The sequence below is a fragment of the Streptomyces sp. NPDC046859 genome, assembly GCF_040645135.1.
In the GTDB taxonomy this organism is placed as follows: Bacteria; Actinomycetota; Actinomycetes; order Streptomycetales; family Streptomycetaceae; genus Streptomyces.
The window spans coordinates 220859-330972 of the sequence record NZ_JBEYXR010000006.1 but is presented as its reverse complement, the minus strand read 5'-3'; the positions used below and the strand labels follow the sequence as shown (position 1 = coordinate 330972).

Genomic DNA, 110114 nt, shown 5'->3' with positions numbered 1-110114 from the left:
AGTCCCGCTGCGCCCAGCGCGAGGCGGCGACCACGTCCAGCGGCTGGTCGATCGTGGTGCCCCAGGTGTGGATGCCGTGCGCGGTCGCCGGAGCGACCAGCACCCGGGCGTCCGGGGAGTGCTTCTCCATCCAGTCGGCCGTGGCCCGCCAGTACGCGGGGATCTCCTTGAAGGACCCCGGGTTGAGGAGCGAGCCGTTCAGATACGGCCACAGCAGTCCCGGCAGCACCAGCAGGGCCGCGGCCAGCGGCGCGAACCGGCGTCCGCGCACCGGCCGGGCGCCGCGCGTCTCGGCCGCCACGCCCGCCAGATGGGCGAGGCCCAGCACCAGCGCGAGCGCCAGTCCGGTCTGGAACTTGTAGATGTTGCGGAAGGGCGCCAGTCCGCCGTCCAGCCAGTCCTGCACCACCCCGTGGAAGGGGCCGCCGAACGCCCCGCCGTACCCGGCGAGCAGGACCGGCACGACCGTCAGCGCGGTCAGCACCAGCCACCGGCGTTCCGGCATGTCCCGCCGCGCCAGCCCGGCGAGCCCCAGCCCGGCCGCGAGCGCCGAGCAGACGATGACCAGGGCGGACGAGGCGACGGTCCAGCCGGCCGGCAGCCACGCCTCCCCGAAGTGCAGATAGGCCACCCAGTTCCCGGCGCCGCGCAGGGCCTCCGTCGCCGCCATGGTGTCGGTCGTGGTCTGTGAACTCTCCACATAGGGGAGGAAGTTCTCGCCGTAGGCGCCGAGCAGCAGCAGCGGGACCACCCACCAGGCGGTGGCCAGCAGCACCCCCGGCACCCACCAGGCGATCAGTCTGCGCCGCCGCGGCCCGGGCGGCCGGGACAGCAGGTACAGCGCGGCCGGCAGCAGCGAGGCCAGTGTGGAGGCGGCGTTGACGCCCCCCATGAACGGCACGGCGAGCGCCGAGCGCAGCGCGGCGACCCGCGCGCCGTACCGTTCGTCGGCCAGCGGCAGCAGCACCCACGGCAGGAAGGCGCCGGGCAGCGCGGCGGCCGACGTCGACCCGATGACGACGGTGAACACGGGCCACAGCGCGTAGGCGGCGGCCGCCACCAGCCGGGAGCCGCCGCTGCCCACCCGCAGCCGCTCGGCCAGCCGCAGCGCGCCCCAGAACGCGACCGACACGATCAGCGACATCCACAGTCGCTCGGACAGCCACACCGGCAGCCCCACGGCGTCGGCCAGCCAGTGGAACGGCAGCATCGGCCACAGATAGCCCGCGTACTGGTCCTGCAGACCGCCGAAGCCGCCCTGGTCGTGCCACAACTGGCCCAGGTCGCCGAGGAACCGCCCCGGATCGGTGGTCACGCCCAACTTGGTGTCGAAGGTCTGCCGCCCCGGCCGCACCGCGAGGAACAGCACGAACGCCACGGCCCAGAACCCCAGCAGCCAGCGCCGGGACCGCGGGCCCTCGGGCGGTCCCGCGGCGGGCACGGGGGTGGGCACGGCCGCCGGGGGAGGGGCCTGGACCGTGGTCGTCGTCATGGTGGACACCGCCTGAGGATGAGGAGGAGGTTCCAGGTGGCGAACTCGCGGACACCGGGTGCCTTCACGACGGCCTCCGCGAGGAACGGCCAGTAGCGGGAGCGCGCCGACACGATCTCGACGTCGTGGCGGGCGCGGACCTGCCGCAGGGTGCTGCCGACGTGCACGGCGAACAGGTTCTCGCCGAGGGTGTGCTTGGCGTCGCGTCCGGTGCGGCGCCGGTAGCGGGCACGGGCGCGTCCGGCGCCGAGGTAGTGCCAGGGCGCCCACTCGTGACCGCCCCACGGGGACAGCCAGTTGGTGAACGACACGTAGAGCAGCCCGCCGGGACGGGTCACCCGGGCCAGCTCGCTCAGGAAGGTCTGCGGGTCGGCGACGTGCTCCAGCACGTTGGAGGAGAAGGTGACGTCGGCGGCCCCGTCGCGCAGGGGCAGCAGATAGCCGTCGGCGACCACGGCCCCCGCGGGCGGCCGCGCGCCCAGCTCGCGCGGGTCCGGTTCGAAGAGGTACGCGTCGGCGCCCCGCCGCCGGAACTCCTCGACGAAGTACCCGCTCCCGCCGCCCACGTCGACCACGGTCCGCCCGGCGAGGGGACCGCCGTACGCCTCGACCTGGTCGGCGGCGTCCCGGGCGAGGAGCGTGTAGCAGGAGACGGGGTCGTCCTGCTCGTGGCGGAACGCGCGGAACAGGGCGAGGGACCGGCGCAGGGACGGGTCCCGGACCGTCCGGGGCGCCGGGGAGCCGCGCGGCCGGCCGCCGCCCCGCGCGTGCGGCCCGCTACGGCGTACGGCCGCCACGGCTCACCGCCTCCGCGGCCACCGCGCGGAACTGCCGCACCGTCCGCTCCCAGCGGTAGCGCGCCGCCCGGTCCCGGGCGGCCTTCCCCATCAGCCCCCGCCGGTGCCCGGACAGCGCCAGCGTGCACCAGGCGGCGGCGAAGGAGGACTCCCCCCGCGCCAGCACCCCGGTCTCCCCGTCCACCACGGAGTCCCGCAGCCCGGGTACGTCGAAGGCGACGGCCGGTGTCTCGCGGGCGGCGGCCTCGGTGACGACCAGTCCCCACCCCTCGACGGCGGACGGATGCAGCAGCAGCCACGCCGCACACAGCAGCCGGTGCTTCTCCGCCTCGGAGACATGGCCGGTGAACTCCACACCGGGACCGGCGAGTTCCGTAAGCCGCCGCCGTTCGGGGCCGTCCCCGACGATCACCAGCCGTCCGCCGGTCACGGGCCGCACCCGCTCCCACAGCCGCAGCAGCAGGTCGATCCGCTTGTACTCGACGAGCCGTCCGACGGCGACGAACAGCGGCTCGGGGGACCGTTCGCCGAGCGGTCCGGGCTCCTCCACGCCGTTGTGCACCACGCGGATGCGCTCCCGCTCGACGCCGATCGCGCGCAGGGCGTGGGCCGTGGACGGGGACACGGCGACCAGCAGCCCCTGCTGCCGGGCCCCGGCGAGCGCCCAGTGCTCCAGGCGCCGGCCGAGCCGGGCGGCGGGCGCGAGCGGCCCGCCGAACCGCATCGGCCACAGGTCGGTGTGCACATGGTTGACCAGCCGCACGGTCGGTCCGCGGTGCCACAGGGGCGCGAGGTAGGGCATGCCGTTGCAGACCTCGACCAGCAGGTCGCAGTCGCCGACCTGGCGGGCGAAGGCGGATCTCGCCCGCAGGTAGTGGTCGAAGGGGCCGCCCGCGGAGACGACCCGGTAGTCGCGGTAGGCAGCCGGGCCCCCGCACAGCAGGGTGACCTGGTGCCCGAGCCGGGTGAGGCCGTCGGCGAGCCGGTCGACCAGGAGCTCGGAGCCGCCGGCGCAGCGGTTCCCCAGGTCGCGATGGGCGAGAAAAACGATTCGGCGCGGTTGTGGGGGGAGCGTCGAAGGGTGCTGCCGCGACGCGCAGGAGGGCGTGGCGCGCGGCGGCGAGGGCACGTGCTGGGGCATCGGTGCTCCAACTCGTCAGGGTGCGGAACTCGGTGTGGGGAGCGAGGTCGGGTTCCTGTGGGGGGAGTGGAGGGTCCTGGGCGGCGTGCGGATGTGGCGCGGGGAATGCGAGAAATGGGACGAGTACGGACAGGCTGTGTCCGGGTGGGAGGGGACAGTTTTCGCCCAGCCGCGGCCCCGCGGCTACTCACCGGGGTGACAATTTCGGCCCGAAACGGAGCTGACGTTATGTCACATCGTGAGAGAAGGGCGGGGCGTCTCCGGCGTACCGGTCGATTCCGGGCGCCTTCGTCCCCGGACCACCAGAACGGCACCGGCCACCGCCGCCACGCCACCCGCCACGGCCGCGCCGATCGGCAGCGTCACGCCCACCGTGCGCAGCATCCCGCTGTCCCGCTCGGCCTGGCGCACGGCCTCCTTCTGCGTGGCCGTGGTGAACGCGATCTTCCGGCTGTCCAGCAGCACCGCCGCGTCCCGGTCGCCGCCCGGTGCCCGCAGCGTGCGGCGCGGACCCGTCCGGGCGTAGAGCACCCGGCCCGTGCGCTGGTCCACGACCAGCTCGAACCCGTGGTTGGCGTACCACTCCTCGGCCAGCACCTGCGGCCGCCCGGGCTCGCCGACGAGGCTGCCGGGGACGAGGCGGGTGCCGACCTTGCGGGGCGCGACCGCGGCGGTGAACCGGTAGCCCGTGTACCCCTGGACCTTCTCGGTGCCCGAGTACCGCATGGTCACCGTCGTCCCGCCGGTGTTGTCCCACCACTGGTAGGAGCGTTTGCGCACGTCGAACGGGAACTTCAGATACGCCTCGCCCTCGATGTACGGGCTCTCCTGGCAGCAGTGCACCGGCCGGGTCGTCCTGCGGTCCATCACCCAGCGGTGCGGCGTCACGTCCAGCGCGTCGTGCGGGTCGGCGGCCGGCAGCGTGTCGTCGGTGTCGACGGTGGTGACCACGTCCCAGACGGCGTTGCCGCTGCGCTCGCTCGCCGCCACGTCGCCCCGGACGCGCTGGGTGACGGTGATCGTCCGGTCCGGCACGGTCGCGATCCGCTCGGTGTCGAAGACGCTCCCGGTGCCCTTGTAGACGGCTGTGGTGTCGATGTCGACGGGGTTCACGGCGGCCCGCGGCGTCACGTACCAGGCCAGCAACGGTGCCAGGACCAGCAGAAACGTGCCGAGGCCCAGCAGGATCAACGAGACAGGTGAGGCTGTACGGCGCATCCGGCACTCCTGGGGGTCGACACGTGGACGATGCCTGGCCGTGCTCTGGGCGGGGAACCGTAGGCGGGCCGGACCGGGGTGTCAACGGTCTTGACGGGCCGTCACGGGTTGTCGACACTGGCCGGACAGGCAGAGGTCGGGACCGGACGGGCGACACCCGGGTGGGGGACGACTCCGGGATCTCGGACAGAGAGGCTGACCCTGCGATGTCCAGACTGCTCGCCGCCACGCTGACCGTCGTGCTCGCCGCCCTCCTCGCGGTGGGCGCCGCGCTCGGCGTCGTCGCGCTGCTGGAGGCCACCCCCGACCAGCCGAACACCCCCTTGATCACCTACGAGCGGCCCGGGCAGGGGAGTTGACGGTGGCCGTCACCCGCCCCGCCGCCGGGCCGGCCGCCCTGCGGCGCTCGGCCTGGCACGACGTCCCCCGCTTCCAGGTCCGCCGCTTCGCCCAGCTCGTCCTCGCCGACGCGCCCGGGCTCGCCGAGGAGATCCTGAGGGAGATCCGGCGCGAGCACCCGCACCTCCCGGTCGTGCTCGACGAGTCCGGCGAGCCCATGGCCCTCGTCGGCATCCGGCGCGCGATCGAGGTCTTCATCGGGCACCTGGAGACCTCGCAGGGCCGCCCGACCGTCCCGCCCGGCGTCTTCCAGGACTTCGGCCGCGGCGAGGGCTACAACGGGCGCTCCCTGGACTCCCTCCAGGCCATCTACCGGCTCGGCGTACGGCTGGCCTGGCGCCGGTTCGCCGAGATCGGCCAGCGCGTCGACATCCCGCCGCCCGCCATGTACGAGCTGGTCGACGCCGGCTACGAGTACCTGGACGGCCTGGTCGACCAGTCGGTGCGCGGCTACGCCGAGGCCGCGGCCCGCCAGGCCGGCGAACGGCTGCGGCTGCAGCGGCGCCTGATGGAACTGCTGCTCGCCGACCGCCACCGCGGCGACCCGGCCGACGCCCTCGCGGAGCGCGCCGCCCGGATCGGCTGGGCGCTGCCGGAGAAGGTCGCGGTGGGCGTGCTGCTGCGCCCGGCGCGGGAGGCGCTGGCCCCGGCCGTCGGCGAGGGCGTACTGCTCGACCTGGAGTACGAGCGGCCGCGGATGGTCGTCCCCGAACCGGACGCCGCCGGCCGCCCCGAACTGCTCAGCCGGGCGCTGAGCGGCTGGTCCGGTGCGATCGGACCGCCGGTGCCGCTGGCCGAGGCCGCGAAGTCGCTGCGCTGGGCCGAGGCCGCCGTAGGGCTGATGGAACGGCGGCTGCTGCCGGCCGGGGAGGTCCTGCACTGCACCGAGCACACCGAGGCGCTGGTGCTGCTCCAGCCCGAGGAGCTGATCGACGACCTGGCGGTGCGCTGCCTGGCGCCGCTGGAGCACTGCGGGCCCTCGCACGGACGGCGACTGGCGGAGACGCTGCTGGCCTGGCTGGAGACCAGGGGCGGGGCCCCGGAGGTGGCGGCCCGGCTCGGGGTGCATCCGCAGACCGTGCGCTACCGGCTGCGGCAGATCCGCGAGCTCTGGGGAGCGGAGATCGACGACCCGGACCGGCGCTTCGAGCTCGAACTGGTCCTGCGCGCCCAGCGGTTGCGCGGGGTGCTGGGCGAGACGCCCCGGTAGGGCGCGTGTCCACGGTCCCGTCCGGGTCGACGCCGCATCCGAGACCCGCCCCGGCCGGCCGGTCAGGCGTCCTGGCGGAGCCGCCGCCCCGTGCCGGACCGGGCGCGGGCGGCCTCCTCGCGCCGCCGGCGCCCCCGCCGGGTGAGGCCCCAGGGCTTCAGCACCGAGATCACCGTCATGAAGACGTACGCGGACAGCGACACCACCGGGCCCATCAGCACGTCCCCGGTGTCCGGCAGCGACCCGCCCGCGGCGACCTCCGCGACGGCGGCGTTCACGGCGGGCCGCAGGACGAAGGCGGTGGCCGCGGTGGTGCCCAGGGTCAGCCAGAACTTGGTGTACACCCAGCGGTGCCGGGCCAGCCCCCAGGGCGTGCCCAGCGCCAGCACCAGCCCGCTGACCAGGGTGAGCAGGGCGAGCGGCAGCAGCAGCCAGTCGGCGAACAGCTTCATGGCCCGCACGGACGCCTCCACGGCCGCCGCGGACCCGGTGGTCGCGGCGGTGGTCCCGAGCGCCAGCAGTCCGAGCGTGAGCCCGAGCCAGCCGGCGGAGGCGACGACATGGACGACGAGGAAGCCCCGGCGGGCCGGGCGGCTCAGCCTCGGGGCGGGGGTGGAAGCGGTGGACGACATGGGCACCACGGTGCCGCGGACGGGTCCCGGGGGCGTCTGACGGCGGGAGTAACCCGGCGTACCCGCGAGGGAGTAGGCGCACGGCCATTGCCGGAGTGAAGGGCTCCGACTAGCCTATGTTCGTCATTCCGATCGGCTGTTGAAATACCGAACACAGCCTCTTCGACACCCAAGGAGGAGGCCGGACGTGGGACGCCTCGTACCTGCCGTGACCCGGGCTCTCGACATCCTCGAGCTCTTCCTCGACGGGGACGGCACGCTCTCCGCCCCCGACATCGTGCGCAGGCTCCAGCTGCCGCGCACCACCGTGCACGAGCTCGTCACCACCCTCGCCGCCCGGTCGTACATCGTGCAGGTGCCGGGCCAGCCGGGACGGTACCGGCTGGGCGTACGGCCGTACCAGCTCGGCAGCCGGTACGCCGAGCAGCTCGACCTCGCCGCCGAGGGCCAGCAGGTCGCCCGGTCCGTCGCCGAGACCTGCGACGAGACCGTGCACGTGGCCATCCTGGAGGGCACCGACGTCATCTACATCGCCAAGGTCGACTCGACGCACGCCGTACGCATGGTGTCCGCCGCCGGGCGCCGGCTGCCCGCCCACTGCACGTCGGTCGGCAAGATGCTGCTCGCCTTCCTGCCCGAGGCGGAGCTCGCCTCCCGCCTCCCCGACGGCACCGAACTCGCCGCGATGACACCGAACAGCATCACCGACCCGGCCGTGCTGCGCGAGGCGCTCGCCGGGATCCGCGAGCGGCAGCTCGCCGTCGAGACCCGCGAGTCCAACCCGGACGTCTCCTGTGTGGCCGCGCCCGTACGGGACCGCACCGGGCAGGTCGTCGCCGCCCTGTCCATCTCCGTCCCCATGATCCGCTGGAGCGACGAGCGGCGCGCCGAGCTGGAGCAGCTCGCCGTCAAGGGCGCCGCCGAGCTGTCGGAGCGCCTCGGCCACCGGGGCGCGGCATGAGCGCGCCCTACGAGGTGGCGGTGCGGGCCGAGGCCCAGCTCGGTGAGGGCCCGACCTGGGACCCCGCGAGCGGCCGCCTGCTGTGGATCGACATCCTGGGCTCCCGCGTCCACACCTACGACCCCGTCTCCGGGCACCGCTCCGTGCGGACCACCCCGCAGCACATTGGGGCCGCCAAGCCCCGCGCCGGCGGCGGACTCGTGCTGAACCTGAGGGACGGCGTGGGACTGCTGGACCCGGACGGCGGCTTCCGCTGGCTGCGCCACGAACCGGTCCCCGGCCGCCGCGCCAACGACGCCGCCGTCGCCCCCGACGGCTCGCTGTGGGCCGGCACCATGCGTTACGACGAGGCGCCCGGCGGCGGCACGCTGTCCCGGATCACCGGGGACGGCACGGCGGAGGTCGTCCTCGACGACGTGGCGGTGAGCAACGGCACCGGCTGGAGCCCCGACGGACGGCTCCTCTACTACATCGACTCGCCGACCCGCCGGGTCGACGTCCTCGACCACGACGGCGGCCGGGTGGCGAACCGGCGCCCCTTCGCCGAGATCGAGGACGGGGCCGGCGTCCCCGACGGGCTGACCGTCGACGCCGAGGGCGCCGTCTGGGTGGCCCTGTGGGACGGCTCCGCGGTACGCCGCTACACCCCCGACGGGGTCCTGGACCGGGTGATCACGTTTCCGGTGCCGCGCGTGACGGCGTGCGCGTTCGGCGGGCCCGGCCTGACCGACCTGTACGTCACCACGGCCCGGGTCGGCCTGGACGCGCCCCCGCCGCCGGCCGGCTCGCTGTTCGTGGTGCCCGGCGCGGGGAAGGGGCTGGCCCAGCCCGCCTTCGCCGGGTAGGTCAGAGCAGTCCCGCCTTCTTCATCTCCTCGGCGGTCAGCGGCGGCGCGGTGAGCCGGGGCTTCAACGGCCCCACGGCCGCCGCCAGCAGCACCGACGGGCTCAGCAGCACCTCCGCCCGCCGCTCCAGCGACGTCACGTCGGTGACGCGGCGGGCGATCCGCCCGTTGCCCGTGGCCGTGTGCATCAGCCGGTCCACGTACCCCGCCACCAGCCGGTCCCGCAGGGTCGGCCCGGTCTCGGTGGCGCCCGGGTAGAACACGTCCTGGCCGATCGCCAGGTCCCAGGCCGCCCCGACGGGGCGCGCCACGGCCTTCTGGATCCGCCGGGCCAGACCCGCCGCGCCCCAGCCGTGCCGCCGGACCGTCTCGCGCAGGATCAGCGCGCTCTGCGCCCCGACCGCCAGCCCGTGCCCGTACACCGGGTTGTACGCGGCCAGCGCGTCACCGAGGACGGTGAAGTTCTCCGGCCAGGCCGGCATCCGCTCGTAGTAGTGCCGCCGGTTGGCGGTGGTACGGGTGAAGGACACGCCGGACAGCGGCTCGGCCCGCGCCAGCAGGTCGCCGATGACCGGATGCCGCAGCTCCTCGCGGGCGAACCGCTCGAAGTCCGCGTCGGCCGTGCCCGGTTCGCCGCCCCGGGTGCCGCTGAGCGTGACGAGCCAGCGGCCGTTCTCGATCGGCAGCAGCACCCCCGCCCGGCCGGGGCCGCCCGCGCGCGGGTCGGCCTGCACGTTGACCACCGGGAAGCCGTCCCTGGCCGGCTCGGGCGCGAGGTGCAGCCTGCTGGCGTACGCGAGACCGGAGTCGACCTCGCGCCGCACCGGCGCGGGAAGTCCCAGCGCGGCCAGCCAGCGGGGCGCCCCCGAGCCCCGGCCGGTGGCGTCCACGACCAGCCCCGCCTCCAGAGTGCTCTCGTGCCCGTCGCGCCCGCGCAGCCGTACGCCCGTGACGGCCCGCGCGTCGCCGAGCAGGTCCACGGCCTCCGTGCCGTCGCGCAGTTCGATCCGCTCGTCGGCCAGGACCCGCGAGCGGACCGTCGCGTCGAGCAGGTCCCGCCCGGCCAGGACGATGTGGTGCGACTCGGGCCAGCGCCGGAACCAGCCGCGCGGCGAGAGGGCGACCATGTCCGTGGTGACCGGCGCCCGGCGGGCCCCGGCCGCGCGCAGCGCCTCACCGATGCCCGGCAGCAGCTCCTCCATCGCCGGCAACCCGCCGGACCAGAGCAGATGCACATGGCGGGACTGCGGCAGGCCCTTGCGCGGGTCGGGCCCGGCGGGCAGCACGTCGCGCTCCACCACGACCACCCGGTCGGCGGACCCGGCCAGCGCCCGCGCCGCGAGCATGCCGGTATGCGATCCCCCGAGGACCACGGCGACTCTGGCGGGGGAGGGACGTTCACTCATGCGCGGACATGCTCTCTGCCGGGACGGCCGCGCGGGCGCGGACCGCCTTGATCTCGTCGGGCCTGCGCAGGACGCCGGAGACGGCGTGGATCTCGCGCAGCAGATAGGTGGTGTCGGGCTCCGCGGCGCCGTCGCCGTCCGGGACCCGCCGGCCGCTCCCGACGGCGTCGACGATCGTCACGGCGACGGCCAGCGCCTGGGCCCGGTCCGGGTCCGCGCCGAGTGCGAGGGCGGCGGCGTGGGCGCGCCGGCGCAGGTCGTCGTCGAGATGGCGGGAGAGCAGGAGCAGCGCGTCACGGATGTAGGTCTCCCGGCGGATCAGCCGGATCTCCGGCGCCGCCCGCAGCACGAACGGCTCGTGCCGGCCGGCGACCGGCCGCAGCAGCCGGGCCAGCGGCCGCAGCCCACGGCGCCGGCGCCGGACCAGCAGCCGCTCCTGGAGGTACTGGCCGGCGTGCGGGACGATCACGCCGACGGCGACCATGGTGGCGCCGACGCAGGCGGCGGACGGCGCGACGTTGGTGTTCAGCCAGTCCAGGTCGTGCCCGGTCCAGCGGGCGATGATGGCGGTGAACTTGGCGGCGCTGAACGCCAGGTTGGTGACGTAGCCGACGCTCAGGAACCGCAGCCCCCAGCGCAGCCAGCCGTCCAGGCCCTCGGTGCGGATCCAGGTCCAGATCAGCCGGGCGGTGATGAGACAGGCCACCGTGTGCACGATCAGGTAGAGCAGGATCTCCTCGCGCATGAACGGCGTGGACGCGTAGTAGGTGTCCAGGTCCTCGATCTGCTCCACGGGGACGTCGGCGAGCGCGAACAGCACCCACAGCGCGGCCACCACCGTCGCGTAGACCGAGACCACCCAGCGGGTCGCCCGCCGGGTCCGCTCCCGGCGGTCGGTGTGACCGCCGCGCCAGTGCACCACCAGCAGCAGCCAGGACGCGGACAGCGCGGTGATCAGGGAGTACACCCAGGGCGCGGCGATGTTGGGGACGCCGACGACCCGGTTGGTCCAGGCGATGGTGCCGGGGGCCGCGAAGACGAACACCATGCAGGCGAGCAGCAGCAGACCGCCCACGGCACGCAGCAGCGGGTCGCGCCACAGCTTCACGATGCTGGGCAGCTTGATCGCCAGGGCCGCGCCGAGGACGAGGCCCGGGAGCCAGAAGGAGATGTACAGGCCGGACAGGAACTCGACCGGGCCTTCTGCCAGTTGCGGGTGTGTCACCGCGTCCTGCCTCCGCGTCCGCGATAGCCGAGCGAGCGGTGGACCGGGTCGGGCGAGGCGCCCTGGCCCTCGCCGGACACCAGGGTCCGCACGGCGGCGGCCAGCCGGTGGCCGAAGTCGTCCGCCTCCGCCTCGTCGGTCTGCCGGGAACCGTCGCGCGCGGCCACGGTGAGGGCCACGTCGTCCCAGCCGGGCCGGCCGGCGAGGGCGTGCGCGGCGGCGGTGCCGATGCCGTGGTGGTGGTGCCGGTGCCCGGCGTGCAGATGCCACAGCTCGTGGCCCAGTATCACCAGTTGCTGGACCGCTTCGGCGCGCTCCTCGACGATGACGAGGTCGAAGTCCTGGAACTCGACCCAGAGTCCGGTCACCTCGATCTCGTCGGGGAACCGCTCGAAGCGCAGCTCGACGGGCCGGCCGCCGCGCCGGGCGCTCATCCGCGCGCACAGCGCGTGGCACACCTCGCGGACGCCGGCCGGGGCGGGAGGCCCGGAACGCACGGCGGCACTCAGGTCGCGGACCAGGTCCCGCATGACGACGGTGGTGTGGGCGCGCCGCAGCCGTAGCGCCGAAGCGACCCGGGCCGCTGTCGCGCGCGCGCCCGCGATGTCCATCGCACCCCCTGTTCCCCCCGCCGCCTCGACGGGCTGTTCGAGCCTACGCGGCACCTGGCGTCCCCGTCATGCGGTCCGGCGTCCGTTGTTCAACGGAGAACGACCGTCCTGTCCCGGGGCCATGGACGGGCAAGCGCTTGCACCCTCCTGGAACGTGATCCGGCCGGGCTGAGCCAGGCCGGGAAGGCGACTGCACACTACAGTCGGTTTGTCTTCAACTACCGTATAAATGGCTGGAGTTGGCCCCTGTGGAGGGCGCTTTCCGCCCCCTACGATGCGTACGCCTCCGGCCTTCACAGAAACCCCACCTTTTCTTCGAAGCGTCAACCAGGGTGGGTCGGGGGCGCAGCCACCCCCCATCCCGAGGAGAGATCCATGGCACGTGGACTCCTGAGACTCCTGCTGAGCGGAGGCGCGCTGACCGCCCTGCTCACCGCGGCCCTGCCCGCCCACGCGGACCCGGCGTTCGACGACCCGCCGCCGGACAAGATCGTCATCAAGGTCGCCACCGTGAACGGCTCCGGCTGTCCGCAGGGCACCACGGCGGTCGCCGTGTCCGAGGACAACACGGCCTTCACCGTGACCTACAGCGACTACCTCGCCCAGGTCGGCGGCAACTCCGACCCGACGGCGTTCCGCAAGAACTGCCAGCTCAGCCTGGTCGTGCACGTCCCCGGCGGGTTCACGTACGCCATCGCCAGCGCCGACTACCGGGGTTTCGCCGCCCTCCAGCCCGGCGCCAACGCCATCCAGCGGGCCTCGTACTACTTCCAGGGCTCCCCGAGCACCCAGTTCCGCAACCACCCCTTCAACGGCCCCCTCAACGACAACTGGCAGGCCACCGACGAGACCGACTGGGCCCAACTGGTCTGGGCGCCCTGCGGAGTCCAGCGCAACTTCAACATCAACACCGAACTGCGCGTCAACCTCGGCTCGTCCTCCGCGAGCAAGGTCAGCTTCATGACCATGGACTCGACCGACGGCGACATCAGCACGGTCTACCACCTGGCCTGGAAGGAGTGCCCGAAGAAGTAGCCGCGTCGACGCAGGCGCCCGGGTCCCGACCGCCGGCGCGGCCGGGGCCCGGGCACGCATACATTCGGCAAATGTTCACACCTGCGCCCGACAGGGCCGCTCCGGGGCCGCCCGGGCAGGTGACGGACGAACCATGCACTGCCCCGCACCCGCTGAGGCGGTGGGTCCTGTGAAGAAGTCGGCAGGTTCGGGTGACCCGGTGGTCATGGCCGTGAAGAGGCACTTCGCAATGCCGCGGTGCAGGGCGATGTGACAGTTGGCCGCTTCTTCGCCCCCGTGCTTTGATTCCCGAAATTTCGACGGCCCCGGCTGTCGAAGAGTGTTGATGCGAAGGGAACCGCAGGCCATGAACTTCACCCCTCAGATCGAGACCGCCGAGATATCCGACGCCGCCCTGGACCAGGTCTCCGGCGGGCAGGCGGGCGGTGCCTCCGCCGGTCTGACGGGCGCCCTCGCCGGCACCGTGAACGCGGTCGCCTGCGTCGACGTCTTCGCCGCGGCCTCCCCCGAGGGCGTGGCGCTGGGCCTGCACACCCACGCGCAGGCACAGGCCACCGCTCTCTGACGGACCGTTCGCGACGGCCCCCCGGGAATTCCTCACGGGGGGCCGTCGGCATGCGCAGCGGGTCCACCGGTCGGAAGACCAGCCGCTCGATTTCGGCCGGACGTCCCGGCACCTGATCGCGGACAGGGGCGCGGATCTTTCCGTCGACTCGTCGAATTCCCCCCCGGAGAGTCGAACCTGCAAGGGGTGAGTGCGCGGGAGCCGGTTCAGGCGCCCGCCGCGTTGGGCCAACTCTGGCTGCCCGGCCATCCGGTGGCCGGAGCGGGTGCCAGCCCGGGGCCGGTGGTGCCCCGGACCTGGGCCGCGGTGAGGCCGCCCCGGGCCGGGACGCCGGGCGGGGTGGGGCCGGGCGGCACCATCGTCGCGGCCGGCGCCACCGGGGACGGGAAGGGCATCGGCGTGGGCGTGGGCGCCACCGGGGACGGGAACGGCGTGGGAGCAGGCGCGGGAGCAGGCGCGGGGGCCGCGGCCGCGGCGGCCGGCACCGGGGCGGGCGCCGGCATGGGGACCGGTGCGGGCGCGGGGGCCACCGGTATGGGGGTCGGCATGGCAGCCGGCATGGGGGCGCCGCCGCTCTGCGGCACCGGCTGCGGCTGCGGCACCGCCGTGAAGCCCGCCCCGTTCGTGGAGCCCACCAGCCGGTCCACGGCCGCCGTACCCGAGCTGTAGTTGGTCCCGTTACCCGGCTCGGGTACGGCGGCTCCCCTCCTGGACCCGTAGAGCACCTGCTCCAGGCCGGACACCAGGCGACGCACGTCCACCTGGGGGCGCACCACGAGTCGCAGGAAGCGGCTGGACGAACCGATCTTGTTGCCGCACTCGCGGACCAGGATCCGGTGCTCGGTGAGCATCCGGTCGCGGACCACGGTGCCCTCGGCGCCCACGGGAAGGCGCACGAAGAGGAAGTTGCCCTGGGACGGGTAGACCGTCAGGCCGGGCAGCGCCGACAGGGCCCCCGCCATCTCCAGCCGGTCCCTGCGCACCTGCTGGAGGCTCTGCGCGTACTCGGCGCCGTGCTCCTTCAGCATGAACACCACGTGCTCGGCGAAGGAGTTGAGGTTCCACTTCGGCAGCATCGAGCGGACCATCCGGGCGAGAGCCGGGTTGGCCACCAGATAGCCGAAGCGGATGCCGTGCAGGCCGAAGTTCTTGCCGAGGCTGCGCAGCACGATGACGTTGGGCCGCAGCATGGCCTCCTGGACGACCGACGGCTCCTGCTCGGCGTCCGCGAACTCCAGGAAGCTCTCGTCCACGACGATCAGGTCCAGATCGGCCATGGCGTCCATGAACTGCACGATCGCGTGCTTGTGCAGAAAGCCGCCGTCGGGGTTGTTCGGGTTGCAGATCACCGCGACCCGGGTCCCCCTGGCCCGGATGAACTCGGCGTACTGCGCGAGGTCCAGGGCGAACCCGCTGGACTCCTGGAGCGGGAACATGTCGACCCGCTTGCCGGTCTCCATCGGCTGGTCGGTCCAGCGGCCGAACGTGGGGACGGGGACGGCGAGGGACTCCCGGACCATCAGATGGTCGATCCAGGTGATCAGCTCGGTGGAGCCGTTGCCCATCGCCACGCACTGCGGCGGAAGCTGGAGCAGGCTGCACAGCTCGGCCGTGATGGTGTCGGCGCTGCTCGGGTAGTACGTGATGATGTCCCGCAGCTTCCCCGCCATGTCCTCGAACATCTCGGGCGTCGGGAAGTAGGGGTTGCAGGGGATGCAGAAGTCGACCGGGCCGGCCCCGTCGCCGCCCTCGCGTGTCAGCGCCGCCATCGACGGGCTGTGTGCCGCGGTGCTGCGGAACAGCGAGGTGACGTTGTCGGCCATGGAACCTCCGTAGGGGGCGGACCCGGCGGGGACGACCGGGCCCGTCGTCTTGGGGTGGCCCGCGCGGGGGAGCGCGGGCCGCCCCTACATACGGAGGCTGGGGTGGAGCCGTTCAATCACCGGGGAATCAGCGGGTGAACGAGTGCACCGTCGTCGATCGGTAGGTCTGCCCCGGCCGCAGCACCGTCGAAGGGAACGACGGACGGTTCGGCGAGTCCGGGAAGTGCTGGGTCTCCAGGCACAGCCCGTCGCCCTGCCGGTAGACGCGGCCGCCCGTGCCGACGAGGGTGCCGTCGAGGAAGTTGCCCGAGTAGAACTGGAGCCCCGGCTCGGTCGTCGCGATGCGCAGGGTGCGCCCCGAGGACGGGTCCTTGAGGGTGGCGACCCACTCCGGGCGCGCTGAGATCCCCTTGTCGAGCACCCAGTTGTGGTCGATGCCCTTGCCGTACAGGAGCTGCTGGTGGGCCGCGCGCAGGTCCTCGCCGACCGCCTTGGAGCGGCGGAAGTCGAAGGGGGTGCCCGCGACGCGCGCCAGTTCGCCGGTGGGGATGAGGCCCGCGTCGACGGGGGTGTAGCGGGAGCCGTCGATCTTCAGCTCGTGGTTCTCGATCGTTCCGCTGCCCTCGCCGGCGAGGTTCCAGTAGGCGTGGCTGGTCAGATTGACGACGGTGGCCCTGTCGGTGGTGGCCGCGTAGTCGACGCGCCAGTCGCCGTACTTGGTGAGGGTGTACGTCACCTTCACGCGGAGCGTGCCCGGGTAGCCCATCTCGCCGTCGAGGGACGTGTAGTACAGGTGCAGGCCGACGTCGGTGCCCTTGGTGAACGGCTCGACGTCCCACACCCGCTTGTCGAACCCCTTGGCGCCGCCGTGCAGGCTGTTCTCGCCGTCGTTGACGTCGACCTGGTACGTCCTGCCGTCGAGGGTGAAGCGCCCCTTGCCGATCCGGTTGCCGTACCGCCCGATCAGCGCGCCGAAGTACGGACTCGACGCCACGTAGTCGTCGAGGGAGCGGAAGCCGAGGGAGACGTTGGCGAACCGGCCCCGGCGGTCGGGGACCTCCAGGGACTGCACCACACCGCCGTAGGAGAGGACCTTCATCCGGGTGCTGCCGTTGGCGAGCGACCAGCTGTACACCTTCGTGCCGTCGGGGAGGGTGCCGAAGAGGGACCTGACCGGCGCCCCGCCTCCCGTGGCGTGCGCGCTGCCGAGGGTCGCGGCGCCGATGCCCGCCGCCGCGGCACCGGCGATGACCGTGCGTCTGCTCATGTCCATGTGCGGCTCCTGTTCAGGAAGGCGGGGCCCCGCCGTGCGGCGGGGCCCCGTGCGTGGACCTACGAACCGACCTTGCGCTTGTTCCACACGTCGAAGCCGACCGCCGCCAGCAGCACCAGGCCCTTGATGACCTGCTGCCAGTCGGTGCCGATGCCGACGAGGTTCATGCCGTTGTTCAGCACACCCAGGACCAGACCGCCGATGATCGCGCCGAGGACGGTGCCGACACCGCCGCTCATCGACGCGCCGCCGATGAACGAGGCCGCGATCGCCTCCAGCTCGAAGTTCAGGCCGGCCTTGGGGGAGGCCGCGTTGAAGCGGGCGGCGAAGACCAGACCCGCCAGGGCCGCGAGCATGCCCATGTTCAGGAAGACCAGGAAGGTGACCTTCTTGTCCTTCACGCCCGACAGCTTGGCCGCGGGCAGGTTGCCGCCGATCGCGTAGATGTGGCGGCCGATGATCGCGTTGCGCATCACATAGCCGAACCCGACGAGCAGCACCCCGAGGATGAGCAGCACGATCGGGGCGCCCTTGTAGCTCGCCAGCAGCATCGTCAGCGTCAGAACGGCGGCGGCCAGCGCCACCAGCTTCAGCAGGAACAGGTTGAACGGCGGGACGTCCAGCGAGAACTCCTGCTGCCGGCGGCGGTCCCGGAACTCCTGGAAGACCACGACCGCGATCATCGCGAAGCCGAGCAGCAGCGTGAGGTTGTGGTAGTTGGTGTCCGGGCCGACCTCGGGCAGGAAGCCGTTCGCGACCTTCTGCAGCCCCTCCGGGAACGGGCCGAGGGTCTGGCCCTCCAGGAAGATCTCCGTCAGACCGCGGAAGATCAGCATGCCCGCCAGGGTCACGATGAACGACGGTATGCCGCCGTACGCGATGAAGAAGCCCTGGGCCGCGCCCGCGAGCGCGCCCATCGCCAGGCACAGCAGGACCGCGAGCGGCCACGGCATGTCGTTCTTCACCATGAACACGGCGGCCATGGAGCCGACGAACGCCGTCAGCGACCCCACCGACAGGTCGATGTGGCCCGCGATGATGACCAGCATCATGCCGATGGCGAGGATCAGGATGTAGCTGTTCTGCAGCACCAGGTTGGAGACGTTGCGCGGCAGCAGCAGGTCGCCGTCGGTCCACACGGCGAACAGCACCACGATCAGGCCGAGCGCGATCAGCATGCCGTACTGGCGCATGTTGCGGCGCAGGCCCTCCAGCACCAGCCGCAGCAGTCCGTCGCCCCCGCCCGGCGCGCTCTTCCCCGGCGGCGCGGGAGCCGGGCTCTTGGCGGTCACATCCGTGCTCATCGGGTTACCTCTTTGTCCTTCGTCATCTGACGCATCAGCGATTCCTGCGAGGCCTCTTCGCGGGAGAACTCGCCGGTCAGCCGGCCCGCGGCCATCGTGTAGATGCGGTCGCACATGCCGAGCAGCTCGGGCAGCTCGGAGGAGATGAAGACGACCGCCTTGCCCTGGGCGGCCAGCTGGTCGATGACCGTGTAGATCTCGTACTTGGCGCCGACGTCGATCCCGCGGGTGGGCTCGTCCAGGATCAGCACATCGGGACCCGCGAAGATCCACTTGCTGAGGACGACCTTCTGCTGGTTGCCGCCGGACAGCTTGCCCACCGGCTCGAAGACGGTCGGCGCCTTGATGTTCATGGACTTCCGGAAGCCCTCGGCGACCTGCCGTTCGCCGTGCTCGTCGACCACGCCCCGCTTGGCGACCTTGCCCAGCGCGCTGAGCGAGATGTTGCGGTTGATGGTGTCGATGAGGTTCAGGCCGTAGTGCTTGCGGTCCTCGGTGACGTACGCGATGCCGTGCTTCACCGCCTCCGGGACGGTCCTGGTGCGGATCTCCCTGCCGTCCTTGAGGACCGTGCCGCCGTGGTAGCGGCCGTAGGTGCGCCCGAAGACGCTCATCGCCAGCTCGGTGCGGCCGGCGCCCATCAGCCCCGCGATGCCCACGATCTCGCCGCGCCGCACCTGGACCGACACGTCGTCGACGACCTTGCGCTGCTGGTCGATCGGGTGGTGCACGGTCCAGTTGCGGATCTCCAGGGCCGGCGCGGCGCCCTCCTCCGGCTCGTGCGGGGTGCGCTCGGGGAAGCGGTGCTCCAGATCCCGGCCGACCATCCCGCTGATGATCCGGTCCTCGGTGGTCTCCGGCGCCTTCACGTCGAGCGTCTCGATGGTCCGCCCGTCGCGCAGGATCGTCACCGAGTCGGCGACCCTGCGGATCTCGTTGAGCTTGTGGGAGATGATGATCGAGGTGATGCCCTGCTTCTTCAGCTCCAGGATCAGGTCCAGGAGCTTGCCGCTGTCCTCGTCGTTGAGGGCCGCGGTCGGCTCATCGAGGATGAGCAGCTTCACCTTCTTCGACAGCGCCTTCGCGATCTCCACGAGCTGCTGCTTGCCCACGCCGATGTCGGCGACGCGGGTGTCGGGGTGGTCGGAGAGCCCCACGCGGCGCAGCAGTTCGGTGCCGTGCCGCAGCGTCTCCCGCCAGTCGATGAAGCCGCCCCGGGCGTGCTCGTTGCCGAGGAAGATGTTCTCCGCGAGGGAGAGGAACGGCGACAGCGCCAGCTCCTGGTGGATGATGACGATGCCGCGCTGCTCGCTCGCCCGGATGTCCTTGAACTCGCAGACCGCGCCCTCGAAGAGGATCTCCCCCTCGTAGGTGCCGTGCGGGTGGACGCCGGAGAGGACCTTCATCAGCGTGGACTTGCCGGCGCCGTTCTCCCCGCAGATGGCGTGGACCTCGCCCTGCCGGACGGTCAGTGTGACGTCCGACAGCGCCTTGACGCCGGGAAAGGTCTTGACGATCGAGCGCATTTCCAGGACGGGTCCCGCCATGGTCGTGCCTTCCAATCAGAGTGGGCCGGCGGTTACTTGAGGTCGCTCGCCTTGATGTAGCCGGAGTCCACGACTTCCTTCTGGTAGTTGGTCTTGTCCACGGCGACCGGCTCCAGCAGGTAGGCCGGGACGACCTTCGAGCCGTTGTCGTAGGTCTTGGTGTCGTTGACCTCGGGCTTCTTCTTGTTGAGCAGGGCGTCGACCATGTTCGAGGCCACCTTGGCGAGTTCGCGGGTGTCCTTGTAGACGGTCATCGACTGCTCGTCGGCGATGATCGACTTCACCGAGGCGACCTCGGCGTCCTGACCGGTGACGACCGGCAGCGGCTTGTCCTTGGAGCCGTAGTCGTCCGACTTCAGGGCGGAGAGGATGCCGATGGAGATGCCGTCGTACGGCGAGAGCACCGCGTCGACGCGCTCGCTCTTGTAGGCCGAGGTCAGGATGTCGTCCATGCGCTTCTGCGCGGTGCCGCCGTCCCAGCGCAGGGTGGTGACCTGGTTGAGCGCGGTCTGCTTGGAGCGGACGACGAGCTGCTTCTTGTCGATGTAGGGCTGGAGCACCTTCATCGCGCCGCCGAAGAAGTAGCGGGTGTTGTTGTCGTCGTTCGAGCCGGCGAACAGCTCGATGTTGAACGGGCCCTTCTTCGAGCCGTCCTTCAGGCCGAGCTTGTCGACGATGTAGCCGGCCTGGAGCTCGCCGACCTTCTCGTTGTCGAAGGAGGCGTAGTAGTCGACGTTCGGGGTGCCCAGGATCAGGCGGTCGTAGGAGATGACCGGGATGTCCGCGTCCTTGGCCTGCTGGAGGACGTTGTTCATCGACTTGTTGTCGATGGCCGCCACGATCAGCGCCTTGACGCCCTGGGTGATCAGGTTCTCGATCTGCGAGACCTGCTGGTCGGGGTCGTCCTCGCCGTAGACCAGCTTGGTCTTGTAGCCCTTGGACTGCAGGTCCTTGACGACGTTGTTGCCGTCGGCGATCCAGCGCTCGGAGGACTTGGTGGGCATCGCGATGCCGATCGTCGCCCCCTTCGCGCTGCCGTTGTCGTCCTTGCTGCCGCCCTCGCTGTCCTGGCCGCAGGCGGTCAGGGTCAGGGCGAGGGAGGCGACGGAGGCCATGGCGGCGAGTGCGGCTCTGCGACTACGCATGATCATCATCCTTGATGTGAGTGGAGCGGGACTCGGTCGTGCTCGGTGCGGTCAGGTCCCGGTGGTGCGGTGGGCGATGCGAGGACATGTCCGGGGCTGTTCGGGTCGGCGGATCGGTCGACCGAGGGTGTGTGGGATTGTGTTCGACTGCGTCTGCTTCTGTGAAGGGGGTTTCGCCGGAACGTTATGCGCGCGTTTCGAAACGCGTCAGCGTTCCGGGCAGCCGGGAGCCGAGGGGCGCCATCGCGCCGTCGGCCCCGTGCCGTGCGAGCAGGTCCAGGGCCAGCCGTCCGCGCCGGACGCGTTCGCGGGCGGTGGCCAGCGTCAGCTCTCTCATGTGGTGGCCGTAGGGATAGATGCCGGGGGCCTTGGAGAGCCCGAACTTCAGGTAGAGCGGGGCGCCGCGCCGGATCAGCTCGGCGACCTCGTACATGCGCACATAGCCGCCGAGGTCGTCGGGGGCCTCGATGTACATGTCCATGGGGGCGGCGGAGACCCGGCGGATCTCCGTGAGGTGGTCCAGCGTCAGGTCGCTCGGCACATTGACCGAGTCGGCGCCCAGCCGCTCGTACACCGCGTACGCGGCCGGGTTGACCGGGCCGATCAGGGCGCTGACCTTCAGGGTGGTGTCGGCCGGGAGGATGCCCGTGGCGCGCGCCCGGTGCAGCGTCCACAGCACGCCCTCGTCGGCGACCAGCAGGCACTTCACGCCCAGTTCGGTGGCGCGCACGGCGTCCTCGACGCAGCCGGCCACCGCGTCGTGGCCGCGGGCGCGCAGCCCGGCCCCGCGGGAGTCGGTGCGGGTGGAGCCGCCGATGTCCCAGGTGCCGCGCGGTCCGGTGAACAGGCAGAGCTCGATGTCCCGTTCGGCCGCCGCCTCGACCATCTCGGTGATCTCGGCGTCGGTCAGCATCCACACGCCGCTGCCCTGGCTGATCCGGTGGATCGGCACGTCCAGCCGGGAGGCTTCCTTCAGGACGACGGCCAGCGCCTCGGGCCCCTCGCACGAGGGGATCTCGGTGCGCCAGCGGCCCCCGCCCGGGAAGGTGTGGGGCGAGGCGTCGGCGGGGGAGAGGTCGGGCGCGCCCAGGCCGAGGGCGGCGAGCACCGGCTCGCCGGGTCGTCGGGCTGCGGAGGCGTCGGTCACGGGATGTCCTTTGTGTTCGGTATTTCGGACGAGGTTCGCGTCTCTGGGTGGCGGGACCTCGGGAGTACGCCGGCACGGGGACCGTCAGGGTGCCCCCGTCCCGGCGTACGGCGAAGGGCCGCTCACGGGCGGAGGAGAACCTTGCCCACCTTCGGGTCGCCGGAGCCCACGAGCTCGATCGCCTGCGCGAACTCCGTCAGCGGCAGTTCGTGCGTGACGAGCGGCAGCGGGTCGAGGAGGCCGGCGGAGAACACCCGCACGGCGTGGGCCCAGGCGTCCGGCGGCGCCCCGAAGACGGTGTGCACCTCCAGCTGGCGCACGACGAGATCGGTCGGGTCGAGCCCCTGCGCGCCGGGCGCCGGGATGCCGGTGAGTACGAGACGCCCGCCCCGCCGCAGCAGCGCGGCCGAGGTGCGTGCGGCCTCCGCCGACCCGGCGGTCTCCACGACGACGTCGAAACCGCCCGGCAGTTCCTCGTCCTTGGTGCGGAAGGCGGTGGCCCCGTACGCGCGCGACAGCTGCTCCCGGTCGCGGCGGGTGCCCACCACCAGCAGCTCGCCGGGCGAGCCCGCCGCCAGGAACTGCACGGCGAACATCCCGAGCGTCCCGGTGCCGACCACCGCCACCCGCTCGCCCGGCAGCGCGCCCGCCTTCATCGCGGCGGCCGCGACGCAGGCGGCCGGCTCCAGCAGGGCGGCGGCGGTGAGGTCGCAGTCGTCCGGCAGGACGTGCAGCAGCCGGGCCGGGAGCGTGAGCGTGGCCGCCATGGCGCCGGGCCGGGTGAACCCGGTCTCCTCGTACCCCGCCTCGCACAGCGTCGTCTCACCGGCGTGACAGCGGTCGCAGACCTGGCAGTTGCGGAACCCCTCGCCGACGACCTTGCGGCCGACGAGCCGCTCCGGCACCCCGGCGCCGACGGCGGCGACGGTCCCGGACCACTCGTGGCCCGGCGTCAGCGGGTAACGGACGTACCCCTCGGGCCGGTTGCCCTGGTACACCTCGCGGTCGCTGCCGCAGATGCCGGCCGCGTGCACCCGGACCAGCGCCTCGCCGGGGCCGGGCTCCCGGGGCGTGTGCTCGGCGAGCCGGTGCCGGCCGGGCGCCTCGACGACGACGGCGGTGCTCATCGCGTCCCCTTCGGCTTGCGCTGCTCCCAGCCCTCGGCCCACAGGTCGAACCGGGCCTGCTGCTGCGGGAACTCGGCGGCGGCGTCGGCGTCGAACTCCACGCCGAGCCCAGGGGCGTCGGAGAGGTGGAAGTACCCGTCCACGACCTGCGGCGCGCCCTTGACCACCTTCTTGATCTCCGCGTCGGCGAAGTCGTTGAAGTGCTCCAGGATCTTGAAGTTCGGCGAGGTGAACCCGACCTGGAGGGAGGCGGCGGTGAGCACGGAACCGCCGACGTTGTGCGGGGCGATGAGCGTGTAGTGGGTCTCGGCGGTCGCGGCGAGCTTGCGGGTCTCCCAGATGCCGCCGATGTGGCCGACGTCGGGCTGGATGATGTCGACGGCCTGGCTCTCGAACAGCTCCCGGAACTCGATCCGGTCGTGGATGCGCTCACCGGTGGCGACGGGGATGTCGACCTTCGCGGCGACCTTCTCCAGCGCCTTGAGGTTCTCCGGCGGGCAGGGCTCCTCCAGCCAGGCCGGCCGGAAGGGCGCCAGCTCGCGGGCGAGGCGGACGGCGGTGGCGGGGGAGAAGCGGCCGTGCATCTCCAGCATCAGCTCGGCGTCGGGGCCGATGGCGTCCCGTACGGCCTCGATGAGGGAGACGGCGTAGCGGGTCTGCTCGTGGTCGAGCTCGAAGTGCCCGGTGCCGAAGGGGTCGATCTTGAGGGCCTTGTACCCGCGCTCCATCACCCCGCGGGCCGCCTTGTGGTACGCCTCGGGCGTGCGCTCGGTGGTGTACCAGCCGTTCGCGTACGCCTTGACCTTGTCGGTGACCTTGCCGCCGAGGAGCTGCCACACCGGCACCCCGAGCGCCTTGCCCTTGATGTCCCAGCAGGCCATCTCGATCACGGCGATGCCGGACATCACGATCTCACCCGCGCGGCCGTAGTCGCCGTACTTCATACGGCGCACCAGGTCCTCGACGGCGAACGGGTCGGAGCCGAGGATGTGGTTGGCCTCGGCCTCCCGCAAGTAGCCGAGCAGCGCGTCGGTGTGGCCCAGCATCCTGGTCTCGCCGACTCCGGTCAGCCCTTCGTCGGTGTGCACCTGGACGTAGGTCAGATTGCGCCACGGCGTCCCGACCACGTGTGTGCTGATTCCGGTGATGCGCACGGCAGTTGCCCCTCGATGCGTCGTCGGCTCATTCGGTTGTGCACCCGGCGGTGTTCGAAATTTCGTCACACGTTCGAAATGCTGACGTGACAGTAGGGACGGGGTGACGGGGGTGTCAATGGGTCGCGCGCATAACGGTTTCGACACCCTTCCGGCGTCCGAACCGGCCTCTTCGTCGCGCAGTGTGCGGGGCGTGTCTGGCGTGTCATGGCATATCCGCCAACCGGTCATGCCTGTGCGCATTGTTGTCCACAAAACTTTCACAGCGGTGACTAGGAACGGTGTGCGTCCGGAACCTAGTCTTCCCGCGTCATGGACTACTGCCAGCCGTGCCGACGGCACCTGAACGGCGCACTCGCCTGTCCGGGGTGCGGCGCCACGACCGAACAGCCGCATGTGTACGCGGACGCCCTCGCCGGCGCCGGGTACCCCCAGCCGGCCGAGCGGTCCCCGGGCGCGCCCGCGGCGTACGCGGGGCAGTACACCGACGCCGAACCGGACGCTCCCGAGGGCGCGCACGCCCCCGGTGGCACCGGCGAGCTCGCGGAGGCGGCACCGGCGGGCGGCCGGGCCGCGCGGCGGGCGGCGCAGCGGCGCGGCCGGGGCCGCCGGCGCGGCCGTGACGAGCGGGATGCCCCTGCCGGCCCGCAGGACGGGCGGACGGGCCCCGACGGTTACGACGACTCCGAGGGGTACGACGACCCGGATGCGTACGACGACGAGGACGCGTACGACGACGAGGACGGCGACGCCGACGAGACCGGGGCCGGCGCGAGCCGCCGGGACCGCAAGGCCGCCGCGCACCGCCGCAGACGGCGCCGCACCCTGCTCGTCGCCGCGGGCTTCGTCCTGGCCGCCGGCGGCCTGAGCCTCGCCGAACTCGGCATGGACGCCCCCGGCGACAGCCCCACGACGGCCGCGGCCGGTGACTCCTCGGCGGACGGCGCCGCCGAGGACGAGGTGCCGGCGTCGCCCGGCGCCACCGGCGCCGCCGTCGGCACGGGGGCGGGCACGGCCTCGGGGAAGCCGTCCGCGTCCCCCTCCGCCTCCGCGTCCGGCGAGGACGAGGACAAGGACAAGGACGAGGACGGTAAGAAGGGCGAGGACGCGGACGGGGACGGCACCCCGGACCCGCAGTCGCAGTCGGCGTCGGCGGGCACCGGCGCGGAGACGCCGCCCCCGGCCCCCGACCCCACGCCCACGTCGGGCGGCGACCCCACCTCGACCGAGGCCCCGCCCACGTCGGCACCGACGCCCGACCCCAAGCCGACGGAGGAGTGCGAGCGTTTCCTGTGGTGGTGCACCTGATCCCGCCGCGCGTGGGCGGGCGTCAGTCCGCCAGCATCCGGCGCAGCAGGTCCCGCAGCGCCACCCGCTCGTCCTCCGACAGGCCCGCCAGCGGCTCCCGGGCGAACCGCAGGGACTCCCGCAGGCTCCGGGCCACCTGACGGCCCTCCCCGGTCGCGGCGGCCAGTTTCACCCGCCGGTCCGCCGGGTCCGGCCGGCGCTCCACCAGGCCCCGTGCCTCCAGCCGGTCCACGATGCCGGTCACGTTCGACGGCTCGCAGCGCAGCCGCTGCGCCAGCTTGCGCATCGGCAGCGGCTCCAGCGAGAGCAGGCTCAGCAGCCGTGCCTGGGCGCCGGTGAGCGCGTGCTCCGCGGCCGCCTCCTCGTACTCCGCGTGATAGCGGGCCACGACCGCTCCGATGAGATCGACGACCTCGAAGGTCAGCTCGTCCGGACGGTTCGTCTTGGGTGGAGTGGTCACTCGTCCAGGGTAACGGGTTACTTGACATCCTGAAATATTCAGGCGCATGGTTGTTTCAGGTACTGAAGTATTTTGATGGAAGGGCACCCCGTGATCAACCGCGAATGGCACCTCGTCTCCCGTCCCGTCGGCTGGCCCAAGGCCGAGGACTTCGCCCTGGTCGAGGCCGAGGTGCCGACGCCCCGCGAGGGCCAGGTGCTCGTCCGGAACCGGTACCTCTCGGTGGACCCCTACATGAGGGGCCGCATGTCGGCCGCGAAGTCGTACGCCGCCCCCTACGAGCTGGGCAAGGTCATGCAGGGCGGCGCGGTCGGCGAGGTGGTCGCGTCGAACGCCGAGGGCGTCGCGGTCGGCGACCACGTGCTGCACTTCTTCGGCTGGCGCGAGTACGCGGCCCTGGACGCCCAGCACGCCGTCAAGGTCGACCCGGAGGCCGCGCCCCTGTCCACGTACCTCGGCGTCCTCGGCATGACCGGTCTCACCGCCTACGCCGGACTGCTGCGCACCGCCGCCTTCAAGGAGGGCGACGCGGTGTTCGTCTCGGGCGCCGCCGGCGCCGTCGGCAGCCAGGTCGGCCAGATCGCGCGGCTCAAGGGCGCCTCGCGCGTCATCGGCTCCGCCGGCTCCGACGAGAAGGTCAAGCTCCTGGTCGAGGAGTACGGCTTCGACGCCGCCTTCAACTACAAGAACGGCCCGGTGCGCGAGCAGCTGCGCGCCGCCGCCCCGGACGGCGTCGACGTGTACTTCGACAACGTCGGCGGCGAGCACCTGGAGGCAGCCATCGGCTCCCTCAACCGGGACGGCCGTATCGCGGTCTGCGGCATGATCTCCGTCTACAACGACACCGAGCCCGCCCCCGGCCCGCGCAACCTCGCCCGGCTGATCCAGACCCGTGGCCGTATCGAGGGCTTCCTGGTCGGCGACCACTACGACCTGCAGCCGCAGTTCGTCCAGGAGGTGGGCCCCTGGGTCGCCTCGGGCGAGCTGAAGTACCGCGAGACCGTGGTCGAGGGCATCGAGAACAACCTCGAGGCGTTCCTCGGCGTGCTGCGCGGCGACAACACCGGGAAGATGATCGTCAAGCTCTGACGGTCCCGGCACACCAAGCGGCCGCGTCCCCGCACGGGGGCGCGGCCGCACGTGTTCCCCGCTCAGCCGGCCCGCGCCGCGGTGTGCACCGCCCGCACCAGCCGGTCGTTCTCCACGGCGGCCCCGCCCGGAAAGGCGTAGCGGCGCCGGGTGTAGCCGTACGCGAGACCGCCGCGCGGGTCGGCGAACGCCTGGGAGCCGCTCGCGCCGGCGTGCCCGAACGAACCGGCGCCCAGGAACGGGTACCAGGGGTCCGCGACCGCCTGGAAGCCGAGCCCGAACGACTTGTACGTCCCGGACACCAGGTCCCGGCCGGTGGAGTGGATCCGGCTGACCTCGGCGACCGTGTCCGGCTTCAGCAGGGGCGGGCGCCCGCCCAGCCCGCTCACGGCGGCCGCGTACATCCCCGCCAGGCCCCGCGCGGAGGCGACACCGCCCGCCGAGGCGGGCCCGTTCGCCCGCACCGCACGCGAGTTGGGGTAGTCCGCCGGCTCACCCGGCATCGGCACATGCGTGTTGTACGCGATCGAGGCCAGCGTGTGCGGGCCGGTCGGTGCGGCGTCCAGCGCCGCCTGCTGCTCCGGCGTGGGCTCCATCGGCTGCACCGGGCGGTAGCGGGACTCCAGCGCCTCGGGCAGCCCGAGGAAGAAGCCCAGGTCGTGCGGGGCGCGGACGCGGTCCTCGTAGACCTCCTGGAGGGTGCGGCCGGTCGCGCGCCGCACGACCTCGCCGGTGAGCGCGGCGACGCTGAGCGCGTGGTAGCCGAAGGCCGCGCCCGGCCGCCAGAAAGGCCGCTGCCCGGCGAGGCGTTCTGCGATCGCCCGGTCGTCGGCCAGCTCGTCCGCCGTGAATCCGGCGTCGAGGCCGACGACCCCGGCGCGGTGCGCGATCAGCTCGCGCAGGGTGATCCCGGCCTTGCCCTCGGCCGCGAACTCCGGCCAGTAGGACGCCACTTCGCGGTCGAGGTCCAGCACGCCGTCCTGGACGAGCAGCGCCACCACGAGATGGGCCGCGCCCTTGGAGGACGAGAACACCCCGTAGAGGGAGTCGGCCCCGGCACCGGGGCCCGCCCACAGGTCGACCACCCGTCTGCCGTGCACGTACGCGCACACCTGGCCCTCGTAGTCCGGCCGTTCCGCGGCCACGAACGCCGCGAACTCCTCCCGGACCGCCTCGAAGCCGTCCGCGACCGTGCCGTGGATCTCCGGTGTCATCCGCTCTCCTCACCCTGGCTCGTGACGTCCGCCACGACCACAGCATGCGCCCTGTCCAGGCCCCTTCCCCCGCGGGGGCCGCCGGCCGCCGTGACCGGGCACCGAAGCCACCGTGACGGCGGTGTGACCCACCCCGTCTACAGTGATCCGCATGCGCGATCTCGGTGCCGGTTTCAGGTTTCTCCTCAAGGGCCAGCGATGGGTGGCCCGACACGGCAGGCAGTACGGCTTCGGGCTGATCCCGGGCCTGATCACCCTGGTGCTGTACGCCGCCACGCTCGTGGCCCTCGCCCTGTGGGGCCAGGACCTCGTGGCCTGGTCGACCCCGTTCGCCGACGGCTGGGCGAGCCCCTGGCAGGGTCTGTTCCGCGGGCTGCTCACCGCCGTCCTGTTCGCCCTGGCCCTGCTGCTGTCCGTGGTCACCTTCACCGCCGCGACCCTGCTGATCGGCCAGCCCTTCTACGAGAGCCTCTCGGAGCGGGTCGACCGGGACGTCTCGCCCGACGGCACGGCGCCCGAGTCCGGGCTGCCGCTCTGGCGCGAGCTGTGGATCTCGGGCCGTGACAGCCTGCGGATCGTCGTGCGGGCCGCCGTCTGGGGCGTGCTGCTGTTCGCGGCGGGCTTCGTCCCCGTTGTCGGCCAGACGGCCGTCCCGGTCCTCGGTGTCGTCGTCACCGGCTTCTTCCTCACCGAGGAGCTGACGGCGGTCGCCCTCCAGCGCCGCCGCGTCGAGCTGCGGGAGCGCCTGAGGCTCCTGCGCTCCCGCAAGATGCTCGTCTGGGGCTTCGGCACCCCGCTCGCCGCCGTCTTCCTGGTGCCGTTCGTCGCGGTGTTCCTGATGCCCGGCGCGGTCGCGGGCGCCACGCTGATGGCCCGGGAGCTGTCGGGGGAGGAGACGCGGGAGGACGAGCCGGCCGGGCCCGAGAGCGAGAAGGTCACCTGGTGACCGGGTTGCCGGCCGCCACTGTCAGGATCGTGCGGACCTGGGCGATGATGTCCAGCCGGTTGCGGACGAACTCCGGGTCCGTCACCGCGCCCGACGCCGGATCGGTGTTGCCGGCCCCGAACTGCAGCACCGGCGTGTGCACATGCCCGCCCGGCAGCACGTCGTGCAGCCCCAGCCGGTCGCGCAGCAGCGTCGCCCGGTAGGCGATCTCGTTGGAGAGGTAGTCCCCGCCGCCCCCGGCCCGGGCGCGCGAACCGGGTGTCGGCCCGTCCGGCCGGACGACGGCCTGGGTACCGCCCGCCGGGATCTCGGTCACGCTCGTGTTGTCGAACACGGGGAACCGGCCGGTGGGCGCGGCGACGACCGCCGCGTACGGCAGGGTGGTCGTCGTCCACTGCGGCTGCGAGCCGGGGCCGGCGACGGGGACCAGGCCGGTGCTGGAGGCGTTCTCGTTGTCCGGGAACCCGCCCCGCCAGGCCCCGTTGGTCCGCTCCACGTCGAACCGCCCCACCCGTCCCTGGCTCACGGTCGTGAAGAGGTCGGCCCGCCCCAGGTACGGCCGCAGCGCCCGCTCCACCGTCCCCTCCGCGAAGTCCCGCCAGCGCACCGGGAACACGGCCGTCTCCACGCGCGCCGGACCGGCCGCCGTCTCGACGACCGTGCCGTCCAGCGCCAGCGCGGCCGCCCCCGACGGGTTGGAGATGCGGATGTCGCGGTCGAGCGTGAACGGGTCGAACCCGGTGACCAGGATGCGCCGGACGCCCTTCTCCCGCGGCAGCCGGATGTCGCCCTGCCCGCGCGAGGTCCGCTCCAGCGCGTCGAGCAGCGCGGCCCGCCGCCCCTCGCCGAGGGCGAAGCCCGGCTCCCACGTCCGCAGTTCCCGTGTCATCGTCAACCGGGCCCAGTACAGCGGCCGGTCGTCGTCCCGGCTCAGGTCGCCGCCCGCCGGCCCCCGCCCCTGCGCCCGGTCGACGGCCCGGCGCCACAGCGCCGTTCCGTGGTGTTCGACGGCCCGGCGGGCCGCCGTGTAGCCGTGCGCGCTGTCCAGGGCGCGGGCGAAGGCGGCGGTGGCGGTGCCGAACCCGGAGCGGCGCAGGATCTCCTGGGGGACCGCCCGGGTGAGCCGCTGTTCCTCGACGGTGGGCGCGGCGGCCGTCCCGGCGGCGGCAGCGGTCCCGGTGGCGGGCGCCGCGAGGCCGGTCAGCAGGGCCAGGGCGAGCACTCCGGTCCGAACACGGGTGGATATCACAGGGGTTCCGGTCCTTCCGTCACGGTGGGGGTCGTGCGGGACGCCGGAAGTATCGCGTGGCGGGAGAGGTCCACGCCATGGTGCGTGCGCCGGGTCCGTCCGCCGCCGTCAGTCCGGCGGCTCGCCCAGCAGCCGCAGGAAGTCCCGGAACACGCCCGGCATGTCCACCGACGCGGGGTCCAGCAGCCACTGGTACTGCAGCCCGTCCATGACCGCGACCAGCAGCGGGGCGGTGCGCTCGGGCGTGAGCCCGTTCGGCAGACGGTCGCCGTACTCGGCGCGCAGCATCTCCGCCATGCTCGCCCGCACCCGGGTGTACCGCTCGGAGAAGTACGCCCGCGCCGGGTGCCCGTCCGTCACGCTCTCGCCGAGCAGCGCCGAGAAGGTCTGCACGATGCCGGGCCGCATCGCGTTGTACTCGACCAGCGCGGCCAGCAGATCGACCCGCCACCGGCTGTCCGGCACGGCGTCCCACCGGTCCCGCTCCTGGAGCACGGCGACGAGCAGCGCGTCCTTGGTCGGGAAGTGGTGCATCAGCCCCTGCTGGGTGAGCCCCACCCGCTCGGCGACCGCGGCCAGGCTCGCGCCCCGGTAGCCGCGCTCGGCGATCACCTCCAGCGCCGCCCGGACGATCTCGCCGCGGCGCTCCTCGCCCCTGACCCTCGCGTTCATGGCGTCACCGTACGGGACGCCAACGGCCCATGTGTAACGCGCGGATAACGAAACCTACCGGTCGACAGGTGGTCGATGCAGGATGGTGCGCACAGCCCGGACTCGACGAGGAGGCACCGCGATGGCGGGAACGCGCACCCAGGCCGATGCGGCACGCGAGGCGGTCGTGGAGACGGCCCTGGCCCGGCTCGACCTCGACGCGAAGACACGGCTGCTCTCCGGCCAGGACATGTGGAGCCTGCCCGCCCTCCCGGGGATCGGCCTGCCCTCCCTCGTGATGTCGGACGGCCCGATCGGCATCCGCGGTGTGCGCTGGACCGCCGACGACCCCTCCGTCGCCCTGCCGTCCCCGACCGCCCTCGCCGCCACCTGGGACCCGGACCTCGCCCGTCGCGCCGGCGTCCTCCTCGCCCAGGAGGCCCGCCGCAAGGGCGTCCACGTCCTGCTCGCCCCCACCGTCAACCTGCACCGATCCCCGCTCGGCGGACGCCACTTCGAGGCGTACAGCGAGGACCCGTATCTGACCGGGGTCATCGGCGCGGGCTATGTGTCCGGCGTGCAGTCCGGCGGCGTCGGCACCACCGTGAAGCACTTCGTCGCCAACGACGCCGAGACCGAGCGCTTCACGGTGAACAACGTCGTCGGCGAACGCGCGCTGCGCGAGCTGTATCTGGCGCCCTTCGAGCACATCGTGGAGCACGCCCGCCCCTGGGGCGTGATGACCGCGTACAACACGGTCAACGGCACGACCATGACCGAGCACCGCCGGCTGGTCGAGGAGGTGCTGCGCGGCGAGTGGGGCTTCGACGGGGTCAACGTCTCCGACTGGGCGGCCGCCCGCGACACCGCCGCCGCCCTCGACGGCGGCCTCGACATCGCCATGCCCGGCCCCCGGACCGTCTACGGCGAGGCCCTCGCCCGGGCCGTGCGCGACGGCGAGGTCCCCGAGGCCAGGGTCGACGACGCCGTGCGCAACGTCCTGCGGCTGGCCGCCCGCGTCGGCGTACTCCCCGGCGCCGAACCGGCCGTGACCGCCCTTCCGCCCGAGACCGACGGCCCCGCCCTGGCCCGCGAGATCGCCCGCCGCTCCTTCGTCCTGGTCCGCAACCAGGACGCCCTGCCGCTGCCGCCCGGCGGCACGGTCGCCCTGATCGGCGCCGCCGCCCGCGACGCCCGGGTCCTCGGCGGTGGCTCCGCGACCGTCTTCCCGGCCCGCACCGTCTCCCCGCTCGACGGCCTCGCCGCCGCCTTCCCCGAAGGGGCCCTGACCTACGCCGTCGGCGCCGACCCCAGCACCGAACTCGGTGTCGCCGACCGGGGCTTCACCCTGCGGGCCGTGTGCCGGGACGCCGCGGGAGACGTCCTCGGCACCGGCTCCGCGCCCAGCGGGCACATCCAGTGGATGGGCTCCGACCTCCCCGACGGCGTCACCCACGAGACCCTGCACAGCGTCGAGCTGACCGGCACGTTCACCCCGCGCGTCACCGGCGCCCACACCTTCGGCATCAAGGGCATCGGCGCCTTCACACTCGTCGTCGACGGCACGACGTACTACGACGACGTCCAGCGCCCCACCAGGGACGACCCGTTCATCAGCTTCTTCGGCGCCCCCGTCCCGCGCGCCCAGCCCGAACTCACTGCGGGCACCCCCGTCGAGGTCTCCCTCACCCACGTCGTCGAGCACCCCGAGGACGCCCCGCTGAGGGTCGTCGGCTTCACGCTCGCCCACCAGGAGCCGCTGCGCGACCCCGGCGAACTCATCGCCGAGGCCGCCGAGGCCGCGCGCGCCGCCGACACCGCCGTCGTCGTGGTCGCCACCACCGAACGGGTCGAGTCGGAGGGCTTCGACCGCACCGACCTGAGGCTGCCCGGCCGCCAGGACGACCTGGTCCGCGCCGTGGCCGCCGCCAACCCCCGCACGGTCGTGGTCGTCAACTCCGGCTCCCCGGTGGAACTGCCGTGGCGCGAGGAGGTCGCCGCCGTGCTGCTGGGCTGGTTCCCGGGGCAGGAGGGCGGCGCGGCCCTCGCCGACGTGCTCACCGGCGCCGAGGAGCCCGGCGGCCGGCTGCCCACCACCTGGGGCCCGCTGGCGGACGCCCCGGTCACCGAGGTCGTCCCCACCGACGGCGAGCTCGTCTACACCGAGGGCGTCTTCATCGGCTACCGCGCCTGGGAGAAGGCGGGCCGCACCCCGGCCTACCCGTTCGGGCACGGCCTCGGCTACACCACGTGGGCGTACGAGGCCGCCGAGGTCAAGGGCACCACGGTCCGGGTGCGGGTGCGCAACACCGGCGAACGGCCGGGCCGCGAGGTCGTCCAGGTCTATCTGGCGCCCGCCGAGCCGGACGCCGGGCGGCCGGCGCGGTGGCTCGCCGGGTTCGCGGGGGTGTCGGCCGAGCCGGGGGAGAGCGGCGAGGCCGTGATCGAGTTGTCCCGCCGGGCTTTCGAGGTGTGGGACGAGACGACCGAGGCGTGGACCTTTGTGAAAGGTTCGTACGAGATTCAGCTCGGACGCTCGATCGCCGACCGCAGGCTGACCGCGACCATTAACGTCTGACCCGGGAGAAGTACCCAGGAACAGCCCCGGTCCGGGCCCTGACACCGGGACCGGGGCTCGGGCCTCCTTCGTCCGTCAGCGCGCCGAGAAGGCGTACACCGTCTCCGACCGGTACACCTCGCCGGGCCGCAGCACCGTGCTCGGGAAGTCCGGCCGGTTCGGGGAGTCCGGGAAGTGCTGGGTCTCCAGTGCGATGCCGTCGCCGGGGGAGAAGGGCTCGCCGAGCTGGTCGGCCGTGTACAGCTGCAGGCCAGGCTCGGTCGTGGAGACCGTGAGCACCCGCCCGGTCGAGGGTTCGTACAGCTCGGCGACCTCCCGCGCGTCCTCGGTCACGCCCTTGTCCAGCGCGAAGTTGTGGTCGTACCCGGAGCCGACCTTGCGCGTTCGGCGGAAGTCGAACCGGGTGCCCGTGACGTCCTCCGGGACGCCCGTCGGGATGAGATCGGCGTCGACCGGGGTGAACCGGGAGGCCGCCAGCCGCAGTTCGTGGCCGCCCGCGTCACCGGAGGCCGCCCCCGCGAGGTTGAAGTAGCTGTGGTTGGTCAGATTGACCACGGTCGGCGCGTCCGTCACCGCCTCGTACACGAACCGCAGCGCCCCGTCGGCCTCCAGGGTGTACGTCGCCGTCACCTCCAGGCGCCCCGGGAAGCCCTCCTCGCCGTGCGGGCTGACGCGGGTCAGACGCAGCCCGTGCGCGACGGGCGTCACGTCCCACACGCGCTTGTCGAATCCGCGGGCGCCGCCGTGCAGGGAGTGGGGCGGGGTGTTGGGGCCGAGCACGTGGGCGACCCCGTCCAGCGAGAAGCGGCCGCCCGCGATCCGGTTGGCGTACCGGCCGATCAGCGCGCCGAGATACGGCCCGGGATGCGTCACGTACCCGTCGAGATCGGCGAACCCGAGGACCACGTCGGCCGTCCGGCCGTCCCGGTCGGGCACCTCCAGTGACTGCACGATCCCGCCGTACGACAGGACTCGCGCCCGAACGCCCGCGCGCTCCAGGGTCCAGCGATGGACCTCCGTGCCGTCGGAAAGTGTGCCGAAGTGTTCGCTCATGAGCGGAACACTAGTTCGTGACCGTGCGGTAGGCGATCTCCGCCAGCCGCGCCTGACCGTCCACGCTCGGATGGAAGAAGTCCCACTGGCTCAACTGCGCCTGGTCGAACCGGTAGCCGTACACCGCCCCGCCGTCGAACCGGCACCGGCGGTCCTTCGCACAGACGTCCTTGAGCACCTTGTTGTACGCCTCGACCCGGTCCTGCACGGTCGCCCGGCGCTGGTTCGCCGCCGCCGTCAGGGACTCCGCGTCACCCAGCATCGACGGGCAGATCCCCAGGTCCCACACCTGCCGGGCCATCGGGTTCAGGCGGCCCTGCTCCCACAGCCGCATCAGGTTCGGCACGCTCGCCACGTACACCTGGGACTTCGGGAGCGACCGGCGCAGCGTGCGCAGCGCCTCCTCGAAGCTCGCGCGGAACTCGGCCACCGGCGTCATCGCGTCCACCGACCTGCGGCAGGCGTCGTTGGCGCCCGCCATCACCGCGACCAGTTGCGGCCGGTGCGTCACGACCCGGGCCATCTGGCCGGGAACGTCACCCATCCGGGCCCCGGTCACCGCGAGATTCCAGCTGCGCTCCGTCGCCTTCGCCCGGCCCAGCAGCCGCACCGCCAGACTGTCGACCGCCGCACGGGTGCCGGTCGCCCAGGACACCTCCGGGCAGTCCGACAGCACCGCACAGGCGTCGAAACCGGTGGTGATCGAGTCGCCGACCGCCGCGACCGAGGCGGGAGCCCGGTCCCACACCGGCGTCGGCTTCGGCGAGGGCCGCGCGCCGCGCCCCCCGGTGCCGGACGGGGCGGGGGAGGCGCCGCCCACGGCGTCGCAGCCGGACGCGCCCAGCACGGCCGCGGTCACGGCGGCGAGGACAGCGCGTGTGACAAGCCGTCGCTTCCGCATACCCGTCCATCCCCTCGTCGGACCTGTCGAAGTGTGAACCCATGAGACCGCACGCGGGTTCCCGGTCCGCGCATGCAACGGCTCACACCCGTACAAGCGTCCTGCCGGGTGAATGGCAGGCGTTTCACGGCCCTGGGACCGACGGTACGTCACACTCCTTGCCCCGCCGCACGGTAGCCTCGCCATCAAACGTGGCTCCCCCGCCACGCTCGTCCGCCAGTTCGCAAGATGTCCGCTCAGCCCGGAGGTCCCGGTGACGACACGTGGAGTCCTGTACGTGCACTCCGCGCCGCGCGCGTTGTGCCCGCACGTCGAGTGGGCCGTCGCCGGGGTGCTCGGCACGCGCGTCAACCTCGACTGGATCCGGCAGCCCGCCGCGCCCGGCACCTGGCGCTCGGAGTTCTCCTGGCAGGGCGAGGCCGGCACGGCGTCCAAGCTGGCGTCCGCCCTGCGCGGCTGGCACCTGCTGCGCTTCGAGGTGACGGCGGAACCCTGCCCCACCGCCGAGGGCGAGCGCTACAGCTGCACCCCCGACCTGGGCATCTTCCACGCCGTCACGGGCATGCACGGCGACATCCTGATCCCCGAGGACCGGCTGCGCGCCGCCCTGACCCGCGCCCAGCACGAGGGGGCGGACCTGGAGGCGGAGATCGCCAAGCTCCTCGGCAAGCCGTGGGACGACGAACTGGAACCCTTCCGGTACGCGGGCGAGGGCGCGCCGGTGCGCTGGCTGCACCAGGTGGTCTGACACCCGCTCACCTCCGGGCACACGAAAGGGCCCCCGCCTCGAAGGCGGGGGCCCTTCCCGTGCGTACGGGGGTCGCTCAGACCGTCCGGAACGCCAGGACCACGTTGTGCCCGCCGAAGCCGAACGAGTCGTTCAGCGCGGCGATACGGCCCTCCACGGGCAGCTTGCGGGCCTCGCCGCGGACCACGTCGGCGTTCGCCTCCGCCTCCGGATCGAGGTTCTCCACGTTGATGGTCGGCGGGGCCACCCGGTGGTAGAGCGCCAGCACGGTCGCGACGCTCTCGACACCGCCGGCACCGCCCAGCAGGTGCCCCGTCATCGACTTGGTGGCGGAGACGGCCATGTGGTCGGCGTCGTCGCCGAAGACCTTGCGCAGCGCCTTCAGTTCGGCGATGTCACCGGCCGGGGTCGACGTGGCGTGCGCGTTGACGTGCACGATCTCCGCCGGGTCCAGGTCGGTGCGGTCCAGCAGGTTCTGCAGGGCGTGCGAGATGCCGCGGCCCTCCGGCTCCGGCTGCACGATGTCGTGCGCGTCGGCGGAGATGCCCTGCCCGACCGCCTCGGCGTACACGCGGGCACCGCGCTTCGCGGCGTGCTCGGCGGACTCCAGGACGATCACGCCGGCGCCCTCGCCGAGGACGAAGCCGTCCCGGGCGACGTCGTAGGGACGCGACGCGCCCTGCGGGTCCTCGTTGTTCTTGGACATCGCCATCATGTTGCCGAACGCGGCGATCGGCAGCGGGTGGATGGCCGCCTCCGTGCCGCCCGCGATCACGACGTCGGCACGGCCGCTGCGGATCATCTCGATGGCGTAACCGATGGCCTCGGCGCCCGAGGCGCACGCCGACACCGGCGTGTGCACGCCCGCGCGGGCGCCCACGGCCAGACCGACGTTGGCGGAGGGGCCGTTCGGCATCAGCATGGGGACGGTGTGCGGGGAGACGCGGCGGACGCCCTTCTCCTTCAGCACGTCGTACTGGTCGAGCAGCGTCGTCACGCCGCCGATGCCGGAGGCGATGACCGCGCCCAGGCGGTCGGGGTCGACGTTCGGGTCCTCACCGGCCCTGGCCTCGAACCCGGCGTCCTTCCACGCCTCCTGGGCTGCGATCAGGGCGAACTGCGCCGAGCGGTCCAGGCGGCGGGCCTGCGGCCGGGGGATGACCTCGGTGGGCTCCACGGCGACCGTCGCGGCGATACGGACCGCCTGGTCGGCGGCCCACTCCTGCTCCAGGGGCTTGACGCCGGAACGTCCGGCGACCAGGCCCTCCCAGGTAGAGGCTGCGTCGCCACCCAGCGGTGTGGTTGCGCCGATACCGGTGACGACCACGGTGCGATTGGTCGGGCTCACGGGAATTCTTTCTCCAACGGATACGAGGATTCAGCGGCGCCACCGCCGGGTGGCGGGGCAGTCGGCCCAGGGGCCGGTCGGTGGATCAGCCCTGGTGCTTGAGGATGTATTCGGTCGCGTCGCCGACGGTCTTGAGGTTCTTGACGTCCTCGTCGGGGATCTTCACGTCGAAGCGCTCCTCGGCGGCGACGACGACCTCGACCATGGACAGCGAGTCGACGTCCAGGTCGTCGGTGAAGGACTTGTCCAGCTGGACGTCCTCGACCGGGATGCCGGCGATCTCGTTCACGATGTCGGCGAGACCGGCGACGATCTCTTCCTGAGTGGCGGCCATGGTGGCGCTCCTTCGTTGTTGTTCAGGTTCTTCAGAGGGTTGGGCGCCCGCCGCACGAGCGGCAGGTGGTGCGCGTCCCGTGCCGGTTCACATGATCCGGCACGAAGTGCCTAGGGGAGAGTAACGACCGTGGCGGCGTAGACGAGACCCGCCCCGAATCCGATGACGAGCGCGGTGTCGCCGCTCTTCGCCTCGCCGGTCGCCAGGAGCCGCTCCATCGCGAGCGGGATCGAGGCGGCCGAGGTGTTGCCGGTGGTGCGCACGTCACGGGCGACCGTCACGTGTTCCGGCAGCTTGAGAGTCTTCACCATCGAGTCGATGATCCGCTCGTTGGCCTGGTGCGGGATGAAGACGTCCAGGTCGTCCGGGCTGATCCCGGCCGCGTCCAGCGCCTGCTGGGCGACCTTCGCCATCTCGAACACGGCCCAGCGGAAGACCGCCTGACCCTCCTGCGTGATCGCGGGGAACTTCTCGACCTCGCCGTCGCGGTAGTCCGTCCACGGCACGGTCTGCTTGATGGTCTCGGACTTGTCGCCCTCGGAGCCCCACACCGTCGGGCCGATGTGCGGCTCCTCGGAGGGGCCCACCACGACCGCGCCGGCGCCGTCGCCGAACAGGAAGGCCGTGGCCCGGTCCTCCAGGTCGGTGAGGTCGCTCAGCCGCTCCACGCCGATCACCAGGACGTACTCCGCGGAACCCTCGACGATCATGCCCTTGGCGAGGGTGAGACCGTAGCCGAAGCCCGCGCAGCCGGCCGAGATGTCGAAGGCGGCGGCCTTGTTCGTGCCGAGCTTGTCGGCGATCTCCGTGGCGACCGCCGGCGTCTGCTTGAAGTGCGAGACGGTCGAGACGATCACCCCGCCGATCTGCTCGGCCGAGATGCCGGCGTCGGCGATCGCCTTGCCGGACGCCTCGATCGACATCGCGGCGACGGTCTCCTCGTCGTTCGCCCAGTGCCGCGTCTGGATGCCGGAGCGCGAACGGATCCACTCGTCGGACGAGTCGATCGTCTCCAGGATCACCTCGTTGGGCACCACCCGTGTGGGCCGGTACCCGCCCACGCCCAGGATGCGGGCGTACGGGGCGCCCTTGCTGGGCTTCAGCTTCGCCATGCTCCGGGCTCCTTGTCAGGCGTGCTCTGCGACGAGCTCGCGAGCAGCGTCGAGATCGTCGGGGGTCTTCAGCGCCAGGGTCTTCACGCCCGGCAGGGCGCGCTTGGCCAGTCCGGTCAGCGTGCCACCGGGGCACGCCTCGATCAGGGCCGTCACGCCGAGTTCCTTGAAGGTCTCCATGCACAGGTCCCAGCGGACCGGGTTGGCGACCTGGCCGACGAGGCGCTCCAGCACCTCGGCGCCGGTGGTGAGCGCCTTGCCGTCCTTGTTGGAGACGTAGGCGACCTTCGGGTCGGCGGAGACGAGCTCCTTGGCGGCCTCGGCCAGCTTGTCCACGGCCGGGCCCATGTGGTGCGTGTGGAACGCGCCGGCGACCTTCAGCGGGACGACCTTGCGCACGCCCTCGGGCTTGTCGTCGTTGAGCGCGGCCAGCTGCTCCATGGTGCCGGCGGCCACGATCTGCCCGGCGCCGTTCATGTTGGCCGGGGTCAGGCCCAGCTTCTGCAGGTGCGCGACGCTGACCTCGGGGTCGCCGCCGAGCAGCGCCGACATGCCGGTCTCGGTGATCGCGGCGGCCTCGGCCATCGCCAGGCCGCGCTTGCGCACGAGGGTCAGCGCGGCGGTGTCGTCGAGGACGCCCGCGTAGGCGGCCGCGGTGATCTCACCGACGCTGTGGCCGGCGACGGCACCGGGGACGATGTCACCGAGTGCCGCGGCGGACAGGATGCCGGCCGCCACCAGCAGCGGCTGGGCCACCGCGGTGTCCCGGATGGCGTCGGCGTCGGCCTGCGTCCCGTAGTGGGCGAGGTCCAGTCCGATGGCGTCCGACCAGGCGCCGAGGCGGTCGGCGGCACCGGGCAGTTCGAGCCAGGGGGTCAGGAAGCCGGGCGTCTGGGCGCCCTGGCCGGGAGCGACGAGTACGAGCACTCTCACACTCTCTCTTGGGGACGGCCGACGCCGCCCGTGAGGACAAGGACGAAGAACACGAGGGGGTTTTGTGGGCCTCCGACAAAAGACTAGAGCTGGAGATCGCCGTCGGCCAGACGCCCCAGGATCAGCGCGATTCGCAGGGTGAAGGCGGAGCGTACATCGGACGGTGACCAACCGGTGACGTCAGTCACACGTCGAAGCCGGTAGCGCACGGTATTGGGGTGAACGAACAGCATCCGGGCCGCGCCCTCCAGACTGCTCGCCTGTTCGAGATAGACGGACAGCGTCTCCAGCAGCGCCGACCCCGCCTCCTCCAGTGGTCTGTAGATCTCCTCCACCAACTGCTCGCGCGCGCTCGGATCCCCGGCGATGGCGCGCTCCGGGAGGAGATCGTCCGCGAGCACCGGACGCGGCGCGTCCTGCCAGGCCGTGCACGCCTTCAGCCCGGCCGCCGCGGCCTGCGCGGACCGTGTGGCGGCCAGCAGGTCCGGTACCACGGGCCCGGCCACCACCGGTCCGGCCGCGTACGGCCCGATCAGCGACTTGGCCACGGCGAGCGGGTTGTCGCTGCCGCCCGCGATCACCACGAGCCGGTCCCCGAGCACCCCCGTCAGCACCTGGAGCTTGGCGTGCCGCGCGGCCCTGCGGATCGCCTCCACCGTCAGCTCGCTGTCGCCGTCCGGCGCGGTCCCGAGCACCACGCAGACGTGCTCCGGCGAGTTCCAGCCGAGCGCGGCCGCCCGGGAGACGGCCCCCTCGTCGGCCTCCCCGCTGAGCACGGCGTTGACGACGAGGGACTCCAGCCGGGCGTCCCAGGCACCGCGTGCCTCGGCGGCCTGGGCGTAGACCTGCGCCGTGGCGAAGGCGATCTCCCGGGCGTACACCAGCAGCGCCTCGCGCAGCACGCTCTCGTCGCCGGGCGCCGCGACCTCGTCGATCGCCGACTCCATGACCTCGATCGTGGTGCGCACCATCTCCACGGTCTGCCGCAGCGTGATGGCCCGGGTCAGCTCGCGCGGCGCGGTGCCGAAGACGTCGGTGGAGATCGCCTGCGGCGCGTCGGGATGCCGGAACCACTCGGTGAACGCGGCGATACCGGCCTGGGCGACGAGACCGATCCAGGAACGGTTCTCCGGGGGCATGGCCCGGTACCACGGCAGCGTCTCGTCCATGCGCGCGATGGCCTGCGCGGCGAGCGAACCGGAGGACTTCTCCAGTCGCTTCAGGGTCGCGGCGTGGGCGTGGACGTCGTGCGCGGCGGCTTCGGGCTTTCGGGTTACGGGTTCGGGCACGGGGACAAGACTGCCTTATCGGGACGCCGCCGCGTGCCCGAGGGTCGCCCGCGGGCTGTCCGGTGGGTCTACGGTGGTCCCGTGATGGATGTACGGCGCGCCGTGGAGCGCTATCCGGGAGGGGATCCGGCCGCGGGCATCACCTCCCGCCACGCCTTCTCCTTCGGCCCGCACTACGACCCGGACAACCTCCGCTTCGGCGCGGTCATCGCCTGCAACGAGGAGCGGCTCGCGCCCGGCGCCGGCTTCGACGAGCACCCGCACAGCCACACCGAGATCGTGACCTGGGTGGTCGAGGGCGAGCTCACCCACCGCGACTCCACCGGTCACGCCACCGTGGTGCGCCCCGGCGACGTCCAGCGGCTCAGCTCGGCGGGCGGCGTCCGGCACGTCGAACGCAACGACGCCGACGTGCCCCTCACCTTCGTGCAGACCTGGCTGGCGCCCCTGGCCCCGGGCGGCGACCCGGCGTACGAGATCGTCCACGGCATCGCGGACTCCACCCCGTACGCCGTCCCCGAGGCCGGCGCGATGCTCCATGTACGGCGGCTCACGGCGGGGGAGCGGACGGCCGTACCGGACGCGGCGTACCTGTACGTCCACGTCGCGCGCGGCGAGGTGCGGCTGGCCGGGGAGGAGCTGGGCCCGGGTGACGCGGCCCGCGTCACCGGCGCCGCGGACCTGGAGGCGGTCGCGGTGACCCCGGCCGAGCTGCTGGTCTGGGAGATGACCGGCTGACCGGCGTCAGCGAGCGGCCGCGGCGGCGGATGCCGCCACGGTGGTCCGGCTGCTGTGGACGCCCCGCCGGCCGGACGGGATCCTGACGCCCGGCCGCTGACCGGTGCTACACCTCGGCCAGCACCGCGTCCGTGAAGGGCGGCCACGCCTCGGCCGCCCACGGCCCGAACGCCCGGTCCGCGAGCGCCGCACAGGCGACGCCCGCGTCCGGGTCGATCCACAGGAACGTCCCCGACTGGCCGAAGTGCCCGAAGGTGCGCGGCGAGGACGCGGCGCCCGTCCAGTGCGGCGCCTTGCCGTCCCGGATCTCGAAGCCCAGCCCCCAGTCGTTGGGGTTCTGGTGCCCGTACCCCGGCAGGACGCCCTTGGTGCCCGGGTACTGCACGGTCATCGCCTCAGCGACCGTGCGCGGGTCCAGCAGCCGGGGCGCCTGCACCTCCGCCGCGAACCGCAGCAGATCCCCGACCGTGGACACGCCGTCCTTCGCGGGGGAGCCGTCCAGCGAGGTGTCCGTCATGCCCAGCGGCTCCAGCACCGCCTGGCGCAGATACTCCGCGAACGGGATGTCGGTCGCCTTGGCGATGTGGTCCCCGAGCTGCTCGAACCCGGCGTTGGAGTACAGCCGCCGCTCCCCGGGCGGGGCCGTCACCCGGTGCTCGTCGAAGGCCAGCCCCGAGGTGTGCGCGAGCAGATGCCGCACCGTCGAGCCCTCCGGCCCGGCCGGCTCGTCGAGTTCGATCGCGCCCTCCTCGTAGGCGACCAGGGCCGCGTAGGCGGCCAGCGGCTTGGTCACCGAGGCCAGGGGGAAGCGGTGTCCGACGGGGCCGTGGGTACCGAGGACCGTGCCGTCGGCCCGGACGACCCCGGCGGCGGCGGTGGGAACAGGCCAGTTCTCGATCAGTGCGAGGCTGCTCAGCGACATGCCGTCGAGCCTAAGCCTCCCTGTCCCGGGCCGTGACACGGCGTAGGCGATCCCGTCCGGGTCCGGGCGCCACGGAGATCGCGCCATGTGCCACGCGTTTCTCACCGTTTCCGCTTGCCTGGAGCGCACTCCAAGGCCATAGCGTGGACGGCATGACGGTGATGGAGACCACGAGCACCGACAGCTGCGCCGCCCCGCCGCGCCCGGACCGGCGCCCCCAGGGGCAGGACAGCTACACGATCAGCGAGGTCGTCGCGTTCACCGGCCTGACGGCCCACACCCTGCGCTGGTACGAGCGCATCGGCCTCATGCCGCACATCGACCGCTCGCACACCGGCCAGCGCCGGTACAGCAATCGGGACCTGGACTGGCTCGACCTCGTCGGGAAGCTGCGGCTCACCGGCATGCCGGTCGCCGACATGGTCCGCTACGCCGAGCTGGTGCGCGCGGGCGACCACACCTTCGGCGAGCGCTTCGAGCTGCTGGAGGCGACCCGCCGCGACGTCCTCGCCCGGATCGCCGAACTGCGGGACACCCTGGCGGTGCTCGACCGGAAGATCAATTTCTATGCCGACGCGGGCCGCCGCTTCGAACGGGAGGCCTACCTGGACGAGAACACGGAGCAGGCCGGATGAGCGACGGCAGGACGGCGACGGCGCGCCTCGGGGCGGACGGCCCCGAGGTGGGCGTCCAGGGCCTCGGCTGCATGGGCATGAGCTTCGCGTACGGCCCCGTCGACGCGGACGCCTCCCGGGCCACCCTGGAGAGGGCACTGGACCTCGGCGTCACGCTGTACGACACGGCGGACGCGTACGGCAGCGGTGAGAACGAGCGGTTCCTGGCGCCGTTCTTCAAGGCGCACCGCGACGAGGTGGTGATCGCCACCAAGTTCGGTCTGGCGATCGACCCCGACGACCTCACGAAACGGACCATCCGCAACGACGAGCCGTACATCCGGCAGTGCGTCGAGGCGAGCCTGAGGCGGCTGGACGTCGACGTCATCGACCTCTACTACATGCACCGCCGCCAGATGGAGGTGCCGATCGAGGAGACCGTCGGCGTGATGGCCGAGCTGGTCCGCGAGGGCAAGGTGCGGCAGCTGGGCCTGAGCGAGGTCACGGCCGGCGAACTGCGCCAGGCGCAGGCGGTGCACCCGATCGCGGCCGTCCAGTCCGAGTGGTCCCTGTTCAGCCGGGACATCGAGTCCGGCGTCGTCCCGGCCGCCCGCGAGCTGGGTGTGACCCTGGTGCCGTACTCCCCGCTGGGCCGGGGCTTCCTCACCGGGTCCTTCGCCCGCGCCGAGGAGCTGAGCGCCGACGACTTCCGCCGTCAGCAGCCCCGGTACACGGGCGAGAACGCCTCGGCCAACGCGGCCCTGCTCGAGCCGGTCCGCGCCCTCGCCGAGGCCCGGGGCGCGACGCCCGGCCAGATCGCCCTGGCCTGGGTCCAGCAGCGCGCGGCGGTGCACGGCCTCCCCGTGGTCCCGATCCCCGGCACGCGCAGGCCGTCCCGCGTGGAGGAGAACACGGCGGCGACCCGCATCGAACTGGACGCGGCCGAACTGGCCCTGCTGGAGCCGCTGGCGGAGCGGGTGGCCGGCACCCGCTACGCGGACATGACCTTCACCTCCGCCGGCCGGGAGTAGGAGCGCTCACAGCTCGGCGAGCAGTTCCGCCTTCTTGCCGGCGAACTCCTCGTCCGTCACCAGCCCCGCCTGGTGCAGCTCGCCGAGATGACGGATCCGCTCGGCGATGTCGGCCGGGTCGCGCCGCGCCGCCCCGGCCGGCGGCGCGGCCACCGGTCCGGCCCGGCGGACCGCCGCGAGCACGGCCGCGGCGAACGGCAGCGACTCGTGCACCGGCCCGTACCCGAGCCCGAAGACGACGGCCGCCGGGTCCTGGTCGGCCTGCGCGGGCTGCTGTGCCGAGTCCTGCCGCAGCAGTCGCAGATGCCCCTCGAAGACCTCGGGCGAGCGCCATTCGACACCGCTCAGCTCGGCCAGCGGGAAACTCTGGTCGCCGGCCTTCCACTTCGCCGAGGACGCACCCGTCCAGAACCACCTGAAATGGACGATTTTCCCGTCGAACGAGGCTTTTCCGTCATATGCCTTGAACTGCAACGGCGCCTCGGGCGCGCCCACGAGGAAGTCCTCGACCGCGCCGGAGTCGGTCAGCCGGTCCCGCACCTCGTCGCGGTAGTACTCGGCGAGCGTCTCGCGCTCGGCCGGCAGCACCAGCCGGTACGGGTCGCTGCCCTCCTTCAGCTGCCCGGCGGCCGCCGCCAGCAACGGATCGGCGCCCGCGCGCAGTTCGAGCCGCAGCACCACGGTCCCGCGTCTGCCCGGCGTCAGCGTCGCGTCGGCGATCGCCCGGTAGGGGACGCGGCGCTCCCCGAGGGCCTGGAACAGCTTCGGTGTTCTGAGGCCCCGTTCGTAGCGGATGAGCACGGAGTCGGACTCGAACTCCCAGGCGGCATGAAATCCGGCCAGTACGTCACCCATGCGGCTCATCGTATGCGGCACGTGTTCCTCCGTCCCCACCCCGCGCACACCGCAGTTCCTTCCGTCTCTACGCGCGTCCGGCCGGAGCGGCGTCCGACAGGCCCGCACGGCACCCGACGGTGCCGTCGGCGCACCGCACCGACTCGTACGCGCCCACCCCGATCTCCGCGAAGTTCGTCACGCTCTCCGTGCCGGGCTCGAAGTAGCCGCTGTGCCCCTTCGCGTCCCGCGCCGACAGCACCCGCGCGCCGAACACCGAGGACACCGGGTCCTCGCCGTGCCCGAGGCCGCCGAGCTCCAGATACGGCACGTCCTGCACCCAGTCGTCGGCGTCCCGCATCGCCCACACGTGCGCGGACGTGCGCAGCTGCGAGACCCGCTCCACCCGCATACCGGGACTGCCCGCCACCGCTATGTCGGTGACCCGTCCCGGCAGTCCGCGCGCGGCCAGGCCGCACAGCACCGAGCCGTAGCTGTGGCAGAACAGCGAGACGGGCGACCGGCCCGGCAGCGCCCGCACCAGCGCGTTCAGCCGTACGGCCCCGTCGGCGGCGCGCGTCGCGGTCGCCGAGTCCAGCCCGAGACCGCCGGGCGCGGTGTAGTCGGCCCAGGCGATGACGGCCGTACGCGTCGAGGGGGCGGCCCGCCGCTCGGCGTCGTAGAGCGACCGGGCCATGCCGACCGGGGCCGAGTACCTGCGGTGCGTGCGCTGGAAGGTGAGCACGTCGGTGTCGACGCCGGGGACGACGACCGAGACCCGCTCGGCCCGGTCCAGGTCGCCGAAGACCTCCGCGGCCCGTCCGGTGCCGGCCGGGTCGAAGGCGAGGATCTGGCGGTCGGAGCGCAGCAGCGACCCGAAGCGCTCCTCGCGGTGTGCCGCCTCGCGCTGCCCGTCCGGCGTGAGACCGCTGTCGTGCACGCGCTTGTGCTCGACCTCACGCGCCTCGCGGAGCGCGACGCGGTTGGCGCGGTACCGCAGGTCGACCGGGGCGCCGTTCATGTTGCCGACCGCGAGCGGATAGCGGCGTACGAGATCCGAACGCTGGTGCTCGGTGAGGGAGGCGAAGAACGAGGCGAGCCGGGCGGGGGAGGAGTCCGCCGCCGGAAGCCGGTGCCCGGCGAGACTGCCCTGCTCCCAGGCGCTGAGCGAGGCTTCGAGCGGGGCGGTGCCGCGTTCGTGCCGCAGCGCGGTCCAGCCCGTGGTCGCCAGCATCACGAACACGACGCCCAGTGCGAGCAGAGCGCGCCAGACGTTCAGTTGCGGGGTGGTGTCGAAGGAAGTCACTGGGAGGACACACTAGGAGAACGAGAGGGTCTCGCGTTAACCAAGTGACACGGATCACGTTTGGATCAAGGTGTCGTGAACGGGCCGACCGTCTCAGGCTGTTCGCCAGCTCCCGGTGAGGGCCGGACCGACCTGTTCCAGGTACCGCTCCGTCAACGCCCGTATGGCGTCCAGGCTCGTGTCCCCGCCGGTGCACCACCGGCGTTCCGTCAGCCGCATCACCCCGCCGAACACGGCCACGGCCAGCCGCGGCCGCGGGTCCGCGTCGATGTCGACCCCCTCGCGTTCGGCCAGCACCCGCGCGATCGCCTCCTCGGTCTCCAGCGAGCGCCGCAGATGGGCGGCGAGCAGGACCGGCGTCGACTCGATGACCTGGTACATGCGCAGGAACACCTCCACCGGCACCACGGACTCGACCACCTCGCTGAGGGTGTCCCAGCTGTCCAGGACGGCCTGCCGCAGCGCCTCCATCGGCGCCTCGTGCGGCGGCCGGGCGCGCACCGCCCGCAGGAAGTGCGTCTCCGTCATCTCCTGCAGCGCGAGGGCGGCCTCCTCCTTGCCCGCGAAGTACCGGAAGAACGTGCGCTGCGACACATCGACCGCGCCGGCGATGTCGTCGACGGTGGTGTCCTCGTACCCCCGTGTCGTGAAGAGCTCCAGCGCGGTACGCAGCAGCGCTTCCCGGGTGCGCTGTTTCTTGCGTTCGCGCAACGTTTCCATAGGTGTCAGTTACCGACTTGTGAATCGGTTTGTCAATTGTCAGTGACTGTCACTAGCCTCGAACACATGACTAGTCAGACCACCATCGACACGACGGGGTCGGGGGGCGACGCGCCGGCGGTCTCCTCGGACGCGACGTCGGCCAAGGGGATGCGCGGACACCCCTGGCTCACGCTCATCACCGTCGCAGTGGGGGTCATGATGGTGGCCCTCGACGGCACCATCGTGGCCATCGCCAACCCCGCCATCGGCGAGGACCTCAAAGCCACCTGGTCCGATCTGCAGTGGATCACCAACGCGTACTTCCTCGCGCTGGCGGTCTCCCTGATCACCGCGGGCAAGCTCGGCGACCGGTTCGGGCACCGCCAGACCTTCCTGATCGGCGTGGCGGGCTTCGCCGCCTCGTCGGCCGCCATCGGGCTGTCCCAGGGCATCACGATGGTCATCGTCTTCCGTGTCTTCCAGGGACTGTTCGGCGCCCTGCTGATGCCGGCCGCGCTCGGCCTGCTGCGCGCGACCTTCCCGGCCGAGAAGCTCAACATGGCCATCGGCATCTGGGGCATGGTCATCGGCGCCTCCACCGCCGGCGGCCCGATCCTCGGCGGTGTCCTCGTCGAGCACGTCAGCTGGCAGTCGGTCTTCTTCATCAACGTGCCGGTCGGCGTCCTCGCCGTCGCGCTCGGCGTGTGGATCCTGCTCGATCACCGCGCGGAGAACGCGCCGCGCTCCTTCGACCTGCTCGGCATCGCCGCGCTGTCCGCCGCGGTCTTCTGCCTCGTCTGGGCCATCATCAAGGCTCCGGAGTGGGGCTGGGGCGACACCGGTGTCTGGGCCTTCATCATCGGCTCGCTCGCCAGTTTCGGGTTCTTCGCCTTCTGGGAGACGAAGGTCAAGGAGCCGCTCATCCCGCTGGGCCTCTTCCGCTCGGTCCCGCTGTCCGCCGGTGTGGTGCTGATGGTCCTGATGGCCATCTCCTTCATGGGCGGCCTGTTCTTCGTCACCTTCTACCTGCAGGGTGTCCGCGGCCTGGGTCCGGTCGACGCCGGTCTGCACCTGCTGCCCCTCACCGGCATGATGATCGTCGGCTCCCCGCTCGCGGGCGCCATGATCACCAAGGTCGGCCCGCGCATCCCGCTGGCGGGCGGCATGGCCCTCACCGCCCTCGCCATGTACGGCATGTCGACGCTCGACACGGACACCGCGAGCGCCGTGATGTCGCTCTGGTTCGCCTTGCTGGGCCTGGGTCTCGCCCCCGTCATGGTCGGCGCCACCGAGGTCATCGTGGGCAACGCGCCGCTGGAGCTGTCCGGTGTCGCCGGCGGTCTGCAGCAGTCCGCGATGCAGGTCGGCGGAAGCCTCGGTACGGCGGTGCTGGGTGCCGTCATGGCCTCGAAGGTCGACAACGACCTCCCGGGCAACTGGACGGGCGCCGGACTGCCGCCGCTGACCCCCGAGCAACTCGAAGGGGCGGCGACCGCCGTGCAGAAGGGCGGCGCCCCCGTTCCTCCGGGCACCCCCGAGGCGATCGCCGGGAAGATCGCGGACGTGGCCCACGAGACCTTCATCTCCGGCATGAGCGCGGCCTCCCTGGTCGCGGCCGGGGTCGCCGTCGTCGCCGTCCTCGTCGCCTTCCTCACCAAGAAGGGCGAGAACGCCGGCGCCGGCGCGGGCGCGGCGCACATCTGACGCGGGCGAACCGAGGGGTCCGTGGCGGGAGTTCCCTCATCAGGGTGACAACGCCGCGGATCCCTCCCCTCGTCGGGCCCCGCAGGTGACAGTAAGTCAAGCCCTCCGTACGGCATGGTCCTCGGGCAGGTGGACGCCGCCGGGGAGGGGGACCGCGGCCGGCGGCGCGCTGCCGGAGGGGGACAGCGCGCCGACGGTCCGGTCCGCGCGGGCATGAAGTCGGCCCCAGCGGTTACTCGTCAAGTCCAACGCCGAACCAGGGAGTTGACGATGGCGGGCTTCGGACACGGCACGCGCAGGTACCCCCGCTCACGTGGCCGGACGTGGTCACGGACCGGGCCGGATCGCGCGACGCTGGGAATCGTCGGAGCCATCTGCGCGATCGCCGGATTCTTCGTACTGGGCATCGTTCTCGGCCCGGTGGCGATCGTCTGCGGCTGGCTGGCCATGGGCCGCTCATGGTCGGGAGCCCGCCCGGCCCCCGCCCTGGTGGCGCTGGTCCTGGGCGCGATCGACACCCTGCTGGCGATCATCTGGCTGGCGGGCGCGGCCACCCCGGGCATCGGCCTGGCCTGACCCGCCCGGCCCCACGGCGGCCGCCGCCGTGAACGGCCATGCCGGCCGGTCACCCGGCGCCCCGATGTTCCCTTCCGTACCTGACGACTCCGTACATGAGGACGGGGTGGGGCGCCCCGCGGATCACCCGCGGGGCGCCCCACCCCGTCGCTCTGCCGTCCCTAGGCGTCGCCCCCGGCCGCACCCGGGTCCGCCGCCGTCACGTCGAGCAGCTGGTACCGGTCGATGGCCTGCTTCAGGGCCGAGCGGTCCACCTTGCCCGCCTTGGCCAGCTCGGTGAGCACCGCCAGCACGATCGACTGCGCGTCGATGTGGAAGAACCGCCGCGCCGCGCCCCGCGTGTCCGAGAAGCCGAAGCTGTCGGCACCCAGGGACTGGTACGCGCCCGGCACCCAGCGGGCGATCTGGTCCGGCACCGACCGCATCCAGTCGGAGACGGCCACGAACGGCCCCTCGGCACCGCTCAGCTTGCGCGTCACAAAGGGCACGCGCTGCTCCTCCTCCGGGTGCAGCAGGTTGTGCTCCTCGCAGGCCACCGCCTCGCGCCGCAGCTCGTTCCAGGAGGTCGCCGACCAGATGTCCGCCTTGACGTCCCACTCCTCGGCGAGGATCTTCTGCGCCTCCAGGGCCCACGGCACGGCCACACCGGACGCCATGATCTGCGCCGGCACCGAGCCCGCGGTGCCCTCGCTCAGCCGGTACACGCCCTTGAGGATGCCCTCGACGTCGACGTCCGCGGGCTCGGCCGGGTGCTGGATGGGCTCGTTGTAGACGGTCAGGTAGTAAAAGACGTCCTCGCCGTGGGGGTGCTCGGCGTCGCCTCCGTACATCCGGCGCAGGCCGTCCTGGACGATGTGCGCGATCTCGTAGCCGTACGCCGGGTCGTAGGCGACACAACCCGGGTTGGTCGAGGCGAGGAGCTGCGAGTGCCCGTCCGCGTGCTGCAGTCCCTCGCCGGTCAGGGTCGTACGCCCGGCGGTGGCGCCCAGAACGAAACCGCGTGCCATCTGGTCCGCCATCTGCCAGAACTGGTCACCGGTGCGCTGGAAGCCGAACATCGAGTAGAAGACGTACACCGGGATCAGCGGCTCGCCGTGCGTGGCGTACGCCGAGCCCGCCGCGATCAGCGAGGCGGTGCAGCCCGCCTCCGAGATGCCGTCGTGCAGCATCTGGCCCTGCGGGGACTCCTTGTAGGCGAGCAGCAGGTCCCGGTCCACCGACTCGTACTGCTGCCCGAGCGGGTTGTAGATCTTCGCACTCGGGAAGAACGAGTCCATGCCGAACGTGCGGTACTCGTCCGGCGCGATCAGCACGAACCGCCTGCCGATCTCCTTGTCCCGCATGAGGTCCTTCAGGAGGCGGACGAACGCCATGGTCGTGGCGATCGACTGCTGACCCGAGCCCTTCTTCACGGTCGCGTACGTCTTGTCGTCCGGCAGGGCCAGCGGCTTCGACCGCACGACACGGGTGGGCACATAACCGCCGAGGCCCTTGCGGCGGTCGTGCATGTACTGGATCTCCTCGGAGTCGCGCCCCGGGTGGTAGTACGGCGGGAGGCCGCCCTCCAGCTCCTTGTCGGCGATCGGCAGGTGCAGCCGGTCGCGGAAGCGCTTGAGGTCGTCGACCGTCAGCTTCTTCATCTGGTGCGTGGCGTTGCGGCCCTCGAAGTTCGGGCCGAGGGTCCAGCCCTTGACCGTCTTGGCGAGGATCACCGTCGGCTGGCCCTTGTGCGCCTTGGCCGCCGAGAACGCCGCGTAGATCTTGCGATGGTCGTGACCGCCGCGGCCCAGGTGCAGGATCTGGTCGTCGGTCATGCCCTCGACCATGGCCCGCAGCCGCTGGTCGTCGCCGAAGAAGTGGTCGCGGATGTACGCGCCGGTCTCGGTGGCGTACGTCTGGAACTGCCCGTCCGGCGTGGTGTTCATCCGGTTGACCAGCAGGCCGTCGCGGTCCTGCGCGAGCAGCGGATCCCAGGAGCGGTCCCAGATCAGCTTGATCACGTTCCAGCCGGCGCCGCGGAAGATCGACTCCAGTTCCTGGATCACCTTGCCGTTGCCCCGGACGGGGCCGTCCAGGCGCTGCAGATTGCAGTTCACCACGAACGTCAGGTTGTCCAGACCCTCGCGCGCGGCGATGGACAGCTGGCCCAGCGACTCCGGCTCGTCCATCTCGCCGTCGCCGAGGAACGCCCACACGTGCGACTTGGAGGTGTCCGCGATGCCGCGGGCCTCCATGTAGCGGTTCATCCGCGCCTGGTAGATCGCGCCGATCGGGCCGAGGCCCATGGAGACGGTCGGGAACTCCCAGAAGTCCGGCATCAGCCGCGGGTGCGGGTACGACGACAGGCCGTACGGCGCCTTGGACTTCTCCTGGCGGAAGGCGTCCAGGTTCTGCTCGCTGAGGCGGTCCAGCAGGAAGGCGCGCGCGTAGATGCCCGGCGAGGCGTGCCCCTGGAAGAAGACCTGGTCGCCGCCGTCGCCCTCGTCCTTGCCGCGGAAGAAGTGGTTGAAGCCCACGTCGTACAGGGAGGCGGAGGAGGCGAACGTGGCGATGTGGCCGCCGACGCCGATGCCGGGGCGCTGGGCCCGGGACACCATGACCGCGGCGTTCCACCGGGTCGCGTTCAGGATCCTGCGCTCGATCTCCTCGTTGCCCGGGAAGAACGGCTCGTCCTTGGTGGCGATCGTGTTGACGTAGTCCGTGCTGCGCATCTCGGGGACCGCGACGCGCCTCGCGCGGGCCCGCTCGATCAGGCGCAGCATCAGATAGCGGGCCCGCTCCCGGCCGCGCTCGTCCACGGCGGCGTCGAGGGAGTCGAGCCACTCCTGGGTTTCCTCGGGATCGAAGTCAGGAACCTGACTCGGAAGGCCGCCAATGATGATCGGGTTGCGATCTGAACCGGAAGCCACGCTGGTCCTTACCTGTCAGAGGGCCGTGTTTCTGGAGTTTCTGGGTGCGCTGCACCGCTCCCCATCGTGTACCTCGGGGGACCGGACGTCATCTCTACTGCTGGGTAACCGGGGTCTGGACAACGGTCGAGTGCCTCTGAAGGGTTCCCAAACTCACAAAGGGGGCACATTGGTGTGGTGCACGTCACCACGGAGCCAAGTTCGTGTGCCAGGAGTTGCGGTGACACGTTCCGGATCGTCACCGTTTCGGCGGTCCGGACGGCCGGGTACTTGCGCGATCCGCCCCGCCCGTGTGGACTACGGCCAATGCTTCGCGCACGCGCGTGGCTGAGTTATTCCCAAGACATGATCAGGAGGCAACCCGTGAGCGCGACCGCGGACCACGCGGAGGAGCGGACGAGCCCTGCCGTCAGGCTGGGGTTCCAGCCCGAGCAGGTGGTCCAGGAGATCGGCTTCGACGACGACGTCGACCAGGAGCTCCGCGAGGCCATCGAGGAAGTCATCGGCAGCGAGCTGGTGGACGAGGAGTACGACGACGTCGCCGACGCCGTGGTGCTGTGGTTCCGCGACGAGGACGGCGACCTGACGGATGCGCTGGTGGACGCCACCACGTACATCGAGGAGGGTGGCTCGATCCTTCTCCTGACACCGAAGACGGGCCGTGACGGCTACGTGGAGCCCAGCGACATCTCTGAAGCCGCGACCACGGCGGGTCTGTCGGCGTCCAAGAGCGTCAGCGTCGGCAAGGACTGGAGCGGCAGCCGGCTGGTGACGCCCAAGGCCGCGAAGTCCAAGAAGTAACCGGTGGCTGAGCCGGGCCGGACCCCAGGGTCCGGCCCGGCCTTCTGTGCGGCCCCCGGTGGGCCCTGCGTAGGGTGGACACCACCCGGACAGCCCACCGAAGGGACACGACGACGATGGCGATCCAGGTCGGCGACAAGGCCCCGGACTTCGCGCTCAAGGACAACCACGGCCGCACCGTGCGGCTCTCCGACTTCCGTGGCGAGCAGAACGTCGTCCTGCTCTTCTACCCCTTCGCCTTCACCGGCGTCTGCACCGGCGAGCTCTGTGCCGTTCGGGACAACCTGCCGCGGTTCACCGACCGCGACACCCGGATCCTCGCCGTGTCCAACGACTCCATCCACACCCTGCGCGTCTTCGGCGAGCAGGAGGGCCTGGAGTACCCGCTGCTCAGCGACTTCTGGCCGCACGGCGAGGTCAGCCGCGCCTACGGGGTCTTCGCCGAGGACAAGGGCTGCGCGGTGCGCGGCACCTTCGTCATCGACAAGGAGGGCGTCGTCCGCTGGACCGTCGTCAACGCCCTGCCGGACGCGCGCGACCTCGAGGAGTACGTCGAGGCGCTCGACGCGCTCTGATCCCCTTGCGCCACCGACTCGACACCGACACCCGCGATCGGTGGGTACAACCCCTGCGAGCGACGGGAACCCGTCACTAGGATCGAGTCGTTGATCCGATATCGAACGCACGGCGGGGCTCCCAGCCCCCGGACATCAATGGAGGACTCGTGGGAGTCAGCCTCAGCAAGGGCGGCAACGTATCACTGACCAAGGAGGCCCCCGGCCTCACCGCGGTCATCGTCGGTCTGGGGTGGGACGTCCGCACCACGACCGGCACCGACTTCGACCTCGACGCCAGCGCTCTGCTGCTGAACAACACGGGCAAGGTCGCCAACGACCAGAACTTCGTGTTCTTCAACAACCTCAAGAGCCCCGACGGCTCCGTGGAGCACACCGGTGACAACCTGACCGGTGAGGGCGAGGGCGACGACGAGCAGATCAAGGTCAACCTGGCGGGCGTCCCGGCCGACATCGAGAAGATCGTCTTCCCGGTCTCGATCTACGACGCCGAGAACCGTCAGCAGTCCTTCGGCCAGGTGCGCAACGCCTTCATCCGCGTCGTCAACCAGGCCGGCGGCGCCGAGATCGCCCGCTACGACCTCTCGGAGGACGCGTCCACCGAGACGGCGATGGTCTTCGGCGAGCTGTACCGCCACGGCGCGGAGTGGAAGTTCCGCGCCATCGGCCAGGGCTACGCCTCGGGTCTTCGCGGCATCGCGCAGGACTTCGGGGTCAACGTCTGACGTCACCGGGCGTGTCCGTCCAGGACACGTCCGGCCGATTCCGGCGCCGTACCGTTTCGGTGCGGCGCCGGACGCGCAGAACAACCGGGAAGCACCACCTGGGGAGGACCAGCATCATGGGCGTCACGCTCGCCAAGGGAGGAAACGTCTCCCTGTCCAAGGCCGCACCGAATCTCACCCAGGTGATGATCGGGCTCGGCTGGGACGCGCGTTCCACCACCGGAGCACCCTTCGACCTCGACGCCAGCGCCCTGGTGTGCAGCGGCGGCCGGGTCATGGGCGACGAGTGGTTCGTCTTCTACAACCAGCTCAAGAGCCCCGACGGCTCGGTGGAGCACACCGGTGACAACCTCACCGGCGAGGGCGAGGGCGACGACGAGTCGATCCTGGTCGACCTGTCGAAGGTGCCCGCCCAGTGCGACCGGATCGTCTTCCCCGTCTCCATCCATATGGCCGACGAGCGCGGCCAGACCTTCGGCCAGGTCGCCAACGCCTTCATCCGGGTCGTCAACCAGGCCGACGGCCAGGAACTCGCCCGCTACGACCTCAGCGAGGACGCCTCCACCGAGACGGCGATGATTTTCGGCGAGGTCTACCGATATCAGGGCGAGTGGAAGTTCCGCGCGGTCGGCCAGGGGTACGCGTCAGGACTGCGCGGCATCGCCCTGGACTTCGGGGTCGACGTCTCCTGACGCGATATGGGCAAAACCCGGGTCCGGGTGGGGCGCGCCACGACGCCGACATAGACTCCGGGTTCAAAGTTTCGTAAAGCCGAGTACGGCGCGGGGGAGCCCCGTACACACAGGATTGGGTAGCCAGTGGTTCTGAAAACCTTCGGCTGGTCGTTCGCGGTCACCGCGCTCGGCTTGGTCGCAGCGGTCCTCTTCGGGGGGTGGACCGCCCTCGGCATCGTGGCGATCCTCTCGGTCCTGGAGATCTCGCTGTCCTTCGACAACGCGGTGGTCAACGCCGGGATCCTGAAGAAGATGAATGCCTTCTGGCAGAAGATCTTCCTCACCATCGGCATCCTGATCGCCGTGTTCGGCATGCGCTTGGTCTTCCCGGTCGTGATCGTGGCGATCAGCGCCCAGCTCGGACCGATCGAGGCCGTCGACCTCGCGCTCAGCGACAAGGACCGCTATCAGGAGCTCGTCACCGACGCCCACCCGGCGATCGCCGCGTTCGGTGGCATGTTCCTGTTGATGATCTTCCTGGACTTCATCTTCGAGGACCGGGACATCAAGTGGCTGGCCTGGCTGGAGCGGCCGCTGGCCAAGCTCGGCAAGGTCGACATGCTGTCGGTCTGCATCGCGCTCATCGTCCTGCTGATCTCCGCGCTGACCTTCGCGACCCACGCCCACCAGCACGGCGGCACCCACGTCGACAAGGCCGAGACGGTCCTGCTGTCCGGTATCGCCGGTCTGATCACCTACATGATCGTCGGCGGTCTGTCCGGGTTCTTCGAGGACCGCCTCGAGGAAGAGGAGGAGCGCGAGCACGAGGCCGAGGAGGAGGCCGAGCGCAGCGGCAAACCCCGCTCCGCTGTCGCCCTGGCCGGCAAGGCCGCCTTCTTCATGTTCCTCTACCTGGAGGTCCTGGACGCCTCGTTCTCGTTCGACGGCGTGATCGGCGCCTTCGCGATCACCAACGACATCGTCCTCATGGCGCTCGGCCTCGGCATCGGCGCGATGTACGTCCGGTCGCTCACGGTCTACCTGGTCCGCCAGGGCACCCTCGACGACTACGTGTACCTGGAGCACGGCGCCCACTACGCCATCGGCGCCCTCGCCATGATCCTGCTGGTCACCATCCAGTACCAGATCAACGAGATCATCACCGGCCTGGTCGGCGTCGTGCTGATCGGCGCCTCCTTCTGGTCCTCGGTCCGCCGCAACCGCGCGCTGGCGGCGGCGGAGGGAAAAGCAAAGACCCCGGACAAGACTGAGGTGTCGTCCGGGGTGTGACACCCCCGAGGGTGAGGAACGCTCTGAGCGGGGCGGCCGGACGTCCGGCCGCCCCGCCGGTTTGTGCAGGGACACGAACGTCCTGCGGGACGTGGGGGGCGGACATGGGCTTCTTGGACGGGCTCTGGCGTGGACGGGCGGCCGAGTTCGACTCGGGCAGCGCGTCGTCGAACGCGATCGAGCTGACGAAACGGCACGACCGGGTCTCGCTCACCCGGCAGGGAGCGGCCACCGGCCATCTGCGGATCAACCTGACCTGGCGCATGCGGACCTCCGACATCGGGGGGTCCCAGCGGGAGAGCCTGCTGCGGCATCCCTTCAAGGCGCTGCGGCCCCCGGAGGTCCTCGGGCACAGCCAGAGCATGGTCAACGTCGACCTCGACCTCGGCTGCCTGTACGAGCTGGCCGACGGCACCAAGGGCGTCGTCCAGCCGCTCGGCGGCTTCCTCGGCGACGTCAACGCGCCGCCGTACGTCAAGCTCAGCGGCGACGACCGGTTCGGCTCGGCGTCCGGCGAGACGATCTACGTCAACCTTGACCACCGGGAGGCCATCAAACGGCTGCTGGTGTTCGTCTACATCTACGACCAGACCCCGGCCTTCGACCGCACCCACGCCAGCGTCACGCTCTACCCCAGCAACGGGCCGCGCATCGAGATCGGCCTGGACGAACGGCACCCGCAGGCCCGGTCCTGCGCGGTGGTGACCATCGAGAACGTCAAGGGCGAACTGTGGGTCCGCCGCGAGGTGAAGTTCGTCTACGGCTTCCAGGCCGAGCTGGACCGCCTCTTCGGCTGGGGCCTGCAGTGGGGCCGCGGCTACAAGACCAAGGCCGAGCACTAGGCCTTTCGTTTGGATCAGCCTGGCTGTGGCCGACAGGACATGGTGACGTGCCCGAGCAGGCCCCGCGACGCCGGGATGATCCAAACGAAAGGCCCCAGGCGCCGCGGGACGGCGCCCGATCAGCGTCCGATGAACTGCGGGCCCTGCGGAGGCAGGCGCACCTCCGGCGCCGGGCCGGGCGCGGTCGCCGGGGGCGGATAGCCGTACCCCGCGGCGGCGGCCGTCCCGGCCGGCTGGGGATAGCCGTACGCGGGCTGGGTCGGCGGGGGCTGCTGCGGGTAGCCGTACGACGGCTGCGGCGGCACCACCGTCGTGGGCTGCTCCGGAGGCAGGGGCTGGGACACCTCGGGGGCCGGGGCCGCCCATGGCTCCTGCGCGGCCGCCTCCGACTCGTCCACCGAGATCCCGAAGTCCGTGGCCAGCCCCTTGAGGCCGTCCGAGTAGCCCTCGCCCAGGGCGCGGAACTTCCAGCCCTCACCCCGGCGGTACAGCTCGCCGCAGATCAGCGCGGTCTCCTCGCCGGTCTCCGGCTTGATGTCGAAGAAGGCCAGCGGCTCGCTCTCGGCCGCCGAGGCGTCGTACAGCGTGATACGCAGGTCCCGTACGCGGTCGAACGGGACACCGTCCGCCGACGCGACGAGCAGAATCTGGCCGACGGCGGACTCGACAGCGGCCAGGTCCGTCTGGATGGTGTCGGTGAGGCCCTCGGCGCCTTGTTTCTTGCCGAGCCGCCACACCGTCCCCGAAGGGTGCCGGGGCTGGTTGTAGAAGACGAAGTCCTCGTCGGAGCGCACACGACCGTCGGGGCCGAGGAGCAGAGCAGAGGCATCGACGTCGGGGACCCCCTGCCCGGGCGTCCAGCGCAGCACGGCGCGTACCGTGGTGGCCTCCAGCGGGATGTTCGACCCCTTCAGCATCGCGTGCGTCATACGGTCATCCTGCCTTCTCCGTCCTGGTCACGACAATGCGGGGTACACGGTGTCTGCGCAGTCGTGCAGGTCCGCGTTACCAGAAATTCATGCCCGTCGGGAACCCCCGACATGGGCACCTACGTACTATTACCGGCCACCTGTGAACAGGTCACAGGGGCCACTGAGTCACCACGGGGGAGCTCCATGCGTCATTTCGGGCACATCGCCCCGGAGGTGCGTCAGCGCCTCTTCCACCAGGAGCCGGGCGCCTTCACCGCCGACTCCCCGGCCCGGCTGCTCTCCGCCGCCCTGGGAGCCACGCTGTACAGCCCCGCCACCCGGCCGCGGCTGACCGACGACATCGTCAAGCAGAGCGGCCGGGGCGTGGTCTCGATGGTGCTGTGCCTGGAGGACTCCATCGGCGACGAGGACGTGCCGGCCGGCGAGGACAACCTCGTCGCCCAGCTCACCGAGCTCGCGGGGCGGCCCGACGCCGACGACCCGCCGCTGCTCTTCATCCGCGTCCGCACCCCCGAGCAGATACCCGACCTCGTGCGCCGCCTCGGCCCCGCCGTCCGGCTGCTGTCCGGATTCGTCCTGCCGAAGTTCACCGGGGAACGCGGCATGCCGTTCCTGGAGGCCCTGTCGAGCGCCGAGACCGACAGCGGACGCCGGCTGTTCGCCATGCCCGTCCTGGAGTCGCCCGAGCTGCTCTACCGCGAGTCCCGCGTCGAGACCCTGGAGGGCATCTTCCGGGCCGTCGACAAGTACCGCGACCGGGTCCTCGCGCTGCGCCTCGGCGTCACCGACTTCTGCTCCTCGTACGGACTGCGCCGCGCCCCCGACATGACCGCCTACGACGTCCAGGTCGTCGCCTCCGTCATCTCCGACGTGGTCAACATGCTCGGTCGCGCCGACGGCACCGGCTTCACCGTCACCGGGCCGGTCTGGGAGTACTTCCGCGTACAGGAACGCATGTTCAAGCCGCAGCTGCGCCGCAGCCCCTTCCTCGAAGGCCAGGCGGAGAACCTGCGCGAGGCCCTCATCGAGCACGCCATGGACGGCCTGCTGCGCGAGATCACCCTCGACCACGCCAACGGCCTGCTCGGCAAGACCTGCATCCACCCCTCCCACGTCCTGCCCGTGCACGCGCTGTCCGTCGTCAGCCATGAGGAGTTCAGCGACGCCCAGGACATCCTGAAGCCCGAGCGTGGCGGCGGGGGTGTACTCAGGTCGCAGTACACGAACAAGATGAACGAGGTGAAACCGCACCGCGCCTGGGCCGAGCGCACCCTCCTGCGCGCCGAGGTCTTCGGCGTGGCCAACGAGGACATCGGCTTCGTGGAGCTGCTCGCCGCCGGCATACCGGCCTGACCGGACCGGCATCCGCACGGCCGGGCCCCACGCCGGGACGCCCGGCCCCTCGATCCAAGGGACGCATGAACAACGCAGTGAACAACGGGGTCTGGTCCGGAAGCTGGGTCGCCGAACGGCTCGGGGTCCAGCTCGAGGGCGACGACACGCTCACCTCCCTGCTGGGCCTGGCCCTGCGCCGCAACCCGAAACGAGCCCACCTGCTCGTCTCGAACGTGCTCGGCAAGCACGTGCCCCAGTCACCGACCGTGGTCCACGGCGTCGGCCACGGCCTCGGCCGCCGCGTCCGCGACCTGCTGGGCGACGAGGACGCCGCCGCCGCGGTCGTCCTCGGCTACGCCGAGACCGCCACCGGCCTCGGCCACTGCGTCGCCGACGGCCTCGGCCTCGCGCCCTACCTGCACTCCACCCGCCGCCCCGTCCCCGGCGTCGCCCGCGCCGGCGGCTTCGAGGAGTCCCACTCCCACGCCACCTCCCACCTGCTGCTCCCCGAGGACCCCACCCTCCTCGTCGGTGACGGACCCCTCGTCCTCGTCGACGACGAGTTCTCCACCGGCAACACGGTGCTGAACACCATCCGCGCACTCCACGAGCGCTACCCGCGCCGCCGCTACGTCGTCGTCGCCCTCGTCGACATGCGGTCCCCGGCCGACGCCGGACGGCTGGACGACCTCGCCCGCGAGATCGGCGCCCGCGTCGACCTCGTCACCGCCGCCACCGGCACCGTACGGCTCCCCGACGGAGTGCTGGAGAAGGGCCAGGAACTCGTCGCACGCCACGAGACCGCGCCCCCGGCCCCCGGCGGCGCCGGCGCCCCCCGGCCCACCCGCGTCGACCTGCACTGGCCCGCGGGCCTCCCCGACGGCGGCCGGCACGGCTTCACCCCCGCCCACCGCGCCCGGCTGGAGAACGCCCTGCCCGCCATGGCCGCCCGCCTGGCCCAGGCCCTCCCGGCCGGCGCGCGCCGCGTCCTCGTCCTCGGCTTCGAGGAACTCATGTACGCCCCCCTCCGGCTCGCCCGCGAACTGGAGCAGACCACGGGCATCGAGGTCCGCTACTCGACCACCACCCGCTCACCCGTCCTCGCCGTCGACGACCCCGGCTACGCGATCCGCACCCGCCTCCTCTTCCCCGCCCACGACGACCCCGCCGACGGCCCCGGTGAGCGCTACGCCTACAACGTCGCCGGCGCCGGCTTCGACGCCGTCGTCACCGTCGTCGACTCCGTCGCCGACACCCCCGCCCTGCACGCCCCGGACGGACTCCTCGCCCAGCTCGCCGCCCAGACCCCGCACGTCCTGCTGGCCGTCGTCCCCTCGTACGTCCCCGGCCCCGTCGCCCTGCCCGAAAGGCCCCCGATGCTGCCCGAGCCCCTGCGCGGCCCCGCCTTCTCCTCGTACGCGCCCGAGGAGGTCGGCTGGCTGCTCCAGGACCTCTCGGACGTCACCCTGGAGGCACCCACCGAGGAACGCGAGGAGGCCATCCAGAGCGGCGGCGCGCACTACGCCGAATCCCTGCCCGTCGAGTACCAGCCCAGCGAGCAGTACCAGGCGATCTTCCACAGCGCCCTCGAGGAGTCCGCCGCCCGGCTCGCCCAGGCAGTCGGCGCCGTCACCGAGATCGTCCTCGCCGAGCGCTCACCCCGGCCGGTGCTCGTCTCCCTCGCCCGCGCCGGCACCCCCGTCGGCGTCCTCATGCGCCGCTGGGCCCAGTTCCGGCACGGCCTCGAACTGCCCCACTACGCCGTGTCCATCGTGCGCGGCCGCGGCATCGACGCCAACGCCCTGCGCTGGCTCGCCCGCCACCACGACCCCCGCGACGTCGTCTTCGTCGACGGCTGGACCGGCAAGGGCGCCATCACCCGCGAACTCGCCACCGCGATACGCGAGTTCGAGGCGACCGACGGCATCACCGGCTTCGACCCGGAGATCGCCGTGCTCGCCGACCCCGGCTCCTGCGTCCGCACCTACGGCACCCGCGACGACTACCTCATCCCGTCCGCCTGCCTCAACTCCACCGTCTCCGGCCTGATCTCCCGCACGGTGCTGCGCGCCGACCTCGTCGGCCCGCACGACTTCCACGGCGCCAAGCACTACCGCGAACTCGCCGCATCCGACGTCTCCGTCGCCTTCCTCGACGCCGTCTCCGCCCGCTTCCCGGAGGTCACCGACGCCGTCGACGCCACCGCCAAGGAACTCCTCTCCGCCGACCGCACCCCCACCTGGGAAGGCTGGGCCGCCGTCGAACGCATCAGCGAGGAGTACGGCATCCACGACGTGAACCTCGTCAAGCCCGGCGTCGGCGAGACCACCCGCGTCCTGCTGCGCCGCGTGCCCTGGAAGATCCTCGCCCGCGCCGGAGCCGGCGCCGACCTCGCCCACGTGCGCCTGCTCGCCGAACAGCGCGGCGTACCCGTCGAGGAGGTCCCCGACCTCCCCTACACCTGCGTCGGCCTGATCCACCCCAAGTACACCCGGGGCGCCACCGGCGCCGACGGCCGGGCGGTGAACCTCTGATGCCCGTCCTCGTCGCCAGCGACCTCGACCGGACCCTGATCTACTCCTCCGCCGCGCTCGCGCTCACCATGCCCGACGCCCGGGCGCCGCGCCTGCTCTGCGTCGAGGTGCACGAGAGCAGACCGCTGTCCTACATGACCGAGACGGCCGCCCACCTCCTCACCGACCTCGGCGACCGCGCCCTCTTCGTCCCCACCACGACCCGCACCCGCAAGCAGTACCAGCGCATCAACCTGCCCGGGCCGCCCCCCACCTACGCCATCTGCGCCAACGGCGGCCACCTCCTCGTCGACGGCGTCTCCGACCCCGACTGGCACGCCCAGGTCACCGCCCGCCTCGCCGAGCGATGCGCACCCCTCGCCGAGGTCCAGGACCACCTGATGGCCACGGCCTCCCCGGCCTGGGTGCGCAAGCACCGCATCGCCGAGGACCTCTTCGCCTATCTGGTCGTCGAACGCGAACTGCTGCCCGAGGAATGGGTGAAGGAACTCGCCGTCTGGGCCGAGAACCGCGGCTGGACCGTCTCCCTCCAGGGCCGCAAGATCTACGCCGTCCCCAAACCGCTCACCAAGAGCGCCGCCCTGCGCGAACTCGCCCGCCGCACCGGCGCCGAACTCACCCTCGCCGCGGGCGACTCCCTGCTCGACGCGGACCTGCTGCTCGCCGCCGACCGGGGCTGGCGCCCCGGCCACGGCGAGCTCGCCGACACCGACTTCACCGCCCCCGCGGTCACCGCCCTGCCCGAACGAGGCGTCCTCGCGGGCGAACGCATCCTGCGGGAGTTCCTGAAGGCGGCCCGCACCACGACGGCCCCCGGAGCGGAACGACAGGGCTAGGGCCTTTCGTTTGGATCAGCCCGGCGTCACCATGTCCCGTCGGCCACAGCCGGGCTGATCCGAACGAAACGCCCTAGCCGCAGCAGCCCCCACCGCAGCAGCCGCCACCGCCCCCGCCGGACGTCCTGGGCGCCGCGGGGGCGCTCGCCGTCCCGCCGACGGCCACCGTCGACAACAGCTTCACCGTGTCGTCGTGCCCGGCCGGGCAACTCGCCGGAGCGGACGACTCCGCCATCGGCCGGCTCAGTTCGAACGTGTCGCCGCAACTGCGGCAGCGGTACTCGTAGCGAGGCATGAGCACAGGTTAGCCCGGCCCGTGACCGCCGCCCCGCTCCTCACGGATCTGCGCGACCACCCGCGCCACCGACCGCCGCACCGCCTCCGTCTCCGACAGGAAGTGCCAGTAGTCCGGGTGCCGGCCCTCCAGCGTGCCGACCGCCCGCTCCAGCCGGGCTACCGACTCGTCCAGCGGACGCGCGTGCCGCGGATCCGGCGTGTTCCGCCCCGCCATCGCCAGCCGCTGCGCGTCCCGGATCGCGAAACGCGTCCGGTCGATCTCCTGCTGCGGATCCTTCTGCACCGCGTTCAGCCGGCGCAGCCGGTCACCCGCCGCCGACACCGACTCGTCCGTCGCGTTCAGCAGCGCCCGCACCGTGGACAGCAACGCCGTCGCGTCCGGCCAGCGCTGCTCGTCCCGCGCCGCCCGCGCCTCCCGCAGCTTCGCCTCGGCCTGCCGCACGTTCTCCGCGGCCACCTCGGGCACCCCCTGCAGGTCCTGCCAGCACGCCACCGTGAACCGCCGCCGCAACTCGCTCAGCACCGGCTCCACCTGCTCGGCCCGCGTCGTCAGCGCCTGGGCCCGCGTCCGCAGCGACACCAGCCGGTGATCGATCTCCGCCGCCCGCTCCGGCAGCCGCTCTGCCTCCGCCCGGATCGCCCCGGCACCCCGCGCGACCCGCTCCGCCCGCTCCAGCGTCTGCGGCACGCCATGCCGCCCCGCGCCCTCGTTCAGCAGCGTCAGCTCCGGTCCCAGAGCCGCCAGCCGCGCCGCCAGATCGTCCGCCCGCAGGCCCGAATCCCGCACCGCGTCCAGTGCGTTCGACGCCGCGAGCAGCCCCTGCCGGGCCCGCTCCACCGCCGGCGCCAGCCGCGCCAGCTGCGTCTCCGCCTTCCCCAGCAGCGGCGCCAGCCCGTCCTCGAACCGCTCCAGCTCCCGCCGTACGCCGTCCAGGTCGTCCTTCGCCCGGCTCAGCTCGGCACGGGCCCGGCCCGCCGCCGCGGCCTCCAGGTCGTCACGGTCCAGATCGTGCGCGTCGACGGCCTGGATATAGCGGTGGCTCGCCTCGTCGATCCGCCGGCCCAGCGCGTCGAAGTCGTCGATCGCCCGCCGGGCCGCCGGCGAGTCGTCCACGGCCGCGATCGTCTCTATCGAGATCCGCAGATCCCGCTGCGCGGTGTCCAGCTCGTAGAAGGCGGCCGCGGCGGCGTCCTTCGCGGCCTGCGCCTCCGCCCGCTGGTTCTCCGCCCGCCCGCCGAACCAGCGCCGGGTCCCCCCGCCCGCGAACGCGGCCGGCAGCGCGAGGACGGCGACGACGGGAAGGGCGACGGCCAGCACCCAATGGTCCAGCACCCGAAGCGCACCGGGCCCGGCCCGGCGCTCAGGACGGTGCCGCCGCATCACGGGCGGCACGGACGGCGAGTTCGGCTGCGGAGGTGTCGCCGTCACATCCCTCTCCCGTGCTGTCATTCACCCTGCCGGTGTCATTCTCCCACCGGTGAAGGACGAACACACGGGCCGGTCAGTTCGCCGTTCGCACCGTGATGTTCCCGTCGCCGCTGCGGGCACTGATCCGGCGGGAGCTGGCGGCGTCCCTGGGCACGGACACGTCGACCGAGCCGTCCCCGGCCTTCGCCTCCACCCGGTAGCCGGCCCGCGGCACCTCGACCGTCACGGAACCGTCCCCGCTGCGGGTCTCCACCAGGTCCGGGACGCTCCCGAGCGACAGCCGCACCGAACCGTCGCCCGACGTCGCCCGCACCTCACGCGACGAGACGTCGAACACCCGCACGGACCCGTCCCCCGTCTCCAGGTCCAGAGGCCCACTGGACTCGCTGACCTGCACCGAACCGTCCCCGGTACGGATGTGCAACGGGTCCTCGAACCCCCTCGCCCGTACACTCCCGTCCCCGTCCAGCACCCGCACGGTGACCCCGCGCGGCACCTCGATGCGGTGCCTGGCCGAGCAGTCGGCGACCACTCCGGAGCACTTCTCCCGCAGCACCAGCCGGTCGTCCTTCATCGCCCAGGTCGCCTTCGGGCCGTCGCCGAACACCACCGACCCCTCGAACCACCGCGTGACCTCGACCGACCCCGCCTCGTGCCCCTCGGCGGCGACGATCTCCAGCGCCGAGTCGTCCGAGTCCACGGTCAGCGTCCGCCCCTCGAGCGCGAACGACCGGTGCTCCGGCTCCTTGTCGTCCCCGGCGGACGCCCCGCACGCGCTCACCCCCGCGACCAGCGCCACGAGCACTCCGGCGACGGCGAACCGAGCGGGAACGGTACGGGCCATGACGATCTCCCCCAGAGCTGATCCGGGCCCTTGGCGGCCCGCTGCGCGACGATGCTCCGACCGTACGGACCGAAGGCCCCTGCGAGGATCCGGCCCGCCACCGGACCGGGGGTGGGGGTAGCCCCCGGGTTCCCTGCCGGTGGACGCCGGGGGACCCGGATATGGGTTTGCGGCTCGACGCCCGGCACAATGTAGGCTGTCGACTCGTTCTCGGGTGCGTAGCTCAGGGGTAGAGCGCCTGCCTTACAAGCAGGATGTCGGCGGTTCGAAACCGTCCGCGCCCACGCAGGTCAGAGGCCCCTTACCCATCGGGTGAGGGGCCTCTCGTAGATCGTTTAGGAGATTCTTAGGGGACGGAGCCCGGAGCAGTCATCATCCGGAGTGCTTCGCAGCCACGCGCATCCCGCGCTCCCACCGCGCCTCCAGCTGCTGCAACCGGTGACGGCGCATCTCGGGCGTCACATGCTCGTAGGTCCCTTCAATGTCCTTCGGAACCCACCCCATCGTCAAGAACCGCAGCGCCCGGTCCACCCCGTCGTCCTTCATCCACGTGTCGTGCGTATGCCGGGCCCCGCGCATCGTGAACCCCGGCAGGATCGGCTCCCACGCCGCCCGGCCGGCGAACCCCTTCTTCCGCGGCACGGCCTCCCGGCCGTCGGCTGCGGGCCGCAGCTGCGCACGGGTGAAGTTCCCACGCCGCCAGAACGGCCCGCCGGGCGTCGTGAAGGGATGCTCGTGCGGCCAGGCCTCGATGTGCTCGGCCAGCAGCCGCACCAGGAACTCCGGCACGTCGACCTCCCGGGCGGAGTACTTGTTCTTCGGCGGCCCCAGGTACAGCTTCACCACGTTCTTCGGCGGCTTGCGCCGGTTCGCCTTCCACCCCTTCACCCGGCACTCCTCCAGCCGGGCATCCTCCGCACGGTGCCACTCCTCGAGGCCCTCCGCGTCCAGCTCGAAGGTGTCCTCGTGCAGGGAGCCCACCTTGGGGTCCACCCGGACGACGTGCCGCACGAACGGCTTGCCGTCGATCCGGTCCTCCCGCTTCAGCAGGCAGTTGTCCCGGTGCAGGCCGGCCAGCTCGCCCCAGCGCAGTCCCAGGTAGCAGTCGGCCAGCGGCATCAGGGCGTGCACGCCGTCGAGCCGCTGGTAGATGCGGTAGATCTCGTCGGGCTGCGCCCACACCTCCTCTTCCTCCTCGTGGTGCTCGGAGCCGACGAGGATGCGTCGGCCGTACAGCTTGTTCGCCGGGATGTAGCCGGCGTCCTCGGCCCCCGACAGGATCGTCGACAGCAGGCTGCGGGCCTGGGCGACGGTGTCCGGGTCGTGCTTGCCGTGCGGTTTCGCTGCGCGTGTCGCCCACGACTGCACGGCGAAGACGTTGTTCACCTCGGTCAGCGGCGTGTGCTCCCACTCCGGCAGCAGCAGCTTGTCCAGGAGGTAGGCGCGGCTGGACTGGGTGCGGGGGCGCTTCTTGTTCGCCGTCTTCCAGATCTCGACCCACTGGCCGAACGGCGTCTGCAGCTTTTCCGGGGCGATCCACATGCCGGAGCGGATCGCCGCCTCCTGCTGCTCACCCCACTCCTCGGCCAGCTTCTTCGTCGGGAACCCCGGCTCGCTGCCCCAGGTGCCGTCCGGGCGCTTATAGCGGCAGCGCCACGTGAACTGCTTGGTCTGCTTGCCGTTTTTGACCTTGTAGACCTTCTCCGCGTAGGCCACGGTGTCCCCTTGCTCTCGGCTACTCGCCGGCCTCTGTGCCGCCTTCGTCGTGGTAGCCCTTGGGTACACGCTGCCAGTACGGAGATCGCTCGGTGTCGAGTCGGCTCAGATAGTCCGCGGCGCGCTGGCTGAGCAGGTCCGGATCGACGGTGTAGGTGATGCCCGATGCGTCTTCCTCGACGCCGATCGCGAGCGGGTCGGGCGGGTTGGGGACGCGCTCCCAGCGGACCGGGATGACGGGGCCCGGCGGCGAGGAGGGCGGGCGCGGCGCCCACCGCTGGGCCTGTTCGGTGAGCAGGTCGGCGAGGATATTCACGCCGTCCTTGCTCAGGTCGCTCTCGTGCAGACGGAACAGGCATCCACTGCCGTCGCCGAGATCGATGATCTCGGGCTTGGTGTAGCCGCCTTCGACACGCTCAACGTGCATCACCCACATACGCACTTCCCCGATCCGAGCAGTGCCCCCCCTCGGTGACGGTCTGTCGATCGAAGCACACTTTTGAGTCACAGTCGACCAGTTGAGGCCGAAACAATCTCACGCCTCGGGAGGGGTGTCTGATTCGCCGGGGATTGCCTGAAGGTGACGTCGAGTCCTGCGCCACTTCTGCCAGGCCTCGTCGATCTCTTCCTCGGTCATGCTGTCGCCGCCCTTGAGGACGACGATGATCCGCGTGTCGTCGTCCTCGTCGCCGAGGTGGACGACGGTGGTGTCGAGGGTCTTCCCGGAGCGCAGTTCACGGTCGACGGCCGGCGGCAGGTCGGACCTGGGTGTGTCGGCTGCGGCCTCGGTTTCGGGTGCCTGCTCCGGTTCGCCGCCTGCGAGGACCACGCCGGGGGAGGTCTCCGTCCAGCCGACGAGCCGTGCGTAGGCGCGCATGGTCGCGGTGACCTTGTCGAAGGGCGTGCCGTTCGACTGCCGTCCGCGTTCGATCGCCTGGATGGTGGTGCGGCTGACGTGGAGCTGATCTGCCGCGTCTGGCTGTGTCAGGCCAATGGTTTTGCGAGCTGCGGCGTATGCCTTGCCGAGCTTTTCCCAGTCTCGCTCACGCGTCATGACCCTCATCATGCACTACTTCCATTCAACCCCCTAGCCGGGTTCGAGCCTTTTGACCTGCACTTGGGCTCGTAAACGGAGCTTTTGGGTTGCATGACGCGCAGCGGGCGTACTGGGTGGTACGGGGCGCACGACCTGTTTCCGGCGCTCAGAAAGCGTGCACTGATGCTGCACTAAGGCTTGCCTAGCGCTCTATCTGTAGCTAAGTTCTAGAGCGTGAGACCGCACGCCTACGCCATAAGAGCGGCTCGCAAGGCACGCAATTTGAGCCTTGATCGAGTCCAGGAGCTGACCGGGATCGACAAGGGCCACCTATCCAAGGTCGAGAACGGCAAGGCCCGCCTGAGTGACAACAACATCCACAAGCTCGCGGAGGTGTACGGCGTGCCCCCAACCGCCATCACCCACGACGACCACCCCCAGGAGAAGCAGTGACCGCCCCCAGGGCCACCACCAAGAAGCGGGTCCCCCGAATCCGCGAGAACCTTCCCGCCCCGAGCTCCCCCGAGGGCGAGCTCTTCCACTACACCCCCTACGAGGCGGCGCCGTGGACTCCGTTCTCCGGCCGCAAGCTCAGCGCCCTGATCGCCGCCCGGGAGATCGAGTACACGTTCAACGGCCGCGACAACTACCTCACCGGCCGTCAGATCGCCGCCCTGAACGAGCGCTACACCGTCAAGCCGTTCAGCAAGCCGGCTCACGCCACCGCCGCCTGACGGCAAAGACCCCAACCGCCGGATCGCACTCCGGCAGCCGGGGCCCTGCGGCCAAGGCCGCGCGATCCACCCCTCACCACTCCGAAGAGAAGAGGCAGATCTATGCCTACATCATCACCTGAGTCGCATGAGGTCGTGAAACTCGACCTCTCCGCCGGCTCCCTCCAGACCGTCCTGGTCGACGGACAGCCGCAGATCGTGCTGAAGCCCGCCATCGAAGAGCTTGGGTTGGACTACTCCACCCAGCTGGCCAAGCTGCGTCAGCGCTCGTGGGCAACCGTGGGGCAGAGCCCCATGGTTGCGGAAGACGGCAAGACGCGCTTGATGGCAGTCATCCCGGTCCGCACGTTCCTGATGCTGCTCGCCACCGTCAACGAGAACCGGGTTACCGAGTCGGCCCGCCCGACCCTGATCGCCTTCCAGAACGAGACGGCCGAAGCGATCGAGGCGTACTGGATGCAGGGCGGCGCGATCAACCCGCGGGCCACCGAGGACCAGCTGGACTCGCTCATTTCCCGCGCGAAGCAGCAGGCCGAGGTGCTGTCGATCCTCGCGCCGATCGTCTCGCCGGAGTGGCTGGAGACGAAGGCTCGCCTCGTCGCTGCGCGCGCACTGGGTGAGGAGCCGGAGGTCGACCCGCTTGATGTCCCGCTGTATGTCCCGGACTTCCTGAAGGCCAAGGGCCTGAAGCGGAAGCAGATCGAGTCGGTGCAGTCCTGGTTTGGTCGGCGCGCCGCCGCCCTGTACGAGGCGGAGCACGGCGAGAAGCCCGGCAAGCGGCAGTCGGACCTCCCGAACGGTTCTGTGCGTGAGACCTACGCGTGGACGGAGCGGCACCGCCCGGTCTTTGAGGAGACCTGGGACCGCTACTACGCGGACCAGTACCCCACCCAGCTGGACCTTGGCGGTGCGGCATGAGCGAGATCCGCTTCGATGGCCCCCCGCCGGCGCCGAAGACTGGTACTTCGGTGGGCACTCGCCACGCTAAGACGGCGGACGTTCTGCGTGACCGTGCTGGCGAGTGGGCCGTCATCGACGTCAGCGACCGAGCGTCGGTCGCGCACTCGATGGCTTCCGCGATCCGCACTGCTCGACTCAGGCCCTACGCCCCCGCCGGGTCGTATGAGGCAGTGTCGCGCAAGGTCGATGGCGAGTACCGCGTCTACGCCCGCTACGTCGGCACCGGTGAGGGCGGTGCCCGATGAGCGCCCAGATCCGCATCCCTGTCCCGGCCGCTGTCGGCGTGTTCAAGGCGATGCACGGTCCGCAGCACGTCGTCGAGGCGACGCTGCTGAAGGACGACGCCGAGCGTGAACTGCGCCGCCTCCGCGGCCCGCTCCTCTCAGTCGAGGACCAGGGCGACCGAGAGACCGCGCTCGCCGAGTGGCACCGCGCCGACAAGGTGCTGGCCGCGACCGCGCTGCGTCCCGTCGTGCCGACGGAGGTGCTGTCGTGAACGCCGACACCTTCAACGCCCGCTACCCGGTCGGCACTCCCGTCTTCGCTTACCCGGGCGCCCGTCCGGAGGACTTCCCGAACGATCGCCGCCTGGTCACCCGCACCCGCAGCAAGGCATCCGTCCTGGGCGGTCACACCGACGTCGTCTGGGTGGACGGCCACAGCGCCTGCATCGCCCTCAGCCACGTCGATGTGGTGTCGGAGACGGTGTACGAGGCGGCGAAGAAGGCGGAGCGGACTGCTGCGGCAGTCGCCGCAGCCAAGCCCAAGCCGGCGTCTGATGACCCGCGCGACGTCGAGATCGCCCGGCTCCGGCGCAAGCTCGCCGGCCTGACGGCCGAGCAGGACAAGAGCGACGCCGAGTTCGACAAGGCCATCAAGGAGCGGGACTCCGCCCGAGAGGCGCTCAGCGAAGCCTGCGACCAGATCGCCGCGCTGGAGTCCGACCTGGGTGGCGCCATGGCCCGAGTCGCCGAGCTGGAGGCGGAGCGGCACACCACCAACGAGGCCCTCGACGACGCGGTGCAGGAACTGCGACGCCGCGACCTGCCCTACACCCAGACCGCCAAGGAGGCGTCCCATGGCTGAGTACCCGGAGATGGCGGCCCGGTTCGCCCGCGACACCGCCAAGCACGAGATGACCGTCCTCCACGAGGACGGCCTCTACCGGCACCTGAAGTTCATGAACCCGGAGCACGGCAGCATCGGCTCCTTCCAGATCATCACCTGGCCGTACAACCTCGTCGTCAAGACCGGGTGGACGTTCCACTTCGACATCGACGCCACCGAGGACATGTTCGACCTGTTCCGGCGCACCGCCCTCACCGGCCAGATCAACCCCGGCTACTGGTCGGAGAAGGTCCGCGCCGGCCGCGACGAGGTGATGGGCTACGACCCGGACCTGCTGAAGGCGGAGGTCGCTTCGACGATCGCCCAGTGGATGCGGGACGACCTTGACGCTCGGGTATGGCAGCAGGCCAAGGAGATGGGTTTCCAGCCCGAGGAGCTGAAGGCGCGGCCCGGCATCCGCAAGGAGCTGGCCCACCAGGTCAGGTCGGACTGGATGAGCGCCAACCGGCAGCTGCGTGAGGCCGTCCACGAGCACTTCTTCAGCGACATGGCCGACTACAGCATCGAGTACGAGGCGGAGGCGCACCGCGCCCTGCACGAGTTCTCGTTCCGGCCGGAGGGCAGCGAGGCCGAGTACCCGTACTACTTCGCCGACTGGCACGAGTGGCGGCTGAAGGACTACACGCCCGGCTTCCTGCACTCCTGCTTCGCGATCCGCCACGGCATCGACATGTGGGACGCCACCCGCAAGACGGCGGAGGTGGCCGCGTGATGGACAACCCGACCCACGTCCTGCACCAGACGATCGCACTCGGCGATGACCCGGACGAGATCCGCTTCGAGGAGCGGATGGGACACGGCTTCATCGTCCTCGGCGGTGTCTCGATCGCTGTCAGCACCTCCAGCCAGGCCGCTGTCGACAAGCTCGCAGTCGTCGCCGCCCAGGCCGCCGCAGACAGCCGGGCCCGGAATCTGCGGGAGGTGGCCTGACATGGCGACCGTCCTGGAGCCGCGCCCGCTGGCGGACTTGGAGATGGACTCGGTCCTCGCCGTTGAGGCCGCCTGGGAGGAGCGCTCGCACGGCCTGCGCCCATGGACCACGGAGGAGTTCCTCGACGCCGTCGCCGCCGTGCACGCCCGGTACGCGCTGCGCCGTGAGTGGCTACGCCGCCACCCGCAGGGAGTCGCCTCGTGAACATCCTCGACCTGCCGCCCGCCCCGGAGGACAGCGACCCGGTGATCCTGCCGGGCCTGCTGTCCGGCCTCGGCATCCTCCCGCGACGCGTCCCGGCGTGGATCACCGACCCGGACCTGATCGCCTCCATCAAGGCCGGCCTGATGGACCTGCCCGACGACCTCGGCGGAGGCCACTGATGGGCGCCTTCATCGGCTTCATGGTCGCCACCGGGCTGGTCGGGTGGGCGGCCGTCCGCGTCGGCCGGCTGCTGGAACGGGGCCGGTGGCCGTGAGCACCGCACTCAACATCGCCGCCGCGGCGATCCTCTGCCTGCCGCTCCTGATCCTCGCCGTCCACGAACACCTGCACCGGCGTAGGGCGGCTAAGGCGGAGGCCCGGCTCGCCTGGATCGACGAACGCATCCGCACCCAACCGCGCCAACGCGCCGCCTGGCTCTCGCTCAAGCGCACCCTGCAGGAAGAGGACGAACTGTGACCACCACGCTCACCGAACCCACCACCGCCGAGATAGCCGACCTCCTCGACGAGGCCGCAGACGTCATCGACCGCAACGGGCACTGCAAGCGGGACCTATACGACCACAAGCAGGCCGCGGGCGGCACCAAGCCCGCCAACTGCCGAGTCGACCTGATCGGCGCCATCAACATCGCCGCCCACGGCACCCCCCTCTACACCGGGAAGTCCCTCCTCACCTGGCGAGCCGAGGACGCCCTCCTCGCCCACATCCCCGAAGCCGCGATCGTCACCTGGAACGACGCCCGAGGCCGCGGCAAACGGGAGGCCGCCAAGCTGCTCCGCGACACCGCGGCCAGCCTCCGATCGGCGGCAGCGGCATGAGGCGGGGCCCCGGTCGACGCAGGGCCGGCGAGGACAACATCCGCCTCCGGCGGGAGAACAGCAACCTCCAGGACGACCTGGCCTGGTACCGGCGCCGCCTCATGGCCGCGACCGCACGCTGCCGAGCCCTCGCCGCGCAGGCCGAGATCGCCGACGGGCAGCGCGTCCTCGCCGAACAGCTCATCGCCCGGCAGACGGCGCAGCTGATGGAGCGCGACTCCCGGATCGCCGAACTCGAGCGGCTGGTGAAGGTCACAGGCGAGGACACGGTCGAAGTGCCCATCGTCACCGACGCCGAACTCGCCGCCGCATAGACCGCCGCCCCGCCGGAAGGCCACCGGCCGGCCGGGCGGCGCACAAGAAGAACCCCGGATGTCCGAAGCACCCGGGGTCCACCACCCAGCATCCCACGGAGGACCCGTGACCACGATCAACGCCCACAAGCTCCAGCGGCTCATCAACCAGACCCGGCCGCACGTCAGCCCCGACGACACCCTGCCCGCCATCAACGGCATCCGCTTCGAGTGCGACGGCGTCCACATCCACGCCCTCGCCTCCGACCGCTTCTCCTTCGCCGTCGCCCGCGCCAAGGTCCGCGAGGAGACCGAAACCTGGACCATCACCGTCAGCGAGGAAGACCTCGACTGGTTCACCGGCTGGCTCAAGACCCACGAGGGCGACACCATCCTCGACCTCGCCGTCACCGACCAGGGCCTGGCAGTCAAGGACGACCGCGGCACCCTCGTCGTCCCCGCCAAGGACCACACGTTCCCCAAGTGGCAGCACCTGTTCCGCGACGCGCTCAAGGACGCCACCACGCCCGTCGACCTCGTCAGCCTCGACACGCGGATGCTCGCCCGCTGGAAGGCCGCCGACACCTACCTGCGGGTGTGGCTGACCGGCCGCGAGAAGCCGCTCCTGCTGATCGGTGAGGACTTCCTCGGCATGCAGATGCCGTGCCGGTACAGCGGCGACACCGGAGACCGAGCCGCCGTGCTCGGCGACTGGTCCGGCAGCCTCGGCCAGAGCGGCGAGGGCACGGACGCCCTGGAGCCGCTGCCCGAGCCGGGCGCCGTCGCAGAGATGGCGGAGACCATGCTCCGCCAGACGCTGCGGTCCACGGCCGAGATGTTCGACGCCGACATGGACACCGAGCAGGGCAGCGCCGCCTTCAACGCCTGGGTGCACTCCGGCATCTACGCCTGGTCCGCGTACCGGCTCCTGGAGGCGCTGAAGAAGGCCGACCCGGACCTCGCCGAGACGACCGTCCGCGACCTCAACGAGCAGCTGGAGTCCGGCGAGATCGGCGAGTGGGCGTGGGACGCCGCCACCCAGGCCGGCCACGACCCGCAGAAGTGGCGCGACGACTACGAGGCCCACCTCAAGCAGCGGGCCGAGAAGCGGGCCGCCGAGACCGCCACCACCGCCTGACCGACAACCCCATACCGGCGGCGCGTCGAGCCCCCGTCTCCGCGCCGCCCCACAGGGCCAGCTCCCCGGAGCACCCCCCCGCCCGGGAGCTGGCCCCCACCTCGCACACCCACACGGAGACCTCATGAGCACCAGCAGCACCACTGACCACCCGTATGCGGCGCCGGAAGGTGTCCTCATCGGGCACCTCACACCGGGCACTGCCGCCTGGGACGAGGCCCGCGCCGGCCTCACCATCACCGCCACCGAGATCGCCGCCGTCGTCGGCCTCAGCCCCTGGATGTCCCGCTTCACCCTCTGGCACAAGAAGGCCGGCCTGCCCACTCCGCCCTTCGAGATGAACCCCGCCATCGAGTGGGGCAATCGGCTCGAGGACACCGTCGCTCAGAAGTGGGAGGACGAGCACCCCGGCCAGCTCGCCGCACCCGCAGGCACCTGGCAGCACCGCGACCGCCAGTGGCAGCGCGCCACCCCCGACCGGCTCATCTACCCGCAGCCCGCAGGCGAGTTCGAGGTGCCCGAGCAGGCGGAGGCTCTGCTCGAGGTGAAGACCTCGCCGATGGGCGACGACTGGGGGCCGGACGGCGCCGACGACGGCGTGCCGATCTGGTACCGCTGCCAGGCCATGTGGCAGATGGACACCCTCGGCCTGCGCCGCACCCACTTCGCCGTCCTCATCTCCGGCCACGACTACCGCGAATACACCGTCGACTACGACGAGGACGACGCCCAAGCCCTACGGACCGCGGCCGAGGAGTTCCTCGACGAGGTACGCGCAGGCCACCGTCCGCCGATCGACGGGGCCACCGACACCTACCAGACGATCCGCGTCCAGCCCGACGGGCTCGAGGACCGCGACGTCGAGATCGGCTTCGGCCTCGTCTGCCGCTGGGACGACGCCTACGAAGCCATGGCCAAGGCGTCCGCCGACCTCACCCAGATCCGCGGCGAAGTCCTTGACGCCATCGGCAACGGCAAGCGCGCCGTCTGCGAAGGCCGCCGCATCGCCTACCGCACCGTCCGCGACGGCAAGACCTACTCCCTCAACCCCTACCAGCAGAAAGCAGCCTGAACGTGAGCCAGATCGGCAACGCCATCGAAAAGCGCGAGCAGGGACCTGCCGCGATCGTCGAGCAGTACCGCGAGTCCCTCGAGCTCGTCATGCCCAGCCACCTCCAGCAGCGCGTCGGCGCCTGGATCCGCAACACCCAGGGACTCCTCCGCCGCGACGAGAAGCTGATGAAGGCCGCCCAGAACGACGTCGGCCAGTTCATCGCCGTCCTCATGGACGCCGGACGCCTCGGCCTCGAGCCCGGCACCGAGCAGTACTACCTGGTACCCCGCTGGAACAACAAGAAGAAGTGCACCGAAGTCACCGGGGTGCGCGGCTACCAAGGCGAGATCGAGCTCATGTACCGGGCCGGCGCCGTCTCCTCCGTCATCGTCGAAGCCGTCTACAGCAACGACCAGTTCCAGTTCCGCCCCGGCCGCGACGAGCGCCCCATCCACGACATCGACTGGGACGCCGAAGACCGCGGCGAACTCCGCCTCGTCTACGCCTACGCCGTCATGAAGGACGGCGCCACCAGCAAGGTCGTCGTCCTCAACAAAGGCCACATCGCCAAGGCCATGGCCAAGTCCGACAGCGCCGACCAGTCGTGGTCGCCGTGGAAGACGGACACCGAGGCCATGTGGCTGAAGACCGCGGCGCACCGCCTCGCCAAGTGGGTGCCGACCTCCGCCGAGTACATGCGCGAGCAGATCCGCGCCCAGGCCGTCGTCGCCAGCGAGCAGCACCCCCAGCCCCTTCCCGCCAACGTCCCCGCGCCCGCACCCGGCACGGTCGACGCCGACCACGACGACGACGGCCCCCTCGAGGGCGAGCTCGTCGACTAGCCCGCACACCCGAGGCCGGCCCGCGGGCAATGCGGGCCGGCCCCTCACCCAAGGGAAGCACGATGAAGAAGCGTCTGTCTGTTGCCGAGCGGCTCGCGTCCATGGAGAAGGACGCCCTCCTCGATGACATCACCCGCCACTCCGAATGGGACCGGTTCCTCGTCGAGCAAGCGGTCCTCCACTTCGGCGAGCGCTACATCACCTTCAGCTGCAACCAGATCCGCGAGCAGCTCCCGGACCTGGGCACCGGTTTCCTCGGCGCCGCCATCAACTCGCTGCGCACCGCCGGGATCATCGCCCACACCGGCCAGTACGTGCCCTCCACCAGCGCCGCCACCCACGGCCACCCGATCGCTGTTTGGCAACTCACGCCGAAGGGCCGGCTGATAGCCGCACGGCGCCGCGCCGCACGCACCCGGAAGCAGGCCGCCTGATGAACGACGCCGCCCTGTACCTGCTCGTCCTCGCCGCCTGCTTCTTCACCCTCGCGTTCGTCGCCTGGCTCATGCAGCGGAGGCGGCGATGACCCCCGACAAGCTGGACGCGGCGATCAACGCTTGGGTGTGGGTCGACGACCAGATCGGCACCTACGGGCCCGGCCTCGCCGTCGCCGCCAGCACGTGGGCCGCCTGGGGCGCCGCGAAGGCCACCCGCCGCGCCGCCGCCCGCATCCGCACCCGTCGCGAACTCCGCCGCATCGAGAACTACGCCAACCACAAGCTCGCCCGCCGCCTGCACAGCCCTGACCGGAAGGAGAAGTGATGGGCCGCCCCGCCATCCCAGCCGAAGCCTTCGAACACGGAGACCCCCGCCGCTACCGCCGCGGCTGCCGGTGCAAGCAGTGCACCACAGGAGTCACCGCCGAAGTCCGACGCGGGCGCTACCTGCGGGCCACCGGCCGCGGCCAGACGACCACCACGGAGCGGGCCGCCCGCCACGTCGAACGCCTCCGCGCCGCCGGCATGCCCGACCGCGAAATCATGGCCGACGCCGTCATCAGCCAGCACGCCCTCTACCGCATCATCCGGCGGGAAGGCGTGATCCGCCGCTCCACCGAGACCCGCGTGCTCGCCGTCAAGCCGCGCGACACCGACCTCCCCGGATCCGGCACCCACATCCCCGGCCTCGGCACCACGCGCCGACTCCGAGCCCTCGCCGCCGACGGCTGGACCGCCGCGGAACTCGGGCGCCGCTGCGGCAAGCACAAGCAGTTCATCGTCTACCTGCAGAACCAGCCCAACACCCTGACCGTGCGCCGCTGGGTCGCCGACTACGTCGCCAGGCTGTACCGCGAGCTTGACGGGCTGAAGCCCGAAGAGCATGGCGTCCCCGCCCACATCGCGCGCCGCACCCGCGAACGCGCCGCCGCCAAGGGCTGGATGGGTACCGCCTGGTGGGACGACGACGACTTCGACGATCCGGACTTCAAGCCGGCAACCGGCAGGGCCACCAGCCGACGACATGACATCGCCGAGAACGCCAACTGGATCATGCGGACCTCCGGCCTCAACAAGGCAGCTACCGCGGCCCGCCTCGGCGTCGACAAGTCCTACCTCGACCACGCCTTCCGCGACCACCCCGAATACGCGATCGAGGTGGCGGCGTGACCGAGCAGAGGGCCGCCGAGATCCGAAGCCGCGCCTACGACTACGCCGCACGCAGGATCAGCGACGCCGCGCCTGAGTGGAACACCCAGCAGCCCGGCCTCACCGGCGAGGAGCAAGCCGAGTTCGAGCTCCGCATGGTCCAGATCATGCGGTCCCTCGAAGCCCAGATCCGCTAGCACGCACACGACAAAGGCCCCGCGAAAGCGGGGCCAGGAGGAAGGAGGGAACGCCGTGTACACCGACGACACCGAAGAGGACTTCGAACCCGAGGCCGACGAGGAGCTCTTCCGTAATCCGGTCTTCTATGAGCCGGCCGGCCGAAACCTTGACCTCGACCGCGCAGACCTCGGCGTTCCCGAAGAGGAAGGGCTTCTAGGCAAATTCCTCCTGATGCGGGGACGCGTCCCGGTCGACAAGCGCGGACTCATCTGCCCTGACTGCATGCGGCTTCGCGGCATGCGCGTGCCGATGTTCCTCGTCAACCGCGGCGGCGAATGGTTCCCCTCTCACTACCGGAAGCCTGGCGAGAAGCCCGTGAGTCACGAGTCGGACGAGCACATCGCGAGGAAAGAACTCGTCGCCAACGAGTGCGTGGACGCTGGCCACGATGCCCGAGTCGAGCAGGTGGTGGCTGGTGGTCGCGCACGCCTCGACGTCAGCATCGAAGGTGCCGACGGGCGGCTGCTGGACTACGAGCCGCAGTTGAGCGAGCAAACGCGCCGGTCGGCCATCAGTCGCGATGCACACCGGAAGCGAGCAGGGTTCACCCGTATCTGGGACTTCGTGGATCCCGATCACCCTGGAATCGGAGCGGTCCCCTATATCCGCACACCCAACCTGCCTGCGCCAGTTATCCGCGCACAGAAGCGCGCCCTTGAAGTCCGCGACGGCAACTTCGTGGTCGAGGAAGGCTGGTGCACGCCGGAAGGGACGTTTGCCCGGTGCCCCGAAAAGCCCTATGACTCCGAAAACCCCAACGACGCGTACTGCGGAAATCACCACTTGGTCGTGGTGCCTGAGCACCAGTCCAGCGCGGCCTACGAGTCGGACAAGTCGACGCTGGACCTCGCTCGCTTTGTCGTGGAAGTCGCAGATGGGGAGCGCGTCCCGTTCAAGGTGAACGGCCAGCACGGCTTCATTCGGGCGGTCCAGTACGAGCGGTACTTGTCCGAGTACGGGGCCGAGCCCCAGCCGAGGAATGCGCGCCCCGCCGTCCGTGACGCCGACCGGCGGTCGCTATGCACAGAGGACCGGCCGGCGCCCGATCTCAGGTCGACCCCCAGGGAGCGGCATGTAAGTCGGACGATCGTTCTTCAGACCCGTGGATCACTGGGAGTGGAGAGCGACGAAGTCGCGGTTGACGCGGCGGGACAGCCGATACCGCTCTGCCGTTTCGATTGCGGGAAACCCGCGAGCTTGTTGGGTCCGGAAGGCATTCCGGAGCACTTCTCATGCCGCAAGAAGCATGAGGAGGCGCGGTGAGCCGAAGGGCGACGGGATCAGGAGTCCGCAGGAACGGCGCGTTCGCCGAGCGCTTCAAGGGCTCGCTCGTAGAAGTCGAACGGCACGATGACGGCCGCCTCCTTGCCGCGGTTGATGAGCACCGTGGTCTCCCCGGCGTAGCGGGCGCGCGAGATGACCTCGCCGAGGACGTTGCGCGCTTCGGCGATCTTCGCGCGGTGTTCGGTGCGGGTCGCGGTCATGGCAACAGCGTAGCGGATTTGTCACGCTGCACACCACAGCAACTTAGCGTTCTTAGCTATGATGGCTACGAACGGAGCGGCAGTGACATGCCGCCCTGAGGGCCCTGGTTCCGCGCGCCCAGAAGTCCTTGATCACCCCTCTCTGAAAGAAGTTCCCGATGCCATGGGTGAAGCTCGACGACCGCTTCCCTTCCCACCGGAAGATCGCGCTGTTGTCCGACCGGGCTTTCCGGCTGCACGTGTCCGCCATCTGCTGGTGCGCCGAGAACCTGACCGACGGCCGCATCGCCGATCGTGAACTGCCGCTCGTGGCCCACATCCGCGGCATCAAGAACGTCGCCAAGCAGCTGCAGGACGCCGGCCTGTGGGACCGCACCGAAAGCGGCTGGGAGATCCACGACTACCTCGACTACAACCCGTCCCGCGAGCAGGTGCTCCTGGAGCGGAAGAAAAACGCCGAGCGGCAGGAGCGGTTCCGGCGTCGGAAGAACGGCAAGCCGACGCCGCCCACCGACGGCGACCGTAACGGCAGTAGTAACGGCGTTACGCGAGACGGCGAAACGCACGACAGCGACACGACGGAAGCACGACCGCGACACGACAGCGACACGACGGCGACTCGAACCAGCACCGTTCAGAACGAGGAGCCCCAGGTCACAGGGTTTCGTAACGCCGTTACTAACGACGCCCCGACCCGACCCGACCCGAACCCCATATCTGTGGCTGATGTAGATGGAGAGAGTGTCGGTAGTAACGGGGCCGAGCGTGACGCCTTCGGCGCCCCCTCCCCGATCGACAACGACGGCTGGACCCTCAACGACGGACTCCGCCGCTGGGTCGTCGGCACCTTCGGCGCCACCATCGACGCCGACTACGAAGCCGCTCAGTTCCTGAGCCACTTCCGCTCCACCGGCCAGTCCCGCCGCAACTGGAACGACGAGTACCAGAAGTGGGTCCGCCGCTCCGCGAAGTTCGCGTCCGAGCGCGCCACCCGCCCCACGAACGTGATCGCCCTCCCCAACGGCCAGCAGCTCACCGGCACCGACGCGAAGGTCGCCGGCTGGATGGCCATCGCCGAACAACTCAGCCAGGAAGGAGACTCCGCATGAACCCCGCCGAGGCCGCCGAACTGCTCATGCATGCCGCAGCGTTCGACAACCGGAACGGCTCCGCTGCTGCCGCGAAGGCTTGGGCCGCAGCCCTCTACGACGTCCCCCTCGACGACGACGCCCGCAACGCCGTCGCCGCCTACTACACGACGCCGCCGCAGAACCCGAACGAGCGCCTGTGGATCCTGCCCCACCACATCCGCACCCTCCGCTCCAAGATCCGCTCCGCCCGGCTCGAGAACTTCCAGTACGAGCCCCTTCCCGACGAGTCGCCGGCCGAGTTCCTCGCCCGCTACCGCGGCCAGGTCCAGGCGATCGCCTCCGGCGCCGTGCCCGCCCCGACGGGGCGGCTGGCGCTCGAGGGCGGCCCGTCGAAGGAGTTCGTCGCCGAGCTTGAGGCGCGCGGCTGGGAGGTAGGCCGGCCGGTCGAGGACGACGAGGAGTCGGCCGCCGCCGAGTTGGTCGACGAGGTGCGCCGCTCCGGCCCGCTCGGCGTCGTCTGCCCCGTCGACAAGTGCCGGGCCGCGATCGGCAAGCCGTGTAAGGCCCCGGGCGGCAGCGACAAGCAGCCGCTGGGGAAGCCGCGCCTGAAGCCGCACAGTGCCCGCATACGGGCTGCCGCGGGCGAGCCGGAGCAGGCGGCCGCGGAGCGGGCCGAGCAGGAGCAGCGGATCCGGCAGATGTCCGCCCGCGCCCTCGCCCGTGAAGCCGAGACCGTCGAGGACGCGGTGATCGTGAACGAGGAGGCCGCCTCGTGACCGGCGATGCGATCCCCGAGGACGACGGCATCCAGGTCGCCGACATGAAGGCGATCCGCGCCGAGGGCCGTGACGAGCTGCGCGCCCTGATGCGGGCGCAGATCGCGATCGGCAAAGCCCGCCGCGAACCCGCCGTCAAGCCGGCGACGCCCCGGCCGCCCGGTCACCGGCCCGGCGCCTGGCCCACCGGCAGCAGCCCGCCCGGCCCGCCACCCGACTGGGACATCCCGGCCGGGGAGTGGCAGGCGGCGGCCCGCCACTACAGCAACGAGACCCACCGACCCGACCTGCCCTGCGACTGCGGCAACTGCCCCGAGGAGACCCGATGACGATCCGTGCCGGTGCCCCGATGCCCGACAGCCTCCGCCACTTCATGCGCGCCAAGCATCACCCGGCGCGTGCCGTCCCGTGCCCGCACTGCGGCGCCCACGCCCACCGGCCCTGCCAGCTCCGCACCCGCAACCAGCTGCTGATCCAGCCGCACCCGCAGCGCATCTCCGCGTGGGCCCAGCTGACCGCCTGCTGCCCGGAATGCCAGGTCGAGCCGACCACGCCCTGCCACGACGAAGGCCGCGCCCGCACCACCGTCCACGCCCGCCGCTACCAGGAAGCCGAGGAGACCGCCGCGTGAACGCCTACGAGCGGTTGATGGCGGAGGCGGTGCCGACGGGCACGTTCGGCCGCGCCCGCCCCGCGCAGCCCCGCCCCACCCGGCAGCAGCGGACCGCCGAGCCCGCGCCCGCGTGGACGCCGGAGGAGCAGGCCCGGCACCGGGCCGAACTCGACGCCGCCCTCGACGGCTTCGAGCTCGACGACGAGTACGCCACCCACAAGCGCGACCGCTACCGCCGGCAGCGCGCACACCTGCGGCTCGTCGCCACCCCGGACTCGCTCACCCACCGACCCCAGGAAGGAACCGCCGCCTGATGTCCAGCGCGCGCAGCAAGAAGCCCCGTATCGCCACGCACCGGCCGGCCGTCAGGCGGCGCCGCTTCCGTCACGACGACCTGGTCGCGGTCGACCTGTTCTCCGGCTTCGGTGGGCTGACCCGCGGGATCGAGATGGCCGGGTTCACGACGATCATGGCGGCGAACCACAACAGCTACAAGGTCGAGGTCCACGAGGCGAACCACCCGGACGCCGAACACTGGATCGCCGACCTCGTCGACCCCGACGCCGCGGACTACCACTCCGCCCGCGACCTTCCCGCAGCGGACCTCCTCGTCGCCGGCGTCTCGTGCGTCAACCACTCCCAGGCCAACACGATCAAGGCATACGAGCAGGGCGCCACCCTGTTCGACCTGGACGATCCCGACTACGAGGCCCGGGTGACGCGCTCGGAGCGGGACCGGGCCACCGCGAACTGCGTCCTGCACTACGCCGCCCAGCACCACCCGCGGCTCATCCTCATCGAGTGCACGACCGAACTCACCTCGTGGGGGCCCGCGATCCCCGGCCGCCCCAAGGTCGGTGACGGCTCCACCTACCGGTGGTGGCTCAAGCAGTTCGACGCTCTGAACTACCGGCACAAGGTGCTGTACCTCAACAGCCAGTTCTTCGGCGTGCCGCAGTCGCGGGACCGGCTGTACATCGCGTTCTGGGACAAGGCGCTACCCGCTCCGGACCTCGAGCACCGGCCCGTGTCCCACTGCCAGCACTGCGACAAGGACGTCGAGGCGGTGTGGTCCTGGCGCACCGGCATCCCCGCGACCGGGTCGGTGCGCTACGGCAAGCAGTACGAGTACCGGTGCCCGTCGTGCCGCCGCCCCGTCGTCCCGCCGATGACACCCTCGCTGGCCGCGCTCGACCTGACCGACCTCGGCATACGGATCGGTGACAAGCCGGTCAAGACGTTCAAGGACGGGTTCGTCGGCCCACTGGCCCGGTCGACGATGGCCCGCGCCGAACGCTGCCGTCAGCGGTTCGCGGACTTCCCCGCGGTCCTCATGCCGGCGAAGGCCGTGCACGGCACGGAGAAGCACCTGTGGCAGCCGATGGCGACGCAGACCAGCCAGCAGGAGACCTCGATCCTGTCGACCGGGGCGATCATCGCCGCGGCGGGCAACACGTTCGAGCGGCCCGGGTCCAACTGCCGCTCCCGTGACCTGAGCCAGCCGCTGTGGGCGCAGACCGCCACGAACACCACCGGCCTGATCACTCCTCCGGTCGCGATCGCTGTGGACAACTACCAGGGCGGCCCGCGCGGCGCGGGGGAGCCGCTGCCCACCCAGGTCGGCTCGGAGACGCTCGCCGTGGTGTCGTCCGGGGTGGTGCCGTTCCGGAAGAACACCGTGCCCACGGTGCACTGCGAGGCGATGCCGGCGTTCACGTCCGACCAGATCCCCGGACTCCTCACCGCCGCAGGCGCGATCGCGAACAGCGCGGTCGACACGCAGATGTGGGCGCAGTGGCGGAACGCGCTGAAGGATCTGCCGCTCGAGGACTGCTACTTCCGGATGATGCGGGAGTACGAGATCGGCCGCGGTTGCGGATTCGACGTCGACTTTGGCGCCCACAAGGGCTCGTTCGTCGTCTGGGGTACCGCCCGTAACCAGGTCGACGGCTTCGGTAACGCCGTCTCGCCGCAGGTGGGCGCCTGGATCGGTGCGCGACTGCGAGCGGTGATCCACAGCCCTCAGGACCGCGGCACGACAACGTCCGAGCTCGAGGCCGTGGCCTGATGTCCCGCTGTGCGGCGTGTGGCCGCCCGCTTCGCCGCACCCAGCCCCACCCCCTGACCGCCTACGCCCCCCGGCAGCGCCCATCCGTCGAGGGACCGGTCATCCAGCGAAACCACCCCAACCCCACCCGGCCCACGAAAGGACCACCCGGCATGACCACCACACCCCGCCGCATCCAACGCCGCCGCACCAAGGGCTGGCGGCTCCCCGACAACGCCGTGATCGTCAGCCGCCCCTCCCGCTTCGGCAACCCGTTCACGATCAAGGACGCCATCGAAGCCGAGTGGTCCAACCCGCACAGCGCTTGCACCGAGAACTTCGCCGAGTGGCTCCGAGTCGGCACCGAAGGCGGCTGGTACTCCGAGACCTACCGCATCGGCAAGCAGGTGTTCGACCGGCGCCGCATCCTCGCGGACCTCCACCTGCTCCGCGGCAAAGACCTCGCCTGCACTTGCCCGCCCGACAAGCCGTGCCACGCCGACGTGCTGCTGAAGCTCGCCAACCACCAGCCGCCCGCCGCTTGATCGTCGTCCGGTACAGCCCCGCCCGCACACCACCCGAACCCGAGGAGACCCGACCATGACCGCCAACCCGACCGACGGCCCGATCCACACCTGGTTCGGCCTCAGCTACTGCAACTACCAGGTGCTGCACCGCACGCTCATGCAGTCCATGCCGATCGAGTGGCAGGAGCGCATGGTCGCCTGCCTCGAAGAGCTCCGCGAGGCGTTCGAGCACATCGAGCAGCCGGAGTGCTTCGAGGTGAAGGCCGCGACCGAGCACATCGTCAACGAGATGAGCGACGCCGAACTCAAGCAGGCCGGGATCGTCGCGGACCCGTACCGAGGCGAGGAGCCGCCCGCCGGCTTGGACGAGGAAGACCTCGCCGAGTGGCGGGAGATGTACGAGGCGCCCGAAGGCCCGTCGTACTCCCGCGACGGCGAAGAGCTCGACGGCCACGACCGCGTCCTGCTCCCGACCGTCGACCCGGTGCCGCACTACAACCGCGGCCGGACCTACATCGCGCCCGCCGCTGCTGCTGTTCCGGCCGTGCCGACCACCACCAAGGACGGCGAACAGTGACGTACCCGCCGCCCGACGACCGCCTCCGCCACCTGCTCGCCCAGCGCGTCAACTGCCACGTCGACACCTGGAAGCTCGCGCTCTTCATCGCTGGCGCCATCGTCGACGACCCTGAGATCCGCGCCGAGCTCGACCGTGTGGCCGCCGCCCACGCCTCCGGCCAGCCGTGCGGGGACCGGAACTGCCGCGCCTGCTTCACCGCGGCCACCGGCCAGCCCACCCCGTGACCCACGAAGAGACCGGCCGCCGCTGTTCGACCCAGCGGCGGCCGGCCGTCCCCGAAGTGTCCCACCCGGAAGGAACCCTCATGACCACTGACCTGATCCACGCACCCTGGACCGCCGCCCAGGTGACCGCGCTCAACGCGTTCCAGCACTACGGCCGCATGCACCCGTTCACGTGCGGCGCCGAACACGCCAGCGGGCAGAGCCCCGTCCTCGTCGCCACGAACGGGGGTTGGGTGTGCCCGGACCCTCAGTGCGTGTACCGGCAGGACTGGGCGCACGCCTTCATGGCAGAGCCCGCCGCGCCTGCCGGGGTTGGCGTGTCTGCCACACCCAGCCGGACCGACCTCGTTGAGCGCGCCGCCGCTGCCATCTGGGCGCTGTACGCGGACGCCGAACCGTCCCGGCACGGGCTCGTCCTGGCCAACCCGCACGCAGTAGCCGACGCGGTGCTGGCCGTGCTGCCGCCGCCCGCCGAAGCCCACAGGCTCGCCCTGTCCGAAGCGTTGGGGCTGGGCACGGGCGCGCCATGGGATGCGATCTACGACCGAGCCACGGAACTGGGGCTCCCGCCGCTCGATCGGGATCCGGTCGCACAGCGTCTGGGACTGCTGCCGCCGCCCGCCGACCGGGCCGCCGTCCTGCGGGGCGCTGCCTCCTTCGTTGAGGCGATGAACGAGGGCTGCGGTCAGCGCAAGCCGTGCGCATCCTGTGACGCCCGCGAAGATGTGGCCGACGAGCTGCGCCGCCTGGCCGACGAGGCGCAGCAGCAGCCCGCCGAGGTGCGGCCGACCGCCTACGAACTCCCCCCGGCCCCGCCCGCCGAGGACTGGCCGGAGCCCGAACTCGCCGACGAGGTGGACGACGAGCCCGCCGTCGACGCCCGGCAGGACGAGGCGGAGGGGGGCCGTGGCTGAGCACGAGTTCGCGCCCGGCCTCCGTAGCCGGAAGGGCCGCCCGCAGATGCCGCCGGAGGCGCAGGCGATAGCCGACGAACTGTCCCGCCGGGCCGCGCAGATGTGGGCGGAGTCGGACGGCGAGCTGTCGATCGCGGAGGCCGTGGAACTGGCCGCGTTCCGCATGGGTGCCGAAACCCCTCAAACCGCCATCAGTCAGGAGGGCGAGTCGTGAGCGCAGATCCCCACACCCTCAACTCGGGGCCGAGAAGCGGCTCAGACGGGCCTGAGAGCGCCTCAACCCCGCTCGCCGGTGTCTCGCGACGCGGAGAGGGCTCCAGAGGGCCTCAGGCGGGCGCACAGGAGATCCCGATCATGGAGACGGGTGTGAAGCCCTACCGGCTCCTGGTCACCGGCAGCCGCAACTGGGACGACATCACCACCATCGCCGCCGCTATCGAACAAGCCCTTATCGACTCCGGCGGGCGCCCGGTCATCGTCGTCCATGGCGCCTGCCCGTCCGGTGCGGACCGGCACGCCGACCACTACGCCCGCTGGCTGCGTGGACGCGGCTGCTCAGTCGACGTTGAGCAGCACCCCGCACAGGGCCACCCCACCGAGGACTTCGGGCCCTGGCCAGAGTGTGGGCCGTTCCGGAACAAGCACATGGTCAGCCTCGGCGCGGACGCGTGCCTCGCCTTCATCGGCCCCTGCACCAGCCCGCGTTGCCACCGCCCGCGCCCGCACCCCAGCCACGGGGCAAGCCACTGCGCCCACCTCGCCGAGCAGGCCGGCATCCCCGTCCGCCGCTTCACCGCCTAACCCATCCCGCCACCGAAAGGATCACCAATGCTGAACCCCGACCAGTGGAAGACGATCAAGGGCCTCATCACGTGGCTCGACACCAACAACGGCCGCAGCGACGACGAAGTCGGGCTGCGCATCCTCAAGCTCACCGAGGAGACAGGCGAGGTCGCCCAAGCCTGGATCGGCTTCCGAGGCCAGAACCCGCGCAAGCGCACCACGCACACCCGGCCGCTGCCCGCCGACGTAGCCGACGAACTCTGCGACGTGATCATCACGGCTGCCGTCGCACTCGGGTCGGTCGTCGACAACCCGGACCAGGTGCTCGCCGCCAAACTGGCGAAGGTCGCCGCCCGATCGCAGGCGGCCGTCTGATGGCCCGCGTCATCCGCGCCCGCGACGTCGACGCCGTCCTCGGCCACGGCTTCGACCCCTCCGACTACGACCCGCGCACCGGATGGGACCCCGGCTACCGAGTCGCCCAAGACGGCCGACGGCAGGTCAACGTCTTCCACGACGGCGCAGGCGAGGAGGCCGGACTCGACGCGTACACCGCCGAACTCCGCGCCCACGGCTACCACGTTGTCCCCGACCAGATGCCCGGCGGCGGTCGACGCCGCCTCCACATCACCAAGCCCTAGCCCACCCGTCGTCCGGCCCGCCCCCACCGGGCCGGACCCCAACCACCGGAGCCGAGCATGCACCTCCACCCCCACCGCCCCGCCGACGACAACCGCTACCTCAGCGCCCGCGCCCTGCACTTCAAGGAGGGCTGGTGATCCTCATCCTCGCGTTCGCCATCACCGCGGTGGTCGTCGCGTTCGACCTGTTCCTCCGCTCCCTCCATCGGCTCGCCGAACTCATCCTCCGAGACCCCCGATGACCAGCCCCCGCCCGACCCGCCCCGACAACCGGAGGAGGCCATGACTTCTCCCGCCGACGAACTCCGTGCGGCCGCTCATCGGCTCCGCGACGTCGCCCCCAACATCACCGGCCACCTCGCCGGACTCGCTGACCCTGTCGCCGACTGGCTTGACCTGTTCGCCAACACCGAGTTCGACCCCGAGGCCAGCATCCAGGTGACTGACCGCAGCCATGAGTGCGCCCTCGCCGTGGCCCGCGCCATCAACGGAACGGAGCAGCCGTGACCGCACGCAAGGCAGCCGGCTGGGTCCTGCTGTCGCTCACCCCGGCCACCCTCATCGCCATCGCCGCCCTTGCCGGGCAACTACTCGAACTGGCCATCGCCGCAGTGATCGTCGCGTTCATCGGCGGCACAGCCTGGGCCGGACTCCACCTCATCGAAACGCGAGGCCCCCGATGACCCGCCCGATCCGTTGGCTGCCCGATGACCAGTCCGCCGCCATCCTCGCCGCCTACGCCCGCCGCCGCGAACCACTCCGCCACGTCCTCCGCCGGGCACTCAAGCTCCTCGCCACCGCCGACGGACTCCTCAACACCCGCGGCCACGTCGTTGTGCAGCCCGGACACCGCAGGAGGCCGTCGTGAACCTCACCCGCCGGCAACGCGAAGTCCTCCTCCTCGCCGCCAACGGCAACACCAACGCAGCCATCGCCGCATGGCTCGGCACCCGCCCCGACACGGTTGCCTCCATCCTCACCGCGGCCTACCGAAGACTCGGCGCCACAGACCGCGCCCAAGCCGTCGCCATAGCCCTCGCAGTCGGCGAACTCGGCGTCCACCAGATCCACATCCCCGACCAGCAACGAGAGGCAGCAGCATGACCGACCCCACGCCCGCCGTGTACGGCACTTGCCCCGCCTGCGGGGCGGCCAGCCTCTACCTCGGCGACGGCGGCCACATCACCTGCTCCAGCAGCGACTGCCCCCGCCCGCAACTAGCCGACGAGCTGCTCGGCGAGATCGGCGACGCCCGCCTGCACGGCGCCTACACGTTCTGCCCGCAGCTCGTCGGCCACGTCAACATGACCGCCTTCGCCCAAAAGATCAGCGAGAAGCGGATCGCACTCTCCCAACGCGACGAAGCCGCCGACTACGCCCACCAGCAGAAGAAGCGAGCCGACCGCGCCGAAGCCACCGTCGGCCAGCTCCGCACCCTCGCCCACCGATGGCAGGCCACCGTCCGGCCCGGCGAACAACACCCCGCAGCCGCCGCCATGCTCAACATCATCGACGGAGACGGCCCCACCGTCGCCGAAAGCGCCGCCGCAGACCGCGCCTACTGGGAACGCAAGGACGCAGGGGACCACCAGTGACCTGGCAGCGGCAGGAGATCGTCAGCCGATGCGACTCCTGCCGCGCCTACTGGAACGTCCTCCAAGACCTCGGCGAAGAATGGGACGCCGCCGGACGACCCGCAGACCCCGACGGCTGGGGCGTCATCATCGGCCGAGCGCTCGCCGCCTACCTGGAACACCTCGGCCAGCACGGGCCCGGCGTACAGACGTAACGCAGGCACCCCCGCCCGGATTGACTCCGGAACGGGGGTGCCTGCTTCAAGGTTGTGGCCTGTAGGAGGCTAGCTGTCCAGTAGGTAGACGGCAGCTGCGACGGCGGTGGCAGGATTGTCCCGCAAGAAGCCTATTGCCAAGTTGCAATGGTGGCAGAGCAGACCTCTAACCCGACCGGTTGAATGGCAGTGGTCAACTACAAGCTGGTCTGTCACTGTTCGGCAAACCGGGCATGTGTGGTGTTGCTCCTCGGCCATCCGTTCTCGCTCCGAAAATGTGACCCCGTACTTGTACTTGTACCACCGCTTTCTGGTGATTTCTTTATTCTTGCTTGCGTTGTGTTGCGTCTTGCACTCGTTTCCTCGCCCCTTTCCGATACGGATCGGAACTCCCTGGCCACAGCGCGAGCAGTCTGCCGTGGCGTTCGTTCGATCGACGTTGGTTAGTCGGTGCGGCTTGACGAGCGAGACTCGCCTTAAGGATGGCGGGAGTTCGTTCCGTCTACGGGCCCGCTGATAATGCCGTGAGCAGAGACCGCGTGCCAGAGCCTTTTCGGTGCAGTCGCCCTCTGCGCATACCGTGGCGCTCAAACTCTGCGCTCCTCGTTGTCGATTTTCAGGATATCGATCAGGCCGCCTGCTCCATGTATGCGGCCCTGACCTCGACCAGCCGGCGGTGCGTCTCCCGCATCTGCTCGAGCCGGCCGGCGAGCGTGTTGATGACCGTCTCCAGGCCGTCGGGGTCGAGGCCGTCGATGAAGTGGTCGTCGACCAGCTCGATGACGGCGTAGGGAAGCCGGTGCGCGATCTCCGCCGACCACGGCTCCACCTTGATGAGCGTGTCGAGGACGCGGAACTCCTCCGGGGTGCCGTTCGTGTTGATGGGCAGCGTCAGCGGCTGCGAGTACGTCCAGCAGAAGATGTCCTCACGGAAGTGGGACCCACCCTCGTCGCGGCGGTGGTCGATGCTGCAGCCGTCCATGCACTCGTAGGCGACCGTCTCGCCGGTACGGCGGTCGATGAACGACCACGAGCGGGGCGTGACGGACGACGCAGGGCCGGAGGTCTGAGTACGGGCTACAGTGGTCACAGAACTACCTCTCTCGCAGGGAGTGCGGTTCGAAGGTCAGCGAGGTGCAACTCGCTGGTCGAAAAGGCCGGGCGGGTGCAACCGCTCGGCCTTTCGTGTTCTACGCAGTCGGGATCTTGGCCCCCGGCGCGTAGGTGTCTTCCCAGTAGGCAAGCGGCCCGTCCTCGTCGTGGAACGTCACATTCGTGACGAGGACGGCCACAGCGACATGAGCGGGTGCATCAAGTTGCAATGCATCGATCTCATCCTGTGAAGCCTGCCGGGCGTGGGCAGTGCGCTGCCCCTTGGTGACTTCGCGGCCAGTGCGCTCGGTGTAGATATCCCCGAAGTAGCGCTCCATCCGCTCTTCCTCGGCCAGCTCCGGAACCTCGTTCGTGGTTCTCGGCGGGTAGACCGAGACGCCGACGCTCGTCGGTTGGCCGTCCTGCCGGAAGGTGCGGATTCGGATGACCACTTCCTCGCCAGGCTCGATCTCAAGTGCGCGACATACCTCCGCGTCGTACACCGATCGCCGCATCACGCGATGCCCCGTCGAGTCCTCACCCGGGCCGTAACGCCGGCCGGTGCGGTTTAGCCGATCGAGCCGGTCAACGCCGCTGATGACGATGGCGGGGCGCGCGGCGACGGTCGTGCCCTTTCCGGGGCGGCTGACGATCAGGCCTTCGGACTTGAGGATGTCGTAGGCGCGGACGACCGTCGTTCGGTTCACCCCGAACTGCTTAGCGGCCTCTGTGTAGGACGGCATTTCGTCCCCAGGGTTGAGTTCCCCGTCGGTGATCTGCCGCCTGAAGTGGGTGGCGATTTCGGCGTACCCAAGCATCGCTCCTTCCTCTCCCTTCGCTGGATGTCTCTTGACCATAGGGACGACTCGCCCTCCGGTCAACTGGTTGACACCGGTGGACCACCGGTCTACCGTCAGTATCGCATCGCCGGAAGGCCGACGAAACGGCGGCCCGGCTGCTTCTTGCCTGCTGTACGCCCAAAGGAGGGAGCAACACCCATGGCCGCCAAGACCGCAACCGCCACCACCACCCCGACCGCCCCGCTTCCGCCGGCCGCGTCCGTGCTGGCGTCGCGCCTGGAGGCGCAGTTCCCGCTGGTGCAGGCCGTCACCGTGTACGAGACGGCCGCGACGCACGCGGTGCAGCTGGCCGCGCTCGCCGAGGCCGGCGACATGTCGGACCTGGACGCGGACAGTCTCGCGCACGCCGAGGAGCTGAAGCTCGGCGCCCGCGCCACCCTCGCCGCCGCCGGCCGCCTGGACCTGATCGGCGGCGCGTCGTGAGCGCCGTCTCGAACTCCTACAGCCTGCGCTGGCAGCGGGATGCGCATCGTGCGCTCGGCGAGTTCCTGGCCGCGGCGACGAAGCTGGACTTGCCGGCTCTGTCGTGGACGATTGCGATCTCGGGTGCCCTGGTGGGTGACGTGGATTCGCTGTCGTCGACGCCGGAGGAGATGCGGTCCGCGTTCACCGCCTGGACCGGGCAGCTGGGTGCCAAGGTGCAGCCGCAGCGCACCGACTCCGATGGTGTCACCCACCTGTACGCCCAGTTCGCGTGGGGCGCCAACGACCTGGTGCGCGGCGCGATCCGGGCGACGGTGTACCCGCCGCTTGAGGGCGGTGACGTCTGATGGCCGCCCCGACGGCGCCGCGGATGCCGGCCGACTTCTCGGACTCTCTGGACCTGAAGCTGTTCCGCGAGACACGCGACCAGACGCCGGATCACCTGCGGGTGACGTGCCCGATCCACCTGAACTGGCGTGACTGCTGCAAGCACCTGCACTTGCAGGGCTCCTAGTCCGGCTGCGGCGCGGTCTGACACCCCCCGTCCCGCGCCGCAGCCTCCAACCCGCACCACACCACCACCCCTACGCACCCGAGAGGGCTATTCCGCCATGTCTATCCAGGACCGTGCACGTCTGATCGAGCAGTTCATTGCCGCGGATGAGGAGACGCGCCGGCTGATCCTCGACCAGGCCGCTGGTGTTGACGCTGTCACCCAGCTGGGTCCGCGGCTCGTCGACGAGCTCCGCGGCCTCCGCCTCCCCGTTGCCGCCTGACCCCGAGACCGCCGGGCGGCGGTACCACCCCCAGCCGCCGCCCGGCACCAGCCCCGGACCCCAGCGCGATGCCGCCGGATCGGATCCGGCCCGGGGCACTGCACCACCCACCTGATCACCAACCCGAGAGGCCCACCCCATGCCGAAGTTCAAGCTCACCGCGACCAGCCGCACCGGCAAGAAGGTCAACCCGCTGGGCGGATCCAGCGACTCGGTCACGGTCTACAGCAAGGCCGACCTGGACCGCCGGCTGAAGGCCGCGAAGACCGACCCGCGCGACCTGGACGTCAAGGTCGAGCGCCTCAGCTGACCGGCTGTCCGCGGCGCGCGACCCCGGTCGTGCGCCAAGGAGAACTGGCGCAGCACCATCCCCCCATCCATCCGACCCCCGAAGAGGTCGTCATGTTCCGTCGTGTCCTGCTGTGGTCGCTCCTCGCGGCCTACCTGATCGCAGTCGCCCTGTGGCCGGCTGCCGCGACCCCGGTCGACCTGGCGTTCACCGGCCTGGACTCCGTGATCGCCGCGATCCCCGGCCCCGTGCTGCTGCTCGCCGCCTGGATCGCCTGGCTGAAGCACCGGCCCGCCCCCGCCAAGCCCGCCACCGCCTGACACCTGGAAGGAGAGACCGTGCCCATCGACTTCGACGCCCTTCCCGACACCCGGGTCCCCAACTTCGTCTCACGTCCCACCGACCAGGTCATCGCCGACATCGCCTACCACGAAGCCGGCCACGCCGTCATCGGCATGACCTACGGCATGAGCCTGGCCCGCCTCCGTGTCCACACCGTCGATCGCGACGGATACATGGGCTGGACCGGAACCACGACCTGGAACAACTGCTACGTCGCCTGCTTCCACTTGGCCGTGGAGCTGGCCGCCGGTGAGGCAGCCGCGAAGCGTCACCTGATCAGCAGCGGCCACCCCGTTTACGTGGCTGACCGCCTTGCCGCCTCGCCTCACGACCGGGACATGGCGATCGCCGCCCTGGCCCGCTCCAACTACACCGTCACCCTCGACGACACCGAACCCGAGGGCCCGGCCACCGGCACCAGCTGGGCACGCGCCATGACCGCCGCCGACCAGGTCGTGAGCGAGGCGTGGGAGCAGATCACCGCCATCGCGGAAGCCCTCACCGCCGCACCCCGCCGCGAGCTCTCTGGCGCCCAAGTCGCCGAGCTCACCGGCATCGCCAACGCACATCCCGCTGCCTGAACCTGGAGAGGACTGATTGACCGTGACCGCCACGTCGACTGAGAAGAGGGTCAACGGCCGTGCCGTAGCCGAGCCCGGCTTCGATGCTGTCGCGCTGGCCAAGGCGGAGGCGATCCGGACCGAAGCCGCCGCCAAGGCCGAAGCCGCCCGTATCAAGGCTGCGGGGGAGGCCGAGGCCGAGAAGATCCTCGCGGAGGAGAAGGCAGAGAAGGAGCGCATCGCCAACGAGCGGGCGCGGATGCGGCTGGAGAAAGAGCAGGCCGACCACGCCGCCTACCTCGCCCGTAAGGCGGCGGAGAAGGCGAAGGCCGACGCCGACCGGGAGAAGACCGAGCAGGCCGAGGCCGAGCAGGCCGAACGCGAGCAGCAGCAGCTGGCGGAGCAGGAGCGGTCGGAGCGCTGGTGGAAGTGGGGGGCTCGCGGCATCTACGCCGTCGGCCTGATCATCGCCGCCCCGGTGCAGTTCATGCACTTCTGGGACCGTGAGCGGCCGTTCCTCATCGCCGCCCCGGCCCTGCTCGAAGGTCTCGCGCTCGTCCTCGCGTTCGGCGCCGCGTGGGCTGTCGCCCACCGCCGGGATGTCGCCCCGTACCGGGTCGGCATCATGCTCGGCGCGATCATCGCCGCTGGGATCAACCTGTACGGCGGCCTGTACGACGAGCGGATCGGCTTCAACGCCGGCTTGATCGGCGCCATCGCCTCCCTGGGCGGGCCGATCGTCCTCATGGCCTACGAGCACGGCATCGCGCAGAAGGCCGACGGCATCCCCTCCTTCCGTGAGCGGCGTGCCGCGGAGCGGGTCAAGCGGGAGGCTGAGGCGGCGCGGGAGAAGGCGCGTGCGGAGAAGCAGGCCGCGGAGGCGAAGACCGCTGCGGAGAAGGCTGCCGCGCAGGCCCGCGCGGAGGAGGAGCAGCGGCGCCGCGATGAAGACCGCAAGACGAGCCATGACGAGGTGTGGAAGGTCGCCGACTCGCTCCGCTCTGCGCGCGGTTCGCAGTACGTCACCGAGCAGATTTGGGCCGAGGCCTGGTACCGGGTGACGGGTTGCAAGACGGTCGGCATCACCCCGGAGATTGAGGCCCAGTCGCGTTCCGCACAGGCCCGCATGAAGACCGCGACCGACGCTCCGATAATCGGTGACTTCTCGCTGGTCGAATCCCAAAAGGGACCCCGCGCCAAGAAGGACCCGAACACCCCCGACGGACGCCGCAACAACGGCGGCACCCCGCCCGTCCGCCGGCCCGGAGACAGCGCCCCCCACCACCCCATCGCCCGCGCCCAGGCGCGCCTCGAGCAGAAGAAGGACTGACCCGCCATGGCCACCCCGACCACTGCCCGCCAGACCTCGGCGGTCCCCGTCCAGCCGACTTCAACTGGCCCCGTCGAGACGGGCGTCGACAAGCGGCCCGCCCTCCCGCAGCGGCACCTGCCCACCTGGATCCACTCCAAGACGGCACTCGCCCGCCGTACCGCCCGCACGGTCGGTCACCACCCGTCCGTCGTATGGATCGGATGGTCCGCGCGCGGCTGGTGGCACATCGCCCGCATCGAGCACGACAAGATGGTCGGCGACTACCCGCAGATGATCCGCACCGCCCGCACCCAGCTGAAGGCCGCTGACGGCGACATGGCGAAGGAGGCCCAGGCCGAGGCCGTCGTCAACCGACGCACCCAGCAGATGAAGGACCGTCGCAAGCGGTACCTCATCACCCGAGGCGTCGCGGCCGTTCCGGTCGCCGGAGTCGGAACCTACGGACTGATCGAAGGCGGACTGTGGGTCGCAGTCCTGGCCGCCATGGCCTCCGTCACCGTCGGCGTGCTGAAGGGCCGGCCGCGCAGTGTCGACCCGGGCAAGGTGGAGATCGCCGCCACCGACGGCGACCCGTTCCCGATTGCCGACGCCCGCAACCGCACCGAAGCCGCCGAGTGTGTGCGCCGCGCGCTTGCCTCGGAGGGCATCCAGGTGAAGGAGGTGGAGGCGAACCGGCGCTACGAGTGGGGTTGGGAGGTCACCGTCCACCTGCTCAAGGGCAAGCCGGCCGACATCGTCACCAAGGCGCCCGACCTGGAGACGCCACTCGACCTGCCGCAGGACGGTCTGCTGTGCCAGCCGATGCGCACCTCCCGTGGCCGAGTGCTGCTGCGTCTCGTGCAGAACGACCCGTTCGCGAAGATGCCGCCGGCGCCCGAGAGGAAGCCGAACAGCCGCCGCATGCGGGACAAGCAGGTCGTCGCATACCGGATGGACGGTCAGCCGTTCGACGTGAGCCTGCTCGGCGTCCACGTCGTCGTGATCGCATCTTCGGGCGGCGGGAAGTCCGTGATCCTCCGCACCCTCGGTGACATCCTCACCGCCTGCTCCGACGTCCTGGTCGGCGACCTCGACCCTGCCGGCAACGGCCTGGCCCCCCTCGCCGAGGCGCTCGGCGTGCGGGCCATCGGCGACGACAACATGGGCCAGATCGAGGCCATCCTCGAGAAGGCACTGAAGATTGCCAAGGCGCGGCCGAACCTGTTCGCAGAACTCGGCATGGGCGACAACTGGGAGCCCACCCAGGACGACCCGGCGATCGTCCTCGTCATCGATGAGTTCCCCCAGCTGTCCGACCGGGCCAAGGAACTGGCCGTCAAGATCCTGCGCACCGGACGAAAGTCTCGCGTTCAGCTCGTCATGGCCGCACAGGAGGCCACTGTCGACTCGCTCGGCGACGCCATCGCAGACTCAATCGCCCTCAAGATCGTCGGACCTTCCCGGCATCAGGACATCAAGCAGGTCTTCGGCACCGGCGCTGGTGCGGACGGATGGCGGCCCGACCGGCTCCACCCCGCCCAGGGCGAGGACCCGGCCGACGCCGGCAAGGCGTACATCATGGGCTGCGGCTCCACCGAGCCGATGATCTACAAGTTCGTGATGCTCGACGTGAAGGAAGCCACCCGCCGCGGCAAGGAGCGCGCCGCAGCAGGCCGCCCCACCGTAGGCCGCCGCTCCCTCGACGCTGCGGGCTTGGACCACTTTGGTGCCACCGAGGCGGACCGGCTCCGCTCCGACCTGCCGAAGGTCGTGATGATGGCCCGGGGCGCGTTCGCTGCCGCCGACGACCCGGACTTCCTGTCGACACTGGCGATCTGGGAGTACCTGGCCGCACACGATCCGGACACGTGGGCGCTCAGCCAGTTCGGCGACGACGAGGTGAAGTCGCGGAAGACCGCGGCGCAGAAGGTGTCGGCCGAGCTGAAGAAGGCCGTTGACGCGATGGACCTCGCCATCGACATGTCGACTGTCCAGATCACTGGCGGAGCCCGCGGCTACCGACTCGACACGATCAAGCAGATCACCGGCGAGAGCGCGGCCGAGGCCGCCTGAGAGGTCGTGACGGGGTCGTGACGCCGCAGGTCAGGGTCGTGACGCCAGTCGTGACGGGGTCGTGATTACCCGTTCGAGGTCGTGACGCCGTAACGGCCCATAACAACCCTCATCACGTCTCTGACCTGCACCGTCACAACCCATCACGACCCGCATCACAACCCTGAATGCGAAGGAGATCCCGAAATGGCCGTCGAGTTGAAAATCGTCGAGATGACGCTTGACGGGCTCCCATACACCTGCCCCGACTGCGGCACAGGCGCCTTCACCCTCGACGGTCGCGGGCCCATCGACGCCCTCGCATCCGTCTGGGGCACCTGCTCCAACTACCACAGTTGGGAGGACCAGCTCCTTACCATCGCCGACCTCGAAGCCATCAATTACGTCCGCAGCGGCCGCGAACGAGCCGAGGACGAAGACACCTTCGCCATCCAGATCGGCAGCGCCCTCCTCGAAGGCACCCTGCATCCGGACCTCATCCTCGACGATCTGAAGCGCGCCACCCGCGACGTGTACTGGAAGCGGATCATCAAGCCCGCCCTGCGCCGCCGCAAGCGTGCCGCCATCCGGGCGGTCAAGCGCCCCATCCGGTCGGCGAAAGCCGCCGTTACCGGAGCCGCGTCCGACACTGTCGCCGCGGCCAAGGCCGCCGCGATCGAAGCCGCCTGGACTACCCAGGTCGGCGGCTACCAGCCCGATCCCGACTACACGCCCGCACCCATCAACCCGTGCCCCGCCTGCACAGACGGCTACATCCAGCTCGACACCCACCTGCACGGCATCGCCCGCGTCCGCTGCTCCGTGTGCTCCGGCACCGGCGAAATCGACTAGGAGACAAACCGCCATGACCGAGCCGACCATCCCTCTCAGCGAGGAGGTTGCCGAGAAGGAAGCCCAGCGCCTCATCCGCGACGCCTACCAGCCCACCGCCTACCGCGACCACACCCCGGTCCCGCAGTACGGCTCGACCCCGCCCGTGGCGCAGCCGGGCCGGCCGCCGATGTCGCAGCGGGCCACCGACATCAGTGGCGTCATGCTCGCCGGGAGCGTCGCCTCCGTGCCCGTTGGCGGGATGACCTGCCTCGTGCTGTACACGCTCGACCAGGTCAGCCCGGTCAGTCTTGCGATCGGGGCCACTGCTCCCGTCGCGCTCATCCTTGCGATCGGTGCCCTGCTGCGGCGCGCGAAGGGTGTGCTGCCCGACGAGCACCACCATCACTACACCGGGCCCGTCTACCAGGATCAGCGGAACGTCCACAGCAGCAGCCGCGGCGTGTGGGTGAAGAACACCAACCAGTAGCCGCACCGGTCTCGAATCGGTGAATCGTCAACCGACTAGCTCACTTCAACATCATCTGGCGTTAGCCTGCGCTTCCAGTCCATCCCAGGGGGGATCATGACGAACAATCAGCCCGAGCAGCCGGACATGCCCGAGCAGCCGGAGCAGCCCGCGACTCCGCCGCCGCCCGTCGAGCCGCCCGCCGTCCCCGTATCGGAGCCGGCGAAGAAGAGACTCGGCCCTGTCGCTGCCGGGCTCGTCGGGCTCGCCACAGGCGCCGCGCTCGTCGGCAGCATCTGGGCGATCACCGCCAACAGTGGCCCTGACGGGCCCGCCACCTTCACCCTCGAGGGCAGCTTCGCTCTCACCGAGGACGCTTCAGCGGACGGCGAGGACGACTGCGAGGGCGCCTACGACTCCGGGTACGACGACATCTCCGAGGGCGCCAGCGTCACCGTCTACGGTGCCGCCGGTGACGTCATCGCGACCGGACACCTCGGGGATTCCGAACTCGCGGGCAACGCCTGCCTCTTTGAGATCGCGGTCGCCGACGTCCCCAAGGGGGAGAAGTTCTACAAGGTGGAAGTCTCGCACCGAGGCACCGTTCAGGTGTCTGCGAAGGAAGCCGAGAACGGCGACCTGTTCGCCAGCCTCGGCTAACCGTCAGAGCCTGGGCCCCGACCATCGGTCGGGGCCTTCGGCTTGCTGGGGACGGCGCGGGCCATCCACCGGTTGTCCGTGAGTAGCCGCGGCTGCATCGCCGGCACCAGGCCGAGCGCGATCAGCTGTCGCAGCCCTTCGGCGCATTCTGCCTGGGTGTCTGCCTGAACCGCGAAGCGCATGCCCATGACGGCAGTGTGGCTGTCGACTGCGGCGCATGTAGCCCATTCCAGTGAAGACGGAGATCTGGGTCGGCTGGTGTGCAACCATCCTCAGCTTTTACGTGTCCTTCACATGCACATCACACTTCTCAGGGGGGACCTTGAACCAGCAGCACCCGCAGCAGCCCAACTGGGGTCAGCAGCCCACCCAGCCCGGTTACGGCTACCCGCAGCAGCCCGGATACCCGCAGCCGCAGCCGCCGAAGAAGCGCAGCACCGGCAAGATCATCGGGATCTGCGCGGCCGTGTTCCTCGGGCTCATCGTCATCGGCTCCGTCGCCGGAGGCGGAGACGATGACGCCGCCGACAACAGCAACAAGGACAAGGCCGCCGCCGTCACCACGGACAAGCCCAAGACGGCCAGCGACGACAAGGCCGCCGACCCCGCCCCGGCCAAGGACAAGAGCCAGGCCGAGCAGTTCAAGGACTGCGTGACCAAGTCCGGCACCCCCGCCGAGAAGGCCGCCATTAAGCACGTCACCAAGGTCACCGGTGCCGACAAGAGCAACGACATCCTCGACGCGGCCGAGGTGTTCACCGACTTCACCGGCGGGCTGATGAGCGACAACAACGGGGACGCCAAGCTGATCGCGTCCGCGTTCGCGTCCTGCTACGAGTCGAAGAACGGTCTTGTCACCGTGTACGGCAGCGACGGCGACATCATCTCCAACGGCAACTACTGACCCGCCACCCTCGGTCTGGCCCGGTTCGCGCCCGTGCGCGGCCGGGCCATTCCCGTGTCCGGTGGGCCATTGGCCCGGCGTTGTCAACCCCCTGGTGCACACTTGGCCCAAGCATCACTGTGTTCCCCGTACCACCGCCGAGGAGCCTGGCCATGCACGACACCGATGCGCTCGACTACGACTGGCCGACCTGTGTCACCCCGAACTGCAGGCGGCAACTCTGGGTGTCGGAGGCATCCAGGTGGGCTTGTCGTCCGTGCGAGGACGCCACCGCGAAGCGAATAGCCGAACTCCCCGCCCTCTTCCGCCAGCTGGACACGACAGCCGCGCTCATCAAGGGCGGCAGCCGCGGCGCCAGCCCCACCTCCGGCACCCGCACCCCGCCGATCCCGCCCCGCCTCGACGTCCTCAACCTCGTCAGTCCAGGCGGCATGGCAGCCCGGCTCGCAGCCATCGAAGACGCCTGGCGGGCCACCCTCGGCTGGACCATCGCACCCTGGCGCGGCAACCCGGCACAGGCCATCCCGCACCACATCGAATTCCTCGCCAACAACTTGCTGTGGGCGTGCTCCTCCTACGAGGAGGTCGGGCAGGACATCGACGACCTCCGCCGGCTCCACGGCGAATGCACCGCCCTGGCCAACGACGAACGCCGGCCCGGCCGCGTCCAGATCGGCAACTGCCCCAACACCGTTGACGGCCAACTCTGCTGGACACAGCTCACCGCCACCGCTGCCAGCCACCGCATCCGATGTTCAGGCTGCGGGGCGCGATGGGAAACGCTGGGGGAGTGGCGGGACCTGCGAGCCGCACAAGAGCGGGTGCTCGCCGAAGCGGCAGGAGTCGCAGCATGAGCGACAACACCGCCCTCGGGGACCGCATGAAGGGCTATGAGGCCGTCCACCGCACCGTGCTGCCCCGCCGCACCTACACGATCCTCCGCCTGGACGGGCGCTCCTTCCACACCTACCTGCGCGGCTGCCAGAAGCCGTTCGACGAGCAGTTCATAGCCGACATGGACACCGTGGCTGAGGCCCTGTGCGCGGAGATCAGTGGCAGCGTGTTCGCGTACACCCAGTCCGATGAGATCAGCATTCTCGTCACCGACTTCGCCAGCATCCAGACCCAGCCGTGGTTCGACGGCGTCGTCGCGAAGCTGCTGTCCGTCTCCGCGTCGCTCGCCACCGCCGTCCTCAATGAGCGACGCCCCGGCAAGCGGGCTCTGTTCGACGCTCGCGTCTTCACCATCACCGACCCGGTCGAGGTTGCGAACTACTTCCTGTGGCGGCAGCGAGATGCCGTCCGCAACTCGATCAGCATGGCCGCGCAAGCCCACTTCTCCCACAAGCGACTCCACGGCGTCAGCAGTGCGGCCATGCAGGAACTCCTCTTCACGGAGGCCGGGGTGAACTGGAACAACTACCCCGACGGCTGCAAGCGCGGACGCGTCACCGTGCGGCGCACCGGCGAGAGGCCCGTCGAGTACATCGACAAGCGCACCAACGAGACCGTGCAGACCACCGCCGTCCGCTCATGGTGGGAGACGACCGCGGCACCGCACTTCACCACCAAGCCCGGCGACTGGCTCGCCGACACGATCCCCGAGATGCCGTCGCTACGTCGGGACGCGCTATGAGCACCACGCTGCTCAACCTTGCCGACGCCTACGAAAGCGAAGCGCGCAGAATGTGGATCTCACAGCGAGACCGGTGGGCGCTCCGCGACTCCGCCAGCCTCTTCCGTCGCATGGTCTGCAACCGGAAGACAGCCGACCCCAGCAAGCTGGAGCTCGACCTCTCCATGCTTCTCGACGTTGCCGAACGCTGGTGCCGACAGCACGGCTACCGCGCTGTCGTCGGACACGGCGGCTACATCCTGCAGCGGGGCGACGAGCCCGCCATCGTCGCACGCTTCGGAGACACGCTGCTGTGGAACGGACAACGCATCACGGTGGAGGCGAACCACTGACGCCCCTCCTTGCGACTTTGGCAACAGGGGTTGCCGCGTGATCAGCGGCGAGCGTATGGTGTGCTCCAATCGATCTCGCTGTGTCTGGAGGGCCGCCCCCGCTGGCGGCCCTTTCGCGTTCCCGGGGGTGATCGAATGCCCCCGCAGCTCGTCCCCGAAGACCTCGCCGCCTACTGGACCGGCCGCCCCGCCACCACCATCCGCCGCTGGGCAGCCGAGGGCAGACTCACCCGCCACCACAACCCGCAACGGCGCAACGGCGTCCTCTACGACCTCGCCGAACTCCCCGAAGCCAAGCGAGACAAGGACACCCGGGAACTCATCGAGCCCGGCCCCACACCCGACATCATCAAGGCGACACCCTTACTCGCCGCCTAGTTCTCCTGCGCTGCGGTGGAAGTCGCGCAGGAAGGCCCTCGTAGCGCCCGGCGCTCGGGCCACCCGTCCGCCCGGCCAATGTGGGGGCCGGGCGGACGAAGAACCCCATCAATCGGGGTCGGCCGCTCACTGCGTGCCGTGAACGTCCCGCCGCCCGAACCGTTCCCCCGTCACCGGGCGGCGGGACACCCACGAGGAGGTGACCATGGGCTTCCCTCCCGGCACCCCTGTGGTCACCCTCACCGGCACCCTGCCCTCCGCTGTTGCAGGCACCGGATACGGCGGCCAGGTCGTACTCACCCCGTCCGCTGTGCTCACCGACTCGGCCCGGCACGCGGTCTACCCCGGCGGCGGCAAGACCGCCATCGTCGACGGCACGTTCACCGTCGAGCTCATCCCCAACGACGCTGCGGGCATCGGCCCCGCCGGGTGGCGCTGGTACGTCGACCTGCAGCCCTCGCTCGGGAAGCGCGTCTCCTTCTGGGCCGACATCCACGGCGCGGACGGCACCACGATCCACCTCGACACCCTGGTCCCCGCACAGGCCCCCGGCGGCGGCACCGTCGGTGAACCCGGCAAGTCCGCCTACGAGATCGCCGTCGATGAAGGCTTCACCGGAACCGTCACCGAATGGCTGGCCTCACTCGTCGGGCCGGAAGGCGAGCAGGGCGCCACCGGGCCGGCCGGCCCGCAGGGACCCGCAGGGGCGGCCGGCCCGCAAGGCGTCAAGGGCGACCAGGGTGATCCCGGCGTGCAGGGTCCGCAGGGCCCGAAGGGCGACACCGGCGTGCAGGGTCCCCAGGGCGTTCAAGGCCCCCAGGGTGAGACCGGGCCGCAGGGCCCGCAGCCTCCCCTCGGCGCCGCGGGCGCCGGACCGACGGTCGCGCTGCGCAGCGACGACCCGTCCACGACGAACGCGCGCACGCCCACCCCGCATGCGGACAGCCACGGCTCCGCTGGTAGCGACCCGGTCACCCCTGCGGCGATCGGCGCACTCCCTGCGGCGGGCGGAACCGTCAGCGGGAGCCTCAGCGTTGCGGGCCGGCTGACCGCTTCCGGGTGGGCGCTGCCCATGCTGGCCCCCTCGGGGCGCAGACCACGGTGGCGCTCCCCGTCCTGGCAGCAGATCTTCGCTACGGGCCACGGCTGGACCACGTCCGGCTCTGGTGCGGCATCTTTCTCGGACGACACCAGCCTGTTCTGCAAGGGCACGCAGTCGCTGGCGATGACCACGACCGGTACGACGGCTGTGGCGAATCTGCGTCGCTACGGCGCCCCGGCGGTCGACCTGACGGGCAAGGCCCTGAGGCTCACCTTCCGCGTCTCGGACGTGTCGCTGCTGAACCAGATCAACTTCCTGATCGGCACGGCCACCCTGGCCAACAGCTACAGCTGGCGCGTCTTCACCTACGCCTCGACCGCCCAGAATCAGGTGCAGTCCGGCGAGTGGGTGACGGTCACGCTTCAATGGGCCGGTGTCCGATCACCCACCGGCACCTACACGGTCGGAGCCACCGGCATCCCGTCCACCACAAGCGGCTTCACCGACATGGCGTTCCAGGTGGTCGGCAACGGGGGCGGCCCGGTCACCGTGAACCTGCAATCCGTGGAGATCATCCCGGACAGCACCAGCACCTTTCCTACCGGCGCCGTCTCCATCACGTTCGACGACTGCTACAGCTCGGTGTGGTCGAACGCCCGACCCAAGATGGACGCGCTCGCCTACCCAGGCGTGGTCTACACGATCGCCGACGTCGTCGACACCAGCGGCGTGTACCTCACCACCCCGCAGATGCGCGCCATGCAGGACTACTCCGGATGGGAGATAGCCGGCCACGCCCACACGGTCGCCGCGCACAACGCCAAATACACGGCGCTGTCCACAGCGACGGTGGAGGACGAGCTGCGGAACCTGCGCGCATGGATGGTCGACCGCGGATTCCAGTCCGAGCACTTCGCCTACCCGGGCGGCTGGTTCGGGCCGACCGTGGACGGCGACCCGATCGACCAGCTGACCGCACGGCACTTCACCACCGGCCGCGGCATCAGCAGCGCCGACAACGCGGGGGAGACCTTCCCGCCCGGCATGGCCTACCGGATGCGGTCCATCACAGGCATCGGATCCCTGGCCGGCGGAGCCTCACCGGCGAACCCCACCACGATGCTCAGCGCTGGCGGGCCGCTGGACCGCTGCGCCTCGATGGGCCAGTGGCTGATCCTGACATTCCACGAGATCACCGCCGGGGCGGCGACGACCACGAACCAATGCTCGGTCGCCGACTTCAACACGATCATGGATGGCATTCAGTCCCGCGGCATCCAGGTTCTGACCGTCTCCGACGCCATGCGCTACTACAGCTGAGGAGGCGGGCGTGCTCCAGGACATCGACCTCGCCTACGACCGCACCGGCGCCCTCACCACGAGCAAGAACCTCAAGGTGGGCGGAACCCTCACCGTCGCCGGGAGCCCGGTCTCCGTCCCGAGCGCGCCACTGCCCGGCGACCACGGCTTCCACGCCTGGCAGTACGACCCGAGCTTCGCCTCCACCGGGCAGCTCCTCACCAACGGCACCATCTACCTGTCCGCCGTCTACCTGCGGCAGACCGTGACGGTGGCGAAGTGCTGGTTTCTGATGTCCACGGCCGCCGCCACGCCGACGGCCGGGCAGAACTGGATCGGGCTGGTCAACGCCTCCGGCACGGTGCTGTCCACGGCCAGCCTGGACTCCGTCATCACCACCGGCTCCACGGCCCGGTCCGCGACGCTCACCACACCCCAGGCCGTCGCGGCCGGCACCTACTGGGTGGCGATCGTCTGCAACGCCTCCACCGCACCGACGCTGATGCGTACCAACGGCATGACGACCGGCACGAACAACGCCAACCTAACGGGCGCGAGCCTGCGGTACGCGACGAACCTGACCGGGCAGACCACCCTTCCGGCGAGCTTGACCATGTCGTCCAACGTGGTGGGCCCTTCCTTGTGGGTCGCCGTCTCCTGAAGGACGGATACCCGTCAACGGCGCGCCGGACTGGACCCTTGGCGGCTCCCCGGCGCCGAACACGTCGTCCGCCAATCCGGAGTCCTCTCCGTCACCTGAAGGAGGCGAGTCCAATCGCGGACAACCTTTCGAATTCGGCCGAGAACAGGACGCTGGATTGGCTGATGGGCACGGCCACCACCGCGCCCGTCACCCCACTCAAGGTGGCACTCGTCACCGCTGCGGGAGACGACGCCACCGCAGGCACCGAAGTCGTCGGCGGCTCCTACGCCCGCCAGACCCTCACCGTCGGCGCCGCAGCCTCCGGGGCCGTCTCCAACTCGGCAGACCTGGTCTGGGCGGGCATGCCCGCCTGCACGATCGTCGGCTGGGAAATCTGGGACTCCACCGGAACCCCCGTGCGCTGGTGGTACGGGCCCCTCGACACCAACCGCACCCTCCTCGCCGGTGACGAATATCGGATCACCGCAGGCAACCTGGATTTGGCGCTTTCCTGATTCCGCCCATCTTGCGTGGAAATCGAAATAGAATAGGACGCAAGAAACCCCGGCGACGGCTGCAACCGTCCCGGGAATGACCGACGCTATATGGGAGCGCCGATATGACGAGTCTTGCATGCGCCTTCGAGGGGTGCAACAAGCCTGCCAAGCATCGCGGCTACTGCGAGGCTTGCTACTCGCGTCTACGAAAGAGCGGAGAGCTACCGCTCCTGCCGAAGCCCACGCTAGAACAGAAGATCTTTTCGCGTATCACAGAGGCCAAGTCGGGGTGCTGGCTCTGGACCGGGACAAGAGTCGGCACCGGCTACGGCCAACTCGACATCGCAGGGCGCAAGCGGCCAGCGCACCGCGTCGTGTACGAGTTCCTGATAGGCGAGATTCCCGGAGGCCTCGACCTGGATCACCTGTGCCGGGTCAGGCACTGCGTAAACCCATGGCACCTCGAACCCGTCACCCGGCAAGTCAACATCATTCGCGGAGACAAGCCAGGGATCAACGCCGGTAAGACGCACTGCCCGCACGGTCACGAGTACACCGACGAGAACACGATCGTCTACAAGGGGAGCCGCTTCTGCCGCGCGTGTAAGCGAGAGCGTCAGCGGGAGTATCAACAGAAGAAGAGGGAGGCTGTGAATGCCGTCCCTCTCGACGCTCCAGGATAATTTCAACGATAATGTCATCGGCCCCAACTGGGGCAACTCCTACGGCGGGGTGTCAGAGTCCGGCGGTAAGGCCCACGTGCCGTGCGGGCTCGGCTACGCCGGCTACCAGACCGCCTACTCGTGGACCCTGGCCGGTGCCAGCTTTTACGTCGCCGTCACCACCGTGCCGACCGCTGGTGCCGCCACCGAGGCCTACGCCAGCGTCTTCGTCAACCATCCCGAGATCGGCAACGCGGCCGGGCCCGCCTACGGGTATCGCATCGGGTTCATCATCAACACGGTCACCGGGCAGCTGAAATGCTCCTCCGAGACCGGCTACTTCGATGCGGGCGCCGTCTCCCTCACCTACAACGCCACCACCCACAAGTTTCTGCGGCTCCGCGAAGACGGCACCAACGTCTACTGGGACACGTCACCCGACGGCACCACGTGGACCAACCGCAGGACGCTCGCCACCCCCGCCTGGGTCACCACCAGCATCGACGTGTGCGCCCTAGACCTGTCCGCCCACCGCGACGCCGGCCCCCCCGACGAAGCCACCTATGACAGCTTCAACACCCTGTCCGACGGCGCCGTCTACACCGGCACCGCTGCGGGCAGCGCCGAAGCCACAGCCACCACCACCGGCACCCTCGCCGCCGCGGGAACCGCCACCGGCAGCGTCCAAGCCACCGCCGCCAGCACCGGTATCGCCGTCTACCACGGCACCGCCACCGGCAACGCCAGCAGCGACGCGACCGCCACTGGTGAAGGCGACACCCTTCCGGAGGTGGCAGGCTTGACCGCAGGCGACTGGGACCTCCGCGTCGAACAGGGCGCGACTTTCGTCCAAACGTTCACCGCTCTCGACGACGGGTTCACGTGGGACGGCTGGACCGCCCGCGCACAAATCCGGTCCGCCCCCGCCGACTCCGGCGCTCTCCTCCTCGACCTCACCCCCTACCTCACCGTTGACGGGCCGTCCGTGCGGATCGCCGTCCCCGCAGCGCAGACGCAGGCCCTCAACCGCAACGGCGTGTGGGACCTCGAGATGGTGTCCGGGTCGACCGTGGTGCGCTGGCTCAACGGGAAAGTCCTCGTGTCGCTGGAGGTGACCAGGTGAGGGTGCTGGTCACCGGCGACAACGTGCCCGAGGCTGTCGTCGACGGCCGTCGCGGCATGGTCGTCGAAGCGAACATCGGCTCGGTCTCCTCCGTGAACGGGCAGGTCGGCAACGTCAACCTGCCCGGCATCACCGGGCATCTGAACGCCACCGTCGCCCCCTACAGTGCCGACCGAACCGGCAGCGCAGACGCCACCGCCGCGATCCAGGCCGCCATCGACGCCTGCCCGCCCGGCGGAGTCGTCTACCTGCCCCGCGGCGTGTACAAGACCACCACCACCCTGGACCTGAAGAACGGCGTCAGCCTCCGCGGCGACCACGCCAACCTCATGACCGGGCCCGGCATGACCGGCAGCGAATACCCCTGCTACATCCAGCCCGCCGCCGACTTCGACGGCACCAGCGTCATTCAGATCATCGGCGACACCGACGGCGGCCACCCCGACATCTCCGGCGAGCAGCGCCTCACCGACCTGATGATCGACGGCTCCCTGCTCGGCGCCAGCAGCGTCGACGGCCTCTACGCCCGCGGCAACGTCCAGAACGTCGTCCTCGACAACGTGACGATCCGGCAGATGACCAACAACGGCATCGTCACCGCATCCCGAAGCGACGGCACCTACCCGTACTCGTGGCGCCTGCACCACGTCATGGTCGACAACTGCCACGCCAACGGGCTCCTGCTGACCGGCTGCACCGACGTCACCCTGGATGACGTGCAGGCCATTGGCTGCTGGGGGCAGGGCTTCGTCCTGGAGAACTGCACCAACGGGCAGCTGCTGTCCTGCCGGGCCGAGTGGAACGGCAGCCACGGCTACCACATCACCGGCGCCTGGGGGGACTGGGCAGGCTCCGGCGGCATGCAGGTCACCGGCTGCCAGACCGACCGCAACGGCCAGCACGGCATGCTCGTCGACGCGACCGGCAACACCCCGATCCTGATCAGTGGGCTGCAGACTCGCCGTGACGGCCGCAACGGCGGTTCCGGCGGCGGACAGTTCGCCGGCCTCGCCGTCCTGGGCGCCACGGTGCCCGTCACCGTCGACGGCGTCACCTGCTACCCCGGCGTCGACGACGGCGGCGGCTCCACCAACAGCCCCCAGTACGGGGTCCGCCTGTCCGGCGCGTCCACCGTCACCATCGACAACGCCTACCTGCACGCGCAGACCGCCGGGCTCCTCGACGACGGCACCAGCAGCATCGTCAGCGTCGGAGCCCTCGTCACCGCAACCGGCGCCACCACCTCCACCACCCGCACCCTCAACGCCAGCAGCGGAGGCGGAAGCAAAGGCCTCGCCGGAGCCCGCTACGTCGTCGCCTCCAACGCGTCCGCCGCAGAGAAGGCACGCGGCGACTACGTGTGCGACGGCATCGCCGACCAGGTGCAGATCCAGCAGGCCATCGACGCCGCCCAAGCCGAAGGCGGCGGCATCGTCCAACTGTCGCCCGGCAACTTCAACATCTCGGCGACGATCACCGTCAACGGCACCCTCGACGAGAACGACCCCAAGACCGTCACCCTGCGCGGCTGCGGGCAGCAGGTCACCGAACTCACCGTCGCATCCGGGGTCACCGGCATCACCATCTCCAACTGGGCGCAGATCCACCTGGAGAAGCTCGGCCTGTTCATCTCCGGGGCCGGCATCGGCATCAAGTCGATCGGTGTCAACGACGCCGGCAACAACAACAACGTGTCCTTCTGGCACTCCAGCTTCCGTGACCTGCGGATCAACGGCGGCTTCGTCGCCAGCTCCACCACGTGGGGCATGGAACTCGGCATGCCCTGGCGGTCCGTGTTCGAGAACATCGAGATCGAAGGCTGCCGCAACGGCATCAAGATCATCAACAATGCGACCATGCAGAACGCAGGCGACTGCGTGTTCTCCCGGTTCTTCGTCGAGATCGTCGGCACCGGAGGCTACGCCCTCTACGTCGACTCCATCGACGGCAACATGAACCAGAACACGTGGATCGACTTCGAAGCCGGAGCCAACTCGACCGGCTGCACCGGCATCTGGCTCGGCGGCACCGCAGGCACCGCAT

At 70.9% G+C, this 110114-nt stretch carries 131 protein-coding genes and 1 tRNA gene (2 of these 132 running past the window's edge); 89 read left to right on the top strand and 43 right to left on the bottom strand.

Features of this window, described 5'->3' with window-relative positions:
• From ABZ899_RS12025 to ABZ899_RS12010, 4 genes are all read right to left on the bottom strand, one after another.
• Positions 1-1492, bottom strand: partial view of an alpha-(1->3)-arabinofuranosyltransferase family protein gene (locus ABZ899_RS12025; protein WP_361344484.1) — the start only. It extends 2831 nt beyond the left edge of the window; only the first 1492 of its 4323 coding nucleotides appear in the window; the start codon lies at positions 1490-1492; its stop codon lies beyond the left edge, outside the window.
• The gene (locus ABZ899_RS12020; protein WP_361344631.1) at positions 1489-2199 is read right to left on the bottom strand and encodes a class I SAM-dependent methyltransferase; all 711 of its coding nucleotides are present in this window, start codon (positions 2197-2199) and stop codon (positions 1489-1491) included. Before ABZ899_RS12020 ends, ABZ899_RS12025 begins: the two co-directional genes overlap by 4 nt.
• 70 nt (positions 2200-2269) lie before the next feature.
• Positions 2270-3430, bottom strand: a complete 1161-nt coding sequence (locus tag ABZ899_RS12015) for a glycosyltransferase family 4 protein (RefSeq protein ID WP_361344481.1) — start codon at positions 3428-3430, stop codon at positions 2270-2272.
• A 231-nt stretch (positions 3431-3661) separates the two neighbouring features.
• On the bottom strand, positions 3662-4648 hold the full coding sequence (locus tag ABZ899_RS12010) for a DUF3068 domain-containing protein (RefSeq protein ID WP_361344478.1): 987 nt from the start codon (positions 4646-4648) through the stop codon (positions 3662-3664).
• 206 nt (positions 4649-4854) lie between these two features.
• On the opposite strand from ABZ899_RS12010, the gene ABZ899_RS12005 reads away from it, so the two are divergent.
• Both ABZ899_RS12005 and ABZ899_RS12000 read left to right on the top strand, forming a co-directional pair.
• Positions 4855-5007 (top strand): hypothetical protein, encoded by a 153-nt coding sequence (locus ABZ899_RS12005; RefSeq protein ID WP_361344475.1) that lies wholly within the window; start codon positions 4855-4857, stop codon positions 5005-5007.
• A gap of 2 nt (positions 5008-5009) precedes the next feature.
• A complete protein-coding gene (locus ABZ899_RS12000) occupies positions 5010-6257 on the top strand; it encodes a helix-turn-helix domain-containing protein (protein ID WP_361344473.1) in 1248 nt (415 codons plus the stop codon).
• Between the two features lie 62 nt (positions 6258-6319).
• Here ABZ899_RS12000 and ABZ899_RS11995 read toward each other — a convergent pair whose 3' ends face one another.
• The gene (locus ABZ899_RS11995) at positions 6320-6889 is read right to left on the bottom strand and encodes a DUF2269 family protein (RefSeq protein WP_361344470.1); all 570 of its coding nucleotides are present in this window, start codon (positions 6887-6889) and stop codon (positions 6320-6322) included.
• A 187-nt stretch (positions 6890-7076) separates the two neighbouring features.
• On the opposite strand from ABZ899_RS11995, the gene ABZ899_RS11990 reads away from it, so the two are divergent.
• Together ABZ899_RS11990 and ABZ899_RS11985 are read left to right on the top strand one after the other, a co-directional pair.
• A complete protein-coding gene (locus ABZ899_RS11990; RefSeq protein ID WP_361344467.1) occupies positions 7077-7850 on the top strand; it encodes an IclR family transcriptional regulator in 774 nt (257 codons plus the stop codon).
• Positions 7847-8695 carry an SMP-30/gluconolactonase/LRE family protein gene (locus ABZ899_RS11985; protein WP_361344464.1) on the top strand — a complete coding sequence of 283 codons (849 nt, stop codon included), beginning with the start codon at positions 7847-7849 and terminating at the stop codon, positions 8693-8695. Before ABZ899_RS11990 ends, ABZ899_RS11985 begins: the two co-directional genes overlap by 4 nt.
• Before the next feature lies 1 nt (position 8696).
• Here the strand turns inward: ABZ899_RS11985 and ABZ899_RS11980 are convergent, their stop codons facing one another.
• The 3 genes from ABZ899_RS11980 to ABZ899_RS11970 are packed head-to-tail and all read right to left on the bottom strand — an operon-like array spanning position 8697 to position 11936.
• The gene (locus ABZ899_RS11980) at positions 8697-10100 is read right to left on the bottom strand and encodes an FAD-dependent oxidoreductase (protein WP_361344461.1); all 1404 of its coding nucleotides are present in this window, start codon (positions 10098-10100) and stop codon (positions 8697-8699) included.
• On the bottom strand, positions 10093-11325 hold the full coding sequence (locus ABZ899_RS11975) for an MAB_1171c family putative transporter (RefSeq protein WP_361344458.1): 1233 nt from the start codon (positions 11323-11325) through the stop codon (positions 10093-10095). Before ABZ899_RS11975 ends, ABZ899_RS11980 begins: the two co-directional genes overlap by 8 nt.
• Positions 11322-11936, bottom strand: coding sequence for a toxin-antitoxin system, toxin component family protein (locus ABZ899_RS11970; RefSeq protein WP_361344456.1), 615 nt, complete (start codon positions 11934-11936; stop codon positions 11322-11324). The genes ABZ899_RS11975 and ABZ899_RS11970 overlap by 4 nt, the downstream gene beginning before the upstream one ends.
• Before the next feature lie 375 nt (positions 11937-12311).
• On the opposite strand from ABZ899_RS11970, the gene ABZ899_RS11965 reads away from it, so the two are divergent.
• Together ABZ899_RS11965 and ABZ899_RS11960 are read left to right on the top strand one after the other, a co-directional pair.
• Entirely contained in the window at positions 12312-12971 is a 660-nt protein-coding gene (locus ABZ899_RS11965; RefSeq protein WP_361344453.1) for a DUF4360 domain-containing protein, read from the top strand.
• 346 nt (positions 12972-13317) lie between these two features.
• The gene (locus ABZ899_RS11960) at positions 13318-13536 is read left to right on the top strand and encodes a hypothetical protein (protein WP_361344450.1); all 219 of its coding nucleotides are present in this window, start codon (positions 13318-13320) and stop codon (positions 13534-13536) included.
• 206 nt (positions 13537-13742) lie between these two features.
• Here the strand turns inward: ABZ899_RS11960 and ABZ899_RS11955 are convergent, their stop codons facing one another.
• The 8 genes from ABZ899_RS11955 to ABZ899_RS11920 form a co-directional block, all read right to left on the bottom strand.
• Positions 13743-15359, bottom strand: coding sequence for a histidinol-phosphate transaminase (locus ABZ899_RS11955; protein ID WP_361344448.1), 1617 nt, complete (start codon positions 15357-15359; stop codon positions 13743-13745).
• Between the two features lie 127 nt (positions 15360-15486).
• Positions 15487-16632, bottom strand: a complete 1146-nt coding sequence (locus tag ABZ899_RS11950) for an aldose epimerase family protein (RefSeq protein WP_361344445.1) — start codon at positions 16630-16632, stop codon at positions 15487-15489.
• A gap of 59 nt (positions 16633-16691) precedes the next feature.
• On the bottom strand, positions 16692-17936 hold the full coding sequence (gene mmsB / locus ABZ899_RS11945) for a multiple monosaccharide ABC transporter permease (protein WP_361344443.1): 1245 nt from the start codon (positions 17934-17936) through the stop codon (positions 16692-16694).
• Positions 17933-19483 carry a multiple monosaccharide ABC transporter ATP-binding protein gene (mmsA, locus tag ABZ899_RS11940; protein ID WP_361344440.1) on the bottom strand — a complete coding sequence of 517 codons (1551 nt, stop codon included), beginning with the start codon at positions 19481-19483 and terminating at the stop codon, positions 17933-17935. Before mmsA ends, mmsB begins: the two co-directional genes overlap by 4 nt.
• A 32-nt stretch (positions 19484-19515) precedes the next feature.
• The gene (chvE, locus tag ABZ899_RS11935) at positions 19516-20628 is read right to left on the bottom strand and encodes a multiple monosaccharide ABC transporter substrate-binding protein (RefSeq protein ID WP_361344437.1); all 1113 of its coding nucleotides are present in this window, start codon (positions 20626-20628) and stop codon (positions 19516-19518) included.
• Positions 20629-20812: 184 nt separating this feature from the next.
• Positions 20813-21775, bottom strand: coding sequence for a hypothetical protein (locus ABZ899_RS11930; protein ID WP_361344434.1), 963 nt, complete (start codon positions 21773-21775; stop codon positions 20813-20815).
• Positions 21776-21897: 122 nt separating this feature from the next.
• Positions 21898-22902 carry an alcohol dehydrogenase catalytic domain-containing protein gene (locus ABZ899_RS11925; protein WP_361344431.1) on the bottom strand — a complete coding sequence of 335 codons (1005 nt, stop codon included), beginning with the start codon at positions 22900-22902 and terminating at the stop codon, positions 21898-21900.
• Positions 22899-24056, bottom strand: coding sequence for a mandelate racemase/muconate lactonizing enzyme family protein (locus ABZ899_RS11920; protein WP_361344428.1), 1158 nt, complete (start codon positions 24054-24056; stop codon positions 22899-22901). The genes ABZ899_RS11925 and ABZ899_RS11920 overlap by 4 nt, the downstream gene beginning before the upstream one ends.
• 312 nt (positions 24057-24368) lie before the next feature.
• Here ABZ899_RS11920 and ABZ899_RS11915 point away from each other — a divergent pair, with 312 nt between their 5' ends.
• Positions 24369-25364, top strand: a complete 996-nt coding sequence (locus tag ABZ899_RS11915; protein ID WP_361344425.1) for a hypothetical protein — start codon at positions 24369-24371, stop codon at positions 25362-25364.
• 22 nt (positions 25365-25386) lie between these two features.
• Here ABZ899_RS11915 and ABZ899_RS11910 read toward each other — a convergent pair whose 3' ends face one another.
• Positions 25387-25824 carry a MarR family transcriptional regulator gene (locus tag ABZ899_RS11910; RefSeq protein WP_361344422.1) on the bottom strand — a complete coding sequence of 146 codons (438 nt, stop codon included), beginning with the start codon at positions 25822-25824 and terminating at the stop codon, positions 25387-25389.
• A 75-nt stretch (positions 25825-25899) separates the two neighbouring features.
• Here ABZ899_RS11910 and ABZ899_RS11905 point away from each other — a divergent pair, with 75 nt between their 5' ends.
• On the top strand, positions 25900-26913 hold the full coding sequence (locus ABZ899_RS11905; RefSeq protein ID WP_361344420.1) for an NADP-dependent oxidoreductase: 1014 nt from the start codon (positions 25900-25902) through the stop codon (positions 26911-26913).
• Between the two features lie 62 nt (positions 26914-26975).
• On the opposite strand, the gene ABZ899_RS11900 is transcribed toward ABZ899_RS11905, so the two are convergent.
• Positions 26976-28127 (bottom strand): serine hydrolase domain-containing protein, encoded by a 1152-nt coding sequence (locus ABZ899_RS11900; protein ID WP_361344417.1) that lies wholly within the window; start codon positions 28125-28127, stop codon positions 26976-26978.
• A 151-nt stretch (positions 28128-28278) separates the two neighbouring features.
• Here ABZ899_RS11900 and ABZ899_RS11895 point away from each other — a divergent pair, with 151 nt between their 5' ends.
• Complete coding sequence (locus tag ABZ899_RS11895; protein WP_361344414.1) at positions 28279-29073, top strand: EI24 domain-containing protein; 795 nt, start codon at positions 28279-28281, stop codon at positions 29071-29073.
• On the opposite strand, the gene ABZ899_RS11890 is transcribed toward ABZ899_RS11895, so the two are convergent.
• Together ABZ899_RS11890 and ABZ899_RS11885 are read right to left on the bottom strand one after the other, a co-directional pair.
• Positions 29063-30322: a pyroglutamyl peptidase gene (locus ABZ899_RS11890; protein WP_361344411.1), complete on the bottom strand. Its 1260-nt coding sequence runs from the start codon at positions 30320-30322 to the stop codon at positions 29063-29065. The genes ABZ899_RS11895 and ABZ899_RS11890 overlap by 11 nt on opposite strands.
• Before the next feature lie 108 nt (positions 30323-30430).
• Positions 30431-30994 carry a TetR/AcrR family transcriptional regulator gene (locus ABZ899_RS11885; protein WP_361344408.1) on the bottom strand — a complete coding sequence of 188 codons (564 nt, stop codon included), beginning with the start codon at positions 30992-30994 and terminating at the stop codon, positions 30431-30433.
• 121 nt (positions 30995-31115) lie between these two features.
• On the opposite strand from ABZ899_RS11885, the gene ABZ899_RS11880 reads away from it, so the two are divergent.
• Positions 31116-33551, top strand: coding sequence for a glycoside hydrolase family 3 C-terminal domain-containing protein (locus tag ABZ899_RS11880; RefSeq protein WP_361344406.1), 2436 nt, complete (start codon positions 31116-31118; stop codon positions 33549-33551).
• Positions 33552-33626: 75 nt separating this feature from the next.
• Here the strand turns inward: ABZ899_RS11880 and ABZ899_RS11875 are convergent, their stop codons facing one another.
• A complete protein-coding gene (locus tag ABZ899_RS11875) occupies positions 33627-34604 on the bottom strand; it encodes an aldose epimerase family protein (RefSeq protein WP_361344403.1) in 978 nt (325 codons plus the stop codon).
• 10 nt (positions 34605-34614) lie between these two features.
• Positions 34615-35505: an SGNH/GDSL hydrolase family protein gene (locus ABZ899_RS11870; protein ID WP_361344400.1), complete on the bottom strand. Its 891-nt coding sequence runs from the start codon at positions 35503-35505 to the stop codon at positions 34615-34617.
• Between the two features lie 253 nt (positions 35506-35758).
• On the opposite strand from ABZ899_RS11870, the gene ABZ899_RS11865 reads away from it, so the two are divergent.
• Positions 35759-36253 (top strand): DUF3145 domain-containing protein, encoded by a 495-nt coding sequence (locus tag ABZ899_RS11865; protein WP_361344397.1) that lies wholly within the window; start codon positions 35759-35761, stop codon positions 36251-36253.
• A gap of 76 nt (positions 36254-36329) precedes the next feature.
• On the opposite strand, the gene fabF is transcribed toward ABZ899_RS11865, so the two are convergent.
• The 5 genes from fabF to fasR all read right to left on the bottom strand — a co-directional run bounded on the left by fabF (position 36330) and on the right by fasR (position 41269).
• Positions 36330-37601: a beta-ketoacyl-ACP synthase II gene (gene fabF, locus ABZ899_RS11860; RefSeq protein ID WP_361344394.1), complete on the bottom strand. Its 1272-nt coding sequence runs from the start codon at positions 37599-37601 to the stop codon at positions 36330-36332.
• An 85-nt stretch (positions 37602-37686) separates the two neighbouring features.
• The gene (locus ABZ899_RS11855; protein ID WP_030040115.1) at positions 37687-37935 is read right to left on the bottom strand and encodes an acyl carrier protein; all 249 of its coding nucleotides are present in this window, start codon (positions 37933-37935) and stop codon (positions 37687-37689) included.
• Between the two features lie 110 nt (positions 37936-38045).
• Positions 38046-39047, bottom strand: a complete 1002-nt coding sequence (locus tag ABZ899_RS11850) for a ketoacyl-ACP synthase III (RefSeq protein ID WP_361344390.1) — start codon at positions 39045-39047, stop codon at positions 38046-38048.
• A gap of 15 nt (positions 39048-39062) precedes the next feature.
• Positions 39063-39974, bottom strand: coding sequence for an ACP S-malonyltransferase (locus tag ABZ899_RS11845; protein WP_361344387.1), 912 nt, complete (start codon positions 39972-39974; stop codon positions 39063-39065).
• Between the two features lie 89 nt (positions 39975-40063).
• Entirely contained in the window at positions 40064-41269 is a 1206-nt protein-coding gene (gene fasR / locus ABZ899_RS11840) for a fatty acid biosynthesis transcriptional regulator FasR (RefSeq protein WP_361344384.1), read from the bottom strand.
• Positions 41270-41353: 84 nt separating this feature from the next.
• Between fasR and ABZ899_RS11835 the strand changes: the two genes are divergently transcribed.
• Positions 41354-42007, top strand: coding sequence for a pirin family protein (locus ABZ899_RS11835; RefSeq protein WP_361344629.1), 654 nt, complete (start codon positions 41354-41356; stop codon positions 42005-42007).
• Between the two features lie 106 nt (positions 42008-42113).
• Here ABZ899_RS11835 and ABZ899_RS11830 read toward each other — a convergent pair whose 3' ends face one another.
• Positions 42114-42929 (bottom strand): serine hydrolase domain-containing protein, encoded by an 816-nt coding sequence (locus ABZ899_RS11830; RefSeq protein ID WP_361344381.1) that lies wholly within the window; start codon positions 42927-42929, stop codon positions 42114-42116.
• A gap of 152 nt (positions 42930-43081) precedes the next feature.
• Between ABZ899_RS11830 and ABZ899_RS11825 the strand changes: the two genes are divergently transcribed.
• Together ABZ899_RS11825 and ABZ899_RS11820 are read left to right on the top strand one after the other, a co-directional pair.
• Complete coding sequence (locus tag ABZ899_RS11825) at positions 43082-43564, top strand: MerR family transcriptional regulator (RefSeq protein WP_361344378.1); 483 nt, start codon at positions 43082-43084, stop codon at positions 43562-43564.
• Positions 43561-44574 carry an aldo/keto reductase gene (locus ABZ899_RS11820; protein ID WP_361344376.1) on the top strand — a complete coding sequence of 338 codons (1014 nt, stop codon included), beginning with the start codon at positions 43561-43563 and terminating at the stop codon, positions 44572-44574. Before ABZ899_RS11825 ends, ABZ899_RS11820 begins: the two co-directional genes overlap by 4 nt.
• A 6-nt stretch (positions 44575-44580) precedes the next feature.
• On the opposite strand, the gene ABZ899_RS11815 is transcribed toward ABZ899_RS11820, so the two are convergent.
• The 3 genes from ABZ899_RS11815 to ABZ899_RS11805 all read right to left on the bottom strand — a co-directional run bounded on the left by ABZ899_RS11815 (position 44581) and on the right by ABZ899_RS11805 (position 47434).
• The gene (locus ABZ899_RS11815) at positions 44581-45429 is read right to left on the bottom strand and encodes a DUF4429 domain-containing protein (protein ID WP_361344374.1); all 849 of its coding nucleotides are present in this window, start codon (positions 45427-45429) and stop codon (positions 44581-44583) included.
• A gap of 67 nt (positions 45430-45496) precedes the next feature.
• Positions 45497-46714, bottom strand: coding sequence for an alpha/beta hydrolase (locus ABZ899_RS11810; protein WP_361344371.1), 1218 nt, complete (start codon positions 46712-46714; stop codon positions 45497-45499).
• 93 nt (positions 46715-46807) lie between these two features.
• On the bottom strand, positions 46808-47434 hold the full coding sequence (locus ABZ899_RS11805) for a TetR family transcriptional regulator (protein WP_361344368.1): 627 nt from the start codon (positions 47432-47434) through the stop codon (positions 46808-46810).
• 66 nt (positions 47435-47500) lie between these two features.
• Here ABZ899_RS11805 and ABZ899_RS11800 point away from each other — a divergent pair, with 66 nt between their 5' ends.
• Complete coding sequence (locus tag ABZ899_RS11800; RefSeq protein ID WP_361344365.1) at positions 47501-49120, top strand: MFS transporter; 1620 nt, start codon at positions 47501-47503, stop codon at positions 49118-49120.
• Positions 49121-49390: 270 nt separating this feature from the next.
• Complete coding sequence (locus ABZ899_RS11795) at positions 49391-49696, top strand: small hydrophobic protein (RefSeq protein ID WP_361344362.1); 306 nt, start codon at positions 49391-49393, stop codon at positions 49694-49696.
• A gap of 161 nt (positions 49697-49857) precedes the next feature.
• Here ABZ899_RS11795 and aceE read toward each other — a convergent pair whose 3' ends face one another.
• Positions 49858-52605 carry a pyruvate dehydrogenase (acetyl-transferring), homodimeric type gene (gene aceE / locus ABZ899_RS11790; protein WP_361344359.1) on the bottom strand — a complete coding sequence of 916 codons (2748 nt, stop codon included), beginning with the start codon at positions 52603-52605 and terminating at the stop codon, positions 49858-49860.
• A gap of 363 nt (positions 52606-52968) precedes the next feature.
• Between aceE and ABZ899_RS11785 the strand changes: the two genes are divergently transcribed.
• From ABZ899_RS11785 to ABZ899_RS11760, 6 genes are all read left to right on the top strand, one after another.
• The gene (locus tag ABZ899_RS11785; protein ID WP_055620756.1) at positions 52969-53406 is read left to right on the top strand and encodes a DUF3052 domain-containing protein; all 438 of its coding nucleotides are present in this window, start codon (positions 52969-52971) and stop codon (positions 53404-53406) included.
• A gap of 116 nt (positions 53407-53522) precedes the next feature.
• The gene (locus tag ABZ899_RS11780; RefSeq protein ID WP_361344355.1) at positions 53523-53981 is read left to right on the top strand and encodes a peroxiredoxin; all 459 of its coding nucleotides are present in this window, start codon (positions 53523-53525) and stop codon (positions 53979-53981) included.
• Positions 53982-54130: 149 nt separating this feature from the next.
• Complete coding sequence (locus ABZ899_RS11775; protein WP_361344352.1) at positions 54131-54706, top strand: calcium homeostasis/redox stress adaptation protein; 576 nt, start codon at positions 54131-54133, stop codon at positions 54704-54706.
• A 116-nt stretch (positions 54707-54822) separates the two neighbouring features.
• Complete coding sequence (locus tag ABZ899_RS11770) at positions 54823-55398, top strand: TerD family protein (RefSeq protein WP_361344349.1); 576 nt, start codon at positions 54823-54825, stop codon at positions 55396-55398.
• 126 nt (positions 55399-55524) lie between these two features.
• Positions 55525-56670, top strand: coding sequence for a DUF475 domain-containing protein (locus tag ABZ899_RS11765; protein ID WP_361344346.1), 1146 nt, complete (start codon positions 55525-55527; stop codon positions 56668-56670).
• 104 nt (positions 56671-56774) lie between these two features.
• Positions 56775-57512 (top strand): Tellurium resistance, encoded by a 738-nt coding sequence (locus ABZ899_RS11760; protein ID WP_361344343.1) that lies wholly within the window; start codon positions 56775-56777, stop codon positions 57510-57512.
• Between the two features lie 119 nt (positions 57513-57631).
• Here the strand turns inward: ABZ899_RS11760 and ABZ899_RS11755 are convergent, their stop codons facing one another.
• The gene (locus ABZ899_RS11755) at positions 57632-58441 is read right to left on the bottom strand and encodes a TerD family protein (protein ID WP_361344341.1); all 810 of its coding nucleotides are present in this window, start codon (positions 58439-58441) and stop codon (positions 57632-57634) included.
• Between the two features lie 186 nt (positions 58442-58627).
• Between ABZ899_RS11755 and ABZ899_RS11750 the strand changes: the two genes are divergently transcribed.
• The 3 genes from ABZ899_RS11750 (at position 58628) to ABZ899_RS11740 (ending at position 63149) form a co-directional block, all read left to right on the top strand.
• The gene (locus ABZ899_RS11750) at positions 58628-59797 is read left to right on the top strand and encodes an HpcH/HpaI aldolase/citrate lyase family protein (RefSeq protein WP_361344339.1); all 1170 of its coding nucleotides are present in this window, start codon (positions 58628-58630) and stop codon (positions 59795-59797) included.
• A 65-nt stretch (positions 59798-59862) separates the two neighbouring features.
• Positions 59863-62313 (top strand): phosphoribosyltransferase, encoded by a 2451-nt coding sequence (locus tag ABZ899_RS11745; protein WP_361344336.1) that lies wholly within the window; start codon positions 59863-59865, stop codon positions 62311-62313.
• Complete coding sequence (locus ABZ899_RS11740; protein WP_361344333.1) at positions 62313-63149, top strand: HAD family hydrolase; 837 nt, start codon at positions 62313-62315, stop codon at positions 63147-63149. The genes ABZ899_RS11745 and ABZ899_RS11740 overlap by 1 nt, the downstream gene beginning before the upstream one ends.
• A gap of 73 nt (positions 63150-63222) precedes the next feature.
• Here the strand turns inward: ABZ899_RS11740 and ABZ899_RS11735 are convergent, their stop codons facing one another.
• The 3 genes from ABZ899_RS11735 to ABZ899_RS11725 form a co-directional block, all read right to left on the bottom strand.
• Positions 63223-63444: a zinc ribbon domain-containing protein gene (locus ABZ899_RS11735; protein ID WP_361344330.1), complete on the bottom strand. Its 222-nt coding sequence runs from the start codon at positions 63442-63444 to the stop codon at positions 63223-63225.
• A 9-nt stretch (positions 63445-63453) separates the two neighbouring features.
• A complete protein-coding gene (locus ABZ899_RS11730; RefSeq protein WP_361344327.1) occupies positions 63454-64875 on the bottom strand; it encodes a hypothetical protein in 1422 nt (473 codons plus the stop codon).
• Between the two features lie 73 nt (positions 64876-64948).
• Positions 64949-65719: a DUF4097 family beta strand repeat-containing protein gene (locus tag ABZ899_RS11725; protein ID WP_361344324.1), complete on the bottom strand. Its 771-nt coding sequence runs from the start codon at positions 65717-65719 to the stop codon at positions 64949-64951.
• A gap of 212 nt (positions 65720-65931) precedes the next feature.
• On the opposite strand from ABZ899_RS11725, the gene ABZ899_RS11720 reads away from it, so the two are divergent.
• A tRNA-Val gene (locus ABZ899_RS11720) sits at positions 65932-66003 on the top strand.
• Positions 66004-66091: 88 nt separating this feature from the next.
• Here ABZ899_RS11720 and ABZ899_RS11715 read toward each other — a convergent pair.
• From ABZ899_RS11715 to ABZ899_RS11705, 3 genes are all read right to left on the bottom strand, one after another.
• Positions 66092-67435 (bottom strand): hypothetical protein, encoded by a 1344-nt coding sequence (locus tag ABZ899_RS11715; RefSeq protein WP_361344321.1) that lies wholly within the window; start codon positions 67433-67435, stop codon positions 66092-66094.
• A 19-nt stretch (positions 67436-67454) separates the two neighbouring features.
• Positions 67455-67871, bottom strand: a complete 417-nt coding sequence (locus ABZ899_RS11710; RefSeq protein ID WP_361344319.1) for a hypothetical protein — start codon at positions 67869-67871, stop codon at positions 67455-67457.
• Between the two features lie 99 nt (positions 67872-67970).
• Entirely contained in the window at positions 67971-68498 is a 528-nt protein-coding gene (locus ABZ899_RS11705) for a helix-turn-helix transcriptional regulator (protein ID WP_361344316.1), read from the bottom strand.
• A gap of 207 nt (positions 68499-68705) precedes the next feature.
• Between ABZ899_RS11705 and ABZ899_RS11700 the strand changes: the two genes are divergently transcribed.
• From ABZ899_RS11700 to ABZ899_RS11605, 20 genes are all read left to right on the top strand, one after another.
• The gene (locus tag ABZ899_RS11700; RefSeq protein WP_361344313.1) at positions 68706-68924 is read left to right on the top strand and encodes a helix-turn-helix transcriptional regulator; all 219 of its coding nucleotides are present in this window, start codon (positions 68706-68708) and stop codon (positions 68922-68924) included.
• Entirely contained in the window at positions 68921-69205 is a 285-nt protein-coding gene (locus ABZ899_RS11695; RefSeq protein ID WP_361344310.1) for a hypothetical protein, read from the top strand. The genes ABZ899_RS11700 and ABZ899_RS11695 overlap by 4 nt, the downstream gene beginning before the upstream one ends.
• 135 nt (positions 69206-69340) lie before the next feature.
• A complete protein-coding gene (locus tag ABZ899_RS11690; protein WP_361344307.1) occupies positions 69341-70123 on the top strand; it encodes a phage antirepressor N-terminal domain-containing protein in 783 nt (260 codons plus the stop codon).
• A 283-nt stretch (positions 70124-70406) separates the two neighbouring features.
• Complete coding sequence (locus tag ABZ899_RS11685) at positions 70407-70661, top strand: hypothetical protein (protein ID WP_361344304.1); 255 nt, start codon at positions 70407-70409, stop codon at positions 70659-70661.
• Positions 70658-71251 (top strand): hypothetical protein, encoded by a 594-nt coding sequence (locus ABZ899_RS11680; protein WP_361344302.1) that lies wholly within the window; start codon positions 70658-70660, stop codon positions 71249-71251. Before ABZ899_RS11685 ends, ABZ899_RS11680 begins: the two co-directional genes overlap by 4 nt.
• Positions 71244-72005 carry a hypothetical protein gene (locus tag ABZ899_RS11675; protein ID WP_361344300.1) on the top strand — a complete coding sequence of 254 codons (762 nt, stop codon included), beginning with the start codon at positions 71244-71246 and terminating at the stop codon, positions 72003-72005. Before ABZ899_RS11680 ends, ABZ899_RS11675 begins: the two co-directional genes overlap by 8 nt.
• Entirely contained in the window at positions 72005-72223 is a 219-nt protein-coding gene (locus tag ABZ899_RS11670) for a hypothetical protein (RefSeq protein WP_361344298.1), read from the top strand. Before ABZ899_RS11675 ends, ABZ899_RS11670 begins: the two co-directional genes overlap by 1 nt.
• 1 nt (position 72224) lies before the next feature.
• Complete coding sequence (locus ABZ899_RS11665; protein ID WP_361344295.1) at positions 72225-72428, top strand: hypothetical protein; 204 nt, start codon at positions 72225-72227, stop codon at positions 72426-72428.
• Positions 72425-72607, top strand: coding sequence for a hypothetical protein (locus ABZ899_RS11660; protein ID WP_361344292.1), 183 nt, complete (start codon positions 72425-72427; stop codon positions 72605-72607). The genes ABZ899_RS11665 and ABZ899_RS11660 overlap by 4 nt, the downstream gene beginning before the upstream one ends.
• 91 nt (positions 72608-72698) lie before the next feature.
• Positions 72699-72905: a hypothetical protein gene (locus ABZ899_RS11655; RefSeq protein WP_361344290.1), complete on the top strand. Its 207-nt coding sequence runs from the start codon at positions 72699-72701 to the stop codon at positions 72903-72905.
• Positions 72902-73267, top strand: coding sequence for a hypothetical protein (locus ABZ899_RS11650; RefSeq protein WP_361344287.1), 366 nt, complete (start codon positions 72902-72904; stop codon positions 73265-73267). Before ABZ899_RS11655 ends, ABZ899_RS11650 begins: the two co-directional genes overlap by 4 nt.
• Positions 73264-73581, top strand: a complete 318-nt coding sequence (locus ABZ899_RS11645; protein WP_361344284.1) for a hypothetical protein — start codon at positions 73264-73266, stop codon at positions 73579-73581. Before ABZ899_RS11650 ends, ABZ899_RS11645 begins: the two co-directional genes overlap by 4 nt.
• A 106-nt stretch (positions 73582-73687) precedes the next feature.
• On the top strand, positions 73688-74698 hold the full coding sequence (locus tag ABZ899_RS11640; protein WP_361344282.1) for a hypothetical protein: 1011 nt from the start codon (positions 73688-73690) through the stop codon (positions 74696-74698).
• Positions 74699-74822: 124 nt separating this feature from the next.
• A complete protein-coding gene (locus ABZ899_RS11635; RefSeq protein WP_361344280.1) occupies positions 74823-75770 on the top strand; it encodes a lambda-exonuclease family protein in 948 nt (315 codons plus the stop codon).
• A gap of 2 nt (positions 75771-75772) precedes the next feature.
• On the top strand, positions 75773-76594 hold the full coding sequence (locus ABZ899_RS11630; protein ID WP_361344277.1) for a recombinase RecT: 822 nt from the start codon (positions 75773-75775) through the stop codon (positions 76592-76594).
• Between the two features lie 62 nt (positions 76595-76656).
• Positions 76657-77028, top strand: coding sequence for a hypothetical protein (locus ABZ899_RS11625; RefSeq protein ID WP_361344274.1), 372 nt, complete (start codon positions 76657-76659; stop codon positions 77026-77028).
• Positions 77029-77116: 88 nt separating this feature from the next.
• The gene (locus ABZ899_RS11620) at positions 77117-77356 is read left to right on the top strand and encodes a hypothetical protein (RefSeq protein WP_361344271.1); all 240 of its coding nucleotides are present in this window, start codon (positions 77117-77119) and stop codon (positions 77354-77356) included.
• Entirely contained in the window at positions 77356-78201 is an 846-nt protein-coding gene (locus ABZ899_RS11615; protein WP_361344270.1) for a hypothetical protein, read from the top strand. Before ABZ899_RS11620 ends, ABZ899_RS11615 begins: the two co-directional genes overlap by 1 nt.
• Entirely contained in the window at positions 78198-78377 is a 180-nt protein-coding gene (locus ABZ899_RS11610) for a hypothetical protein (protein WP_361344268.1), read from the top strand. The genes ABZ899_RS11615 and ABZ899_RS11610 overlap by 4 nt, the downstream gene beginning before the upstream one ends.
• 55 nt (positions 78378-78432) lie before the next feature.
• Positions 78433-79683 (top strand): hypothetical protein, encoded by a 1251-nt coding sequence (locus ABZ899_RS11605; protein ID WP_361344266.1) that lies wholly within the window; start codon positions 78433-78435, stop codon positions 79681-79683.
• 17 nt (positions 79684-79700) lie between these two features.
• Here ABZ899_RS11605 and ABZ899_RS11600 read toward each other — a convergent pair whose 3' ends face one another.
• Complete coding sequence (locus ABZ899_RS11600; protein WP_361344263.1) at positions 79701-79904, bottom strand: type II toxin-antitoxin system prevent-host-death family antitoxin; 204 nt, start codon at positions 79902-79904, stop codon at positions 79701-79703.
• Positions 79905-80071: 167 nt separating this feature from the next.
• On the opposite strand from ABZ899_RS11600, the gene ABZ899_RS11595 reads away from it, so the two are divergent.
• From ABZ899_RS11595 to ABZ899_RS11500, 20 genes are all read left to right on the top strand, one after another.
• Positions 80072-81013, top strand: coding sequence for a hypothetical protein (locus tag ABZ899_RS11595; RefSeq protein ID WP_361344261.1), 942 nt, complete (start codon positions 80072-80074; stop codon positions 81011-81013).
• Complete coding sequence (locus tag ABZ899_RS11590) at positions 81010-81771, top strand: hypothetical protein (protein WP_361344260.1); 762 nt, start codon at positions 81010-81012, stop codon at positions 81769-81771. Before ABZ899_RS11595 ends, ABZ899_RS11590 begins: the two co-directional genes overlap by 4 nt.
• Positions 81768-82100 (top strand): hypothetical protein, encoded by a 333-nt coding sequence (locus ABZ899_RS11585; protein WP_361344257.1) that lies wholly within the window; start codon positions 81768-81770, stop codon positions 82098-82100. The genes ABZ899_RS11590 and ABZ899_RS11585 overlap by 4 nt, the downstream gene beginning before the upstream one ends.
• Positions 82097-82402, top strand: coding sequence for a hypothetical protein (locus ABZ899_RS11580; RefSeq protein ID WP_361344255.1), 306 nt, complete (start codon positions 82097-82099; stop codon positions 82400-82402). Before ABZ899_RS11585 ends, ABZ899_RS11580 begins: the two co-directional genes overlap by 4 nt.
• A complete protein-coding gene (locus ABZ899_RS11575) occupies positions 82399-82698 on the top strand; it encodes a hypothetical protein (protein WP_361344253.1) in 300 nt (99 codons plus the stop codon). The genes ABZ899_RS11580 and ABZ899_RS11575 overlap by 4 nt, the downstream gene beginning before the upstream one ends.
• Positions 82698-84452, top strand: a complete 1755-nt coding sequence (locus tag ABZ899_RS11570) for a DNA cytosine methyltransferase (protein ID WP_361344250.1) — start codon at positions 82698-82700, stop codon at positions 84450-84452. Before ABZ899_RS11575 ends, ABZ899_RS11570 begins: the two co-directional genes overlap by 1 nt.
• A gap of 152 nt (positions 84453-84604) precedes the next feature.
• The gene (locus ABZ899_RS11565; RefSeq protein WP_361344248.1) at positions 84605-84976 is read left to right on the top strand and encodes a DUF4326 domain-containing protein; all 372 of its coding nucleotides are present in this window, start codon (positions 84605-84607) and stop codon (positions 84974-84976) included.
• A gap of 55 nt (positions 84977-85031) precedes the next feature.
• A complete protein-coding gene (locus ABZ899_RS11560; RefSeq protein ID WP_361344245.1) occupies positions 85032-85535 on the top strand; it encodes a hypothetical protein in 504 nt (167 codons plus the stop codon).
• A complete protein-coding gene (locus ABZ899_RS11555) occupies positions 85532-85762 on the top strand; it encodes a hypothetical protein (RefSeq protein WP_361344242.1) in 231 nt (76 codons plus the stop codon). Before ABZ899_RS11560 ends, ABZ899_RS11555 begins: the two co-directional genes overlap by 4 nt.
• Before the next feature lie 80 nt (positions 85763-85842).
• Positions 85843-86676 (top strand): hypothetical protein, encoded by an 834-nt coding sequence (locus ABZ899_RS11550; RefSeq protein WP_361344239.1) that lies wholly within the window; start codon positions 85843-85845, stop codon positions 86674-86676.
• Positions 86669-86890, top strand: coding sequence for a hypothetical protein (locus tag ABZ899_RS11545; protein WP_361344236.1), 222 nt, complete (start codon positions 86669-86671; stop codon positions 86888-86890). Before ABZ899_RS11550 ends, ABZ899_RS11545 begins: the two co-directional genes overlap by 8 nt.
• 140 nt (positions 86891-87030) lie before the next feature.
• The gene (locus ABZ899_RS11540) at positions 87031-87477 is read left to right on the top strand and encodes an SLOG family protein (RefSeq protein WP_361344233.1); all 447 of its coding nucleotides are present in this window, start codon (positions 87031-87033) and stop codon (positions 87475-87477) included.
• A gap of 27 nt (positions 87478-87504) precedes the next feature.
• Positions 87505-87834: a MazG-like family protein gene (locus ABZ899_RS11535; protein ID WP_361344230.1), complete on the top strand. Its 330-nt coding sequence runs from the start codon at positions 87505-87507 to the stop codon at positions 87832-87834.
• The gene (locus ABZ899_RS11530) at positions 87834-88100 is read left to right on the top strand and encodes a hypothetical protein (protein WP_361344228.1); all 267 of its coding nucleotides are present in this window, start codon (positions 87834-87836) and stop codon (positions 88098-88100) included. The genes ABZ899_RS11535 and ABZ899_RS11530 overlap by 1 nt, the downstream gene beginning before the upstream one ends.
• A gap of 282 nt (positions 88101-88382) precedes the next feature.
• Positions 88383-88607 carry a hypothetical protein gene (locus ABZ899_RS11525; protein WP_361344225.1) on the top strand — a complete coding sequence of 75 codons (225 nt, stop codon included), beginning with the start codon at positions 88383-88385 and terminating at the stop codon, positions 88605-88607.
• Positions 88604-88783, top strand: coding sequence for a hypothetical protein (locus tag ABZ899_RS11520; protein WP_361344222.1), 180 nt, complete (start codon positions 88604-88606; stop codon positions 88781-88783). Before ABZ899_RS11525 ends, ABZ899_RS11520 begins: the two co-directional genes overlap by 4 nt.
• The gene (locus ABZ899_RS11515) at positions 88780-88968 is read left to right on the top strand and encodes a hypothetical protein (protein WP_361344220.1); all 189 of its coding nucleotides are present in this window, start codon (positions 88780-88782) and stop codon (positions 88966-88968) included. Before ABZ899_RS11520 ends, ABZ899_RS11515 begins: the two co-directional genes overlap by 4 nt.
• Entirely contained in the window at positions 88965-89204 is a 240-nt protein-coding gene (locus ABZ899_RS11510) for a helix-turn-helix transcriptional regulator (protein ID WP_361344217.1), read from the top strand. The genes ABZ899_RS11515 and ABZ899_RS11510 overlap by 4 nt, the downstream gene beginning before the upstream one ends.
• Positions 89201-89695, top strand: a complete 495-nt coding sequence (locus ABZ899_RS11505; protein WP_361344215.1) for a hypothetical protein — start codon at positions 89201-89203, stop codon at positions 89693-89695. The genes ABZ899_RS11510 and ABZ899_RS11505 overlap by 4 nt, the downstream gene beginning before the upstream one ends.
• Entirely contained in the window at positions 89692-89889 is a 198-nt protein-coding gene (locus tag ABZ899_RS11500) for a hypothetical protein (protein ID WP_361344213.1), read from the top strand. The genes ABZ899_RS11505 and ABZ899_RS11500 overlap by 4 nt, the downstream gene beginning before the upstream one ends.
• A 69-nt stretch (positions 89890-89958) precedes the next feature.
• Here the strand turns inward: ABZ899_RS11500 and ABZ899_RS11495 are convergent, their stop codons facing one another.
• The 3 genes from ABZ899_RS11495 to ABZ899_RS11485 form a co-directional block, all read right to left on the bottom strand.
• Positions 89959-90480, bottom strand: coding sequence for an endonuclease VII domain-containing protein (locus ABZ899_RS11495; RefSeq protein WP_361344210.1), 522 nt, complete (start codon positions 90478-90480; stop codon positions 89959-89961).
• A 37-nt stretch (positions 90481-90517) separates the two neighbouring features.
• A complete protein-coding gene (locus ABZ899_RS11490; protein ID WP_361344207.1) occupies positions 90518-90979 on the bottom strand; it encodes a hypothetical protein in 462 nt (153 codons plus the stop codon).
• Positions 90980-91079: 100 nt separating this feature from the next.
• Positions 91080-91799: a GntR family transcriptional regulator gene (locus ABZ899_RS11485; protein WP_361344204.1), complete on the bottom strand. Its 720-nt coding sequence runs from the start codon at positions 91797-91799 to the stop codon at positions 91080-91082.
• A 180-nt stretch (positions 91800-91979) separates the two neighbouring features.
• Between ABZ899_RS11485 and ABZ899_RS11480 the strand changes: the two genes are divergently transcribed.
• From ABZ899_RS11480 to ABZ899_RS11370, 23 genes are all read left to right on the top strand, one after another.
• Positions 91980-92264: a hypothetical protein gene (locus tag ABZ899_RS11480; protein WP_361344200.1), complete on the top strand. Its 285-nt coding sequence runs from the start codon at positions 91980-91982 to the stop codon at positions 92262-92264.
• Positions 92261-92611, top strand: coding sequence for a hypothetical protein (locus ABZ899_RS11475; RefSeq protein WP_361344197.1), 351 nt, complete (start codon positions 92261-92263; stop codon positions 92609-92611). Before ABZ899_RS11480 ends, ABZ899_RS11475 begins: the two co-directional genes overlap by 4 nt.
• Entirely contained in the window at positions 92611-92778 is a 168-nt protein-coding gene (locus ABZ899_RS11470; RefSeq protein WP_361344194.1) for a hypothetical protein, read from the top strand. Before ABZ899_RS11475 ends, ABZ899_RS11470 begins: the two co-directional genes overlap by 1 nt.
• Before the next feature lie 97 nt (positions 92779-92875).
• Positions 92876-93040, top strand: a complete 165-nt coding sequence (locus tag ABZ899_RS11465) for a hypothetical protein (protein ID WP_361344191.1) — start codon at positions 92876-92878, stop codon at positions 93038-93040.
• A gap of 139 nt (positions 93041-93179) precedes the next feature.
• A complete protein-coding gene (locus ABZ899_RS11460; RefSeq protein ID WP_361344188.1) occupies positions 93180-93350 on the top strand; it encodes a hypothetical protein in 171 nt (56 codons plus the stop codon).
• 92 nt (positions 93351-93442) lie between these two features.
• Positions 93443-93649, top strand: a complete 207-nt coding sequence (locus tag ABZ899_RS11455) for a hypothetical protein (RefSeq protein WP_361344185.1) — start codon at positions 93443-93445, stop codon at positions 93647-93649.
• Positions 93650-93667: 18 nt separating this feature from the next.
• Positions 93668-94252, top strand: a complete 585-nt coding sequence (locus ABZ899_RS11450; protein WP_361344182.1) for a hypothetical protein — start codon at positions 93668-93670, stop codon at positions 94250-94252.
• A gap of 22 nt (positions 94253-94274) precedes the next feature.
• Positions 94275-95561 carry a hypothetical protein gene (locus tag ABZ899_RS11445; protein WP_361344180.1) on the top strand — a complete coding sequence of 429 codons (1287 nt, stop codon included), beginning with the start codon at positions 94275-94277 and terminating at the stop codon, positions 95559-95561.
• A 6-nt stretch (positions 95562-95567) separates the two neighbouring features.
• On the top strand, positions 95568-97616 hold the full coding sequence (locus tag ABZ899_RS11440; protein ID WP_361344177.1) for a hypothetical protein: 2049 nt from the start codon (positions 95568-95570) through the stop codon (positions 97614-97616).
• Positions 97617-97802: 186 nt separating this feature from the next.
• Complete coding sequence (locus tag ABZ899_RS11435) at positions 97803-98447, top strand: hypothetical protein (protein ID WP_361344175.1); 645 nt, start codon at positions 97803-97805, stop codon at positions 98445-98447.
• Positions 98448-98460: 13 nt separating this feature from the next.
• Positions 98461-98916 carry a hypothetical protein gene (locus ABZ899_RS11430; RefSeq protein WP_361344172.1) on the top strand — a complete coding sequence of 152 codons (456 nt, stop codon included), beginning with the start codon at positions 98461-98463 and terminating at the stop codon, positions 98914-98916.
• Positions 98917-99012: 96 nt separating this feature from the next.
• Complete coding sequence (locus ABZ899_RS11425) at positions 99013-99555, top strand: hypothetical protein (protein WP_361344169.1); 543 nt, start codon at positions 99013-99015, stop codon at positions 99553-99555.
• Between the two features lie 322 nt (positions 99556-99877).
• The gene (locus ABZ899_RS11420) at positions 99878-100459 is read left to right on the top strand and encodes a hypothetical protein (RefSeq protein WP_361344166.1); all 582 of its coding nucleotides are present in this window, start codon (positions 99878-99880) and stop codon (positions 100457-100459) included.
• 152 nt (positions 100460-100611) lie between these two features.
• The gene (locus ABZ899_RS11415; RefSeq protein WP_361344164.1) at positions 100612-101313 is read left to right on the top strand and encodes a hypothetical protein; all 702 of its coding nucleotides are present in this window, start codon (positions 100612-100614) and stop codon (positions 101311-101313) included.
• On the top strand, positions 101310-102095 hold the full coding sequence (locus tag ABZ899_RS11410; protein WP_361344161.1) for a tRNA(His) guanylyltransferase Thg1 family protein: 786 nt from the start codon (positions 101310-101312) through the stop codon (positions 102093-102095). The genes ABZ899_RS11415 and ABZ899_RS11410 overlap by 4 nt, the downstream gene beginning before the upstream one ends.
• Positions 102092-102427, top strand: a complete 336-nt coding sequence (locus ABZ899_RS11405; RefSeq protein ID WP_361344159.1) for a hypothetical protein — start codon at positions 102092-102094, stop codon at positions 102425-102427. The genes ABZ899_RS11410 and ABZ899_RS11405 overlap by 4 nt, the downstream gene beginning before the upstream one ends.
• Positions 102428-102562: 135 nt before the next feature.
• Entirely contained in the window at positions 102563-102805 is a 243-nt protein-coding gene (locus ABZ899_RS11400; RefSeq protein ID WP_361344156.1) for a DNA-binding protein, read from the top strand.
• A gap of 205 nt (positions 102806-103010) precedes the next feature.
• The gene (locus ABZ899_RS11395; RefSeq protein WP_361344153.1) at positions 103011-105167 is read left to right on the top strand and encodes a polysaccharide deacetylase family protein; all 2157 of its coding nucleotides are present in this window, start codon (positions 103011-103013) and stop codon (positions 105165-105167) included.
• Positions 105168-105177: 10 nt separating this feature from the next.
• Positions 105178-105807 carry a hypothetical protein gene (locus tag ABZ899_RS11390; RefSeq protein ID WP_361344150.1) on the top strand — a complete coding sequence of 210 codons (630 nt, stop codon included), beginning with the start codon at positions 105178-105180 and terminating at the stop codon, positions 105805-105807.
• Between the two features lie 164 nt (positions 105808-105971).
• On the top strand, positions 105972-106304 hold the full coding sequence (locus ABZ899_RS11385; protein ID WP_361344147.1) for a hypothetical protein: 333 nt from the start codon (positions 105972-105974) through the stop codon (positions 106302-106304).
• Positions 106305-106408: 104 nt separating this feature from the next.
• Positions 106409-106969 carry an HNH endonuclease signature motif containing protein gene (locus ABZ899_RS11380; protein ID WP_361344144.1) on the top strand — a complete coding sequence of 187 codons (561 nt, stop codon included), beginning with the start codon at positions 106409-106411 and terminating at the stop codon, positions 106967-106969.
• Positions 106941-108071, top strand: coding sequence for a hypothetical protein (locus tag ABZ899_RS11375; protein WP_361344141.1), 1131 nt, complete (start codon positions 106941-106943; stop codon positions 108069-108071). Before ABZ899_RS11380 ends, ABZ899_RS11375 begins: the two co-directional genes overlap by 29 nt.
• Positions 108068-110114, top strand: the 5' portion of a protein-coding gene (locus ABZ899_RS11370) for a glycosyl hydrolase family 28-related protein (RefSeq protein WP_361344138.1). It continues 923 nt past the right edge of the window; 2047 of the gene's 2970 nt are visible here — the first part of the coding sequence; it begins with the start codon at positions 108068-108070; its stop codon lies off the right edge, out of view. The genes ABZ899_RS11375 and ABZ899_RS11370 overlap by 4 nt, the downstream gene beginning before the upstream one ends.

Bases quoted from the DNA above. Each gene is read 5' to 3' on its own strand.
- ABZ899_RS12015 (WP_361344481.1), bottom strand. From the start codon at position 3,430: ATGCCCCAGCACGTGCCCTCGCCGCCGCGCGCCACGCCCTCCTGCGCG.
- ABZ899_RS12010 (WP_361344478.1), bottom strand. From the start codon at position 4,648: ATGCGCCGTACAGCCTCACCTGTCTCGTTGATCCTGCTGGGCCTCGGC.
- ABZ899_RS12005 (WP_361344475.1), top strand. From the start codon at position 4,855: ATGTCCAGACTGCTCGCCGCCACGCTGACCGTCGTGCTCGCCGCCCTC.
- ABZ899_RS11995 (WP_361344470.1), bottom strand. From the start codon at position 6,889: ATGTCGTCCACCGCTTCCACCCCCGCCCCGAGGCTGAGCCGCCCGGCC.
- ABZ899_RS11985 (WP_361344464.1), top strand. From the start codon at position 7,847: ATGAGCGCGCCCTACGAGGTGGCGGTGCGGGCCGAGGCCCAGCTCGGT.
- ABZ899_RS11980 (WP_361344461.1), bottom strand. From the start codon at position 10,100: ATGAGTGAACGTCCCTCCCCCGCCAGAGTCGCCGTGGTCCTCGGGGGA.
- ABZ899_RS11970 (WP_361344456.1), bottom strand. From the start codon at position 11,936: ATGGACATCGCGGGCGCGCGCGCGACAGCGGCCCGGGTCGCTTCGGCG.
- ABZ899_RS11965 (WP_361344453.1), top strand. From the start codon at position 12,312: ATGGCACGTGGACTCCTGAGACTCCTGCTGAGCGGAGGCGCGCTGACC.
- ABZ899_RS11960 (WP_361344450.1), top strand. From the start codon at position 13,318: ATGAACTTCACCCCTCAGATCGAGACCGCCGAGATATCCGACGCCGCC.
- ABZ899_RS11955 (WP_361344448.1), bottom strand. From the start codon at position 15,359: ATGGCCGACAACGTCACCTCGCTGTTCCGCAGCACCGCGGCACACAGC.
- ABZ899_RS11950 (WP_361344445.1), bottom strand. From the start codon at position 16,632: ATGGACATGAGCAGACGCACGGTCATCGCCGGTGCCGCGGCGGCGGGC.
- mmsB (WP_361344443.1), bottom strand. From the start codon at position 17,936: ATGAGCACGGATGTGACCGCCAAGAGCCCGGCTCCCGCGCCGCCGGGG.
- mmsA (WP_361344440.1), bottom strand. From the start codon at position 19,483: ATGGCGGGACCCGTCCTGGAAATGCGCTCGATCGTCAAGACCTTTCCC.
- chvE (WP_361344437.1), bottom strand. From the start codon at position 20,628: ATGCGTAGTCGCAGAGCCGCACTCGCCGCCATGGCCTCCGTCGCCTCC.
- ABZ899_RS11925 (WP_361344431.1), bottom strand. From the start codon at position 22,902: ATGAGCACCGCCGTCGTCGTCGAGGCGCCCGGCCGGCACCGGCTCGCC.
- ABZ899_RS11915 (WP_361344425.1), top strand. From the start codon at position 24,369: ATGGACTACTGCCAGCCGTGCCGACGGCACCTGAACGGCGCACTCGCC.
- ABZ899_RS11905 (WP_361344420.1), top strand. From the start codon at position 25,900: ATGGAAGGGCACCCCGTGATCAACCGCGAATGGCACCTCGTCTCCCGT.
- ABZ899_RS11900 (WP_361344417.1), bottom strand. From the start codon at position 28,127: ATGACACCGGAGATCCACGGCACGGTCGCGGACGGCTTCGAGGCGGTC.
- ABZ899_RS11895 (WP_361344414.1), top strand. From the start codon at position 28,279: ATGCGCGATCTCGGTGCCGGTTTCAGGTTTCTCCTCAAGGGCCAGCGA.
- ABZ899_RS11885 (WP_361344408.1), bottom strand. From the start codon at position 30,994: ATGAACGCGAGGGTCAGGGGCGAGGAGCGCCGCGGCGAGATCGTCCGG.
- ABZ899_RS11880 (WP_361344406.1), top strand. From the start codon at position 31,116: ATGGCGGGAACGCGCACCCAGGCCGATGCGGCACGCGAGGCGGTCGTG.
- ABZ899_RS11875 (WP_361344403.1), bottom strand. From the start codon at position 34,604: ATGAGCGAACACTTCGGCACACTTTCCGACGGCACGGAGGTCCATCGC.
- ABZ899_RS11870 (WP_361344400.1), bottom strand. From the start codon at position 35,505: ATGCGGAAGCGACGGCTTGTCACACGCGCTGTCCTCGCCGCCGTGACC.
- ABZ899_RS11855 (WP_030040115.1), bottom strand. From the start codon at position 37,935: ATGGCCGCCACTCAGGAAGAGATCGTCGCCGGTCTCGCCGACATCGTG.
- ABZ899_RS11850 (WP_361344390.1), bottom strand. From the start codon at position 39,047: ATGGCGAAGCTGAAGCCCAGCAAGGGCGCCCCGTACGCCCGCATCCTG.
- ABZ899_RS11835 (WP_361344629.1), top strand. From the start codon at position 41,354: ATGGATGTACGGCGCGCCGTGGAGCGCTATCCGGGAGGGGATCCGGCC.
- ABZ899_RS11830 (WP_361344381.1), bottom strand. From the start codon at position 42,929: ATGTCGCTGAGCAGCCTCGCACTGATCGAGAACTGGCCTGTTCCCACC.
- ABZ899_RS11825 (WP_361344378.1), top strand. From the start codon at position 43,082: ATGACGGTGATGGAGACCACGAGCACCGACAGCTGCGCCGCCCCGCCG.
- ABZ899_RS11820 (WP_361344376.1), top strand. From the start codon at position 43,561: ATGAGCGACGGCAGGACGGCGACGGCGCGCCTCGGGGCGGACGGCCCC.
- ABZ899_RS11815 (WP_361344374.1), bottom strand. From the start codon at position 45,429: ATGGGTGACGTACTGGCCGGATTTCATGCCGCCTGGGAGTTCGAGTCC.
- ABZ899_RS11805 (WP_361344368.1), bottom strand. From the start codon at position 47,434: ATGGAAACGTTGCGCGAACGCAAGAAACAGCGCACCCGGGAAGCGCTG.
- ABZ899_RS11800 (WP_361344365.1), top strand. From the start codon at position 47,501: ATGACTAGTCAGACCACCATCGACACGACGGGGTCGGGGGGCGACGCG.
- ABZ899_RS11795 (WP_361344362.1), top strand. From the start codon at position 49,391: ATGGCGGGCTTCGGACACGGCACGCGCAGGTACCCCCGCTCACGTGGC.
- ABZ899_RS11780 (WP_361344355.1), top strand. From the start codon at position 53,523: ATGGCGATCCAGGTCGGCGACAAGGCCCCGGACTTCGCGCTCAAGGAC.
- ABZ899_RS11770 (WP_361344349.1), top strand. From the start codon at position 54,823: ATGGGCGTCACGCTCGCCAAGGGAGGAAACGTCTCCCTGTCCAAGGCC.
- ABZ899_RS11760 (WP_361344343.1), top strand. From the start codon at position 56,775: ATGGGCTTCTTGGACGGGCTCTGGCGTGGACGGGCGGCCGAGTTCGAC.
- ABZ899_RS11755 (WP_361344341.1), bottom strand. From the start codon at position 58,441: ATGACGCACGCGATGCTGAAGGGGTCGAACATCCCGCTGGAGGCCACC.
- ABZ899_RS11750 (WP_361344339.1), top strand. From the start codon at position 58,628: ATGCGTCATTTCGGGCACATCGCCCCGGAGGTGCGTCAGCGCCTCTTC.
- ABZ899_RS11745 (WP_361344336.1), top strand. From the start codon at position 59,863: ATGAACAACGCAGTGAACAACGGGGTCTGGTCCGGAAGCTGGGTCGCC.
- ABZ899_RS11740 (WP_361344333.1), top strand. From the start codon at position 62,313: ATGCCCGTCCTCGTCGCCAGCGACCTCGACCGGACCCTGATCTACTCC.
- ABZ899_RS11735 (WP_361344330.1), bottom strand. From the start codon at position 63,444: ATGCCTCGCTACGAGTACCGCTGCCGCAGTTGCGGCGACACGTTCGAA.
- ABZ899_RS11725 (WP_361344324.1), bottom strand. From the start codon at position 65,719: ATGGCCCGTACCGTTCCCGCTCGGTTCGCCGTCGCCGGAGTGCTCGTG.
- ABZ899_RS11710 (WP_361344319.1), bottom strand. From the start codon at position 67,871: ATGTGGGTGATGCACGTTGAGCGTGTCGAAGGCGGCTACACCAAGCCC.
- ABZ899_RS11705 (WP_361344316.1), bottom strand. From the start codon at position 68,498: ATGAGGGTCATGACGCGTGAGCGAGACTGGGAAAAGCTCGGCAAGGCA.
- ABZ899_RS11685 (WP_361344304.1), top strand. From the start codon at position 70,407: ATGAGCGCCCAGATCCGCATCCCTGTCCCGGCCGCTGTCGGCGTGTTC.
- ABZ899_RS11675 (WP_361344300.1), top strand. From the start codon at position 71,244: ATGGCTGAGTACCCGGAGATGGCGGCCCGGTTCGCCCGCGACACCGCC.
- ABZ899_RS11670 (WP_361344298.1), top strand. From the start codon at position 72,005: ATGGACAACCCGACCCACGTCCTGCACCAGACGATCGCACTCGGCGAT.
- ABZ899_RS11665 (WP_361344295.1), top strand. From the start codon at position 72,225: ATGGCGACCGTCCTGGAGCCGCGCCCGCTGGCGGACTTGGAGATGGAC.
- ABZ899_RS11645 (WP_361344284.1), top strand. From the start codon at position 73,264: ATGAGGCGGGGCCCCGGTCGACGCAGGGCCGGCGAGGACAACATCCGC.
- ABZ899_RS11635 (WP_361344280.1), top strand. From the start codon at position 74,823: ATGAGCACCAGCAGCACCACTGACCACCCGTATGCGGCGCCGGAAGGT.
- ABZ899_RS11625 (WP_361344274.1), top strand. From the start codon at position 76,657: ATGAAGAAGCGTCTGTCTGTTGCCGAGCGGCTCGCGTCCATGGAGAAG.
- ABZ899_RS11620 (WP_361344271.1), top strand. From the start codon at position 77,117: ATGACCCCCGACAAGCTGGACGCGGCGATCAACGCTTGGGTGTGGGTC.
- ABZ899_RS11615 (WP_361344270.1), top strand. From the start codon at position 77,356: ATGGGCCGCCCCGCCATCCCAGCCGAAGCCTTCGAACACGGAGACCCC.
- ABZ899_RS11600 (WP_361344263.1), bottom strand. From the start codon at position 79,904: ATGACCGCGACCCGCACCGAACACCGCGCGAAGATCGCCGAAGCGCGC.
- ABZ899_RS11590 (WP_361344260.1), top strand. From the start codon at position 81,010: ATGAACCCCGCCGAGGCCGCCGAACTGCTCATGCATGCCGCAGCGTTC.
- ABZ899_RS11580 (WP_361344255.1), top strand. From the start codon at position 82,097: ATGACGATCCGTGCCGGTGCCCCGATGCCCGACAGCCTCCGCCACTTC.
- ABZ899_RS11570 (WP_361344250.1), top strand. From the start codon at position 82,698: ATGTCCAGCGCGCGCAGCAAGAAGCCCCGTATCGCCACGCACCGGCCG.
- ABZ899_RS11565 (WP_361344248.1), top strand. From the start codon at position 84,605: ATGACCACCACACCCCGCCGCATCCAACGCCGCCGCACCAAGGGCTGG.
- ABZ899_RS11560 (WP_361344245.1), top strand. From the start codon at position 85,032: ATGACCGCCAACCCGACCGACGGCCCGATCCACACCTGGTTCGGCCTC.
- ABZ899_RS11550 (WP_361344239.1), top strand. From the start codon at position 85,843: ATGACCACTGACCTGATCCACGCACCCTGGACCGCCGCCCAGGTGACC.
- ABZ899_RS11540 (WP_361344233.1), top strand. From the start codon at position 87,031: ATGGAGACGGGTGTGAAGCCCTACCGGCTCCTGGTCACCGGCAGCCGC.
- ABZ899_RS11535 (WP_361344230.1), top strand. From the start codon at position 87,505: ATGCTGAACCCCGACCAGTGGAAGACGATCAAGGGCCTCATCACGTGG.
- ABZ899_RS11530 (WP_361344228.1), top strand. From the start codon at position 87,834: ATGGCCCGCGTCATCCGCGCCCGCGACGTCGACGCCGTCCTCGGCCAC.
- ABZ899_RS11525 (WP_361344225.1), top strand. From the start codon at position 88,383: ATGACTTCTCCCGCCGACGAACTCCGTGCGGCCGCTCATCGGCTCCGC.
- ABZ899_RS11515 (WP_361344220.1), top strand. From the start codon at position 88,780: ATGACCCGCCCGATCCGTTGGCTGCCCGATGACCAGTCCGCCGCCATC.
- ABZ899_RS11505 (WP_361344215.1), top strand. From the start codon at position 89,201: ATGACCGACCCCACGCCCGCCGTGTACGGCACTTGCCCCGCCTGCGGG.
- ABZ899_RS11485 (WP_361344204.1), bottom strand. From the start codon at position 91,799: ATGCTTGGGTACGCCGAAATCGCCACCCACTTCAGGCGGCAGATCACC.
- ABZ899_RS11480 (WP_361344200.1), top strand. From the start codon at position 91,980: ATGGCCGCCAAGACCGCAACCGCCACCACCACCCCGACCGCCCCGCTT.
- ABZ899_RS11470 (WP_361344194.1), top strand. From the start codon at position 92,611: ATGGCCGCCCCGACGGCGCCGCGGATGCCGGCCGACTTCTCGGACTCT.
- ABZ899_RS11465 (WP_361344191.1), top strand. From the start codon at position 92,876: ATGTCTATCCAGGACCGTGCACGTCTGATCGAGCAGTTCATTGCCGCG.
- ABZ899_RS11460 (WP_361344188.1), top strand. From the start codon at position 93,180: ATGCCGAAGTTCAAGCTCACCGCGACCAGCCGCACCGGCAAGAAGGTC.
- ABZ899_RS11455 (WP_361344185.1), top strand. From the start codon at position 93,443: ATGTTCCGTCGTGTCCTGCTGTGGTCGCTCCTCGCGGCCTACCTGATC.
- ABZ899_RS11440 (WP_361344177.1), top strand. From the start codon at position 95,568: ATGGCCACCCCGACCACTGCCCGCCAGACCTCGGCGGTCCCCGTCCAG.
- ABZ899_RS11435 (WP_361344175.1), top strand. From the start codon at position 97,803: ATGGCCGTCGAGTTGAAAATCGTCGAGATGACGCTTGACGGGCTCCCA.
- ABZ899_RS11430 (WP_361344172.1), top strand. From the start codon at position 98,461: ATGACCGAGCCGACCATCCCTCTCAGCGAGGAGGTTGCCGAGAAGGAA.
- ABZ899_RS11425 (WP_361344169.1), top strand. From the start codon at position 99,013: ATGACGAACAATCAGCCCGAGCAGCCGGACATGCCCGAGCAGCCGGAG.
- ABZ899_RS11415 (WP_361344164.1), top strand. From the start codon at position 100,612: ATGCACGACACCGATGCGCTCGACTACGACTGGCCGACCTGTGTCACC.
- ABZ899_RS11410 (WP_361344161.1), top strand. From the start codon at position 101,310: ATGAGCGACAACACCGCCCTCGGGGACCGCATGAAGGGCTATGAGGCC.
- ABZ899_RS11405 (WP_361344159.1), top strand. From the start codon at position 102,092: ATGAGCACCACGCTGCTCAACCTTGCCGACGCCTACGAAAGCGAAGCG.
- ABZ899_RS11400 (WP_361344156.1), top strand. From the start codon at position 102,563: ATGCCCCCGCAGCTCGTCCCCGAAGACCTCGCCGCCTACTGGACCGGC.
- ABZ899_RS11395 (WP_361344153.1), top strand. From the start codon at position 103,011: ATGGGCTTCCCTCCCGGCACCCCTGTGGTCACCCTCACCGGCACCCTG.
- ABZ899_RS11385 (WP_361344147.1), top strand. From the start codon at position 105,972: ATGGGCACGGCCACCACCGCGCCCGTCACCCCACTCAAGGTGGCACTC.
- ABZ899_RS11380 (WP_361344144.1), top strand. From the start codon at position 106,409: ATGACGAGTCTTGCATGCGCCTTCGAGGGGTGCAACAAGCCTGCCAAG.
- ABZ899_RS11375 (WP_361344141.1), top strand. From the start codon at position 106,941: ATGCCGTCCCTCTCGACGCTCCAGGATAATTTCAACGATAATGTCATC.